Origin of the sequence: Bacillus sp. FSL K6-0268 (assembly GCF_038005425.1) — a bacterium.
GTDB classification, from domain to species: domain Bacteria; phylum Bacillota; class Bacilli; order Bacillales; family Bacillaceae_G; genus Bacillus_A; species Bacillus_A thuringiensis_S.
Window position 1 is genome coordinate 4,835,339 of sequence record NZ_JBBOTF010000001.1, and the last position, 115,343, is coordinate 4,950,681.

The following is a 115,343-nucleotide window of genomic DNA, read 5'->3' on the forward strand; positions in this document are numbered from 1 at the left end:
GAAAGCAAAGAACTGGGATGTTCATCAGCTTTTAACATTATCTTCACTTATTGAAGAAGAGGCAACTGGTTTTACAGATCGTCAAAAGATCTCTAGTGTCTTTTATAATCGTTTAGAGAAAGGTATGCCGCTTCAAACGGATCCAACGGTATTATATGCACTTGGAAAGCATAAACAACGTGTATTATACGAAGATTTAAAGGTCAACTCACCGTACAATACGTATGTTGTAAAAGGATTGCCGGTAGGGCCGATCGCAAACTCTGGTAAACATTCAGTGGAAGCTGCGTTAGAACCTGCGCAAACAGATTATTATTATTTCTTAGCTGCACCAAGTGGTGAAGTGTACTATGCGAAAACATTAGAAGAGCATAATGCATTAAAGCAAAAATACATTACGAAAAAACAGTGAAATGGGGAGGGATAGCGAAAAAAGTCGCACATCCCTCTTTTTTGTGGTAAAATATATCGGGTTAAAAACTGGCAGAAGAATCGTTTTTAATATCAAAACGGGACGTACAAGCTAAGGGTAAAACTGGCTTGTATTTTTATTGCATTCTATGTGGGAAAAGACGTCATAGAGGCACTTCTCCATGTAAATAAGGAGGACCATTTATGGAGGATGCAGTTAACGAGTACCTATTATCATTTATTGATCCGAAAGATAAATTAATTCTTGAAATGGAAGAATATGCAACAGAAAATCATGTGCCGATTATGGATCGACTTGGAATGGAATTTATGCTGCAATTTTTACGTTTAATTGGACCGAAAAGCATTTTAGAACTTGGAACAGCAATCGGTTATTCTAGTATTCGTATGATGCAAGCTATTCCAAATTCACGTATTGTGACAGTTGAGCGCAATCGTGAGCGATATGAAAAAGCACTTGAATATATAGAACGTTCCCCAGTAACAGATCGTATTTCAGTTATTTACGGTGATGCGTTAGAGACAGGTGAACAAGTAAAAGAACACGGGACATTTGACGTTATTTTTATTGATGCAGCAAAAGGACAGTATCGTCGCTTTTTTGACTTATATGAACCGTTATTAAATCCTGGTGGCGTAATTATTTCAGATAATGTTATGTACCATGGTCTTGTAACGACAAAAGAGAAGATTGAAAACAGACGTACACGTGGTTTAATCCGTCGTATTAAGACGTACAATGAGTGGCTTATGAACCATGAAGGATATGATACAACGATTTTCCCAATTGGTGATGGAGTAGCTGTTAGTAAAAAGAGAGGGTGACCAAGGTATGAAGAAACCTGAATTGTTAGTAACGCCAAGAGCGGTGGCGGATATCGAACTTCTTGCGAAAGCAGGAGCAGATGCGGTAATGATCGGTGAGCAAAAGTTTGGTTTACGTTTAGCAGGGGAGTTTTCACGTGAAGATGTAAAACAAACTGTGAAGATTGCGCATGAAAATGGTGTGAAAGTATACGTAGCAATGAACGCTATGTTCCACAACGATAAAGTAGAAGAATTAACAGATTACGTTTCATTTTTAAATGAAGTAAATGTAGATGCAATTGTTTTCGGAGATCCAGCAGTATTAATGGCTGTTCGCGAAGTAGCGCCAAATATGCAGTTGCACTGGAATACAGAAACGACAGCAACAAACTGGTTCACTTGTAATTACTGGGGACAAAGAGGAGCGAAGCGCGCTGTATTAGCTCGTGAGCTGAGCTTAGATGAAATTGTTGATTTAAAAGAAAATGCTGAAGTGGAACTAGAAGTACAAATTCACGGTATGACTTGTATGTTCCAATCGAAGCGTTCATTAGTAGGAAATTACTTTGAGTATCAAGGACGTAATCTTGACATTGAAAAGAAAAAATATGAAGAGAATATGTTCTTATATGACCCAGAGCGTAACAATAAATATCCAATTTATGAAGATGAAAATGGTACTCATATTATGAGTCCGAACGATATTTGTTTCATCGATGAATTAGAGGAACTAATCGAAGCTGAAGTTGACAGCTTAAAAATCGATGGTGTACTAAAAAGCTCTGAATACATTATTGAAGTAACGAAGAAATATCGTCAAGCGATTGATTTATGTGTGGAAGATCGTGATGCATATTATGACTTGAAAGATGCTCTATATAAAGAAATAGAAGAAATGCAACCAGTAAATCGTCCGTTAGACACAGGATTCTTCTTTAAAGAAACGGTTTACTAAACGAGGAGGGTGTAGGAAATGACTGTACAAGAAATTTCACGAGTGATCGATGGCAAACGTGTTATTGTGAAGAAACCTGAACTGTTAATCCCTGCGGGTAACTTAGAAAAATTAAAAGTAGCTATCCATTACGGGGCAGATGCTGTATATTTAGGTGGACAAGAATTTGGTCTTCGTTCGAATGCAGGTAATTTTACGCTAGAAGAAATGGCAGAAGGCGTTGAGTTTGCAAAGAAGTATGGAGCAAAAATATACGTAACAACAAATATCTTTGCACATAATGAAAATATGGACGGGCTAGAGGAATATTTAAAAGGGATTGAAAAAGCTGGCGTAACGGGGATTATCGTTGCTGATCCGCTTATCATTGAGACGTGTAAACGTGTAGCGCCTTCTGTTGAGGTGCATTTAAGCACACAGCAATCACTATCCAACTGGAAAGCAGCACAGTATTGGAAAGAAGAGGGTTTACATCGTCTTGTATTAGCTCGTGAAGCAAGCTATGAAGAAATGAAAGAAATCAAAGAAAAAGTGGATATTGAAATTGAAGCATTCGTCCATGGTGCAATGTGTATCGCATATTCAGGAAGATGTACATTAAGTAACCATATGACAGCGCGTGACTCTAATCGTGGCGGTTGTTGCCAATCTTGCCGCTGGGATTATGATTTAGTTCAAACAGTATCACAACATAAAGATGCAAAAGAGCTTCCTCTATTCCAAGAAGAAGATGCTCACTTTGCGATGAGTCCAAAAGATCTAAATTTAATTTTATCAATTCCGAAAATGATTGAAATTGGAATCGATAGCTTAAAGGTAGAAGGACGTATGAAATCAATCCATTACGTAGCGACTGTAGCAACCGTATATCGTAAAGTAATTGATGCTTATTGTGCGGATCCAGATAACTTTGAGTTTAAACAAGAATGGTTAGATGAGCTTGATAAATGTGCAAATCGTGATACAGCTCCTGCATTCTTTGAAGGGGTTCCAGGACATCAAGAGCAAATGTTTGGAAATCATAGTAAGAAAACAACGTATGATTTTGCTGGTTTAGTGTTAGATTATAATGAAGAAACGGGCATCGTAACGATTGAGCAACGTAATCATTTCAAACCAGGACATGAAGTGGAGTTCTTTGGACCAGAAATAGAAAACTTTACGCAAACGGTGGAGAAAATTTGGGATGAGGATGGAAACGAATTAGATGCAGCGAGACATCCGTTGCAAATCGTGAAATTCAAAGTGGATCAACGAGTGTATGTGAATAATATGATGCGCAAAAGCATACTTCAATAAGAAAGAGTGATAGTCGAATGGGGACGAATAAGCCTGTTGTAATTGGAATTGCTGGTGGTTCGGGATCAGGTAAAACGAGTGTAACGAAAGCGATTTTTGACCATTTTAAAGGTCATTCTATTTTAATCTTAGAGCAAGATTATTATTACAAAGATCAAAGCCATTTACCAATGGAAGAGCGTTTAAAAACAAATTATGATCATCCGCTTGCGTTTGATAATGATCTGTTAATTGAACATTTGCAGCAGTTGCTTGCATATGAGCAAATTGATAAGCCTGTATATGACTATACATTGCATACACGTTCAGAAGAAATTATTCCAGTTGAGCCGAAAGATGTAATTATTTTAGAAGGAATTCTTATTTTAGAAGACCCACGTCTTTGCGAGTTAATGGACATTAAATTATTCGTTGATACGGATGCTGACCTTCGTATTCTGCGCCGCATGCAGCGTGATATTAAAGAGCGCGGTCGTACGATGGATTCAGTTATTGATCAGTACGTAACTGTTGTACGTCCAATGCACAATCAATTTATTGAGCCTTCTAAGAAATTTGCGGATATTATTATCCCTGAAGGTGGACAAAACCATGTTGCAATTGATATTATGGTGACAAAAATTGCAACAATTCTTGAACAAAAAGTAAATTTGTAATAGCATAGTAAAAGATATACGGTAGGAAGGGATTTTTTCCCTTCCCATCGAATACAATGAAACATGCAACCTCATCTATATATAGGTGAGGGCATATTTATATCAACTTTCCATACATATCTTCTTTATATAAAGAAGAATTGGAAATACGGGGTTGTATGTGACAACTCCGCTAGTGCAAGGGTACTAGAAACCTCCGCTAACAATGGAAGCGGAGGAGTTTTCATATGGAACTCCTCTTTTTTTCGGGGGATTGGTATATAAAAGGAGTGGAAAATATGTCAACAGAAAAAACATACCCTATGACACAAGAGGGTAAGCAAAAACTAGAGAACGAACTTGAGCAATTAAAAACAGTAAGACGTAAAGAAGTAGTAGAACGTATTAAAATCGCACGTAGCTTCGGGGACCTTTCTGAGAACTCTGAGTACGATGCAGCAAAAGATGAGCAAGCGTTCGTAGAAGGACGTATTACACAATTAGAAAATATGATTCGTAACGCAGTTATCATTAAAGATAATGGCGAAGTATCTACTGTTGTTACATTAGGTAAAACAGTAACATTTAAAGAATTACCAAACGGAGATGAAGAAGCGTACACAATCGTAGGTAGCGCGGAAGCTGACCCATTTGAAGGAAGAATTTCTAACGATTCTCCAATCGCAAAAAGCTTATTAGGTAAGCAAATTGGTGAGAAAGTAACAATCCAAACACCAGGCGGAGAAATGCAAGTAGAGATTGTCTCTGTAAAATAAAAAAAAGATTCTCCTATCGGGAGAATCTTTTTTTTGTAGAATGAAAAAAATTGTGTAAACCTTAGAGTAATTCGACAAAAAATGTCAAAAAAACACTTTAAGCTTTGATATCATAATTGGAGAATATAGGTTTTAAAAGGGAAAAGGGGCTAATTATGAAACATAAAATTTTTACAGGATTGGTGTGTAGTATATCCATATTAGGACTTGCTGCATGCGGAACGAATGTAGAAACTACATCATCAAAGGGAGAAAAAGTGAAGCAAGAAGAAAAAAAGGATATTAAAGCAACTGAGAGTTCAAAAGCCTTAGAAAATCCACAAGATAAAAAGGAATTTAATGATTTTGATGTAGCGTATCAATTAGCTATTGTCATGAAAATATTTCAAGATGTAACGATTAAGTATGATTACGCAATTGGAAATCCAGATTATTTATTGCGAGATTCGATGGATCAAAAAACAATAGATGATATGAAGAATATGTTACAAGAACAGGCGAAGAATAATGATAAAATTTTAAAAGATGAAGTGAATCAAGCGTATACATATTTAAAACAATCGAAAGTAAGTAATAAAGATGATATTCAAAAAATAATAGATGCACAAAATAATTATTTACATATTGTAGATAAGATGATTACTTGTATTGATTCTGTAACAGTTGAGAATGCAAAAGAAAAAAGAAATGAAATGGATAATCTTAGTAAGGATTATTTAAAAATAGCGGCTAATGTAACAACCACTGTAATTGAAGTTGCTAAAAACACTGGAGTGAATGAAACTGAATTTAGATCGCTTCTTATGAAATTTTTAGAGAAGCCAAAGAAACAATAATAACCTTATATAATATCTGTTTTTGTTTTGGGGATTGTATAAATAAAATAGTACCTCGTCTAAACTATAATAGACGAGGTGTTTTTTTATGAAAATAAAACGGAGAATTACAATTGTTTTAATTTGTTTTATGGGCATTATGTTTTTATTGCTTTGTCGTTTAATTCAAATCCAAATTATAGATACAGAATCATTTACTAATCGCAAAATAAATTTAATTGAAAAAAGTGTTACGCAACGTACGCAATCCATTGCAGTAGACGATGGACGTGGGCAGTTTATAGATCGTAATGGTAAAGAAATAGGTGAGGAAAAGTATCCTGTTTTAATTGTTTTTCCATTTTTACAAATAAAAAATGACATGTTAGAGAAAATCGCGCATATCATTGGTGTGTCGAGACAAGAGATCAGAAGACAAATGAAAAATAAAAAAAATGCATTTATACTGCAAGGGGAAACTGCTCCATTTCGAGTGACACGAGAGCAGATGGAGAAGGTGAATCAATTACATGTATTAGGTATTGTAGCAGCTGAAGTGCGATTAAAACAAACTGGGGAGATAAATCATTTAATTGGTGATGTAGGGGAGAACGAAAGAGAATTTCAAAAGCGATATGGAGAAGTGAAAAAAATTTCAAAACAAACGCCGATAGGTATTTCAGGATTACAGCAATCATTTGATGAATTTTTATTGACTGATGGAGAGGCAAAAGTATTGTATCAAGTAGATCGGCAAGGAGAACCAATTTTCGGAAAGCAAGCAAAATATACTTCACCAGGAAATCCATTTTACCCAGTTAGGATTCAAACTACTTTACATAAAGGGTTGCAGCAAAAAGCAGAAGAAGTGATTGAAGCAAATGAAATAAAGAAGGGGGGATTAGTATTACTTGATGTAAAGACAAATGAAATATTAGCGATGGTCAGTAAGCCGTCTTTACAAGTAAGAGATAAGAATTTATATGAGACTACACTTGAAAATCAAATGTTAACGCCGCATTTTCCAGGCTCTGTTTTTAAAACAGTAGTTGCAGCTGCAGTCATTGATCAAAAAGTAAATTTGTTTAATCGGACATTTAATTGTAATAAAGATTTATATGGTGAAAACGACCCACAAGTTATGATGGGTACACTTAACTTCAAAGAGAGCTTTGCTAGGAGCTGTAACAGGACATTTTCCGAGTTAGGTAACGAGCTATTACAAAAGGATAGGACGGTGCTAGAAACATACGTAGCAGCTTTAGGAGCAAATGAAAAGGTCGGATGGAAAGGTTCTGTATTTCATACACCTCATTTCGAGCAAATGCCAGAAGAAAAAGGCTCTACTATTTGGGGGAATGAAGAAAACAAAAATAGTAAAAAAGCGGTAGAGCAAACAGCGATTGGACAGAAAGATGTACGTATATCACCTCTAGCAATTGCTAATATGATGGCGACGATTGCGAGGAATGGAAAAAAGATGGAAGTGAAAGCTGTTGAAAAAATAGTATATAAAAATGGAGCGGATTTTTTTACATTTGAGAACCATACGTTACATGGAAAACAGCTTTCGTATGAAACAGTGAAAACATTACAAGAGTTATTAAGAGGCGTTGTAACAAGGGAGAAAGGAACAGGAACGGCATTCCACTCGTTGCCGCTCAGTGTCGCTGGAAAATCCGGGACAGCGCAAACAGGGAAAGGGACGAGGGTGAATCGCTGGTTTGCAGGTTATTTTCCGTATGAGAATCCAAGATATGCTTTAGTTGTTGTTGATCTAGAGACTGATAACAAAGTGAATAAAGTCACACCTATTTTTAAAGATATGGTAGGAGCAATCTATCAATTGGAGAATGAAAAGTAATCTTGCAATTTATAGTGAATTGTTTTCATTTCATGAAAATATCATTGTAAATGTTCAACCTTTCTAGATTTAATGTTACAATAGCAATTAGGAAAAACTGCATGGAGGTTTGGAGAATGGCAGGAGGATCAAGATTCCAACAGAAACAACAAAAACGTCGTCAAAACGGTGTTTTAAATATTGCAATCGCTATTGTATTACTATTAGTAGCTATTGTAGCATATCAATTGTTCGTTCCTAGTACGAAAGAGCAAGCATCTTCTACTGATAAGAAAGTCTCTCAACAAACAACAAAGAATGAGAAAGCTGGAAAATCAGAAGATAAAGAATCTGCTAAGAAAAAAGAAAAAGAAAAAGAGCAAGCAGAAGCTAAGCAAAAAGCTGAAGAAGAGAAGTTAAAGGCTGAGGAAGAAAAGAAAAAAGCTGAAGAAGAAGCGAAAGCTAACGAGAAAGTATCAGCTGAAAAAACTGTATCCAAGGCAAAAGAGGCTTATACAAAACCTTCTTGGAAAGCTGTAGGAACAGAACAAGGTTCATCACCAGCGATGACGTTTAAACAGGGGTCATCAGATTGGAATGAGATGCAAAGTGCAATTGCTGCAGGTATTGAAGTACCGAAGGAGCAATTAGTATTCCATTTTGTTGGAAGAGACAAAACTGGAAAGAGTAAAGCTTATGGTGACGTTCAAGATAAGCAAAGTGGAAAAAGATATTACGTAAATATTGATTGGGTAGATAATGAGGGCTGGAAACCAGTACTTGTTCAAACTCTAAACTAAAAAAGAGAAGCTCCTTATGAACTGCACCCCAATTGTTAGACACAGTCTAACAATTGGAGGTGCAGTTTTTCTATGGCTAAATTTACAGCTGATGAAAAAATACAAATCGTTCTACGTTATTTGAACGGAAATGAAAGTTATCGAGAAATGGGTAGATCGCTCGGTATAAGTGACACAATCATTTTGAATTGGGTAAACCAATATAAACAGAATGGTCTGGAAGCTTTTCTAAAACGATGTACAAATTACACACAACAATTTAAACTAGACGTACTAAACTTTATGATTGAAAACGGTATGTCCTTATTTGAGACGGCAGCTATCTTTAATATTCCTGCCCCTTCAACGATTTCTGTTTGGAAAAAACAGCTCGAAACACAAGGAATTGATGCCCTTCAATCTAAGAAAAAGGGGCGTCCATCCATGAAAAAAGATTCAAATAAACAATTAAAACAACATTTAGCTGAAGGGTCAGTCGAAGCACTTGAAGCACGCATTAAACAGCTTGAGATGGAAAATGAGTACTTAAAAAAGTTAAATGCCTTAGTTCAAAACAAGGAAAAATCACAAAACAAGACAAAGCGCAAGTAATCTATGAATTAAGGCATAAATATTCGGTGAAGGCACTCGTGGAGCTAGCTACTATTCCTCGAAGCACGTATTATGATTTAGTAAAGAAAATGAATCGTCCAGATGTAGATGCCGATTTGAAAGCTGAGATTAAAGCGATTTATGAGGAAAATGAAGGTCGTTATGGTTACCGTCGCATTCGTGATGAATTAACGAATCGTGGCCAGAAAGTGAACCACAAGAAGGTTCAGCGCATTATGAAAGAGCTTGGGTTAAAGTGTGTTGTGCGTATGAAGAAATATAAATCCTATAAAGGAAAAGTCGGTAGAATTGCACCTAATATTTTAGAGCGTAATTTTCATACAGATGCACCGAATCAAAAGTGGGTAACAGACATCACAGAGTTTAAATTGTTTGGAGAAAAACTGTATGTATCACCTGTATTAGATTTGTATAATGGTGAAATTATTACCTATACAATTGGTTCTAGACCGACGTATTCGCTTGTTTCAGACATGTTAGAGAAAGCATTGGAACGTTTACCTGAAACGCACCAGCTACTGATGCATTCGGATCAAGGATGGCATTATCAAATGAGACAATACGTCCGTACACTAGAATCAAGAGCTATCGTCCAGAGTATGTCTCGAAAAGGCAACTGTTACGACAACGCAGTAATAGAAAATTTCTTTGGGATTATGAAATCGGAGTTCCTCTACATAAAAGAATTTGAAAATGTAGAGCACTTTAAAATAGAATTAGAAAAATATATAGATTATTATAATACGAAACGGATTAAGGCAAAATTAAAAATGAGCCCGGTACAATACCGGACTCACTTTTATCAAGCTGCCTAATCAAATAACCGTGTCTAACTTTTAGGGGTCACTTCATTAGGAGCTTCTCTTTTTTAGTTAACGCAATTTCTTTAATTTAAAATGAACAACCGCGCTATAATACGGTCTTTTGCTTTCAGGATCCATAACCATTTGATGTGAGATGTGATGAACTTCAAGCATAAGTGCTTTATTATTATCGATTTGTTCACTAATTTTTCGTTCTAAAGAAGCTAAGTCTCCCGCTTCAAAAAATTCTACTTTATCTTCTAACATTTCAAAGGTAAATGACATGAAGACGGCCCCTCTCCTATGTAATCAACTATAGTGTAACAAAGAAAAGAAGGAAATACCATGTACATTTCAATTGACATTTTTAGAAAGAGGGAATATCATACTGATAAAACCGATAAGAAAAAGGGGAATTTTTATGGGCACAGAATTTAATGGTTTATTTGATGAGTGGGCTCATACGTACGACTCATTCGTACAAGGCGAAGATATACAATATAAAGAAGTTTTCGCCCATTATGAGGATATTCTAGAGGATGTAGTTAACAAGTCATTTGGTAATGTATTAGAATTTGGTGTCGGTACAGGTAATTTAACAAATAAATTATTACTTGCTGGCCGTACAGTTTACGGTATAGAACCGTCGCGTGAAATGCGTATGATTGCAAAAGAGAAATTGCCAAAAGAATTTTCGATTACAGAAGGTGATTTTCTTTCGTTTGAAGTCCCAAATTCAATTGATACCATTGTAAGCACCTATGCATTTCATCATTTAACAGATGATGAAAAAAATGTAGCGGTTGCGAAGTATAGTCAATTGCTAAACAAAGGTGGTAAAATAGTGTTTGCTGATACGATATTTGCAGATCAAGATGCATATGATAAAACTGTTGAAACAGCAAAACAAAGAGGTTTTCACCAGTTAGCAAACGATTTGCAAACGGAATACTATACACGTATTCCAGTTATGCAGACTATTTTTGAAAACAATGGCTTCCATGTAACGTTTACGAGATTAAATCATTTCGTTTGGGTAATGGAGGCAACTAAGCAATAGAAAGAGGGATTAGATTGAGAATTGCTGTAATTGGAGCAATGGAAGAAGAAGTACGTATTTTACGTGACAAATTAGAACAAGCAGAGACAGAAACGGTTGCAGGTTGTGAATTTACGAAAGGACTATTAGCAGGACATGAAGTAATCTTGTTAAAGTCTGGTATTGGTAAAGTAAACGCAGCGATGTCAACGACAATTTTATTAGAAAAATATAAGCCTGAAAAAGTAATTAATACTGGTTCAGCTGGTGGATTCCATCATTCTCTAAACGTTGGTGATGTAGTTATTTCCACTGAAGTTCGTCACCATGACGTAGATGTAACAGCATTTAACTATGAATATGGTCAAGTACCAGGAATGCCGCCTGGATTTAAAGCTGATGAGGCGTTAGTTGCATTAGCTGAGAAATGTATGCAAACTGAAGAAAATATTCAAGTTGTAAAAGGCATGATTGCAACAGGCGATTCATTTATGAGTGATCCGAACCGCGTTGCAGCCATCCGTGATAAATTTGAAAATCTTTATGCGGTAGAAATGGAAGCAGCAGCTGTCGCACAAGTATGCCACCAATATGAAGTTCCGTTTGTTATCATTCGCGCACTTTCTGATATTGCTGGTAAAGAATCAAATGTTTCATTTGATCAGTTTTTAGATCAAGCAGCTCTTCATTCTACAAACTTTATCGTAAAAGTGTTAGAAGAGTTAAAGTAATGTAACAAAAAGGCAACTGTCTCATATAAAGAAAATACATACAGTTGCCTTTTCTTTATTGGCAAACAAGGGGGAGAACACGATGAATGTATATCGTGGAGTTCATGAGTTAATTGGTCATACACCAATTGTAGAAATTACTCGTTTTTCACTTCCGAAAGGGGTCCGCTTATTTGCAAAGCTTGAATTTTATAACCCAGGCGGAAGCGTTAAGGATCGTTTAGGAAGAGAATTAATCGAAGATGCGCTAGAAAAAGGGCTTGTTACCCAAGGTGGAACAATTATTGAACCGACTGCTGGGAATACTGGTATTGGACTGGCACTTGCAGCATTAGAACATGATTTACGTGTTATCGTTTGTGTACCAGAGAAATTTAGTATTGAAAAACAAGAATTAATGAAAGCACTAGGTGCAACGGTCGTGCATACACCGACTGAGCAAGGAATGACCGGTGCAATTGCAAAAGCAAAAGAATTAGTAAATGAAATACCGAATTCATACTCTCCAAGTCAGTTTGCGAATGAAGCAAACCCGCGTGCTTATTTCAAAACACTAGGTCCTGAACTTTGGGATGCACTGAATGGAGAGATTAACATATTTGTTGCTGGAGCAGGAACTGGCGGTACGTTTATGGGGACTGCATCTTATTTGAAAGAAAAAAATATAGATATTAAAACAGTTATCGTAGAGCCAGAAGGATCTATTTTAAATGGTGGTAAGGCTGGTTCACATGAGACCGAAGGAATTGGACTGGAATTTATCCCGCCATTTTTGAAGACATCTTATTTTGATGAAATTCATACGATTTCTGATCGAAATGCATTTTTACGAGTGAAAGAATTAGCGCAAAAAGAAGGACTTCTCGTTGGGAGCTCTTCAGGAGCAGCATTTCATGCGAGCTTACTTGAGGCAGAGAAGGCAGCACCAGGTACAAATATTGTAACCATTTTTCCTGATAGTAGTGAGCGCTATTTAAGTAAAGACATATACAAAGGATGGGAATAAAAAATGAGAGCAAAGACAAAGTTAATTCATGGTATTCGCATAGGAGAACCTTCAACTGGATCTGTAAACGTACCGATCTATCAAACAAGTACGTACAAACAAGAAGCGGTTGGTAAGCATCAAGGATATGAATATTCACGTACAGGTAACCCAACACGTGCAGCTTTAGAAGAAATGATTGCCGTATTAGAAAATGGTCATGCTGGATTTGCATTCGGTTCTGGAATGGCTGCTATTACAGCGACAATTATGTTGTTCTCAAAAGGTGACCACGTTATTTTAACAGATGATGTTTATGGTGGAACGTATCGTGTTATTACGAAAGTATTAAACCGCTTCGGTATTGAACATACATTTGTAGACACAACAAACTTAGAGGAAGTTGTAGAAGCAATTCGTCCAAATACGAAAGCGATCTATGTGGAAACACCAACGAACCCATTACTAAAAATTACTGATATTAAGAAAATATCTACTCTTGCTAAAGAGAAAGATTTATTAACAATTATTGATAATACATTCATGACGCCATATTGGCAGTCGCCGATTTCTTTAGGAGCAGACATTGTACTTCATAGTGCAACGAAATATTTAGGAGGTCATAGTGACGTAGTTGCAGGTCTAGTAGTGGTAAATAGCCCACAACTAGCAGAAGACCTTCACTTTGTACAAAACTCAACAGGAGGTATTCTTGGACCACAAGATAGCTTCTTACTACTTCGCGGTTTAAAAACATTAGGAATTCGTATGGAAGAACATGAAACGAATTCACGCGCTATTGCTGAATTTTTAAATAATCATCCAAAAGTAAATAAAGTATATTACCCAGGTCTTGAATCACATCAAAACCACGAATTAGCAACAGAACAAGCAAATGGATTTGGTGCTATTATTTCGTTTGATGTAGATAGTGAGGAAACATTAAATAAAGTACTTGAGAAACTGCAATACTTTACACTTGCTGAAAGCTTAGGAGCAGTAGAAAGTTTAATTTCTATCCCATCTCAAATGACACATGCATCAATCCCAGCAGATCGCCGTAAAGAATTAGGAATTACAGATACATTAATTCGTATTTCTGTCGGTATTGAAGATGGTGAAGATTTAATTGAAGATTTAGCGCAAGCGCTAGCGTAATAAAAAATGCACTGCTAATGTGGAGCAGTGCATTTTTTATTATGTTAATTTGTGAAATATTTCACAAATTATACATACACAAATGAAATGATTTCATGTATATTGAATTCATGAAATGTTATTCACGAGTAAACTTGTGAAGTGTTTCACAAACAATGGGATTCATGTAGGACGGTAACTCTATTTTTTTTCGCTAATCGGGACTTATTATGACCTATAGGGACTTATAAAGACCGTGATAACAGAATAGGAGGAAATTTACATGGTAGTCAAAGAGAAAGTTGTAAATGAAATGCAAGAGGTAAAAGAGATGATTGATACGTTAGTAAATAACGGTCAACAAGCTTTACAAGCATTAGAAAGTTTTACACAAGAGCAGATTGACAACATTGTTCATGAAATGGCATTAGCAGGTGTTGATCAACATATGCCACTTGCAAAATTGGCTGTTGAAGAAACAGGCCGTGGTGTCTATGAAGACAAATGCATTAAAAATATTTTTGCCACTGAATATATTTGGCATAGTATAAAGCAAGATAAAACGGTAGGAATTATTTACGAAGATCCTCATGAAGAAATAATAGAAATTGCAGAACCTGTCGGTGTAGTAGCTGGGGTAACACCAGTAACGAATCCAACGTCGACAACAATGTTTAAAGCGTTGATTGCGATAAAAACGAGAAATCCAATTATTTTCGCATTTCATCCTTCTGCACAAAATTGTTCGGTGGCAGCAGCGAAAACCGTATATGATGCAGCAATGAAAGCTGGTGCACCAAAACATTGTATTCAATGGATTGAAAGACCGTCTGTCGAAGCGACGAAACAATTAATGAACCATGATGGTGTGGCACTCGTTCTAGCAACTGGAGGCGCTGGTATGGTGAAATCAGCTTACTCTACTGGAAAACCAGCGCTAGGTGTAGGTCCTGGTAATGTACCGTGTTATATAGAAAAATCAGCACATGTAAAACGAGCTGTTAATGATTTAATTTTATCGAAAACATTTGATAACGGTATGATTTGTGCATCGGAACAAGCAATCATTGTCGATAAAGAAATCTATGATGATGTTAAAACAGAAATGATCGAAAACAATTGTTACTTTGTAACAGAAGAAGAAAGAAAAAAATTAGAAAAGCTCGTTATAAATGAAAATACATGTGCAGTAAATAGTGATATTGTAGGAAAATCAGCACAGTATATTGCCGAATTAGTTGGGATTACTGTTCCTGAACATACAAAAATGCTTGTAGCTGAAATTCAAGGTATCGGAGCAGCATACCCGTTATCTCGTGAGAAACTGAGCCCAGTATTAGCCTGTGTGAAGGCGAATTCATTAGAAAAAGGATTTACATATTGCGAAGAAATGTTGAACCTCGGTGGTTTAGGACATTCAGCAGTTATTCATTCTACAAATAAAGAAGTGCAAAAGCAATTTGGATTACGTATGAAAGCTTGCCGTCTCATTGTAAATGCACCTTCATCACAAGGTGGAATAGGGGATATATATAACGGATTTATTCCATCACTTACACTTGGTTGTGGTTCTTACGGAAAAAATTCAGTTTCCCAAAATGTAACAGCGACTCATTTATTAAATATAAAAAGGCTGGCAAATAGAAAAAAGAATATGCAGTGGTTCAAATTGCCACCAAAAATTTATTTTGAAAAACATGCTACAGCGTATTTAGCAAATATGCCTAACATTTCACGTGCATTTATTGTAACGGATCCTGGAATGGTTGAACATGGCTATGTGGATACAGTCACGCACTATTTAAACAAGCATGCAAATGATGTGAAAATTGAAGTTTTCTTTGAGGTCGAACCAGATCCATCAGATGAAACTGTCTTTAAAGGTGCGGAAATGATGAGAAGCTTTAAGCCAGATGTAATTATCGCACTTGGTGGTGGTTCAGCTATGGATGCAGCAAAAGGAATGTGGTTATTCTATGAGCATCCAGAAACGACATTCTATGGCATTAAACAGAAGTTTTTAGATATAAGAAAACGTACATGTAAATATCCGGAATTAGGAAATAAGGCACAGTTTGTTGCGATTCCAACAACATCAGGAACAGGATCAGAAGTGACACCATTTGCGGTTATTACAGATAAGAAAAATAATATAAAGTATCCGCTCGCAGATTATGAATTAACACCAGATGTAGCAATTGTTGATCCACAATTTGTAATGACAGTACCACCACATGTAACAGCAGATACTGGTATGGATGTTTTAACACATGCAATTGAGGCGTATGTTTCTGTTATGGCAAATGACTATACAGATGGATTAGCATTAAAAGCTATTGATCTCGTATTCAAATATTTACCAAGAGCATATAAAGATGGAAATGATGAAGAAGCACGAGAAAAAATGCATAACGCTTCTGCAATTGCAGGGATGGCATTTGCAAATGCTTTCCTCGGTATTAATCACAGCTTAGCACATAAGATTGGACCAGAATTCCATATTCCGCACGGACGTGCAAATGCCATTCTAATGCCGCACGTAGTCCGCTATAATGCTATTAAGCCAAGAAAACACGCATTGTTCCCAAAATATGAGCACTTTGTAGCAGATGAACGCTATGCACATATTGCGAGAATGCTCGGGCTTCCAGCAAGCTCAATAGCAGAAGGTGTGGAATCACTCGTCAAAGCAATTACTGAGCTTGGAAAAAGCTTAAATATTAATATGAGTATTGCAGGACAAGGGGTAGATAAAGAGCAATTTGAAGAGGTTGTTGGAGTATTAGCAGAAAGAGCTTTTGAAGATCAATGTACAACTGCTAATCCAAAGTTACCGCTTATTTCGGAGCTGAAAGAAATTTATATGGAAGCATATAAAGGTGAATAATGATTAAAAAAGAGCCGCAGTAAAGCGGCTCTTTTTTTGTTGGAAAACATCTCCCAGAATGGCTGTATTTACTGGTCTTTCAGTTTCATAGAATATGATAAAGTGAAATGGAGGAGTGAGAATATAATGAAAGAATTACAAGGGAAAATAGAAGATTATACTAGGTTCGGACAAATTCTTCTCGCTGTAAGTACATTGTTAATGGTTGGCTTGTTGATTCCGGATGGAGCAAAAGAGACAATCCAATTTTTTGTTATGATGGGGAGTATCGTTATATTTTTAAGTTTATCGTTCTTTTTCTTTCAGCGTGTGAAAGTGATGCGTGACCAGTTAGAGGGAAATGAATGTGAATAATATTGTTAACTAGAGCGCGGCGAAAAGAAAGAATCTTTTTGTCGCGCTTTTTGTTTTTTGTAGAAAAATGTATGCGTTTCATGTTGACAATGATAATCCTTATCAATTAAAGTAGAATAGTAGTTAATGATTATCATTATCAATTAGAGGTGAAGGAATGAAAAAATCTATTACGCTATTTACAGCGATTTTATCTATTTTTTTCTTGTTAATAGGTTGCAGTGCCAAAGGGGACGAAAAAGCGTCTGCAACCAAAACAGAAAAAGGAAAAGAAAAAATCGAAATTACCGACCTGTCAGGGAGAAAGGTAACATTCGATAAAGTACCAGAAAGTTTTGCAACATTAAGTATGGGAGACATGGATATTATTCATGCTTTAGGTGGAAAAGTAGTAGGTCGTCCGGATACGAAATTAACTCTTCCAGAGGAGTTAAAGAAAGCAAAAGTAATCGGGAATGCACATCAACCGAACTTTGAGCAAATTGCTAGTTTAAAGTCCGATGTACTTGTTGCTAACAATGGATTCCAAAAGAATGTGCCAACGGTTGAAGGACAGGGAACGAAAGTAATCATTTCTTCTGCGAATTCTGTACAAGATATTCAAAAGAATATTGAATTATATGGAACGGCAATGAAGAAAGAAGATAAAGCAAAAGAACTTAATCAAAAAATCAATAATCAAATGAAGAAATATGAGAAAAAGAGCGATGTGAAAGCATTGCTAGTGTATGGCGCACCAGGTACTTATTTAGCGGCATTACCAACATCTTTATCAGGTGATATTTTAGAAAAAACAGGCGGAAAAAATATTGCTTCTGATTTTCCAGAAATGAAAGAATATCCGCAATATGCACAGCTAAGTGTAGAACGTATTATTGAGGCGAATCCAGATGTGATTTATTTAATTACACACGGAGATCCAACAAGTGTGAAAAAAGCATTCGAAGGCGAAATGATGAAAAATGAAGCGTGGAAAAATTTAGATGCAGTAAAACAAAACCGCGTAGTTATTTTGCCACCTGATTTATTTGGATCTAATCCTGGGACAAAAGTTACAGAAGCAATGGACTTTATGTATAAAAGTATACAAGATGTAAGGAAATGATACGTATGGAAAGTAGTGAAGTAGTAAGAGAAAAGGAACATCCTTTTGCGAAAAAAAGATGGATAATAGCAGTTACTTTAGTTGTATTAACAATTCTAGGCCTCTTTTACGGACTTTTCGCAGGAAGTTTATCTTTTTCTGTAAGAGACATTCTAACAGGTATACAAGATGAGGGTTCGACAGTTCATCGAATTGTATGGGATCTTCGCATACCGAGAGTTCTCGTTGGGTTTATAGTAGGAACATGTTTAGCTGCATCTGGTACACTGCTGCAAGGGGTTATGAGAAACCCTCTTGCAGATCCTGGTATTATCGGAGTTTCATCTGGGGCAGGCCTTGTAGCAATTGTCATCATGATTTTATTCCCACAGCATCTAGCTTTTTTACCACTAGGGGCGTTTTTAGGAGCTTTCATAACAGCGATGGTTATTTATGCTTTATCATGGCAAAAAGGGGCACCACCTTTAAGAATCGTCTTAGTAGGGGTGTCGATCAATGCATTAATTGGTGCAGCAACGTCAGCATTAATGTTATTACATAGTGACAAAGTACAATCCGTGTTACCGTGGCTAGCGGGTGGTATTGGTGGTGTAAGTTGGGCACATTTAAACATGATTATTTATTATGCAATATTCGCCATTATATTAGCTTTCTTTGGCATTAAGCATATTCGAGTGTTAATGCTTGGAGATGAAATGGCAAAGTTATTAGGACATAACGTGGAAAAAAGTCGGTTTTATTTAATCGTAGTAAGTACATTATTAGCTGGAATTGCAGTAAGTGTATCTGGTCTTATTGGATTTGTCGGTCTTGTCGTACCACATATGCTACGTTTATTAGTTGGAAATGATTATAGATATTTGCTACCTTTATCATGCCTTGGCGGCGGTGTATTACTTGTTTTTGCGGATGCAATAGCTCGAAGTTGGTTCGATCCAATCGAATTGCCTGTTGGTATTTTACTGTCCTTCTTAGGTGGTCCGTTCTTCTTATATTTAATTCATAGAGGAGGAAAACAACGTGATTTCCGTTAACAAAGTGTTTTATGCACACTCTGAAAGATTTCAAATGCAAAATATGAATGTACATATTAAGGCTGGAGAAATCGTTAGTTTAATTGGTCCGAATGGATCGGGAAAATCTACTTTGCTTCGTTTAATAGCAAGGCTACTGAAACAAAGCGAAGGGGACATCATTTTAGATGGGAAAAACATTCATATGATGAAGAGTGCTGATGTAGCGAAGCAATTAGCAATGTTACCACAAATGCATGATCATCAATTAGATTTAACAGTGAAAGAACTAATTGAGTTCGGAAGAGGTCCACATAAATCATGGAGTAGCCGCTTAAATAAAGAAGATGAAGAAATTGTTGATTGGGCATTGTCTGTTACAAATCTTGAAGGGTATGAATATCGTCTTTTACATTCTTTATCAGGAGGGGAACGGCAACGTGCTTGGATTGCCATGACGCTAGCGCAACGTACAAATGTCTTACTATTGGATGAACCAACAACCTTTTTAGATATCGTTCACCAGTTGGAAGTAATGGAACTTGTGAAACGATTAAATGAGGAGTATGGAATGACAATTATAATGGTTTTACATGACATTAACCAAGCTGCTCAATATAGCGATCGTTTACTCGTATTAAAGCGAGGAAAGATTCAGTATGATGGTATACCAGAAGAAGTGCTATGCCATGAAATGTTTCAACATGTATTTGGCATAGATGTAGATATCTTTCAAGGAAGTGACAAGCCGTTTTTTACACCGAAACGAATTTCTAAAAGGGGAGAAGAGCGATGCAAACAGAAGAGCGTATTACCACTGAATTAGTAAGAGAATTTGTTATGGCAGCTCACGGGGATTTAGAGAAAGTACAAGAGCTATTGGTTGAATCGCCAAGCTTACTTCACGCCTCTTATAATTGGGGTGGATCAGATTGGGAAAGTGCGTTAGGGGCATCGGCACATGTAGGTCGTAAAGATATTGCTCTTTATTTACTAGAAAAGGGTGCTCGGATGGATATTTTTGCAGCAGCTATGCTTGGTGAATTAGAAGTTGTACAAGCTATTTTAGTAGCTCAACCAGAAGCATTGCGTGCATCTGGTCCTCATGGCATTTCTCTTCTTCAGCATGCACGAATGGGTGGAGAGAAATCTAAGCGTGTATATGATTATTTAGCAATACTATCTTAATGAACGAAGGAAGTTCTTATGTGCGGTAAACTTTTCACTTGAAACAATTGGAAAGTTTACCGCCCGTTAGAACGGGATAAGTATCTAGTATATTTGAAAATCCTACACCCCCTCAACTGTAGTTTTCTTAATACTAGTTATGATATGGATGCAGTAGACGAAATTTGTCTACTGCTTTTTTTAGTCGTTAAGAATGAATATTCTGTATTTTATTGTAGGTTCATTTATCCCGCTATTTGCGGGCAGTAAGTCTCCCGCCTCAAAATTCAGCTAGAGCAAAGAAGTTAGATGGGAGATCCACTGCCCGTAAACGCTCGATTGGTGAGGGCTGATAATCAGTGGGGGTGAACAAAATTCCCCACTGATTAAAGTTTCACTTTATAATTAATAGTAACATTTCGTATGCATACAAAACATGATCGTGAAATTAAGAATAAATTAGTGGAAAGGAGTGCAGGCATGTTTCATACAGATTGTTTACAAATTCGCAAATATACAATGGATGATTTACAGTTCTATGCTTCACTATGGGGGAACGAGAAGGTAATGCGCTATATTGGAAATGGGACGTTAAAAACATATATACAGTGTAAAAAAAGTTTGGAGGAGTGGGTCATTCCTAGCTATAAAAACGGTCTCGGTTTATTTGTATTGATTGAAAAGGAAACGGGAACAAGAATTGGTCATGCAGGGCTGGTAAAGCAGCAGATTGATGGAAAAGAGGAAATTGAAATTGGTTATTGGTTACTTCCTCAGTATTGGGGAAAAGGGTATGCAAAAGAAGCGGCGGCAGCATTTCGAGACTACGGTTTCCAAGCATTACGAATGAATAAATTAATTTCTCTCATTAACCCGAATCATCCCGCCTCAATATTTGTTGCTAGAAAGACAGGGCTCAGCTATGAGAAAACAACTTTATTTCATGGGATGGATGTTCTTGTTTATTCCATTAAACGTGTTGGATGAAAAATTACTTTTTTAAAGGTAAATTGCATTTTTTGAAGAATGGTATATGAAAATAAAGGGGGGATTACATGTACATTTATCATAATGGACTTATTATTCGTGAGGGAACGAGTAGCGTACCAGCATATGCAATTAAAGCATTGTTTGAAGATGCCGGTTGGAGTAATGATAATATCCCTTCTTGGCAAATTGAAAAATTTACGATAGCATTCGAAAATTCAACATGGGCTTTCACAATTTGGGATGAGGAAGAGATGGTTGCGATGGTTAGAGTCATTTCTGATGGAATTATGATTGCGAACATAGTAAATTTAGTTGTGAAGTGTGAATATAGAGGGAAGGGATTAGGTAAGAAGCTTGTAGCTCTTTGCCTGCAAAAACTTCCCCACGGTGATTGGTTTGCGCATACATCAGCGAACAATTTTGATTTTTATAGAAGTTGTGGATTTGAAGTTAGAGAGCTATCGAGAAATGGAACATGTGCGTATTATGGATACCAAGTCGCGAAAAGAGATGGTCACCGATAAATGAATGGAAAGTAAAAAAGTATAGCGAGGTAATTTTGAGACTTTTGATAATAGAGAATGGATTGAGGCTCGTTTTATGATAAAATAAAAGAAAATTCTGTTTATTATTAGGGGGATAAAAATGAGTGTAAAAGCTGGGGATGTATTTAAATATGAAAGAAGATTTACTGAGGAAGAAGTTTTTGAATTTGCAAATATTACCGGTGATAAAGGTAGACACCATATGGAATACGATGAAAATGGAAGATTAATGGTTCATGGTTTATTGACTGCTAGCATTGGGACGAAAGTGGGAGAAGAGTTACATTACATAGCAAGAGAATTAGTAAGTGAGTTTATTAGACCAGTTTTCACAGGAGATACGATCACTTGTGAACTAACTTTAACAAATGTTGAGCAAATGGAAGGCTATAAAAAAGTTTCAATCGAGTCAGTTTATCGCAATCAGCATGAAAAGACTGTACTAGTTGGGACAAGTTATGGAATTATAAGGGGATAAAAAAGAAGCCTGTTTAACAGGCTTCTTTTTTTATTATTTAATAAACACGTTTTCGATTTTCCGCATAACTCGAGATGAGTAATAATGCAGTTTCTTCTCCTATATTACGAACAATATGAGGAACGCATGCATTCCATGAGAAAGAATCACCTTCTTCTACAATTGCAATATCTTCACCGTGCTGAACTTCTAGTTTTCCGCGTAATACAAGGTGACATTCTTCCCCTTCATGGGCATTTGGTGAGTTTTCTTTCGGGAATCCAGTAGGGATTTCTACTAAAGATAGGCGAAGGCCCCCTTGCTCCGCAACATGTTCAATTCTTTGCTCATCTTTGCCGTATACACTGTATTTCCGTTCTTCTTTTTTGACAATTTTTAATCGATCTTTTTGCTCTAACAATAAATAGGGAAGGGGAACGTTTAAAAAATTGGAGATCGTTTCTAAAGTTGAGATAGATGGTGATGTTTTATTATTTTCAACCTGACTCATAAATCCTTTAGAAAGACCTGTTCCCTCGCAAATTTGTGCAATTGTTATGCCTCTACGTTGACGAATTTCACGTATTGCAGAACCAATATTCATAAAATCAAGCTCCTTTTTGTAAACAACTATTTGTATCATAGCAAAAAAAATATATTTTTTCCCAGTGAAAATGAATTGACGAATAAAAAAAATTAGTGTATGTTTTGTAATGTAAATAAAAGTTTTGTATAAGAAAACTATAAAGGAGAGAATGAAATGAATCAACATATTGGTAACTTAATTATTCGTATCGTGTTAGGGGTAACATTCTTCATGCACGGTTTAACAAAATTCCAATCAGGAATTGACAATATTGCAGGATGGTTTACAAGTATTGGTTTACCAGGAGGACTTGCATACGGTGTAGCAACGTTTGAATTAGTTGGAGGTCTATTATTAATTCTAGGTTTAGGTGTAAGATATATTGGATTATTATTTGCACTTGTTATGGTTGGAGCAATCGTAAAAGTGAAATGGTCAGCTGGTTTATTGGGAGATGGAAAAAATCCTGGTTTCGAATTAGAACTTGCATTATTAGCAATGGGTGCATACTTATTTGTTGCAAAAGCTGATGGTTTTGTAGATAATTTCTTAAAAGAAAAAATGTCAAAGAAGAACTAATTTAAATGGGGGGGCTAACAAGATGAGTTTTCAACTTCATCCCGATACAACACTTGATGTTGTTCATTTATACGTATCTAATGTAAAGAAATCACTAGAGTTTTATACGGAAGTACTAAGTATGAAGGTGCTAAAAGAAGAAGAAGCAGTCGTTACATTTGGGAATGAAAATGATGAACCACTTCTTATCATTGAAGAAAAGAAAGAAGCTTTTCCGAAGCAAAGAGGAAGAACAGGGTTATATCATTACGCAATTTTATTACCAAGTAGACAGGATTTAGCGAATGTTCTTCGTCATCTTGTAGAGATGGTATATCCACTACATGGCGGAGCCGATCATTACTTTAGTGAAGCTCTTTATTTAGCTGATCCAGATGGAAACGGGATTGAAATTTATCATGATCGACAAAAAGAAGTTTGGCGTGATGAGAATGGAGAACTCCCATTTGTTAGTAACCCGTTAGCTGGTGAAGAATTATTACAGCAAGGAAGTACATGGAATGGCTTTCCAGCTGGTACTGTGATGGGGCATATTCATTTCCATGTAGCTGATTTAGAGGAAGCGAAACGTTTCTATGTTGATGGTCTTGGTTTTGAAGTAACGATCCCAGCTCGTAATGGAGCATTGTTCGTATCTGCAGGTGGTTATCATCACCATATCGGTTTAAATACATGGCAAGGTGAAGGGGTACCACCGCAAATGCCAGGTTCTGTTGGTTTAAAATATTTCACAGTTGTACTAGCGAATGAAAAACAAAAAGAGCAAGTATGTGAAAGCTTAAAAAATATTGGCAAGATTGCTACGTACAAAGATGGAATATTACAAGTCGAGGATCCATTTGGACATTGTATCCATTTCAAAATAAAAGGAGAAGCCTAAAAAGGCTTCTCCTTTTATTTTCTTATAATTGCTTTTTCGTTTTGTAAAAATAGTTCATCAAATTGTTTTGCAAGCTCAAAATCTAGTTTCGTTAAACCTTTTGCATTCCAAGATGACAAAGTAATAATAACTGCTTTATACTGGATAAGGATAAATGGATGGTGATTATGTTCTTCTGATAGTTTGGCGGCTTCAGAGACAAATTCGACTCCTTTTAAGTAGTCGGAAAACATATATTTTCGTTCAATCCATTTCTCATCTTTTACCATCCATTTATCTACCTTCAATAATTCTTCGTGAACTTCTTCTTCAGTTAATCTTAGCATCATTTTTCACATCCTTTACTGGAAGTAACGCAAGACCATTGTTAATAAGGCGTGTTACAGCTTCGTCAGTTGTGAAAGTAGAAAGTTGATGTAGTAATGCTGCCGATGTTTCATGCCCTTTGTTATGCTCTAAAAGTAACTCTAATACTTCAAGGCGCAGCAACCATTCTTTCGCATAAAATTTATTTAATACTTCTTGAATTGCTACTAATTGATCGATATGCGCGTCGTGTAAAATCCCCTCACTTCGAATATCTCGCACTGTTTGATACATACGTTCAAGTTCATTCAGTACAAGTGGAGCAGGAATTTCGTGAACTTCTTCATCCATTGGGAAAAATGCTGCGGCATCTGCGGCACCTGGGAATACTGAAGTGATTTGTGAGCCAACAGCCATATCAAATGCGCCCCATGAAGCATCAAATAAAACGCGGGCGTTATAAGTAACTGTGCAATCGATAAAGGAAATAAGAGCAATTTTCTTATCGTTTTTTACAATATCTGTTACTGTTCCTTTTACATGAATACCACTTGCAAAAGTAAACTCAGCGATAGTTCCAATTGTAATTCCTAATGATTGTAGTTGTTCGTCTGTACAATTTTCTAATGCAATATTTTCAGTGAGTAATCCAATCGGTGTTCCAAATCCGTCACTGTGTACAGAAGTAGAATGATTTGCTAACTGTTTATTATGAAGCGCTAATGCCGTTGGCGAATTTGTTCGCATGTAAATTAATTCACCTGCATCGTTTTCAATTGTCTCGCTAAATGTACCTGTAATTTGTAATCCACTATTTAGCTCAGCTGTTGCATAGTTCTCAGAGCGAATTGCTTTTTCTAAACCTTCTTTTCCACCTGTTTTAAAGGCCATTGTTTTAGAAAATGTTTCAAGCGCATCTGTTAATTCTTCAAAGGATTCACAAACAAATAGTTGTGGTTGCATTTTTGTTACGTCATAAGTTGTCCCTGTACATGCTTCGATAGAAAATGGAACCTTTTCTACAGCGTCTGTTAAGCAATGTTTGCTTTCGCCAACAGAAGAAAGGAGACCAGCACCATATATTTTTGGATCATCTATATTTCCGATTAATCCATATTCTACTGTCCACCAGAAAAGACGTGAAATTTGTTCAGCTTCTGATAAACCAGAAACTAAGTTTTGTTTTTCAATTACAGCATTTTCAGCAGCCTTAACTTCATCAGGAGTAGAAGTAGGGCTTTCTTTTACTATCGTTAATGTACGAACAGCTTCAAATGCATCATGTTCTTCTTTTGTAGAGAAAGCTTTTGCACCAATTTGCCCAAAACGTTTCACATATTTTGCATATGTAGGATCAAGTAAAATCGGTGCGTGTCCTGCGGCTTCGTGTACGATATCTGGAGCTGGTGTGTACTCGATATTTTCTACTTTCCGAATATCTGTTGCGATCGGTAGTAATCCGTGTCCTTGAAAATCGAAGAATGCTACGCCGGGAATAAGTCCGTCAATCGTTACAGCGCCCCAGCCACTTGGTGCCAAACACTCATTCATTTCTTCTACTTTTGGAATTGCATCTATATTAATACCAGATGATTGTAGTCCGTTCACATAGGCTGGATGAGCAACGTCTTTTAAGAAGCTATGATTTTGTCTCATAATGTAACGCCACACAGCGTGATTCACCGGTGTGTATTGATCATAATGTTGTGTGGATACGAATGGTTTTAAATGCGATGGAATTTCTGTTTTCTTTGTCATTTAGACATCCTCCTTTTTTTCTATAAAATTGAATATCAATTTCGTATAGCTTGTATCACCTCCCTTCATTATTTGTAAGCGCTTATAAAATTTTATCATAAGATTCGGAATTATTTAACATCTGTTTCTATGAGAAATAGAAAAAGCCCCTATCGGAAAATCCGATAGGGGCGAAAGAATCGCGGTACCACCCTATTTGTAAGTGAAAATATACTTACATCTCAATTAATGATAACGGAAAAATTCCGTCTTTTCCTTCATGCATAAAAGCACTACGAAAAAGAAGCTCCAGAATTGTAATTCATACTTATATATGTGCTAATTTCCACCGACCATTAGCTCTCTGTAACAGGGATATAAGATACTACTGCGATTCTTTCAACGCGTATATATGAAATTGTGTAAGAGGATGGACGCAAAAAAGTCCCTATCGGAAAATCCGATAGGGACGATAAAAATCGCGGTACCACCCTATTTGTAAACAACTAATTGTTTACCACTCACTTTACGATAACGGAAAGATCCGTCTTTCTCTTCATGCATAAAAAGCATTACGGGAAAGAAGCTCCAGAATTGTAATTCACGCTTGTATATGTACTGATTCGCACCAACCATCAGTTCTCTGAGACAGTGATATAAGTCGCTACTAGTATTCCTTCAAAGCCGATATATAATTCGTTTAACTAAACTATGTTTTGTATTATAAAACTATATTAAAAAAATTGTCAACAAAAATTTTTTATCCCGTGTTAATGAGCAGTAAAATTCCTACCTCAAAATTCGGTTGGAGCAAAGAAGTGAGATGGGAGATTAACTGCCCGTAACTCCCGATTGGTGAAGGGTAATAATCAGTGGGGATGAACGAAATCTCTACTGATTAAAGTTTCACTTTATTTCACTTCTAAATTAACAGTTAAATTAGAGGTATTGCCAGCTGCATCAGTTGCTACAATGTGAATAGTATTTTTTCCTTCTTGTAATTGAGTACGGTCGAAATAAATGTCATAGCTTTTCTCCCAAGGGTTCAGGAATGCCTGGTCCCATACACCATTTCCGTTAATTTCATATTGCATTCTCACTGGAATACCAGGTGCTATCCAACCAGATTCTGACATCCAATCTAGTAGAATATCATCAACTTTTCCTCTAATTACGAGATTTTCTTGGTCAACTTCGTATGTTAACTTAGGTGCAGTTCGATCAAGAAATACAGCAGCTGTTTGTTTTGTTTCTCCGCCAGAATTAGAAGCAACTGCTTCGATTTGATATAGCCCGTCAGCTAAAGGAGTGCCATCTGCTTTTGTACCATTCCATTTGAAAGGTTTGTATCCAGGAGTTGCATTTTTAGCTTGATGGATAATCCCTTGATACGTTACACGTTCTTTCGTAACTAAATTTGCATGCAATGTTACATCATCCACAGGCGCAACTAAATAGTAGTTGATGAGATTATCATCTAGTACGTGGTCGCCATTTGGGCTAAAAGTAGAATTAATAATTTCAAGTCCATCGATACGTTTATAATCTTTAGGCTCGATACTAAATGTGAATGGAATTCGAATTTCTTCTTTTGCCCCTTGTTCTTTTACATATACATTTCCAGTATACACACCTTGTGGTAGTGAGCTATCTACAGTGATAGTAAATGGTTTTTCGGTACTACTATTCGGTTGAATGCTAATCGATGAAGGGACAGAAGCTTTTACTTTTGTGTTTGTGTTTGCATCTAGTAACTCCACACGAGTTGAAAAACTTTTCTTTTTACTAGAAAGGTTTTGTAATGTAACATTTTGCGTCAGTTTTACTTTTCCGCTATTTGGCTTAATAAGACCAAAGCTGACATTGTTAGGTTTTACTAATACATTTGTTTGAGCTGCTTTCGGAATGTTAATTAAACCTGATCCTTGTGCCATAACAGGGTATGTATTTTCATTGACATCATGTAATGTTTTTGCATTGTTAGCAAGAGCCGCTTTCAATTGTTCTGTCGTCCAATCAGGATGCATTTGACGCAAGAGGGCAACCGCTCCAGCTACTTGCGGAGCAGCCATACTTGTTCCGTTATGCGATTCATAGCCGCCTCGCGGTACTGTACTAGTAATTTGTACTCCAGGTGCAACAACATCAGGCTTTATTAGCCAACTTCCTTGTGATGGTCCTCTTGAACTAAAGTTACCGATAAGTTCTGTTTGCTTTGGTTGTCCAATTTTTATATTTTTCTTTCGTTTTGTAATTAAAGTTTTTAATTCTTCCCCATTTGTATTTGATAATTGCATTACTGGGACAGCTAGATGTTCACGTGAAAAATATTCCGGCATCATATTAATTTCTTTTTCGCTAGAGATTAATAACACACCAAGTGCACCAGCTTGTTTCGCTTGTTCTGCCTTTACTAATGTACTAGAAGTACCTTGTAAAATAAGTGCGAATTTCCCTTTCACATCTTGTTTTGCATAATCACTTGGATTGCCATAACCAACGTATACAAGAGGGGAATCATTTCCTATTGGAAAATCGGATTTTGATAACGGTAACCCTTGATATGTTTTGCTGGAACCAGCTACTTGGAATGTTGGAAACGGGATAGAAACCGTAGATGCTCCAACAGAAATGACACTACTTGCGTTACCGGGAGCATCAACAGACCAAGGTTTTGGTCCGTCATTTCCATTTGAAACGACAGTAGTAACACCAAGTTTCGCTGCTCGTTCTAACGTTAATGTTACAGGCTGATCAGGTACATTTAAATCCTGCCCAAGGGAGAGGTTTAACACATCCGCACCATCTTGAATCGCTCGCTCAATTCCTTGGATAATATCATCTGTTGTACCAGTTCCACCGTCATTCATTACACGATAGGCTAGAATAGAAGCGTTTGGAGCAACGCCTTTAATTTTTCCATTACCCGCAATAATTCCAGCTACATGAGTACCATGTACGTTACCATCCATTGGATCGCTATCTTCATCAACCGTGTCATATCCACCGATATAATTTGCCTTTAAGTCAGGGTGTGTATAGTCTACGCCAGAGTCGATAATGGCTACTTTCATGCCTTTTCCATCAAGCGGTTTGCCAGATGGATCTTTTAAATTCCACGCGTCAGGTGCACCAATTGTCGGTCCACCGATATTTGGTGCTTCTTCGTTAGTAGTACTTTTTGATGTTTCATGCAATTTATATGTTAAGTTCGGATAGACTGCTTTTACTTCAGGTAAAGAGGCAAGAGAGGTAATTTGATCTCCAGGAACTGAAATAGAGAATCCGGAAAATAACGTATTATACACTTCTTTAATTTTTGCACCAGGTGCTTTTTCTTTTATTTTCTTAGTCGTATCTTCTTGTGCTTTTTTTAGCTCAGCATGATAAGACTGCGCATTACTATTTTGTAAATCTGGAGCATGCTGAATATTACTTTGAGCAGCGAGAGGTGCATGTTGCAATTCTACAATTACTGATATTTCTTTTGTTGTTTTCGTTTCAACATTTTGAGCAATTTTATGTTCTCCCCACTGTTCAATCGTTGTTTTTAATTGTGGACTAAATTGCTTCTCCTTTTGTAGTGATTCAGCATGAGCGCTTAAAGCTCCAAAACTAGAAAAGACAAGCGCCATGCTTAATAGTGTAGATGTAGTTTTTTTCATTGATACTCCCCCTAATAAAAAAGTGCCAATATTCAGAAATGTAATCTTACATTTTAGTTAGAACTTATAAATATAAATGTTGGCTAAACTATACTTTCGACATAATTCATACCAATCCTCTATGAATTGAAAATTTCTTGGGGAATTTTTTCTGATTATGTCGAATCGATATTTTTCACATATTGTAGGAAGAAAGTGAGGAATGCTATGAGGGAAATGGAGTGATGGTATGAAAAGGCTAATGGTAAGTGGTAGTGTAGTGTTGTTTATGTTTTTATGTTCTATCACTATTACTAGTGCAGAAAATAATAGTGTGAAAGTTGCTTTTATTCGTCATCATAACCTTTGGATTAAAGTTGATGGGAAAGAAATACAGATTACAAAAGGAGAGTACATAACAGGGCCGAAGTGGTCATATGACGGGGAGTGGCTAGCATATGTAAAAGGGAAGAAACAAAGTATTCTTGAGTTATATCGGCTGAAAGATGGAAAAAAAGTTACGCCGTTTCACTCAGAAGCATCGAATTATCAATGGTCACCAACAGAAAATATAATTGCATTTATATTTACAGGTACATTAAATACATTTGATGTAGAAAAAAAGAATGCAGATTTTGAAAATGTATCGGCTGGTGTAGGGGATTATGCATGGTACCCCGATGGAAAGAACTTTCTTGTATCCTCTGAAGCGAACTTACTTCCAACAGGATGGACAGGGGCTCAGCTATATGAAGTGCAAAAAGATGCACATATGAATCCTCACAAAATGAAGCATTTGTATGCATTGCCAAATGAACATGATGATTTTCTAGCGCTAGTAGCAAGTGGCTTTAAGTGGTCACCAGATCAAAAGTGGATTTCATTTTTAGCGGTACCGACAGCTTCATGGTCAGCTGATAGTAATACGCTTTGCTTAGTTCGTGCAGATGGAAGTCGGTTTGAAAAAGTAGATCAAATGTTATTAAACGAACAATGGTTTCAATGGGCACCATCAAAAAATATATTAGCTTATATTGAAGGGAGCGGAAGAGTTACATTAGAAAATAAACATTTAAAAGTAAAGGAATTGCCAGCACTTCAGCAGAACATATTTACGCCGAAAGGATATGTTGATTGGGATTTTGTATGGAAGAACGATAGAGTAATTATCGTTTCACGAGCAAAAGAGGCAGGAATAGAAACTCCACCAGAAAAAAGGCCACTACCATCTTTATATGAGGTCGATAGTACAAGTAATGCACAGCATCAAATCACAAAGAAAACGAACAAGCAAGGGGATTACCACCCGATCTTCATGAAGAAGAGTAATCAATTAATTTGGATACGTTCAGACCGTAAGAAAGCGGATGTATGGCTTGCTCATAAAGATGGGAAACAGGAAAAGAAGTGGATTGAAAATATAGATGTACCAGCGTGGTATTATGAGAAATGGAATTGGGGAAATGTTATCTCGGTGAAATAACAATAAAAAAACTGCCTAAAAAATCATTTTAGGCAGTTTTTTATTGTTATTTATGTGTTTTATTTGGCTTTTTTTTCGCTGGGTTTCCGTTCCCTTGTCGCTTTCTATTTTGTTCATCTTTTGCTTGTTTTTCATGTAGTGTATCTAAAAATTCATTCGAGTTACTCATGTTTATATCTCTCCTTTCATTTTGTCATGATTACTATAACCATTTAGGAGGATAATCATGAGTTAGAAATTAGGCACTTAATTTTCTTCGATAATGTAAGTAAAATATTCCATACATAACAAATAGCATGAGTAAAACTTGTATCTCTACATTTTCTTTTAAAAAAGCTGCGATAGGGTCTGGTAAGTACGGTGATTTATCGTTTGTGCTTAAACCTAACCATTTATTTAAGAGGCTAATGGTACAAAACATAAAAACACCGGACCAGCTTGCCGTAATTGCTTTTTGTTTAATTTTTGTTTCACGTTCATCATCTGCAATCCAAGGATTAGCAGTTTTATCACTACTAAAGAAGCCGTTTATATATCCCCATACAATCATTCCAATAAAGACAATTATCCATTTCATATATGTAATTCTCCTTTCGGTGTAAAAAGTATTTTACATGTAATATTGTAATATTTTACAAACCTTCGTGTCAAACCTTTTTTACATATCGGTTTTTATACAGCAGGAATAAAGAATGCAATAGGGAAGAAATATGTGTGAGGATTTTATAGTAAGAGGAGACTGAATATGAAAATCGTTTTTGTTCGGCATGGTGAAGGTGAACATACAACGGATTTACCAGAAAGTTTACAAGTGTTTGACCCACCATTGACGAGAGTAGGAAAGGCTCAAGCTAAGTTACTTCAACGTGATGTATCATTACAAGAAGCGGATATATTAATTGTTAGTCCTACACTTAGAACTTTACAAACGGCGACAATATGGAGTGCGAAAGTAGCTTGTCAAAAAATAGTCCATCCATATGTATCTCCACGTATTTTTCCTTATCGAGAAGGAGCGAAAACATTACCGTGCGATTATATAGTAGATCAGGGAATGATAACAAAGTTATTTCCGCATTTTTCGATAGAGAAAAGCTCAAATAATCAGTTATGGAAGGAAGGTATAAACACTATTTCAGAGAATAGTTTTCAGCAAATAGTAGATGAATTTCTTCTTTGGTGTTATGGACTGGGTGCTGAAAGAATTTGCATTGTATCTCACGATGGAACAATTACAGCATATAGACAATATTTACAGAAAGTCGTTTTAACTAGATCAGATTTTTTGAAAGAAACAGGTATATATGAAATGGATTTATCCCATAAAAGTCTGATTGATAAGGGCTGATTATAGGATGGGGTTGTATGTTGAATATTGCATTAGTAATTGGTTTTAATTCGGATTTAGAGGCGCAATTAATCCGAGCATCTCTTGAATATTTTGGTGCAAGGGTTGTGACATATTGGATTGGTAGACCGAAAGATTTTGTGGAAGTTCTTTCTGTAAAGAACTTATTTAACAATATTAATTATATTATTTTTTGCTTTCATGGTGAAGAAGGGAAGTTTGTCATGGAAGAGTTAGGCGAAGAAGTATATGAACAAGATGAACCGAGAGGGTATTTTGGTGCAGCAGAAATTTATAAATATGCAAAATTGCATAATACACATATTGTAAATAGCGGGTGCACGTTAGGGGAGCAAAATCTTTTTTACATAGTGGTGCGAAATCATATATTGGATCGATTAATTATGTAGATGGAAATGCAGCACTTATGTTTACTATACGCTTATTTTATGGGGTTATTAACCATGGGAAAACGTTAGAAGAAGCGAGTTTAATTGATGAGGAGACACATACATTTCGATTCTATAATTAGTGTGAAACACGTTTATTCTATATTCGAATAAACGTGTTTCACATTTAACTCACAATTTTTTTACATTTTTTTCAATGAAAATGATTATCACCTGTGGTATGATATGTTCAAGTTTTTACAGGTAATAAAAGTTACTATATAAACGTTAGTTTTTAATGTTTCATACACATGTCATGAATTATTCATAATTAACGTTTGAAAAATAAGTAACTAATGTTATTATATTATCTGTAACTAACTTAATTACAACTTTAGGAGGAAGATATGGTTATTCAATTTTTAAGAGAAAACAAAGCAGTTTCTTTTGCATTAGCAGTAATTCGAGTATATCTTGGTTACACATGGTTAATGGCTGGAATCGGTAAACTACAAGGAAAAGGATTCGATGCAACAGGTTATTTGCAAGGCGCAATTGAAAAATCTAAAGGCGCACAACCGGCTGTTCAATCTTGGTGGGCATCATTCTTACAAGAGTTTGCAATTCCAAATGTAGATTTGTTTAATACGCTTGTAACATGGGGAGAAATTTTAGTCGGAATTGGTTTAATTGTAGGCTGTTTAACAAAAACAGCGGTCTTTTTTGGTCTTGTAATGAACTTTTCCTATATGTTTAGTGGGTCAATTGGTGTGAATCCTGAGATGGTTATCTTATCTATGTTTGTTCTTGTTGCCGGTATGAACGCTGGGAAATTTGGAATGGATGGCTTCGTTATCCCGAAAGTATTAGGATCAAAAACTCAAAAACGCCAAAAGCAAGCTGCTTAATATATGAAAATGGGTATCTCACAATGAGATACCCGTTTATGTTATTTTTCAATTTTGATCGGATTGTTCTTAAAGAAGTCTTGTACATACCCGACAAATTCTTGTGGTTCTTGGCGAAATGGTGCATGATAACCTTTTTCAATAATATGTAAAGTGCTATTTTTTAAGAATTGATGATACGTTTCTCCTTCTTTCCAAGAAACGCTACTATCATTTCTGCCCCATATAATTAAAGTTGGCTGTTTCATTTCATTCGCATTAATTTTAAGACGTCTAGGCCATAGTTTCATTTTGTTATAATGTTCTTCATCATTACGTTTGAATTTCACTTTGCTCTCATCATAATCTGTAATAGAAGAAACGGCATTTAAATCAGTCGACAATTGTGGTTTTGGTGAGCCTTGTTTATTAACGAATGTATGAGGGCCACCTGTAGCATCAGTTAAAATAAGGTGAGTAACTGCTTCAGGATATAAATATGTTAAATTTAGAGAAATTTCTCCCCCCATGGAATGCCCCAGTATTGCGAATGAATCATATCCTAGTTTTTTCATTAATTTATAATACAAATTTGCATGAGTTGGAAAAGAATAATAAAAATCCATTGGCTTAGATGAGCGCCCGAATCCCAAAGCATCTACAGAAATAATTGTATGATCTTTTGCTAAATCGGAGTAGATCTTTTGAAAACCATCTGATGACCCTCCAAAGCCATGAATCATAAGTAAAGGTGGTTTTTCATTACCAATCTTTTTAAAGTAAATGGTTTGACCATCTATTTCTACCATTTTTTCCTCGGTAGCTAGTTTCGCTGTAATTGTATTTTTAACTTGCTTTACTTGTTCTACTGGCTTTTCTGCTGCACTACATCCTACTAATAGTGTAAGAGTAAGACAACCTACCATAAAATAGCTAAATCGCTTCAATTAGGTGTCTCCTTTCTAACATAACGCTGTATCTATCATAGCAAATAGCATATTACGATTTCCAGGAAGTTGGCTACCATTTTTTATCATAAGAGGTGAAAGGAGCGTTTCTTGGAAATTTTCTGTTTGAAGAAATTGACGAAATGTAAATTGTGAGTGTGGGACATCAATTCGTACTATACCATTCCAACATTCACATATCTTTTTTAATAATTGAATAGAATCTTCTTCTTGCTTGGCGATAAGTGGATTGATACATAATATATTGCCCTTTCGTATGCATAATGAAAAAGCTTCTATACAGTTATTTCTTTCAATTTTAAAAGAGTGTACGGCCCTTGGTAATAGCAAAGAGTAAAGTAGAGAACGATTCATACCAGTTGCAATTTGATCGAGAGAAGTAAGAGATATAAGGTCTTCTTCTTGTACTTGTTGTAAGTGAGAAGGGTACGTCTTAATAGTTTGCTTTTCAAAACGATGAATCGTTGTTGCTGTTTGAAATCCGCATGATGTGTATAGAGGTTCGCCAGCTTTTGTCGCAATAAGTGCAATGGGTTGTTTTGGATGAATTTGTTCCAAGCAATGATTTAGCAACATGCGCCCGATTCCGCGTCCTTGAAAATTAGGGTGAACGATTAACATACCAATGGAAGTGAAGTTACTTGTAAAGGGAAATACTCCTCCAGTCGCAATGAGTTTGTTTTCATGAATGTAACCTACAAGTGTGCCGATAGAAAGATACATTTCGAATTGTTTTTTCATAAAAATTTCATCGTGTAACCATCCAACAGATTTGCAAAGATTAAGTAATTCAAAAATAAAAGATTCATTTAGCTTTACTATTTTCATAAAGGCTCACCGCATTTCTATTTATTTTCATAAACATAGAGTCAAAATGTAAAAAAAGAGATTTACGTTAAATGAAATCCAACTTGTTTATATTTAAATTGTAAAGGGCAGGATAGTTGATACGAAAAGACAAAGTTATACAAATTATAACTGATATTTACATAAGTTAACAAAAAATTTACATACAGCTAATTTTCTCTTAATAGTCTTCCATTAAATTTGATAGTGGGAAATGAATAACCTAATTAGGGGGACAAGACAGTGAAAAAGTTTGTGAAAAAAGCATGGCCATTTGCAGTTGTGGCATCATTAGCAGTTACTTCGGTAGCAACATGGAATTTTACTCGTTCTAGTGAGGTTAATGCAGATGAGAACGGAAGCAATGCAAAGATTAAAAATGTTATCGTATTAATTGGGGATGGTATGGGCCCTTCATATATGACGGCTCACCGGTATATGAAAGATAATCCAAAAACTTTTGAAATGGAATCTACAGAATTTGATAAGCATCTTGTAGGAACACAAAAAACATACCCAGAAGATGAACATGAAAATATTACAGACTCTGCATCAGCAGCAACAGCTATGTCAGCAGGGATTAAAACATATAATGCTGCAATTGCAGTTGATAATGATAAAGCGGAAGTGAAAACGGTTCTTGAGCAAGCGAAAGAAAAAGGGAAATCAACGGGACTTGTTGCAACTTCTGAAATTACACATGCAACACCAGCTGCTTTCGGTGCGCATGACATTAGCCGTAAAAATATGGACGCAATTGCAAATGATTATTTTGATGAGAAAATTAAAGGGAAGCATAAAGTAGATGTTATGCTTGGCGGCGGCGTAAAGAACTTTGTTAGAAAAGATCGTAATCTTACAGAAGAGTTTAAGAAATCTGGTTATAGCTATGTAACGGATCGAGATCAATTGTTAAATGATAAAAATGATCAAATTCTTGGTTTATTTGCACCAGGTGGATTAGATAAAATGATTGACCGTAATGATAAAACACCTTCATTAGAAGAAATGACTAATGCAGCAATTGAGCGTTTGAACAAAAATAAAAATGGTTTCTTCTTAATGGTGGAAGGAAGTCAAATCGACTGGGCTGGACATGATAATGATATCGTTGGTGCAATGAGTGAAATGGAAGACTTCGAAAAAGCTTTCAAAGCAGCGATTGAGTTTGCGAAAAAAGATAAAAATACGTTAGTTGTTGCAACGGCAGACCACGCTACAGGTGGATTATCTTTAGGTGCCAATGGCGAGTATAACTTTAAAGTAGATCCAATTAAAGCTGCAAAACGCACACCAGACTTTATGGCAAATGAGATTGCAAAAGGTGCAAATGTAGAAGAAACATTAAAAAAATATATTGATTTACAATTAACTCCAGAAGAAATTCAAGCTGTAAATGATATAGCTCCGTCAAAAGATGTAACAAAGATTGATAATGCAATTGAAGATATTTTCAATAAACGCTCGGTTACAGGCTGGACAACAGGCGGGCATACAGGGGAAGATGTAAACGTGTATGCATTTGGTCCAGGTAAATACTTATTCTCTGGCGTTCAAGAGAATACAAATATAGCGAAACGTGTCTTTGATATTGTTGGCGGCGGCGATCCGAATAAAGGAAGACGATAATTAAGAGCGAAAGTGAGGCGAACTGCCTCACTTTTCTTTTTAGGAGTTGGGAATATGAAAAAATTATTTAGGGAATTAAGATTCCTTCTAGTATTTGTAGTATTACTAGTTGGATGTCAACAAGAAGAGAATAACGTAGAACAAAAATCTATTATTAAAAAAACTGAGGAAAAGGTACAAATAACAAAAGAAGAAGAGAGATCTATTCAAGATGTTATGAATACATTTGTGCGAACGACGAATGAAAAAAATCTTGCAGAACATATGGAGTTATTTTCAAAGAAGATGCCTAGTGCTGAAGACTTAAAAACACAAAAAGAAGCCGCATTTCAAAAGGGAAATAAGAAAATTGAATTGGAACATATAGATATGAAAGCTAGTAAAGTAGGGTATGTTATTGTTGAAACGAAAGAAAAGGAAGTAGATGACAGTATCACTCTTCAAAAGAAAGTACAGTATGCTCTTGGAAAAGAAGATGATAAATGGAAGATTGAAGAGGTTCGAACAATAGAGAAAAAATAACGTGAAACTTTCATAAGTGTGGGGGTCGTACTTCCCAAACTGGTAGAAAAAAGGTTCTCATTGGCGAGAACCTTTTTTTATAGTGGTAGCATAATTTGATTTGAGCATGCCTCAATATCATCAATATCTTGACGAATTGTGGCCATTTTATTATCAAGATCTTCAGCTTTCATTGCTGCATCATGTAGTTCATCTTTTAAATACTCCGGTATTTTCCCTTCATATTTATAATAAAGTTTGTGTTCTAAACTTGCCCAAAAGTCCATTGCCAGTGTACGTAACTGAATTTCTGCAAATACATCTTTTGTACCAGAATTTAGTGATAAAGGATATTTAATAATCATGTGTAAACTTTTATATCCGTTTCGTTTTGGGTTAGCGATATAATCTTTTACTTCAATGACTTCCATATCTTCGCGTTTTTGAATGACTTCTTTCAAATGATAAATATCTTCTACGAAGCAACATGTAATACGAATACCAATAATATCTTGTAAATGTGTTTGAGCGTTTTCAACTGTTGGTAATAAGCTTTTGCGTTCTAGCTTTTTAATAATACTTTCAGGTTGTTTTAGTCTTGTTTTTATATGTTCAAACGGGTTGTAATCCTCTAGGAATTGAGCTTCCCGGTTCATAATTTCAAATTTAGTTTTTAACTCTTCTAAAGCAAATGTATATGGTAATACAAAAGCTTTCCAGTAGTTAACTGTTGATTGATTATATTCCATTTATATACACACCTTTTCCTATTTACAAGTGAGGTTGTTATTATACTAAATACCAAATCATATAAGCACAAGCAGCAAATGATGAGATCATAAAGCGATATTTAGTTTTCATACTTTCAACTCCTTTCGAGTAAGATTCTATATAAATAAACGTGATTGTTAATAAGTTCACTATGTACAATTTCTATAGTAATAGATTCGTGTGAATTTCGTATGAACTAATTGTTTCAGCTTTTTGTCTTTTTTGCTGTTAATCATAATTATTATTCGGATTTAAAGTGTTTTCATTTGATTTATCCATTTGTATAAATTAATGTATATTTAAATTTATAGTTATTAAGGAGGATATATGGTGAACTTTGAAGAATTAGCAATTGCTAGACGTTCTGCAATGAAATTTATACAAGGTATAGAAATCCCTGATGAGGATTTTAAAAAAATATTTGAGTTAACTAAGCTTTCTCCATCTTGCTATAATTTGCAGCACACACATTATGTTGTAATTCGTGATCAAGAGCGAAAAGAAAGATTAAAAGAATTAGCGTTCGGTCAATATAAAGTATCGAGTGCATCAGCGGTAGTGCTCGTTTGTGGTGATAAAAGAGCATACCAAAATGTTGAAAATATTTACTTCGGTATGAAAGTTTTAAAAATGATTGATGAATGCGAATATGAAGATACCATTAGGCAAACGAAAGGTTTATATGAAGGAAAAGGAGAGCGTTTCATGGAGGATGAAGCGATTAGAAATGCTTCGTTAAGTGCGATGACTTTTATGTACGCAGCTAAATATTATGGCTATGATACATGTCCAATGATTGGTTTCGATGAAAAAGCAGTACAAAGTGAATTAAATATGCCAGAGCATGTAATACCTGTTTTAATGATTACGATAGGGAAAAGTGATACGACTAAAGTTCGTCCAAGAGGATATCGAAAGCCAATTAGTGAGTTTGTTACATACGAATCGTTTTAATAAAATTTATTTAACTATAAAAACAAGGGGATTCTAAATAGAATCTTCTTGTTTTTGCAATTGACAAATAGAATGAAGTTTTATAATATATAAATCGTAATCATTACGTTTTAGTTTGCAATCTTTGAAAGAAAGGAGAATTACCTATGCGTGTAAATATTACATTAGCTTGTACGGAGTGCGGTGATCGTAATTATATTTCTAAAAAAAATAAACGAAACAATCCAGAACGTATCGAATTAAAAAAATATTGTCCACGATTAAAGCGAGTAACGTTACATCGTGAGACGAAGTAGAAGACTAGAGATATCTCTAGTCTTTTTTTGTTAATAAGTTTTGGTTTTCTTTGTTATAATTACCTTAAATTGTAACGAAGGAGAGGGTATGGTGAATCAAAAAGATAAAGAAAGAAAAGAGCACGTAGCTCATATTATTGAAATTCCAGATGAATATAGGCTTGTTGTAGATGATCAAGAAGGGGTTGATGACCCGTATCATCTATTATGGTGGGGACATAAAGATGATGAGGAGAAACAGATACAAATTACATTAAATAGACATACTGGTAATTTAATTGAATTTAGGATAGATGATGGAAATTCTTTTTCGAGTGATAAGGGAGCGATAGAGGAGAATAAAGCAAGAGAGGTTGCAAATACATTCTTAAAAAAATATACAAAAGAAGGATATGAATTCTATACATATGTAACGGTTAAGGACGACAGGCGCGGTTGGAAAGAAGTAAATTATATGCAAGAAGTGAATAGCTATCCATTGCCGAATACTGGGTGTGTTGTGCAAGTGCACCCTTCAGGTAATGTTGTGCATTTTCATTACAATGGACAAAAAGCCATAGAGAAAAAGCCGTTATGGCCAAGTGAAATTGTTGGGGAGAATATCGTTTTAGAAAATTTGAAAGCTAGACAAGATATGAGACTTGTATTTGTAGATTTAACATACTCTTCATGTGAGTATGAAAACGGGGAAGAAGTAAAAGGGTACCATCTTGTATATGAACCAGAGCCTAGTCATGCGTTTATTGATGCAAGTACAGGTAAAGATTTATATGGGCCAGAACACTATAAATTACCTTCTACAGTACTTGTTGATAAACCGCTAAAGAGTAATCAAAAAAAAGATGTGTTTGATTTATTTGATTGGGACAAGGGGAAGTTTGTCAAAATAGATGAAAAAGTAGATGAGGATGAAGTCCGGATAAAATTTGTATTAAAAGAAGAATTACAAAAAGAAATAGAAGAGAAGGATTCATATTCAATGGATGAGTTTTATAAAAAACATTTTCCAATGTTGAAACATGATGAATTCGTAGTAATTACTCTAGATAAAGAAACAAATCAATTGCTTTCTTTTTTTATGTGGAAGGATGAGAAAAAAAGGAAAACAATCTTATCAAGAGAGCAATGTTTAAGCAAGGCACTTCAATTTTTAGAGCATATTATCCGAGATGCGACAAAGTATGTTCAACTTTGGGATAATTATGAGGAGGAAGAGGGGATAGAGAGGTTTTCCTTTTCAATCTATGTAAATGACATTCATGTAGAGCGGAAATATATTATGATCAACATCAATGCAGAAAATGGTGCTGTGATGCACTACTCTGGAGAGTGTGGAGAATTACTTACATATGAAACAACACCAAAAGTAACAAAAGAAAAAGCGTTAGAAATATACAGAGAGGCTATCCGAGTTAAATTAGAATGGTTTGTAGATCATGATGCAGAGGAAACGAAATACAAACTACTGTACAAACAAACGACAGATGAAAAACATAAAGAACCTTTTTATTGTAGTCGGGAAATTCGTTATATTGATGCTCAAACTGGGAGAAAGATTTGGAGTAAGTAAAATAAAAAGAGTTATTTTTCAAAGAATATAAAAATAACTCTTTTTATTTTTATAATTTGCCTGTTCGTTTTTCAAAAGTAAATGTGATAGGAAGATCGGAATGAGAACTATCATTTTTAAATGTTACTTTCCATTCTTTAGTATGGGCTTTAATTTCAAAATTAAGAAGATTCATTGCTCTACGTTTATCTATTTCTAAAAACATATTATGAATTTCCGGTTCTTGCTGTAAATTAAGAGCCTTTAGTGTGACTGTAAATGTGAAAAAATTCTGCCCTTCATATACTATCCTTGCTATTTTTGTTTTTGGTGTATTTAACACTACATAAAAACGGTCTGATTGAGTTAATTGTACAGAGTCATCGGTAATTTCATTCTCGCTATTATAAAGTTCAACTAAGAAAGATGTACTACGGGAAGAATCTGTTTTGCTTGTAATATGTAATTCAGTAGGAATCATGGGTATTTCATAAAACTCATTTTTTATTATAGTATTGTAGTCTTCTGAAAATTTACGAACTTCTTTTGGAAAAGAGTCTTCTTCTTGTGTATTTAAAAAGGTTTTATGTTGCTTTGGAAATTTTTTATTAAACTTTAATGTTTCTTTAAAGTAATAATTGGATCCAGTCAAAAATAAACAACTACAAATTAATAAAAAAATTCGATACGGATTTTGAAAGTGAAAGAAAAATAGTATACATGTAATAATTCCAATTACATAGAGAATAAAGATAAGTAGTTCTAGTTTTGAGTGAAAGGAAAAACCATAGTTATGAAAAAATTTCATTCCAGTTATAATTTGAGCTCCAAAAAATAAAGAAATTCCAAATTGAAAAAATAATAAATCAGGCCCTCTTTTAATAACAAAAGTAATGAACGAAATGAAAAGTAAAAATCCCCCTAAATAAATTGTTACATTTAATAATCGATCTAATGTAATCATGAATAGTGTCCCCTTTAATAGCATATTCATATATAAATAACAATTTCTTTTAATTATAATATAACAATAAAATATTTTAAATGTTAGAAGTGTTGAGTTTTATAAATAAACTGTACAGACACAAACAACCTCACGCCTACATACACATAATAAAGACCACTATTTTGGCGGAGGTGAAAGGTTTGAGTCTATTCGCCGCAATTGGATATATGGTTCGAGAAGTGTTTGTCTTTGTTTCTTATGTAAAGAATAATGCGTTCCCGCAGCCGTTATCATCAGATGATGAGAGAAAGTACTTAGAGTTAATGGAGCAAGGTGATGCTCAAGCGAGAAATCTTTTGATTGAACATAATTTACGGCTTGTAGCTCATATCGTTAAAAAATTTGAGAACACAGGAGAAGATGCAGAAGATTTAATTTCAATTGGTACGATCGGGCTCATTAAAGCGATCGAGAGCTATTCTGCAGGAAAGGGAACAAAGCTTGCGACGTATGCAGCACGCTGTATTGAAAATGAAATTTTGATGCATTTACGTGTACTAAAGAAAACGAAAAAAGATGTTTCACTTCATGATCCGATTGGGCAAGATAAAGAGGGCAATGAAATATCGCTTATTGATATATTAAAATCAGAGTCTGAAGATGTAATTGATATGATTCAGCTTAGTATGGAGTTAGAAAAAATTAAAGAGTATATCGATATTTTAGACGAAAGAGAAAAAGAAGTGATTGTGAAACGTTTTGGACTTGGGCTAGATAAGGAGAAAACACAGCGGGAAATCGCTAAGGCGCTTGGTATTTCTAGAAGCTACGTATCAAGGATTGAAAAGCGTGCTTTAATGAAGATGTTCCACGAGTTTGTAAGGGCAGAGAAAGAGAAAAAAGCGAAAGAGTAAAGTGTATTAGAAGCAGCCATATTTTAAAAGGGGCTGCTTTTCTTATTGTAAATAAGAAAAGAAAACGCGTTATGCTAAGAAGAAATACATGTTCACTGTTGAAAATGACGGATTCTATCTGTAATATTAGAAGGTGCTAAATAATTTAAGAATAATACCATACTTAGTTTTCTGTATGTATAATAAGGCTGCTTTATATGATATGTGGGAATAAGAACCAATTTTACATATGATATAGAAAGAAAAGAAGGGAAAACTAAAGTTATAGACTGATTAGGGGGTTTCGCAATTTGCGACGTACATTATATCGACTTATGATAGAACTTACAAATGGTCGCTTTACTTCTTATATATTACGTAAATTTGCACAATCTCGTTTGAGCTCTATCATTATTCCATCGTATGCGAAAGTTTTTCAAATTAATCAAGATGAGATGGAAAAGGGCTTGAAGGAATATAGAACATTGCATGAATTATTTACGCGTAAGCTAAAAGAAGGAAAGCGTAGTATTGATACAGATGCATCGAGTATCGTTAGTCCTGTTGATGGTGTTTTTGCAGATCATGGTCCTATTGAGGATACAAAAACATTTGATATTAAAGGAAAGCGCTATTCAATTGTGGATATGCTAGGTAATGAAGAACGTGCAACGCGATATGCAGGCGGTACATATATGGTAATTTATTTGAGTCCAAGTCACTATCATCGCATTCATAGTCCGCTTTCTGGTTCTGTGACTGAAAGGTTTGTACTCGGTAGAAAATCATATCCGGTAAATGCAGCTGGTATGGAATACGGGAAAGAACCGCTGTCAAAAAATTATCGTTCTGTTACAGAAATAAGCAGTGATGGTGAGCATATGGCTCTTGTAAAAGTAGGTGCCATGTTTGTTAATAGTATCGAGCTTTTGCATGAGAGAGATACTGTTCAAAAAGGTGAAGAAATGGCATACTTTACATTTGGTTCAACAGTTGTGTTATTGTTTGAAAAAGATATGATAGAAGTAGTGCAGGAATTAAAGAGTGGACAAGAGCTTCGTCTTGGTGAAAAAATAGCTACTCGATTAGCTCATAAATAAAGAAAAGCTTTTATAACCGTAAGTAAGAGTTATGGGCAAAGATACTTAATGATGAAATCCCCTAGATGGGAGTACTTGTTTATTCGAGAGCCATCGTAGGATGGCTCTTTTTACAGGGCATCCAATAATTTATCCTGTAACTGTTTGATTGGTACGGGCTAATTAAACCTTTCACTTTATATGTAATCAAGAAGATTTGACAAGCTTGTCCTCTAATGAGCGTCTAATGATTTCTTGTTTTATAAGTAAAATGAAGTCGGGATTTAATTTTAGTTCTTTTGCTTTATAATAAGACTCAGTGAGTAACTCAGTGGATAACTGTTCCATATGTTTTGTTTTCAAGGTGAGTCACCTCCTAATAATATAAGGATTGATTCGTTGATGCATTTAATGTACCAAAAAAATATGACAGTCACAAACGGGTGGTTATCCACATACCTAGGTGGATAAAGTGTGTATAGTTTGTTAGTAAATTCCAAATTAACTGAAAAATTAATGTGGAAAATGTGTACAATTTTATCCACAGGTTATATATCGAAAAATGTTGTCGAAAAATTTTATGAAAAATCCTCAAAGAGGTGAAAGAAATTGAAACTATTTTTACCAAATGAATATGTGAAAAATGTATATCATGTTCAACCAGAAGATTTAAAAAAACGTGGGATTAAAGGTGTTATTACTGATTTAGATAACACTTTAATTGAATGGGATCGTCCAAATGCAACCCCGCAACTTGAAAAATGGTTCTTGAAAATGAAAGAGCACGGCATCCAAGTAACGGTTGTTTCAAATAATAATGAGCAACGTGTAAAAGATTTTGCTGACCCATTAGGCATTCCATTTATTCATAGTGCACGTAAACCATTTGTTCGAGCGTTTAAGCGTGCGATACAAGAGATGCATTTACAGGCAGAGGAAGTTGTGGTAATTGGAGATCAGTTACTGACTGACGTGCTTGGTGGAAACCGAGTAGGGCTTCATACAATTTTAGTTGTACCGGTAGCACAAACGGACGGATTAGTGACGCGCTTTAATCGAAAAATTGAACGCAGAATTATGAAAAATATGAAGAAAAAAGGTTTAATTAACTGGGAGGAATAAAGTTTGACTGAAACAATTAAATGTATTGGTTGCGGTGTAGAAATTCAAACAGAAAATAAAAACGAAGTGGGGTATGCTCCTACCTCATCTTTAGAGAAAGAACAAGTTATTTGTCAACGTTGTTTTCGCTTGAAGCATTACAATGAAATTCAAGATGTATCGTTAACAGATGATGATTTCCTACGCATTTTAAATGGAATTGGAAAATCAGATGCATTAGTAGTCAAAATTGTAGATATTTTTGATTTTAATGGTAGCTGGTTACCTGGTTTACATCGTTTCGTAGGAAATAATAAAGTATTACTTGTTGGAAATAAAGCTGATTTAATTCCAAAGTCAGTAAAACATGATAAAGTAAAGCATTGGATGCGCTATAGTGCAAAGCAACTAGGATTAAAACCAGAAGATGTCTTTTTAATTAGTGCAGCGAAGGGACAAGGAATTGCTGAACTAGCAGATGCTATTGAGTATTATCGCGGCGGCAAAGATGTTTACGTTGTTGGATGTACGAATGTAGGGAAATCGACATTTATTAATCGTATGATTAAAGAATTTAGTGATGAGACTGAAAATGTAATTACAACATCTCATTTCCCAGGAACAACACTTGATTTAATTGATATTCCATTAGACGAAGAATCTTCTTTATATGATACGCCAGGTATTATTAACCACCACCAAATGGCTCATTATGTTGGAAAGCAAAGCTTAAAGCTTATTACACCAACAAAAGAAATTAAGCCGATGGTATTCCAATTAAACGAAGAACAAACGTTATTCTTTAGTGGATTGGCACGTTTTGATTATGTAAGTGGTGGTCGTCGTGCGTTTACTTGTCACTTCTCGAATCGCTTAACAATTCATCGTACAAAGCTTGAGAAAGCAGATGAATTATATAAAAATCATGCTGGGGATTTACTAAGCCCACCAACGCCAGAAGAATTAGCAAATATGCCTGAGCTAGTGAAATACGAATTTAATATTCGTGAACCTAAAACGGATGTTGTATTCTCTGGATTAGGATGGGTTACTGTGAACGAACCAGGAGCAAAAATTGTTGCACACGTACCAAAAGGAGTAAGTGTTTCACTACGTAAATCTTTAATTTAATATGGAGAGGGATTTATGAAACAATTATATGGTGTAATCGGAAATCCAATTGGACATTCATTATCACCCGTTATGCATAACAATGCATTTGAACACTTGAATATGGATGCCCATTATCATGCGTTTCTTGTTGAAGAGGAAGTGCTAGGGGAAGCAGTAAGAGGTTTAAAAGCATTAGGTATTTCAGGATTTAATGTAACAACTCCGCACAAGGTTGCTATTATGGAGTATTTGGATGAGATTGACCCATTGGCAAGGAAAATCGGTGCAGTAAATACAGTGGTTCATAAGAATGGAAGGTTAATTGGCTACAACACAGATGGGATTGGTTTTGTTCGAGCGTTGCAGTCAATTAGTCATGAACCACTTCAAGGGAAACGTATTTTGTTACTTGGTGCAGGTGGTGCTAGCCGAGCTATTTATTTTTCTCTTGCTGATGTAGGTGTAAAAGAGGTTGATGTAGCCAATCGTACAGTAGATAAGGCGAAAGAACTTATTGCTGCACGTACGGCCGATGTTAATTCTGTTGCTTTGTCGTTAGAAAAAGCGACAGAAGAACAAGGGAATTATGATATTATCATTCAGACGACAACAATAGGTATGCATCCACACGTCGAACATACGCCATTACAAATTTGTTCGTTAAAAAAAGGAACGATTGTATCAGATATAATTTATAATCCATTTGAAACGAAAATTTTATGTGAGGCAAAAGAGCAAGGTGCAATCATTCAAAATGGTATTGATATGTTTGTGTATCAAGGAGCACTTGCATTTGAAATGTGGACAGGAAGTGTACCGAATATCGGGAGAATGAAACAATTAGTTATAGAAAAGCTTGGAGGCTAACATATATGTTAACAGGAAAACAAAAAAGATTTTTACGTGCACAAGCACATCATTTAACACCAATTTTTCAAGTAGGAAAAGGCGGAGTAAATGAAAATATGATTAAACAAATCGCAGATACTTTAGAAGCTCGTGAGTTATTTAAAGTAAGTGTATTACAAAACTGTGAATTTGATCGCCGTGAGGTTGCGGAAGAACTTGCAAAAGGTGCACGTGCTGAAATCGTTCAAGTAATTGGAAGCACAATCGTTTTATACAAAGAATCAAGAGAAAATAAACAAATTAAGCTTCCTCGATAAAAAGATTAGCATGCGCTATTTTTATCGCTGATGCGTAATGATGTAGAGAGCGAAACCAATTGAACTTTTATTAATAGCAACTCTCTTCATTCCTAACCAAGGAGAGTTGCTGTATGTAAAAGGAAGGGGCGTTTCTTTTGAGGAAAATTGGCATCATTGGCGGTACATTTGATCCGCCTCACTATGGACATTTGCTAATTGCAAATGAAGTATATCACGCTTTGGATTTGGAAGAAGTATGGTTCTTGCCAAACCAGATTCCGCCACATAAACAAGGACGTAATATTACAAGTATAGAAAGACGTTTACATATGTTAGAGCTCGCGACTGAGGCAGAAGAACACTTTTCTATTTGTTTAGAAGAGTTAAGCAGGAAGGGCCCATCTTATACGTATGACACTATGTTGCAATTGACGAAGAAGTATCCGGATGTGCAGTTTCACTTTATTATTGGTGGGGATATGGTTGAGTATTTACCGAAGTGGTATAACATTGAAGCTTTACTTAATCTTGTAACGTTTGTTGGAGTTGCGAGACCTGGGTACACATTGCATACGCCGTATCAGATTACTACAGTGGAAATTCCGGAATTTGCAGTTTCTTCATCCTTATTACGTGAGAGATATAAGGAGAAGAAAACGTGTAAATACTTACTTCCTGAAAAAGTACAGGTATATATCGAGAGGAATGGGTTGTATGAATCGTGAGAATGCACTTCATATTGTTAAACAACAAATGCATGAAAAACGTTATACACACACAATTGGTGTAATGGAGACAGCGATTGAGCTGGCTAAGTTATACGGTGTGGACGAGAAAAAAGCAGAGATGGCAGCTATATTCCATGATTATGCGAAATGTAGAGCGATTTCAGAGATGGAAGAGATTATTAAACGTGAAGAATTGCCGAAAGATTTACTTTGCTATAATAAAGAGTTGTGGCATGCGCCTGTTGGGGCATACTTAGTAGAAAAAGAGGTAGGCATTACGGATTCTGAAATTTTGCAAGCTATTACATATCATACAAGTGGTCATGAGAACATGACAATGTTAGATAAAGTGATTTATGTAGCTGATTACATTGAGCCAGGGCGAAAGTTTCCAGGTGTGGAAGAGGCTCGTAAACTCGCATATACGGATATAAATCAAGCTTTATTATTTGCGTTAAAGAAAACAATTCAATTTTTAATGGAAAAAAATCAGACGATTTATCCATTAACATTCCAAACATACAATGCAGTTATCAAGGAGGAAATGAGTAAATGAACGATAAAGATTTATTAGTATTAGCGGCAAAAGCAGCTGATGATAAAAGAGCAGAAGATATGGTTGTCCTAAATATGCAAGGTATTTCACCAATTGCAGATTATTTCATTATTTGTCACGGTAATTCAGATAAACAAGTGCAAGCAATTGCACGTGAAATTAAATCAAAAGCACATGAGTTCCAAATCGACGTACAACGTATGGAAGGTTTTGACGAAGCACGTTGGGTATTAGTTGATCTTGGAGATGTAGTTGCTCATGTATTCCATAAAGATGAGCGTAATCACTATAATTTAGAGCGTTTATGGGGCGATGTGCCACGTGAAGATATTACAGAAGAGCTAGGCCAATGAAATACGAACAATTTGCATTGTTGTACGACGAACTAATGAATGATGTCCCTTATGATAAATGGGTGGAATTCACAGAGGAAAGCCTGCAGCAAGCAGATATGAAAGAGGCAAAAATTCTTGATGTAGCATGCGGTACGGGTAATGTAACCCTTCCGCTTGTGCAAAAGGGTTACGATTTAATAGGTGTCGATCTTTCAGAAGAAATGTTAACAGTCGCTCAGCAAAAACTGGGAGCAGAGGGATACTTTATTCCTTTTTATCAACAAGACATGCGAGAGCTTGATGTTCCAGGTGAGTTTGATTGTGTAACCATCTTTTGTGATTCATTAAATTATGTATTGCAAGAAGATGGAGTGCAAGAAACATTTAGAAGAGTATTTCACCATTTACGCCAAGATGGCTTGTTTTTATTTGATGTACATTCTTTATATAAAATACATCATGTATTTCAAAATGAAACGTATACAGTGAATGGAGAAGAAATATCTCTTATTTGGAATTGCTTCCCTGGTGAAGAATCAAATAGTGTAGAGCATGATTTAACATTCTTTGTTCAAGATCCAGAAGAAGATGTGTACCATCGGTTTGACGAATGTCACGTGCAACGTGCATATCAAGTGGAAGAGTTAACGAAATGGCTTGAAGAAGCAGGTTTTACAGTGCTTCGTGTAACAGGTGATTTTGAGCGACTTGAAGTTACAGAACAAACAGAGCGTATTTTCTTCATGGCGAAGAAAAACGGATAAAGTGAAACTTTAATCAGCGGGGTACGAAGCTCCCCGCTGATTATTAGTTGAACCAATCGGGCTTTTACGGGCAGCCCGACCCCCTCCTAACTTCTTTGCTTTCGCTGAGTTTTAAGGTGGGGATCTTACTGGCCGTTAATGCGGGATAAAACAAAAGCAACCGAGAAGGTTGCTTTTGTTTTATAAAGAAGATGTATTTTTAGTTCTAGCATAATCTGAAGATCGTATGCGTAAAGTGTGGGAATAGTAGTTGAAGTGAAAATGTATTGTAAAAAAGTAATTATTTATAAAAAGGATTTGGAATGTAAATGACGTATTTATTATGTGTGTTTATTGAATTGCTGATCAACGCATTCTAAATCTTCATCAAATTTTTCATGTGTTCGCTCGATTAACTTATGGAACATATCTCCAACGTGTTCTTCTAAAACCCGAATGCCTTCCCCAGTAACGCCGCCTTTCACGCAAACCTTTTCTTGTAAGGTAGGTAATGTGAAGATTTCTTTTTCAAGTAATTTCCCCATCCCCACGACCATTTCACTTACTAAAGTAGTAGCCTCTTCGTGTGTAATATTTGTTTTATCTACAGCAGCGTTAATGAAGCATTGTAGTAAATAACTAAAGAAAGCAGGACCGCAACTTGCTATATCAGATGAAACGCGCGTTATATCTTCTTCTATTACAAGAGGTGTAGAAATGTTTTTGAATAGACGAAGTAATTTTTGTTGCCATTCTTCAGAGCAATTATCTCCAAATGTAAATAGTGAGGCGCCAGAGAGGGCGCGGTTTGTGATACTTGGAATGATACGCGCGACGTGACAAGGTACGAGAGTCTCTAATTGTGATGGAGATATTGGACTCGTAATAGAAACTAAGCACGTTTCGTCAGAAAAATGTTCAGCGTATTTTTTTAGGATAGGGTATATATCTATCGGCTTAACGCAAATAAAAATAAGTTGTGATTGTTCGATTACTTCCGGGATTGTTTTTGCTATATGAACAGAAGGGTATTTTTCTTTTATATGATATGCTTTGGCAGGCGTCCGATTAATGATTGTAAGGCACGAAGGTTTGACAGCACGGGTTTCTAAAAATGCATCGATTAGTATATTCCCCATGTTTCCTGTCCCTATAATTCCTATGTTCAAAGTTTCATCCCTCCTTCGTAACAGCTTTCTCCTAAACAATATGAATGATGTTATAAATTTATGATTAGAGGTGTAAAATGATGTGGGATTTTCCGAAAAAGTGGTTAGGTTTAGTAGCTATTATTGGAACTTTACTTTTTCTTGTTTTTTGGAAAACGAATCAGAGTGTAGAACGAACGCCTATTACAATGAATGTGCAAGAGAAGGAGATAGAAAAAAAGGGTAAACCGAAAATATCGGATACAAAGGAACAGAAAAGAACAATTATAATTGATGTGAAAGGAGCGGTTAATAAAGAAGACCTGCGGTAGTATGTCAACTGAAAAATAATATATTTTGAAGTTATCAAAGGACAAATTGCTTAAAAAAGACATCACGAAACTAGACCAGCACCGCATGTAAAATACTGGAATTGATTGAAAGGTAGCGATGACAAGTTTTATGTCACACTTTCACACACCTTTCAGGCGTAAAGAGTTGGTGATTACGTAGTAGCGCATCCACCAATCGCACAAATTTTCTTGCGGTTAGAACGAGTGCACGTTTGTGTTGATGTTTTGGTACTTCATTATACTTTTTTGCGTAATATTCTTGGTATTCCAATACATGCTTTCTTACAGAGTTGGCGGCTTCAACTAAGTAATACCGCAAGTAATGATTCCCATTACGAGATAATGAAGTATTTTCAGCGGTGAACCGGCCAGACTGGTATGTACGCCAATATAACCCGGCATATTTTGCGATTTTGGTTTCATCGTCAAATCTTTCGATTTGGCCAATTTCAGCGATAATACCAGCGGCATATATAGGCCCGATTCCAGGAATGGATTCTAATGTTTGCGTTAATCCAGCCATGATCCGCTTAATAGATTTTTCTAGTTCTTTAATTTGTCTTTGATAGGTACGAATGATTTCGATTGATGTTCCTAAAAGAATATCGATTGAGTCTTCTACCACCTTATCTAAACGGTACGACGTGCGAACAGCCTTTTGAATGGTTGATGCGACACATTTCGGGTCACCAAATCGATTTTTACTCTTTTCCTGTAGGAACTCAGCGAGTTCCTCTAAAGGCATGTCAGCTAGCTCTTCTAGACTGAATTTTTCAAGGAACAATTCCATCATGGCGTTACCAAATATAGAAGAATCGACTTCTTGTGAGAACGTATTACATTTATAACTTAGGTGTTGTAGAAAATGTTGTTTCTCCTTTGTCAACATTCTAACGAGTTGATAACGAGCTCTTGTTAATTGCTGTAATGCCACGTATTGACTTTCTTTCACGATGGACATTTGATTTCGCCCAAATCGTAAATAATCAGCGATGACAAAGGCATCAATTTCGTCAGTCTTATTCATGTCTGAATAACTTTTCTTGAAGTTTGCGACTTGTTTTGGATTTAGAAGAAATACCTTTGTGCCAAATCTTTTTAAGTCTTCGTCATGATGGAGAAACATGGATGGGTGAAAACTGTAAACAGATGTAGATTCTAAGCCGATTTTTAAAGTTTCAACCTCTTGATTGGTTGTGCACTGTAATAATCGTTCTTTAAGTACCTGTGCACCTGGTAAGTCATTACTGACTGAAAAAGAATCTAGCTTTTCTCCTTCACCATTTAAAAAGCAAACTTTCATATCAAACGAACTTACATCTAGACCAACAAATAATCTCACGTAAGAGACCTCCTTTCGATTTAGAATCATTGCTTGGACGTCTCGAGATATCTCTAGTGTGTACGCCGACCAACAACCTCGTGTATAAGAGCTAGTCCTGAATCGAAAGCCGCCCTAGAGCTACTAACATCTAGGTTCGAGGATCAGGCTGCTCAGCCTGCGAGTAGGGAGCCCCGCGCGTTCACTGAGAAACACTCTTTTCGTGTGGTAAATCCACAGGGGAATACAGAATTGTCCCAAATGATCCTAAGACCATTATCTAGAAATATCTTGAGACGTCCAAGTATTTTCTTTATTACTGGACTCTTATTAGAGAGAAAAACTAAGCCTGAGATAGGGCTTAAATATTAATATACGAGGGGTATATGAAATGAAGGAAGGAGATCGCGTAAAGGATGCGGTTCAAAAGGCTGGTGGTTTTTTATCAGAAGTAGATATCAAAAAAGTGAATTTAGCACAAATTGTACAAGATCAAATGCTTCTTTATATACCGAGTAAAAATGAGTCAGAACAAGGGATGTTTACTTCTTCTAAGGAAGATGGCAAGATTCGAATAAATACAGCAGCGAAGGAGCAATTGGAAAAGATTACAGGAATTGGCTCTCGAAAGGCAGAAAGTATTTTGAAATATCGAGAAGAACATGGTCCGTTTCAGAAAATAGAAGATTTATTAGAGATTGATGGGATTGGTGCGAAGTCTCTTGAAAAGATAAAAGATCAAATTATTATTCCGTAAAAGATTGACGAAGTTTTTCTTCTTTCGCTACACTACAAGTAGACAAAAAAGTAGGTGAAAAATATGGAACGAATTTCATGGGATCAATATTTTATGACGCAAAGCCATCTACTATCGTTACGTAGTACATGTACAAGGCTTGCGGTAGGAGCGACAATCGTTCGCGATAAACGAATTATTGCTGGTGGATATAATGGTTCGATTAAAGGTGGCGTACATTGTATAGATGATGGTTGTTACGTAATCGATAATCATTGTGTTCGGACAATTCATGCCGAAATGAATGCTTTATTACAATGTGCCAAGTTTGGTGCGAAAACAGAGGAAGCAGAAATTTACGTTACGCATTTCCCTTGTTTACAATGTTGTAAGGCAATTATTCAAAGTGGTATTACAGCGGTTTATTATGCGCAGGATTATAAAAATCATCCATACGCCATAGAGTTATTTGAACAAGCGAATGTAACAGTGAAGCACGTTCCGTTAGAATATGATATCGCTGCATTAGAGGAGCAAAAACGTTATACGGAGTTAAAAAAATTATTTGCGTCTTTAGAAAAAGATAATTTATCAATGGAAGAATTACAGCATGTATTCACGAAAGCAAAAATGATGCTATAAGGAGTGAGTATAAGTTGCAGGAACAATGGGGGTATGTTGCAATCTCGTTTATAATAGGGATTGCAATTGCCTTTTCCTCGTCACTTTTATTGATAGTTTTTTGCCTCTTTTTAAATATTTTCTTCTGTTTATATCGCACTTCGCGTAAAACCTTCTTTTTTTGCATTGTAGCGTGCTTTAGTGGCGCTATATACACTTCCTATGTTCAAGGGTGGAATGAGTCTCTAGGAGAGTCCTATGGAGTTACAAGAGGGGTTATACAAAATACACCGCTTGTTAATGGGGATCGCCTATCTTTTCAGTTTGAAGATCACAATAAAAATATAGTGCAGTTAAGTTATAGAATAAAATCAGCCTTGGAAAAGGAAAAAATGCAACAATTATACGCAGGGATATCATGTGTATTCGAGGGTGAGAGGAAAGAACCACAAACAGCTCGGAATTTTCATGGTTTTAATTACCGTGATTATTTATACAAGCAACATATTCATTTCACATTTGAGGCTACATATATTTCTGAATGCTATAAAACATCACTGTCGCTTATGCAATGGATTCTCCTTTTGAGGCAACAAGCAATCTCGAAAGTTACAGAAATGTTTCCAGAGCAATCAGGTGCTTTTATGAATGCGTTACTATTTGGTGATAGACAACAAATGATGTTTGAAGTGGAAGAGCAATATCAACAGTTTGGTCTTATACATTTGTTAGCAATTTCAGGTTCGCACATTGTATTGTTAATGGGGATAGTATATTTTATTTTGCTAAGAAGTGGTGCGACGAGGGAGGTAGGTAGCAACAATTTGCCTTATCGTCTGTATTCCTTTGTATATGGTTTTAGCAGGGGCGTCACCATCTGTTATAAGGGCTTCTATAGCAGGAGTTTTGATGTTGATTGCTTTTATGTGCTCGATTCGTTTATCTAGTTTAGATGCTTTAAGTGTAACAGCTATATGTATGCTTATATATGACCCTTATCTTGTTTTTAATATTGGATTTCAGTTTTCTTTTGTAGGTAGCTTCGCTTTACTTTTGTCTGCTCCGTTCTTATTAGGGAGTAGCAACGGAGTAATCCGAAATTCTATTTATATTTCTATCATTTCACAGCTCGTTAGTACTCCGATCTTGTTATATCACTTTGGTTATTTTTCTCCATATAGCATTTTCCTCAATCTTTTATACGTTCCGTTTTTATCTATCATTGTATTACCATGTAGCATTATTATTTTACTGTGTATGCCAATTGTCCCGTTTCTCGCAAAAGGATTTGCGGATGTGTTATCAATAGGCTTGAGTATGTCTAATGTTCTTCTAAGTTATTGTGAAAGTTTACCATTTAACCAGCTTATTTTCGGGAAAACGTCCTTCAATCTTGTAGCTGTATATTGCGCGAGTATTGTCAGTATATTGATAGTTTGGGAAAGGAGAGCGCCGAAAAAAATGGTTTGTATAGTTGTGAGTATATTTCTTTTTATTAGCACGTGTCATTATGTATATCCATATTTTAGAGGAAGCGGAAGTGTAACATTTATTGATGTTGGACAAGGTGATGCAATATTAATTCGCCTTCCGTATGATAAAGGGGTTTATCTTATTGATACAGGTGGAACGCTTCGTGTTAATAAGGAAGAGTGGCAACAAAAAAAGCATGAATTTTCTGTTGGAACTGATGTTTTAATACCCTATTTACAAAAAGAAGGTATTAAAACAATTGATAAATTAATCGTAACGCATGGAGATGCAGATCATATAGGTGCTGCGCAAGAATTATTATCATATATACCTGTAAAAGAAGTTGTATTTGGCCGGAAGGGAAAAGATGCAGTATTAGAAAAAGTAGTAAAGAAACAGGCATTAGAAAAGGAAATGAAAATAACTGAAGTGGGGGAAGGGGAAAGTTGGAGTGTAAATGAAGCTGAGTTTTTCGTTTTAGCTCCAAAAGGAAAAGAAAAAAGTGAAAATAATGCTTCAATTGTAATATGGGCAAAATTTGGAGGATTGACGTGGCTATTTACAGGCGATTTAGAAGAAGAAGGAGAGCAGTTTTTAGTATCTGCGTATCCAGATTTGCGAGTGGATGTTTTAAAAGTTGCTCATCATGGAAGTAATACGTCATCTATAGAGTCTTTTTTGAACGTTATACAGCCCCGTGTAGCGATTATATCTGTTGGTAAGCAGAATAGATATGGACACCCGCATAAAGAAGTAATAGAACGTTTGGAGAAGATGGGGAGTGCGATATGGCGCACGGACAAGCAAGGTGCTATTTCCTATGTTTTTAAAGGGGAAAATGGAACCTTTCAAAGTAAAATCACATATGATAAGACATATAATAGGTGAAAAAGAGAAGACTGCCATGAAGTGGCAGTCTTTAAGAACCGATAAATTTAATAACAGTTGCAATGATGAAAAGTGTTGCGAAAAAACCAAATGAGACGATAAATCCTACCCCTGAATCAATAGCGTCATTGCGTTTACTTTGAACGTTTTGTTCAAAATCATTCATTTAGAATCCCTCCCCAACATTCCACTTTAGTATAAAATATTGTCAGAAAAAAATCTACAATTTCAATGTGAAGAGAAAATGAGCTTTTTGCGAATTTTAGATTATGAAGTAACGTGAGTTTTTTGTTTCCAAGCATGTTAACAGTTGGCACTTATACTGGAATTTTTATTGTGAATAATAAAGGGAAGGTGATTACCGCACACCAATAAGAAACCCGGGGCTTATTGCGTGGCGTTTAATATAAATAAAGGGACGGGTTATAAAGCCTGTTCCTTTGTACTTGTAAAACAAAAGCTAGGGCATTAGTATAAATATATATTGCCAAGTTAGGGAGTAGGAAAAAGTATGAGTGATATACATAAAAAAATTAAAAAGAAACAGTTTGCTCCGTTATATTTACTATATGGGACGGAAGCTTTTTTTATAAATGAAACGATAAAGCTTATTACGACAGAAGCACTTGAAGAAGAAGATCGAGAGTTTAATGTTGTGACATACGATTTGGAAGAAGCGTATTTAGAAGATGTGGTTGAGGATGCGCGTACGCTCCCTTTCTTTGGAGAGCGGAAAGTACTGTTAATAAAATCACCGCTATTTTTGACTTCGCAAAAAGAAAAGTTAGAGCAAAATATAAAAATTTTAGAAGAATACATTGGTGAACCTTCTCCATTTTCTATTCTTGTTTTTGTTGCGCCTTACGAAAAACTTGATGAGCGAAAAAAAATTACAAAACTATTAAAGAAAACAGCAGATGTAGTAGAAGCGAATGCGATGCAAGTGCAGGATGTTCAGAAGTGGATTGTTGCTCGGGCAGATGAAGTGCATGTGCACATTGATAACGCGGCTGTTAGTTTGTTGCTAGAGCTTGTGGGAAGTAATGTAACGATGTTGGCGAAGGAAATGGACAAGTTAACGTTATACGTTGGTATGGGCGGAGAGATTACGACGAAACTTGTTGCAGAGCTTGTGCCAAAATCAGTTGAGCAAAATGTATTTACTTTGACAGAAAAAGTGGTGAAAAAAGATATTGCAGGTGCAATGCAAATTTTGGATGGATTATTTACGCAGCAGGAAGAACCGATTAAATTGCTTGCGTTATTAGTGAGTCAATTCCGTTTGTTGTATCAAGTGAAAGAGTTACAGCAACGTGGTTATGGGCAAAATCAAATTGCATCTCATATTGGTGTACATCCGTATCGTGTAAAATTGGCGATGAATCAAACGAAATTTTTCTCTTTTGAAGAATTAAAAAAAGTGATTATAGAATTAGCGGAAGCTGATTATAGTATGAAGACGGGAAAGATGGATAAGAAACTTGTGCTCGAGTTTTTCTTAATGCGATTAAATCATATGTGATGACACAAAAAAAGTTCATGTACCTAGTGCATGAACTTTTTTTGTATATAAAAAAACGATCCAAATGGATCGTTTTTTAAACGCCTTACGCGTTTACTTGTTTCGCTAAGCGAGATTTTTGACGAGATGCAGCGTTTTGGTGGATAAGACCTTTACGAGCTGCTTTGTCAAGTTTTTTAGAAGCAGTTTTGAAAGCTTCTTTAGCATTTTCAAGATCGTTATTAGTAACTAAAGCTTCTACAGTTTTAACAGCAGAACGCATGTCAGACTTGATAGAAGCGTTATGTGCACGACGCTCTTCGCTAAGTTTAGCGCGTTTGATAGCAGATTTGATGTTTGCCATACTTTTCACCTCCCTGGTGCAATCGAATGACTCGATTCTTACATAGAACAAGTGATATTCTATCAAACGGTGAAGAGAATTGCAATAGTATATCCATGAAATTTCACGTAAAGGAAAGAATGACCTTATATAACTTTGGGAAATCTAACGATATTTACTATGAATTACGGAGGAGATACGATGAAAGAACCATTGGATTTAAGTAAATATAGCGTTAGAACTGACCTTGCTGTAGAAGCTCATCAAATGTTGCAAGAAAGCCAAGAAGAACAAAAAGGGATACAGGGGGTAATTGTAAAAGAGAGGGAAGAAGAAGGTACTATAATTACAAAAGTAACAATTGATGAAGCTGCCTCTGAAGCGATGGGTAAAAAACCTGGAAATTATTTAACGCTTGAAGTACAAGGTATACGTCAGCAAGATACAGAACTTCAACAAAAAGTGGAGCGTATTTTTGCAAAAGAATTTTCTTATTTCTTAGAAGAGGTTGGTGTTACAAAAGAAGCGAGCTGTTTAATTGTAGGCCTTGGGAATTGGAATGTAACACCGGATGCTCTTGGGCCAATAGTTGTAGAAAATGTATTAGTAACGAGACATTTGTTTCAATTGCAGCCTGAAAGTGTAGAAGAAGGATTCAGACCTGTTAGTGCAATTCGGCCGGGGGTAATGGGGATTACAGGCATCGAAACGAGCGATGTTATTTATGGGATTATTGAGAAGACAAATCCAGACTTTGTAATTGCGATTGACGCATTAGCTGCCCGTTCTATTGAACGAGTAAATAGCACGATACAAATTTCTGATACTGGAATCCATCCTGGATCAGGGGTTGGGAATAAACGTAAGGAACTAAGTAAAGAGACATTAGGTATCCCTGTTATCGCAATTGGTGTTCCGACTGTGGTCGATGCCGTTTCGATTACAAGTGATACGATTGATTTTATTTTGAAACATTTTGGTCGAGAGATGAAAGAAGGAAACAAACCTTCAAGATCTTTGTTACCAGCGGGATTTTCATTTGGAGAAAAGAAAAAATTAACAGAAGAAGATATGCCAGATGAAAAGAGCCGAAATATGTTTTTAGGTGCTGTTGGTACGTTAGAAGAAGAAGAAAAAAGAAGGTTGATTTATGAAGTGCTATCGCCTCTTGGTCATAACTTAATGGTGACCCCAAAAGAAGTAGATACTTTTATTGAGGATATGGCGAATGTAATAGCGAGTGGTTTAAATGCAGCGCTGCATCATCAAATTGATCAAGATAATACGGGAGCGTATACACATTGAGGGAGAAAGATGATAATAGTTTGAGTCGTTTTGCGCTTTTGTGTATATGTAGTGTAGCTTTATGTTTACTTATGATGATAGCAGGAGTGTCACTTGCTAATCATGGTTTGAAAAGTATGAAAGGTTATCGGCAATTGTCGTATGAACAAATAGCTCATATGACAGGGACAGAGAGTACAGGTGCTGAATCAGAAATTTTGGGTAGTTCGTTTTCAGCTTCAGAAAAACAACAACAATTAGAACGTTTAAGAAGTTTTAATGTTGTAGAAGGAATTGGGATGGCGTTAGCAAGTGTAGCTTATGAAATGACGAAGTTCGGAACGGATATAGTTGTTGGGAAAATAAAGGGGATTTTTAGCTAAGAGTAGCATGGGAGATGGTTGTTTTACTGATTTGTAAGACAACCGTTTTAAAATTTGAAAAGGGTTTGTCTCTTATGGTTTATTCGCATAAGATATAGATAGAATGATTTGTATCGTAAGCAGCACGAGTTTTCATTGAATCTTTGTTGCTCTATTGATATAATCAGTGCTAGTGTATATTGGCGAGACTATTAGGAGTTGAGAACATAGATGAACAAAGAAGAAAGAGCAAAAAGACAGTCCAAAATTCGTAATTTCTCTATTATTGCTCATATTGACCACGGAAAATCAACGTTAGCAGACCGTATTTTAGAGAAAACAAATGCGTTAACACAACGCGAAATGAAAGCTCAGTTGCTTGACTCTATGGATTTAGAGCGTGAGCGTGGTATTACAATCAAATTAAACGCAGTACAATTAAACTATAAAGCAAAAGATGGTGAAGAGTATATTCTTCATTTAATTGATACACCAGGACACGTCGACTTTACGTACGAAGTATCTCGTAGTTTAGCGGCTTGTGAAGGCGCGATTCTTGTAGTAGATGCAGCGCAAGGTATTGAAGCGCAAACGTTAGCGAACGTATACTTAGCGCTTGATAACAACTTGGAAATTTTACCAGTTATCAATAAAATCGACTTACCAAGTGCGGATCCAGAACGTGTACGTCAAGAGGTAGAAGATGTAATTGGTTTAGATGCATCAGAAGCGGTACTTGCTTCTGCAAAAGCTGGAATTGGTATTGAAGAAATTTTAGAACAAATTGTTGAAAAAGTACCAGCTCCGGCAGGTGATTCAGAAGAGCCGTTACAATGTATGATTTTCGACTCTTTATATGATCCGTACCGTGGTGTAATTGCTTATATCCGTGTTGTAAATGGAACGGTAAAAGTTGGCGATAAAGTACGTATGATGGCAACGGGTAAAGAATTTGAAGTAACAGAAGTAGGTGTATTTACACCGAAAACTACGCAACGTGACGAGTTAACAGTAGGTGATGTAGGTTTCTTAGCAGCATCTATTAAAAACGTAGGTGATACACGTGTTGGTGATACGATTACACATGCGAAACGTCCAGCTGCAGAGGCGTTACCAGGTTACCGTAAATTAAACCCGATGGTATTCTGTGGGCTGTATCCAATTGATTCTGCTCGTTATAACGATTTACGTGATGCGTTAGAAAAATTAGAGTTAAACGATTCTGCTCTTGAGTTTGAACCAGAAACATCTCAAGCGTTAGGATTTGGTTTCCGTTGTGGATTCTTAGGACTTCTTCACATGGAAATCATTCAAGAACGTATTGAACGTGAATTTAAGATTGACTTAATTACAACAGCGCCAAGCGTTATTTATAAAGTTTATTTAACAAACGGTGAAGATGTTATTGTTGATAATCCATCTAATATGCCAGACCCACAGTCTATCGATCGTGTAGAAGAGCCGTTTGTGAAGGCTTCAATTATGGTTCCGAATGACTATGTTGGAGCTGTAATGGAAATTTGCCAAGGTAAACGTGGAACGTTTATTGATATGCAATATTTAGATGAAACGCGTGTTACATTAACATATGAAATCCCGTTATCAGAAATCGTATATGACTTCTTCGATCAATTGAAATCAAATACGAAAGGGTATGCATCATTTGATTATGAGTTAATTGGTTATAAACCATCTAAACTTGTGAAAATGGATATTCTTTTAAATAATGAACAAGTGGATGCTTTATCATTTATCGTACACCGTGATTCAGCGTATGACCGTGGTAAAGTAATTGTAGAGAAATTAAAAGAATTAATTCCGAGACAACAGTTCGAAGTGCCAATTCAGGCGACTATCGGAAATAAAGTTGTAGCACGTTCTACAATTAAGGCGATGCGTAAAAACGTACTTGCAAAATGTTACGGCGGTGACATTTCTCGTAAGCGTAAACTTCTTGATAAGCAAAAAGAAGGTAAAAAACGTATGAAGTCTGTTGGTTCTGTAGAAGTGCCGCAAGAGGCATTCATGGCTGTACTGAAAATGGATGACAACTAATATTTGAAATAAAAAAGAAGTCGTTTGTACGGCTTCTTTTTTCTGTATAATTACTTTTTAGACATCTGAGCAGCTCTCATTTACAATAATGAGAGAGCTTTTTAGTTCATATAGAGTTAGGAGATTGTTAATGTCCGAAAATATTCGAAAAGATATTCAAGATAAAATACAAAATGGCAATTTTAATTGTGAAAAGGAATTGACGCTTTCTATTATTAGTGGAAAGTGGAAAGTTGTGATACTGTGGCATCTTGGTGTGGAAGGGCCTCATCGTTTTAGTGAATTACAACGGTTATTCCCAAGCATTTCTCATAAAGTTTTGTCGAACCAATTAAAAGAGTTAATGGAAGATGGGATTGTTGATCGAACAGTATATCCCGAAATTCCTCCTCGTGTTGAGTATTATATGACGGAACTAGGCATGTCACTTTTACCGATCGTTGAAATGATGTATGATTGGGGAAAAATGCGAATGGAACAAATTCGTAATACGTTAGAGAAGTAGAGAATCCTCCGGAGTGCGGAGGTTTTCTTTTTAGAAAGGTAGGAGTTATATTTGGTACAAGCTGCATATATTCATATCCCATTTTGTCAGCACATTTGTCACTATTGTGATTTTAATAAAGTGTTTATTGAACGCCAACCGGTTGATCAATATTTAGATTATTTAGAGAAGGAAATAATAAATACGGTTCAAAGAGTTCCGTTTGATAGTATGAAAACGATTTTTGTGGGCGGTGGAACTCCGACAGCGTTAAATATGGAACAGACAAAAAAATTACTCGAGATTATTAATCGTCATTTGCGCCCGTTTGCTCCGAATTGTGAATTGACATTTGAAGCGAATCCAGGAGATCTACCGAAAGAGAAGTTGAATGTACTACTAGAAGGTGGAGTGAATCGAATTAGTTTTGGTGTGCAAACGTTCCGTGATGAACTGCTTGAGAAAATCGGGCGCAAGCATACGAGGGAAGATGCATTCCTAGCGATTCGAGAAGCTCAGGAAGTAGGCTTTAAAAATATTAATGTAGATATTATTTATGCTTTGCCAGGACAAACGATAGAAGATGTGAAGGAAACATTAGACATTGCTTTTACGCTTGGTGTACAACATTTCTCGGCATATTCATTAATTGTGGAACCTAAAACAGTGTTTTATAACTTAATGAATAAAGGGAAATTGCGTCTTCCGGGTGAAGACCATGAAGCGAAAATGTATGAAATGGTAATGGATGAAATGGAGAAACACGGTTATAACCAGTATGAAATTAGTAATTTCTCAAAAGGTGACAATAAAAGTAGACATAATCTCACATACTGGAATAATGAAGAGTATTATGGCTTTGGAGCTGGAGCTCATAGTTATGTGAATGGGGAACGTATTCAAAATGTAGGTCCGCTGAAGCAATATTTTAATAAAATTGATGAAACAGGATTTCCGTATTTAGATGTTCACGTGGTGACGGAGAAAGAAAAGATGGAAGAAGAGTTGTTCTTAGGACTTCGAAAAACAAAAGGTGTATCTAAAATAGCATTTCAAAAGAAATTTAATATGGAGATGGATCAAGTTTTCGCGAAGCAGTTACAAAACAACCAAGAACAAGGATTGCTTGAAGAGAGCGATGGATATGTTCGTTTAACGCGAAAAGGAAAATTATTAGGGAATGAAGTATTCCAATCATTTTTAATTGACTAATTAAATGTTCCATTAACGTGAAAAAGTTTCATTATTTCGTGACGTTTCCGTTGACAATTGAATGTCAATTTTGGTAAGTTATTAATAGATTTAGCACTCAAAGACAAAGAGTGCTAACAGAGGTGATGATGAGATGCTTACGGAACGTCAGCTCTTAATTTTACAAACAATTATTGATGACTTTATTGGATCAGCGCAGCCTGTTGGGTCTAGAACGTTGGCTAAAAAAGATGAAATTACATTTAGTTCAGCTACTATTCGAAATGAAATGGCGGACTTAGAAGAATTAGGTTTTATTGAAAAAACGCACAGTTCTTCTGGACGTGTTCCTTCTGAGAAAGGCTACCGATTTTATGTAGACCATCTTTTAGCGCCGCAAAACTTACCGAACGCTGAAATTGTACAAATTAAAGATTTATTTGCTGAAAGAATTTTTGAAGCGGAAAAAATTGCACAGCAATCTGCTCAAATTTTATCAGAACTTACGAATTATACGGCCATTGTTCTTGGACCGAAGTTAAGCACAAATAAACTTAAAAATGTACAAATTGTGCCGCTTGATCGTCAAACTGCAGTCGCTATTATTGTAACTGATACAGGGCATGTACAAAGTAAAACGATTACCGTTCCGGAATCTGTTGATTTATCAGATTTAGAAAAAATGGTTAATGTTTTAAATGAAAAGCTATCTGGCGTACCGATGGAAGAACTTCATAATAAAATCTTTAAGGAAATTGTTACAGTTTTACGTGGGTATGTTCATAATTATGATAGTGCAATAAGAATGTTAGATGGTACATTTCAAGTTCCGTTATCGGAAAAGATATACTTTGGAGGAAAAGCAAATATGCTTTCGCAGCCAGAGTTCCATGACATTCAAAAGGTTAGATCTTTGCTTACCATGATTGATAATGAAGCTGAATTTTATGACATTTTGCGTCATAAACAAGTCGGGATTCAAGTGAAAATTGGTAGGGAAAACACTTCGACGGCTATGGAGGATTGCAGTTTAATTTCTGCAACATATTCGATCGGCGAAGAGCAACTTGGAACAATTGCTATTTTAGGTCCGACAAGAATGCAATATTCTCGTGTAATTAGTTTGTTACAGTTATTTACGAGACAATTTACAGATGGACTTAAAAAGTAAATGAGAGTAATACATTCGCTCAAGTGATGAAATTTTCATTGCTGTGTGTAATATATAATGCTTAGGTAATCATGCTATGCATGATACCTAATACCTTTTAAGGAGGTGAATATTGTGGAAGAGCGTAACGAACAAGTGGTAGAAGAAGTAAAAGAAGCGCAAGTTGAAGAAGCTGTCACGCCAGAAAACAGTGAAGAAACTGTAGAAGAAAAAAGTGAGGCTGCTCTTTTACAAGAAAAAGTAGATGAGTTACAAGCGAAACTAACGGAAACGGAAGGTCGCACATTACGTCTACAAGCTGATTTTGAAAATTATAAGCGCCGCGTCCAAATGGATAAACAGGCTGCTGAAAAATATAGAGCACAAAGTCTAGTTTCAGACATTTTGCCAGCTCTTGATAATTTTGAAAGAGCAATGCAAGTGGAAGCGACTGATGAGCAAACGAAATCCTTGTTACAAGGCATGGAAATGGTGCATCGTCAATTGTTAGAAGCGCTGACTAAAGAAGGTGTGGAAGTGATTGAAGCTGTTGGTAAACAGTTTGATCCTAATGAACACCAAGCTATTATGCAAGTGGAAGATAGTGAATTTGAATCAAACGCGGTTGTGGAAGAATTCCAAAAAGGTTATAAATTAAAAGACCGTGTGATTCGCCCATCAATGGTAAAAGTAAATCAATAATTTACATAAAACTAGGAGGATTCGCCATGAGTAAAATTATAGGTATTGACTTAGGTACAACAAACTCTTGTGTAGCTGTTATGGAAGGTGGAGAACCAAAGGTTATTCCAAATCCAGAAGGAAACCGTACAACACCTTCTGTTGTAGCTTTCAAAAATGAAGAACGTCAAGTTGGGGAAGTTGCAAAGCGCCAAGCAATTACAAACCCAAATACAATCATGTCTGTTAAACGTCATATGGGTACAGACTACAAAGTAGAAGTTGAAGGTAAAGATTATACACCTCAAGAAATTTCTGCAATCATTTTACAAAACTTAAAAGCTTCTGCTGAAGCATACTTAGGTGAAACAGTAACGAAAGCTGTTATTACAGTACCTGCATACTTCAACGATGCAGAGCGTCAAGCAACGAAAGATGCTGGTCGTATCGCTGGTTTAGAAGTTGAGCGTATCATTAACGAGCCAACAGCAGCAGCACTTGCTTACGGTTTAGAAAAACAAGACGAAGAACAAAAAATCTTAGTATATGACTTAGGTGGCGGTACATTTGACGTATCTATCCTTGAGTTAGCAGACGGCACATTCGAAGTTATTTCAACTGCTGGTGACAACCGTCTTGGTGGCGATGACTTTGACCAAGTTATCATCGATCACTTAGTAGCTGAGTTCAAAAAAGAAAATAACATCGATTTAAGCCAAGATAAAATGGCGCTTCAACGCTTGAAAGATGCAGCTGAAAAAGCGAAAAAAGATCTTTCTGGTGTAACACAAACTCAAATTTCATTACCATTCATTAGTGCTGGAGCTGCTGGTCCATTACACCTAGAATTAACGTTAACAAGAGCGAAATTCGAAGAGCTTTCAGCAGGTCTTGTTGAAAGAACATTAGAGCCAACTCGTCGTGCATTAAAAGACGCTGGTTTTGCTCCAAGCGAATTAGATAAAGTTATTCTTGTTGGTGGATCTACTCGTATCCCAGCTGTACAAGAAGCTATTAAACGTGAAACTGGTAAAGAGCCATATAAAGGTGTAAACCCTGATGAAGTTGTAGCATTAGGTGCTGCAGTTCAAGGTGGCGTACTTACTGGTGATGTAGAAGGCGTTCTATTATTAGACGTAACTCCACTTTCTTTAGGTATTGAAACTATGGGTGGCGTGTTCACGAAATTAATCGAGCGTAACACTACAATTCCAACAAGTAAGTCACAAGTATTCTCGACAGCTGCTGATAATCAACCAGCAGTAGACATTCACGTATTACAAGGTGAGCGTCCAATGTCAGCTGACAACAAAACGTTAGGTCGTTTCCAATTAACTGACCTTCCACCAGCACCACGTGGTATTCCACAAATCGAAGTAACATTCGATATTGATGCGAACGGTATCGTTAACGTACGTGCGAAAGACTTAGGAACAAGCAAAGAGCAAGCTATTACAATCCAATCTTCTTCAGGTCTTTCTGATGAAGAAGTAGAACGTATGGTACAAGAAGCGGAAGCAAATGCTGACGCTGACCAAAAACGTAAGGAAGAAGTTGAACTTCGTAACGAAGCTGACCAACTTGTATTCCAAACAGACAAAGTTGTAAAAGATTTAGAAGGTAAAGTAGATGCAGCTGAAGTTGCAAAAGCAACAGAAGCGAAAGAAGCATTACAAGCTGCAATTGAGAAAAACGAGCTTGAAGAAATTCGTGCGAAAAAAGATGCTTTACAAGAAATCGTACAACAATTAACTGTTAAATTATACGAGCAAGCTCAAGCAGCTGCTGGTCAAGCAGAAGGTGCGCAAGACGCTGGCACGAAGAAAGACAATGTAGTTGACGCTGAGTTTGAAGAAGTAAAAGAAGACAAGTAATTCAACTGTAAACATAATAAGTAAGATGACAAAAAGTCAAAGTCAAGCGTGCCTTGACTTTGGCTTTTTTCACGAATGAGAAGTGATGTGTGAGGATCTTAAGTTTTTCGCTTTGCATACTGTAAGTGAGGAAACTTTGTTGCAAAGCACTTTCTTTCGGTGTTAAAATTACGTTTATGTGAAAGATTCGGGGGTTGTAAATTTATGAGTAAACGAGACTATTATGAGGTCCTTGGACTTAGCAAGGGCGCTTCAACAGATGAAATAAAAAAAGCGTATCGTCGTTTGGCTAAAAAATACCATCCAGACGTAAGCAAAGAAGAAAATGCAATTGAAAAGTTTAAAGAAGTACAAGAAGCATACGAAGTGTTAAGTGATGATCAAAAGCGTGCGCAGTACGATCAATTTGGTCATGCTGGTGCAAATCAAGGATTCGGTGGATTTGGCGGCGGAGGAGACTTCGGCGGTGGCTTCGGTTTTGAAGATATATTTAGTTCTTTCTTTGGCGGTGGCGGCGGCAGACGCCGTGATCCAAATGCTCCGCGCCAAGGTGCTGACTTACAATATCAAGTCACTTTAGATTTTGAAGAAGCTATTTTTGGTAAGGAATTAAATGTGGAAATTCCAGTAGAAGATCCATGTGATACTTGTAAAGGTAGTGGAGCAAAACCAGGAACTTCAAAAGAAACATGTAAACATTGTTCAGGCTCTGGTCAAGTGAGTGTAGAGCAAAACACACCGTTTGGTCGTATCGTAAACCGTCAAGCTTGTGGTCATTGTTCAGGAACTGGACAAATTATTAAAGAAAAATGTACGACATGTCACGGTTCAGGTAAAGTTCGTAAACGTAAAAAAATCAATGTTAAAATTCCAGCGGGTATCGATAATGGTCAACAAATTCGTGTGTCTGGAAAAGGTGAAGCCGGCGTAAATGGCGGACCAGCAGGAGACTTATATGTAGTCGTTCATGTAAGAAATCATGAATTCTTCGAGCGTGAAGGAGATCATATTATTTGCGAAATGCCATTAACATTTGCGCAAATGGCGCTTGGTGATGAAGTGGAAGTTCCTACTGTTCATGGTAAAGTGAAGCTGAAAATTCCAGCAGGAACACAAACAGGAACAGAATTCCGCCTAAAAGGAAAAGGTGCTCCGAACGTACGTGGATACGGTCAAGGAGATCAATATGTAGTCGTTCGCGTTGTTGTACCGACGAAATTGACTTCACAGCAAAAAGATTTATTACGTGAATTTGCAGGACAAGAAGAGCAGGATGATAGTTTATTCGGAAAGCTTAAACGTGCTTTCAAAGGGGAATAATGGAAATAAAAAATGGAGTTGGTAAATTGTGAAATGGTCAGAAATTAGTATTCATACAACAGAAGAAGCAGTAGAAGCTGTCTCTTATATTTTACATGAAGCTGGTGCTAGCGGAGTTGCGATTGAGGATCCAGCGGAGTTAACGAAAGAGCGCGAGCAACAATATGGTGAAATTTATGCATTGAATCCAGATGAATATCCGGCGGAAGGTGTATTAATAAAAGCATATTTCCCGCAAACGGATTCTTTACATGAAACGATTGCAGGTGTAAAATCATCTATTGATGTGCTTCCATCTTACGACATTGAAATTGGTACTGGAAATATTACCGTTAACGAAGTCAATGAAGAAGATTGGGCTACTGCTTGGAAAAAATATTACCATCCAGTACAAATTTCTGATACATTCACAATCGTACCGACGTGGGAAGAATATACACCATCTTCTCCTGATGAAAAAATCATTGAATTAGACCCAGGTATGGCGTTTGGTACAGGAACTCATCCAACAACAACGATGTGTATTCGTGCTTTAGAAAAAACAGTACAGCCAGGTGACGCTATCATTGATGTAGGAACAGGTTCTGGTGTGCTTAGTATTGCAGCGGCAAAATTAGGTGCGTCTTCTGTTCAAGCATATGATTTAGATCCGGTTGCAGTTGAAAGTGCAGAAATGAATGTGCGTTTAAATAAAACAGATGATATCGTGTCTGTTGGGCAAAATAGTCTTTTAGAAGGTATTGAAGGTCCTGTTGATTTAATCGTAGCTAACTTATTAGCAGAAATTATTCTTTTATTCCCTGAAGATGCAGCGAGAGTTGTGAAGTCAGGTGGATTATTTATTACATCGGGCATTATTGCTGCGAAGGAAAAAGTAATTTCTGAGGCGTTAGAACAAGCTGGATTTACAATTGAAGAAGTGTTACGAATGGAAGATTGGGTAGCAATTATTGCACGAAATGCGTAATATAGATTTTAGTCTATAATGAAAAGGGGAGTCTCTCACTATAAGGTGAGGGACTTGCCGTTTGTTATATGAAAAATGATAATGTTTCGTTCTTTTCGTAAGTGTTGACTTACGAAAGGAACGAAACTCTACTAAGGTGATTATATGCAACGTTATTTTGTAGAAGAAAAACATGTAAGTGAAGCAAAAATTCGCATTGTAGGTGATGATGTACATCACATTGCGAGAGTAATGCGTATGACAGCTGGCGATCAAATTTATTGCTGTGTAAACGGAAAAACAGCAGTATGTTCAATTGATGAAATTACCAGTGAATTTATTAATACGGCTATTGTAGAATGGGTAGAGGCGTCAAGTGAACTTCCTGTTTTCGTGACGATTGCAAGTGGACTGCCAAAAGGAGACAAGCTAGAGTTGATTTTTCAAAAAGGAACTGAGCTTGGGGCAGCTGCATTCTTAACATTTCAAGCATCTCGCTCTATCGTAAAATGGGATGCGAAAAAAGCTGATAAAAAAGTTGAGCGTTTAAGAAAAATTGTGAAAGAAGCTGCGGAACAATCACATAGAAGTGAAATTCCGGAAGTACATGCTCCGGCATCATTTAAGCAACTGCTTACAATGAGTGGTGAGTATGATGTTTGTCTTGTTGCTTACGAAGAGGAAGCAAAACAAGGCGAGAAATCTAATTTTGCGAAAGCTTTAACGACAATGAAACCAGGTCAAAAGCTATTGATTGTATTTGGCCCAGAAGGCGGTTTAGCTGAGGAAGAGATTACAGCGCTTCGTGAACATAAATTTGTACCATGTAGTTTAGGACCAAGAATTTTAAGAACAGAAACGGCGCCGTTATACGCGTTAAGTGCTGCTTCGTATCATTTTGAATTGATGGGGTGATGATCAATGTCAACTGTTGCGTTCCATACGTTAGGTTGTAAAGTAAACCACTATGAAACAGAAGCCATTTGGCAATTGTTTAAACAAGGTGGTTATGAAAGAACAGAATATGAAAAGAAAGCTGATGTTTATGTTATTAACACATGTACAGTAACGAATACTGGGGACAAAAAAAGCCGTCAAGTAATCAGACGTGCTGTGCGTCAAAATCCAGATGCAGTTATTTGCGTAACGGGATGTTATGCACAAACATCTCCAGCTGAAATTATGGCGATTCCAGGTGTAGATATTGTAGTTGGTACACAGGATCGTGAAAAGATGTTAGGTTACATCGAAGAATTCCGTAAAGAGCGTCAACCAATTAATGCTGTCCGCAATATTATGAAAACACGTGTGTACGAAGAACTTGATGTACCTTATTTCACGGATCGTACACGTGCGTCTTTAAAAATACAAGAGGGTTGCAATAACTTCTGTACATTCTGTATCATTCCTTGGGCGCGTGGTTTAATGCGTTCTCGTGATGGAAAAGAGGTTATTAAACAAGCACAACAATTAGTGGATGCAGGCTATAAAGAAATCGTATTAACGGGTATTCATACAGGTGGATACGGCGAAGATATAAAAGATTATAACTTAGCTGGATTACTTCGTGATATGGAAGCGGAAGTAGGCGGATTAAAACGTCTTCGTATTTCTTCTATTGAAGCGAGTCAAATTTCAGATGAAGTAATTGAAGTGTTAGATAAATCTGAAGTAGTTGTACGTCACTTGCATATTCCGTTGCAATCTGGTTCTAATACTGTATTAAAACGTATGCGTCGTAAATATACGATGGAATTCTTCCAAGAGCGTTTAGATCGTTTGAAAGAAGCGTTACCAGGCCTTGCGATTACATCTGACGTAATCGTTGGTTTCCCAGGTGAAACAGAAGAAGAATTCATGGAAACATACAATTTCATTAAAGAGAACCGCTTCTCTGAGTTACACGTGTTCCCTTATTCAAAACGTACAGGAACACCTGCAGCACGCATGGAAGATCAAGTTCCTGAAGATGTGAAGAACGATCGTGTTCATCGTTTAATTGAGCTATCTAATCAATTAGCGAAAGAATATGCATCAGCGTTTGAAGGTGAAGTGCTTGAAATCATTCCAGAAGAGCAATTTAAAGACGGCGACCGTGAAGGGTTATATGTAGGGTATACAGATAACTACTTGAAAATTGTATTTGAAGGATCAGAAGAATTAATTGGTAAGCTAGTGAAAGTGAAAATTACGAAGGCTGGCTATCCATATAACGAAGCGCAATTTGTTCGTGTTCTTGAAGATGATGTGAAAAAAGAATCAGCAAGCGCATAAAAAAGAGCGTGCAACCGGAAATGGTTTGCATGCTTTCTTTATTTGAAGCGGTTAAGTACTAGAAGGTAGGGAGGCGTTTCGTGCATCCCTGTATGAAAAAAGTTGAAATGATAAAAATATAGTTGTCTTCATGAAAGAAGGATACTAGATATTTGTATAACTTTTGAAAAGGAAATGCTTCTATTCTTCTTTTATTCTGCCAAATAGTTGACCTGAAGTGATAAAATGTATTATAATCGTAAAAGACATGCTGAAGAAGTGTTTCTTTTTGCATGCTGAAGTTAGTATGTAAGTGTGATGTTTCGGAGGGAGGGAAAGAGAATGTCAAAAACAGTCGTTCGTAAAAACGAGTCTTTGGAGGATGCACTTCGCCGTTTTAAAAGATCGGTTTCTAAAACTGGTACACTTGCTGAAGCAAGAAAGCGCGAGTTTTATGAAAAACCAAGTGTAAAACGTAAGAAGAAATCTGAAGCGGCAAGAAAGCGTAAATTCTAAGAGAGGGTGTAAGTTATGAGTCTTCTCGGTCGTTTAAACGATGATATGAAACAAGCGATGAAGAATAAACAAAAAGAAAAATTAACCGTTATTCGTATGGTTAAGGCTGCTTTACAAAATGAAGGTATTAAACTGCAACATACTCTTACTGAAGAAGAGGAAGTAACAGTTTTAGCTCGTGAAGTAAAACAGTATAAGGACTCCCTCCTTGAATTTAAAAAAGCTGGTCGTGAAGACCTTGTTAATAAACTGCAAAGTGAAATTCAGATTTTAAGCGCATATTTGCCAGAGCAATTAACTGAAGAAGAACTAGTTGATGTAATCAAACAAGTTATTTCTGAAGTTGGTGCGACTTCTAAAGCAGATATGGGTAAGGTGATGACTGCTGTTATGCCGAAAGTAAAAGGTAAAACAGACGGATCACTTGTGAATAAGTTGGTTATCCAGCTATTAGCATAAAAAAACGTCTCATTTCGTATGAGACGTTTTTTTATTGTTCTTATTAAGGAAAAACACTATATTGCTTAAAAAGCGTTTCTGTAAGTGATAGAAACGCCTCTGGTATGTAAAAAAGGGTAACGGCCTTAGTTATGATTAATCCCACCATAAAAAAAGCTTTTTCGTTTTCTTAATTTCTTCGACGTCTGTAGGTAACACGCTAAAAATGGTATCAACCCAGTCATAATCTGCACTGATTATGATAAAAGGATAGCGATCATTCCATTTTCTTAGTTTAAAAATAACATCTTTATTGCTAACTTCGTAATTAACGCCATTTGTTGGTTGGATTGCAAGGATATCAAATTGGCCATTTCCTTGTATACTTCCAATGCTACACTTACTCTTACTTCCTTGACTAAAACTTCTTTCACAAATAAAAGCTAAGTATGGGGGCTGAAGCTCAGATTGAAGTTTTATAACTTGCTGTTTAGCATAATCTTCAAAGGTAACGACAGAGACTCCAGCTATTTTAGATTTTGAATCAGTTGCATAGAAGGGCTAGATGCTACTGTCAGTGACTTGTTTTATAACATTCAAAATTTCTTGACTAAATCCAATTTCCTTTCGTATTTCCTCGCTTATTAATTCATTTTTTTGTTTTTTAGTGAATCCTAATATTTTTTGAAATTCATATAACAACTACCTATAAAGTATTCTTACTTACAACGTAAAATTTAGAGTGGAGCAATTTCTTTTTCGAATTTTATTTCATTTGTCTAATGAATGACAACTACTTATTCTATGGTCAGTATGTCACGCCCAGAACAAATTGTAACAGGGTTTTTCAAGTTTCTAACTTCTCACTAGGCTCAATTTCTTCATGCAACTTGTACTGATATCCCCTAGGGGCGCATATTCTTGTATTAATACTTCTATTATTAAGGATCACATCCTCTGATCCATCATTGTCCCGATAAATATGATTTCATATAGCGACTGTTTTATTAACATGATATGAACTCTTACAGAATATAGTTATGTTAGTGAAGTCGTTATAACACGATAGGCACTTGTGAAGAAATACATATATGGGATGAGAGGGGGGTCTTTCGAGATGAAGAAATTAGAACAAATGAAAAATTGGTTAACAAAACAAGTAGACCTACCAGTGGATGTATTAATGGATCTACCTCGGATTACTCTTGTTGGGCAAATACATATTTATATAGAAAATCATCGGGGACTATTAGTGTTTTCAGATAAAGAAGTGCGATTGCTTTTAAAACACGGTCAATTACTAATTAAAGGACAATCCTTTGTTATTAAAACGATTCTTCCAGAAGAGCTTTTGCTCGAAGGGATAATTGAGCAAGTAACATTTTTAGAAAATGAAAAAAAAGGTGATTGAAGTGAAACTTCCATTAGTGAAGTTTTTCTTCTTTATCCTGTAAAAGTTTCGTTGATAGAGATCGATTACAGTTTTACTTTGTTTCATTTTAGTACGAGCTATTTTAATGCTTCAAATCTACTTTTAGAAAGGTAGTGAAGGTGGTAAATGAAAAATAAATGGTTTATAAAGTGGCTTGGATATGTAAAAGTGCGAATTGAAGGTAGAGGAGCGGAACGGTTTGTTAATGAATGTGTACGGAGGAATTTATTAGTTTGGGATGTTAAGAAGATAGCTGATGAAACGTTAGTTTTTTGTATGTTGTTACGCGATGTGAAAAAAATAAAACCAATTTATAGAAAAAATGAATGTAAATTATATTTTATTGGACGTTATGGTTTTCCTTTTTGGAATAAGCGTTTAATTAAAAACAGTGGATTTTTAATTGGGTTTTTAATTTTCTTTTTTGGCGTGATTGCAATGTCCAATATGGTTTGGAAAATTGAAATTACAGGAGCAAAACCTGAAACAGAATATATATTGATGAAAGAATTGGATAAAATGGGTATTAAAAAAGGAAAACTGCAGTTTCAAATGCCGAATGTAGAAGATGTACAACGCCATTTGACAGATAATATTAATGCCATTACTTGGGCGGGATTAGAAGTAAGAGGAACGACGTATCATTTTAAAATTGTTGAAAAAAACGAACCGAAAAAAGAAAAGGAACAAATGCCGCAAAATTTAGTAGCAAAAAAAGAAGCGATTATTACAAAAACGTTTGTAGAAGTTGGAAAGCCGGTTGTACTGAAAAATGATCATGTAGAAAAAGGGCAGATTCTCGTATCGGGAATATATGGTAATGAGGAAAGTCCAACGATTGTTTCAGCGAAAGGTATTGTGTATGGCGAAACGTGGTATACATCTAAGGTGGATGTCCCGTTAAAGACGCAATTCCAAGTGTATACTGGTAATGTATACAATGAACATTTTCTTAAATTTGGGGGTACGAAAATAAAAATATGGGGATTTCAACATGATAAGTATAAACGCTCTCGTACTGAAAGCGTAAAGCATGATGTGAAATTATTTGGTTTTACACTGCCGATTGCATATGAAAAAGATGTTGTGAGAGAAGAGGAAGAAGCGAACCGAGAATATACAGAAAAGCAAGCGCTGAAAGTAGCGAAAGAGATGGCCGAAAAAGAACTAAAGAAAAAATTGGATGAACATGCTATGATTGTAAGTGATAAGATTTTGAGTAAAGAGGTTGAGGCGGATCAACTAAAAGTCACATTGCATTATACTGTGATTGAAAATATTGCAGAGCCACAACCAATATCCGAATCCGATATTCAAGGAGACTGAGTAATGGCAGAACAATTAGTAGAAATGAACCAACAATTGGAAAATACTAACGAAGCAATCGCTCTTTTTGGAGTCAATGATGCGCATTTAAAAGTAATTGAACGAGAACTGAATGTATCGATCGTAACTAGAGGAGAAACTGTTCATGTATCTGGGGCAGTTGAAACGGTGACACTCGTAGAAAAAATCTTACAGCAATTACTTGTTGTAATTCGTAAAAGTATATCAATTTCAGAGAGAGATGTTGCGTATGCAATTCAGCTCGCACAACAAGGGAAAGTTGCTCAATTTGAAGAGTTATATGAAGAAGAAATTTTCAAGACTGCAAAAGGTAAATCCATTCGTGTAAAAACAATGGGGCAAAGACGATATATTCATGCAATGAAGAAGAATGATATTGTCTTTGGGATAGGGCCTGCAGGAACTGGAAAAACATACTTAGCCGTAGTAATGGCTGTGAGAGCTTTAAAACAAGGATATGTAAAGAAAATCATTCTAACAAGACCTGCTGTAGAAGCTGGAGAAAATTTAGGTTTTTTACCAGGGGATTTGAAAGAGAAGGTAGATCCATACTTACGCCCATTATATGATGCCTTACATGATATTCTTGGACAAGAATATACGCAGCGTATGATGGAACGAGGAGTAATTGAAATCGCGCCGCTTGCTTATATGAGGGGGCGTACGCTTGATGATTCATTTGTTATTTTAGATGAGGCTCAAAATACAACGGGTGCTCAAATAAAAATGTTTTTAACAAGATTAGGTTTTAGTTCTAAAATGGTTATTACAGGCGACCCTTCACAAGTAGACTTGCCAAAAGGGGTAAAATCAGGGCTATCTATAGCTGCTAATATTTTATCTGGTGTATCAGGTCTGTCATTTATTACATTAGAACAAACAGACGTTGTCAGACATCCATTGGTGCAACGTATTATTGAGGCATATGATAAAATGGAATGATCCTATTTGTCAGGATCATTTCTTTTTGTATGATAAGGTTGGCGAACGGCATATTTTTTACTATCATGAAAGATAAGGAAAATAAACTATAGGTACTGGTGTATAAAATGTTACCTCAAAGTATCGTTGGGTAGAAGAAATGAAAGCTATAAATAGTTTCACTTTATTTCTGGAGAGGAGAAGGTATTGAAATCATGTCAAGATCTCAAGAAATTTCTAAGTGGTTTCGTAATTTACAACATTCGAAAAAACTAAGTTGGATTTCTTACGTTGTATTAGGAGCAGTGCTGTTTTTTGCGCTTATGAATAATGTAAAACCAGAGCAATTAGATGTTAACATGTATTCTATTGCGAAAAAGACAATCCATTCTCCTATAAAAATTGAAGATAAAGTTACAACGGATAAAAAGAAAAAAGAAGCCTCTACAAAAGTTGAAGATCAATATACATATAAAAGTGAGTATAAACAAAATAAAGTTGATATTGTGAATGACGTCTTTGCTAAAGTGGATGAAGTGGTGCAAGAGATTAAAGCTGTTGGACCGGATGATCAAAAAAAGATGACTGATGCTGAGAAAGTGGACAAGTTAAAAAAGAAACTACCCGCTGACTTAACGAAAGAATTATCTGATTCAAACTTACTAAATTTGATTAATGCAGATTCGAGCCAATTAGTATTAGCGAAAGATGCTGCGGTCACAGCGATTAATAGTATCATGACTGAGCACATTAAAATGGACGAATTGAAAGATGCGAAAGAACGATATGTAAGTGAGATGAATAGTGTTAATGTTGATAATGGTTTAAAAGAGTCAATTAAGGCGCTAGGAAGATATGCAATTTCAGCGAATTATTTTTATGACCCGATCTTAACGAAAGAGAAGAGAAAAGCAGAGGAAGATTTAGTTCCACCTGTTTATATTCTTCAAGGACAAGTTCTCGTTAGAGAAGGTGAAACAATTTCAAGTGATGTGTATAATCAGTTGAAATTAGTTGGCTTGTTAGAAAAAGGGAACGGTTTTCAACCTTATGTTGGATTAGCGGTACTCATTGGTGTGTTACTATACTTTATGCATAAACAATTTGAATTATTTTTAAAGAGAAAAAGAGAAGATAGACCGTATGTTTTAGCGTATATCACAATTTTGTCTATCACAATCGTTTTAATGAAAATCATTAGTTTGTTTCAAAAACTTGAATATGCAGGGATTGCATATGTTGTCCCGGTTGCGATGGGAACAATACTTGTGAAATTAATGATTGGTGATCGATTTGTCTTTTTAACGAGTATGATTTTTTCTGTATGCGGAAGTATTATGTTTAATGAAGGAGTAACGAGTACATTAAATTATAGTGTAGGGATTTACGTATTGTTAAGTTCATTATCGGTTAGTATTTTCTTGAGAGAAAAAAATCGTCGTACAATGATTTTACAAGCTGGTATACTCGTTTCTGTATTAAATGTAGTCGTATTGGCGGCGCTCTTATTATTACGTAATGGGAATTTTTCGCCTCTTGAAATTGGTACGCAATTATTAATGGCTTCACTTTCAGGGATTATATCATCCGTTTTGGCTATGGGGATTTTACCATATTTAGAAAGTGGACTTGGAATCGTATCAAGTATGAAGCTTATGGAACTATCAAGTCCAAATCATCCGCTTTTACGCAGAATTTTGTTAGAAGCGCCAGGGACATATCATCATAGTGTAATGGTAGCGAATCTTTCTGAAGCTGCTTGCGAAGCAGTCGGGGCAAATGGTGTATTAGCGCGTGTAGGGGCATATTATCATGATGTAGGAAAAACAGTACAACCACAATTCTTTATTGAAAACCAAATGGGGATTGAAAACCCGCATGATAAATTAGATCCTGTAACGAGTAAAGATATTATAATTGCTCACGTAACGGATGGAGTAAGAATGCTCGAAAAATATCATATTCCACAAGAAATTATTGATATCGCTGGGCAACATCACGGTACAACGTTACTGAAATATTTTTATTATAAAGCGATTAAAGAAGATAAAGAAAAATATACAGAAGAGATGTTCCGTTATCCGGGTTCAAAAGCAACTTCGAAGGAATCGGCAATTGTTGGTATTGCTGATAGTGTAGAAGCTGCGGTACGTTCTATGAATCACCCAACGCCAGAACAAATTAATAATTTAGTGCAAAGCATTATTAAAGATCGATTGCAAGACGGTCAATTTAGTGAATGTGATTTGACGTTTAAGGAACTACAAATCGTTGGGAAAACGTTATGTGAAACGTTAAATGGTATTTTCCATTCGCGTATTACATATCCGGAAATTCCGGAAGAAAAGGAGAAAGAATGAGTTTGTTAATTGATTTTATTGATGAAACAGAAGAAGTAAAAGAAGCGTATATGAGTTTAATTCGTGAAGTGTTAGAAAAGGCAGCTCAAATGGAAAATATCGAGGATGGCGCGGAGGTATCGGTGACATTTGTAGATAATGAGCGCATTAGAGAAATTAATCGTGATTACCGAGATAAAGATCAACCTACAGATGTAATATCCTTTGCCATGGAAGAGATGGGAGAAGGGGAAATGGAGATTGTTGGTGCAGAGATGCCGCGCATGTTAGGTGATCTTATTATCTCTATTCCAAGGGCGAAAGAGCAGGCTGAAGAGTACGGCCATTCTTTCGATCGTGAACTTGGATTTTTGGCGTTACATGGCTTTTTACATTTGCTTGGTTATGATCACATGACAGAAGAAGAAGAAAAAGAAATGTTCGGAAGACAAAAAGAAATTTTAGAAGCTTTTGGATTAGGACGATGAAAAAAGGAAAACTTATAGATAGTTTTGGATATGCTATAGCTGGTATGTTCTTTTGTCTTCGTCATGAACGAAATATGAAAATTCATTATTTAGCCGCAGTCATTGTTATATGCTGCGGCTTTTATTTCCATATTACGAAAATAGAGTGGATGATATTACTTATTGTAATAGGGAGTGTAATGAGTTTAGAAATGGTAAATACGGCTGTAGAAAAAACAGTAGATTTAGCGACTGCTGATATTCATCCGTTTGCAAAAATTGCAAAGGATGTTGCAGCAGGAGCGGTTTTATTGTTTGCAATTATAGCTGTTATAATTGGTGCTATTATCTTTTTACCGTATATGGTATAGTTGCATTCCGAAGCTTTTATTAAGCTTTGGAAGTGCCGTAAGGGCCTTTAATGAGAGAGTGTATCTCTTCATAGCTGTGAACAGGAAGGATGCGGGAATATGAATAGTAAACAATTAATTTTAGAAGCAATCGAAGCGCGTAAACAAGCGTACGTACCATATTCTAAATTTCAAGTAGGTGCAGCATTATTAACGAGCGATGGAAAAGTATATCGTGGATGTAATGTTGAGAATGCATCATATGGCTTATGTAATTGTGCTGAAAGAACAGCTTTATTTAAGGCGGTTTCTGAAGGAGATAAAGAATTTGTAGCCATTGCGGTTGTAGCAGATACAAAGCGTCCAGTACCTCCTTGTGGAGCATGTCGACAAGTTATGGTAGAATTATGTAAACAGGATACGAAAGTATACTTATCAAATTTACATGGTGACGTTCAAGAGACGACAGTCGGAGAATTGTTACCAGGAGCATTTTTAGCGGAGGATTTACATGAATAGAAAAGGTTATAAATCAGGTTTTGTCTCTATTATTGGCAGACCGAATGTTGGAAAATCTACATTTTTAAACCGTATTATCGGCCAGAAAATTGCTATTATGAGTGATAAGCCACAAACAACTCGTAATAAAATTCAAGGTGTATATACAGAAAATGATTCACAAGTTATTTTCATTGATACACCAGGAATACATAAACCTAAACATAAATTAGGCGACTTCATGGTAAAGATGGCTCAAACGACATTGAAAGAAGTTGATATTGTTCTGTTTATGGTCAATGCAGTTGAAGGATTTGGTCGTGGTGAGGAATTCATCATTGAGAAATTAAAAGAAACGAAACAACCAGTATTTTTAGTAATTAATAAAATTGACCAACTTCATCCAGAACAATTACTAGAGTTAATTGATCAATATCGTAAACTACATGAGTTTGCAGAGATTGTACCAATTTCTGCGTTAGACGGTAATAATGTGGATGCTTTAATTGGAACAATTAAAAAGTATTTACCAGAAGGACCACAATACTATCCAGATAATCAAGTAACGGATCATCCGGAGAGATTTATTATTGCGGAGCTTATTCGTGAGAAAGTACTACATTTAACACGTGAAGAAGTGCCGCATTCTGTGGCTGTTGTTATCGATGCGATTCAAAAGCGTGAGGGCGGCGCAGTTTATATAAATGCAACGATTGTTGTTGAACGTGCATCGCAAAAAGGAATCATCATCGGAAAACAAGGGAAAATGTTAAAAGAAGTTGGTAAGCGAGCTCGTTTTGATATTGAAGCGCTACTTGGTTCTAAAGTATTTTTAGAAGTATGGGTAAAAGTGCAAAAAGATTGGCGTAACAAGCTGTCACAGCTTCGAGACCTTGGTTTCCGTGAAGACGAGTATTAAAATATAGTAAAGCTGTAATCAGTGGATGGTTTGTTCATCCGCTGATTATTGGTTTTTATGAACTTTGATAAATTAGGAAAAATTTTTCTCACATGAAAATGGACAAAATGGGTCAATTTAATAACAACAAAGGAAATTGGTTTATAGGCTACGCTTATTGAGAAAGGTGGATTCTTATGCTAGATTTTACCTGGAAGTTTTTCTCCAAAACAGGAAGCATTGAAACGTACTTGCTTTTGAAAGAAATGGAAAAAGACGTAAACGATGAGATGGATCAACATGAAGAGGAGCTAGCACATCTAGACTCTCCAATTTCTTGACCCGTTTTGTTCAAACCTTGGATGGTGACGAACATGTTTCAAAAAGTTGAGGGCATCGTTATCCGTACGACAGATTACGGAGAAACGAACAAGATTGTTACAATATTCTCAAGAGAACTTGGTAAGATAAGTGCAATGGCAAGAGGGGCAAAAAAACCGAAAAGCCGGTTAGCATCTGTGTCGCAATTAATGACACATGGCCATTTTCTTATTCAAATGGGATCAGGGCTTGGAACATTGCAACAAGGCGAGATTATTTCAACTATGAAAGAAATTCGCGAGGATATATTTTTAACTGCTTATGCATCATTTATTGTTGAGTTAACTGATAAAGCAACAGAAGATAAAAAACATAATCCGTATTTATTTGAAATGTTATATCAAACGTTGCATTATATGTGTGAGGGTGTTGATTCAGAAGTATTATCATTAATTTATCAAACGAAAATGCTTCCGGTATTAGGGATGCGCCCGTACTTTGATACATGTGCGATTTGTCATCAAGAAACAGACTTTGTCGCCTTCTCCGTCAGGGAAGGCGGTTTTCTGTGCTCACGTCATGCAGAGCAAGACCCATATCGTATACCGGTAGGAGAAGCTGTTCATAAATTATTACGTCTTTTCTTCCATTTCGATTTACATAGGCTCGGAAATGTATCGGTAAAGGATAGCACAAAAAAACAAATGCGTTTAGTATTGAATACATATTATGATGAATATTGCGGAATTTATTTGAAATCAAGACGTTTCTTAGAACAACTTGATAAGTTTCAAATATAATTTTGGGCCGTATACGGTCCTTTTTACATACTTTCTTTTTCGAATAGCATATTTAGTATATAATATTTAAGAGATAGTATAACTTTTTTCGTTGTGCATTAAAGGTGGTGATTATCATAGAGCTGAATAAACGGCAAGAACATATCATTCAGATTGTAAAAGATCACGGTCCTATTACAGGGGAATCAATTGCAGCGCAATTGGGTCTAACACGTGCGACGCTAAGACCAGACTTAGCAATTTTAACGATGGCTGGTTATTTAGAAGCACGTCCACGTGTAGGTTATTTTTATACGGGTAAAACTGGGGGACAGCTATTATCTGAAGCTGTTAAGAAAATTAAAGTACAAGATTATCAATCTAGACCGGTTGTAATTGATAAAAATGTTTCCGTATACGATGCAATTTGTACGATGTTTTTAGAGGACGTTGGTACATTGTTCGTTGTAGATCAGATGACTCTATTAGTTGGGGTTGTGTCTCGTAAAGATTTATTAAGAGCGAGCTTAGGAAAGCAGGATTTAACCTCTCTTCCGGTTAATATTATCATGACAAGGATGCCAAACATTGCGATGTGTCGTAGAGAGGATTCTTTATATGATATTGCGATGGAATTAATAGAAAGACAGATTGATGCAATGCCAGTTGTAAAAGATACGAAACAAGGTTTAGAAGTGATTGGGCGAATTACAAAAACAAATATTACACGTGCGTTTGTAAATTTAGTAAATAACGAATAAGTGTAATTTGTTTAAAGTGAGGTAATGTAATGGATAATAAAATCGTATATGTCGTATCTGACTCTGTAGGGGAAACGGCTGATTTGGTTGTTCGAGCAGCAATGGGGCAATTCCCGTTTGCTCCTGATATTAGACGTGTACCGTATGTAGAAGATACAGGGACATTAAAAGAAGTGATTTCGATTGCTAAGAGTAATCAAGCACTTATATGTTTTACGTTAGTTAAGCCTGATATGCGCCAGTATTTAGTGACGGAGGCTGCAAGAGAAGGGGTAGAGGCATACGATATTATCGGCCCTCTTATTGATCAAATTGAAGAAATTACGGGGCAAGTGCCGAGGTATGAGCCAGGTGTTGTCCGTAGGTTAGATGAAGAATACTTTAAAAAAATTGAAGCGATTGAGTTTGCTGTGAAGTATGATGACGGCAGAGATGCAAGAGGTATTTTAAAAGCAGATATCGTGTTGATTGGTGTTTCGCGTACATCAAAAACACCACTTTCTCAATATTTAGCTCATAACAAACGCTTGAAAGTTGCGAATGTACCACTCGTACCAGAAGTTGACCCACCTGAAGAACTATATCAAGTGGCAAAAGAAAAATGTTTCGGTTTGAAAATTACGCCAGATAAGTTAAATCATATTCGAAAAGAACGATTAAAATCACTTGGATTAAGTGATGGAGCAACGTATGCAAATATTAATCGTATTCAAGAAGAAATTGATCACTTTGAGGAAGTAATTAGTAAAATAAATTGCCAAGTAATCGATGTATCCAATAAAGCGATTGAAGAAACAGCAAATATTATTGTGAATGCAGTGCAAAACCAAAAAATGTTTTAGCACATTTACCAAAGGTGAATGTGCTTTTTTCGCTCTGGTGAAATATGATATCTATGGATTTTGTAATAGATTGTAGTGTAATGGTTATACTTATACTCCTTTGTCTTTTAGTATATTCAAGGTGTGAGTTTGTCATCCTGAAATGTAAGATGAAAAAATAAAGGGATATGTAGCGTAGTTGAAGAAAATATATTATAATAAAAAATTGTGATAAAAACCTATATTTTACGTTTAGACTTTAATTTTTCAGAATAAACTAGGGATAGGATTTACGAAAAAGACATGTAATTACGTTAAATCGACAAAATCTATACAAGAAAACGCACATTATGGAAGGATTCACAGAAGGGATGTAGAATACAGAAATATGCAAAACATCAACAACATATTAGTTGGTATAGATGCATGTCCCGTGAAGAATGAAATTGTGCAAGTTGGAGCGGAATTTCATGTCGGAATTTTGTTTGTCGCATCATATGCTCATCCTTTAAGGAAATAGCAAGGCAATTGGATCTTTGTAGATACTGAACAAAATGGAGTTGATTGTTATATGGATCAACATGAAAAAGCTACAGATCTCAAGATCAAACAGTATATGTGACTTGCTACTCTTCTTGTAAAAAGGTGTATATGTATTGTTTCTAAGAGGTACATTTGTAACAGATGAGCAAATGTATACAATTTTATATAGCAGGTATGTATCTGCGATTTATGCAGATAAAGGACCTATAGGAAAGGTTCAAAACCGTTTATACAATGTAATCGGCAACACTTTCTAACAAGTTTAGAAAAATATTGTCGAATTATAAAGGAATTTTTTAATTTATATCGAATACAAAATACGACACGGAGATGGAGTTATGGGGAACAGAATTCCCGAAGAAGTTGTTGAACAGATTCGGACATCATCCGATATTGTAGAAGTAATTGGTGAATACGTTCAACTTAGAAAACAGGGGCGTAACTATTTCGGCCTTTGTCCATTTCATGGTGAGAATTCTCCTTCATTCTCTGTTTCATCTGATAAGCAAATTTTTCATTGCTTCGGATGTGGAGAAGGCGGAAATGTATTTTCATTTCTAATGAAAATGGAAGGACTGGCTTTTACCGAGGCTGTTCAAAAGCTAGGCGAAAGAAATGGAATTGCGGTTGCAGAGTACACATCAGGGCAAGGACAACAAGAAGACATATCTGATGACACTGTCATCATGCAACAAGCTCATGAATTATTGAAAAAGTATTATCATCATTTATTAGTAAATACGGAAGAGGGAAATGAAGCACTTTCATATTTATTAAACCGTGGTATTACGAAAGAGATGATTGAGAAGTTTGAAATTGGTTATGCATCACCTGCTTGGGATGCAGCGACGAAAATTTTACAAAAAAGAGGTTTATCGCTGTCTAGTATGGAACAAGCTGGCCTTCTAATAAGAAGTGAGAAGGATGGTAGTCATTACGATCGCTTCCGTGGAAGAGTTATGTTCCCGATCTATACGTTACAAGGTAAGGTGATAGCGTTTAGTGGAAGGGCGTTAGGAGATGACACTCCAAAATATTTAAATAGCCCGGAAACGCCAATTTTTCACAAAAGTAAATTGTTGTATAACTTCCACCAAGCAAGACCGTTTATTAGAAAGCGTGGGCAAGTGGTTCTTTTTGAAGGATATGCCGATGTACTAGCTGCGGTAAAAAGTGGCGTGGAAGAAGCCGTTGCGACAATGGGAACGGCTTTAACTGAAGAACAAGCAAAACTTCTGCGACGTAACGTTGAAACTGTTGTTCTTTGCTATGATGGTGATAAAGCAGGGCGAGAAGCGACGATGAAAGCAGGGCAATTATTGCTAAAAGTTGGTTGCCAAGTGAAAGTCACATCCTTGCCAGATAAGCTTGATCCTGATGAATATGTGCAACAATATGGGACTACCGCTTTTGAAAATCTTGTGAAATCAAGTGTGAGTTTTGTTGGTTTTAAAATAAATTATTTGCGTTTAGGGAAAAATTTGCAAGATGAGTCTGGCAAAGAAGAATATGTGAAAAGTGTTTTAAAAGAGTTATCGTTGTTACAAGATGCGATGCAGGCAGAGTCATATTTGAAGTCATTATCGCAAGAATTTTCGTATTCAATGGAAACACTTTTGAATCAATTGCACCAATATCGCAAAGAACAAAAGGTACAGCAAAAACAAATAAAGCAGGTTGCTAAACCGTCTCAAGTCGTTCAAACAAAACCGAAGTTAACAGGTTTTGAAAGAGCGGAAAGAGAAATTATTTACCATATGTTGCAAAGTGCAGAAGTAGCTGTTCGTATGGAATCCCATATAGAAGATTTTCATACAGAAGAACATAAAGGGATTTTATATGAACTATACGCATATTATGAAAAGGGAAATGAACCTTCAGTCGGAACATTTTTAAGTTGGCTCTCTGATGAAAAGTTGAAAAATATTATCACTGATATTTCGACGGATGAATTTATTAATCCAGAATACACAGAAGAAGTGTTGCAAGGCCATTTGGAGACGCTTAGACGCCATCAGGAAAAACTTGAAAAGATGGAGATCATCTTTAAAGTGAAACAAATGGAAAAAACAGATCCTGTAGAGGCTGCTAAATATTATGTAGCATATTTACAAAATCAAAAAGCGAGAAAATAGCTTTTTTGATAAAGTTTTAGTATAATGAATGTTTGTATCTCGCGTAAGGAGGGGAACAGATGGCTGACAAACCAGCTCGTTCTAAACAAATTGAAACTGAAATGACCCTTGAGCAAGTGAAAGAGCAACTCACTGAGCTCGGAAAAAAACGTGGCGTTCTTACATATGAAGAGATTGCAGAACGCATGAATGGATTTGAAATTGAATCCGATCAAATGGATGAATACTATGAATATTTAGGTGAACAAGGCATTGACTTAGTTGGTGATAATGACAACGAAGAAGGCCCTAATAATCGCCAAATTACAAAAACAGAAGAAGAGTTTGACCTCAATGATTTAAGTGTACCACCTGGGGTTAAAATCAACGATCCTGTTCGTATGTATTTAAAAGAAATTGGTCGTGTAGACTTACTATCTGCAGAAGAAGAAATTCGACTTGCAACGCGTATTGAAGAAGGCGATGAAGAAGCGAAACGTCGTCTTGCAGAAGCAAACTTACGTCTTGTAGTAAGTATTGCAAAGCGCTACGTAGGTCGTGGTATGCTTTTCTTAGACTTAATTCAAGAAGGTAATATGGGTCTAATTAAAGCTGTTGAAAAGTTCGATTATCGTAAAGGTTTCAAATTTAGTACGTATGCAACTTGGTGGATTCGCCAAGCTATTACACGTGCCATTGCAGACCAAGCGCGAACAATTCGTATTCCAGTTCATATGGTTGAAACGATTAATAAGTTAATTCGTGTACAACGTCAATTATTACAAGATTTAGGTCGCGAACCGTCTCCTGAAGAGATTGGTGAAGAAATGGATCTTGCTCCAGAAAAAGTACGTGAAATCTTAAAAATTGCACAGGAGCCAGTTTCTCTTGAAACACCAATTGGTGAAGAAGATGACTCCCATTTAGGTGACTTTATTGAAGACCAAGAAGCAACATCGCCTGCGGACCATGCAGCCTATGAATTGCTAAAAGAACAATTAGAAGATGTGTTAGATACACTAACAGATCGTGAAGAAAATGTTCTGCGTCTTCGTTTCGGTTTAGATGATGGACGAACTCGTACGCTTGAAGAAGTTGGGAAAGTATTCGGCGTAACGAGAGAGCGTATCCGTCAAATTGAAGCAAAAGCACTTCGCAAATTAAGACATCCAAGTCGTAGTAAGCGTCTTAAGGATTTCTTAGAATAGGTTATTTTTTAAGTTTACTTCACCTTTGTGAAGTAAACTTTTTTATTTTGTTAATTTTTGTTAAAATTTAGCTATCGGCAACGATTACAATTTCTTGTAATTTATTTTACAGAATTGTCTTTTGATTTGCAAATGCTCATTTTTCGATTTTTCGATTAATTTTGTTTATTCTATACAAAAATATATGTAGAAAAGCGAAAAATATGATGAGAAACGTTAATAATTATCGAAATAATAAGCTATATGACAATAAAAAACAATAAACTGAATTTATGGAATATTTTTAACAAGTAGTAGTTTACTCTTTTCTGATAGAGCGTTTTCAAGTACAATAGAAATGACTGAATCATCTAACTATTTAGGGGTATAGAGGGGGGAGAAGAGATATGAAACGTAATCCGCTGATTCCGTTCGCTCTTATTGCAGCATTAGGTATTATCGTTATGTTTGTATTTTCATTTCAGGGGCTAAATAAATCTAAAGAGTTAGCTGATGCAAAAAATGGCGGGAAGCCAGCACAAACAGCATCAAAACCAGAGGATATTGTGAAGCAAAGCTGTACGAGCTGCCACGGTGATCAGTTACAAGGGGCGGTAGGACCTAACTTACAAAAAATTGGTGGGAAACTTTCAAAGGATGAAATTAAAGAAATTCTTTCGAAAGGAAAGGGCAATATGCCTGCCAATATAGTTCCAGCTGATCAAGCCACTAAAGTAGCTGATTGGTTATCGAAGAAAAAATAAAGTCCCGTATGACAAGCCTTTTGCTTATGCAAAGGGCTTGTTTTTCTATATTTTCTAAAATACGATGAATGATATAGAAGTGAATTGTTGTTATGGGCTTGCAACAACTACTATAAATTCATTATCATGGAGACAGACTGACAAGAGAAGGAGTAATGGAAATACATGAATGAAGTAAAGCTTTCAAAACGATTAGAAGAAGTTGTGCGTGAAATACCAGTAGGATCTACAGTTGCTGATATTGGATCGGATCATGCGTATTTACCGTGTTATACAATTATAAATAATATTGCTACAAAAGCAGTTGCAGGAGAAGTTGTAGATGGACCATTTCGTTCTGCACAAGCAACTGTAGCTGAAAGTGGCTTACAAGATAAAGTAGATGTACGTAAAGGGAATGGATTAGCTGTTATCGCGCCAGGAGAAGTAGATGTTATTACGGTTGCTGGAATGGGCGGAGCGTTAATTCGTGACATTTTAGAAAGTGGTAAAGAAAAATTAGAAGGTGTAACACGTTTAATTTTACAGCCGAATATTGCAGCACATCATATTCGTGAATGGTTTGTTGAAAATGGTTGGGAGCTTATCCATGAAAAAATCGTAAAAGAAGATGGGAAAATTTACGAGATTTTAGTAGGAGAGCGAGGAAATGTCGAAGCACCTTACTCGGAAAATAAACAAGCGGGATTGTTTATGGGGCCATTTCTAATAAAAGAGAAAAATGAAGCTTTTGGTGAGAAATGGGAAGGGGAATTGAAAAACTTCCAAAATATTTTAAAACAGTTAGAACGTGCGGCTAATTCTGAAGAAACAAAAGCGAAACGTGCAGAAGTAGAAGCGAAAATGAAAATGATAGGGGAGATTTTATCATGAGTAAAATTCCAAACGGCCATGAAATTATTTCTTTATTTGAAAGTATGTATCCGAAGCATTTGGCGATGGAAGGAGATAAAATTGGTCTGCAGATTGGAGCGCTTAATAAATCTGTACAACACGTATTGATTGCGTTAGATGTAACGAAGGAAGTTGTGGAGGAAGCGATTCAATTAGGAGCGAATGTCATTATCGCGCATCATCCTTTAATTTTTAATCCGTTAAAAGCGATTCATACAGATAAAGCGTACGGAAGAATTATTGAAACGTGTATTAAAAATGATATTGCCATTTATGCAGCGCATACAAATGTGGATGTTGCCAAGGGCGGAGTAAATGATTTACTTGCTGAGGCGTTAGGGTTGCAAAATACAGAAGTTCTAGCACCAACATATGCGGAAGAAATGAAAAAAGTTGTTGTGTTTGTGCCAGTAACTCATGCAGAAGAAGTACGAAAAGCATTAGGAGACGCAGGTGCTGGTCATATCGGCAATTATAGCCACTGTACGTTTAGTAGCGAGGGTACAGGTACGTTTGTACCTCAAGAGGGGACAAATCCTTATGTAGGGGAAACTGGACAGTTAGAGCGCGTAGAAGAAGTGCGAATCGAAACGATTATTCCAGTTTCACTACAACGAAAAGTGATTAAAGCGATGGTAACGGCACATCCATATGAAGAAGTAGCGTATGATGTGTATCCACTTGATAACAAAGGCGAAACATTAGGGCTTGGGAAAATAGGATACTTAAAAGAAGAAATGACACTTGGACAGTTTGCAGAACATGTAAAGCAATCATTAGATGTAAAGGGTGCACGAGTTGTTGGGAAATTAGATGATAAAGTGCGCAAAGTAGCTGTACTTGGTGGTGATGGTAACAAATACATCAATCAAGCTAAATTTAAAGGAGCGGATGTATATGTAACAGGTGACATGTATTATCATGTTGCTCATGATGCGATGATGCTCGGTTTAAATATAGTTGACCCAGGACATAACGTTGAAAAAGTAATGAAGCAAGGTGTGCGAAAGCAATTACAAGAAAAAGTGGATGCAAAGAAACTCAATGTACACATTCATGCTTCGCAATTACATACAGATCCATTTACATTTGTATAAGAAAAATAAAAACCGTTGCTCATATAGGCAACGGTTTTTATTATTGTTCTTTTTTCACTTTTACACGAGGTAATATTTTTTGTAACGGTACTTTTCGAACTCTCTCCCATGTAGCGGGATTCATTGGGTCATATTGATCTAAGAAAGCGATAACTTCTTTTGTAATTGGAGTTGGAGTAGAAGCGCCTGCTGTAACAGCTACGTTTTCTACACCTTGTAGCCACTCTAATTGGATTTCGCTTACATCAGCAACTCGATATGCTTTTGTACCTGCGATTTCTTGTGATACTTGTGCTAAGCGATTTGAATTGTTACTTTTCGGATCACCAACAACAATTGTTAAGTCTGCAACATCAGCTTGTTTAGCGACAGCTTCTTGGCGAACTTGGGTTGCTAAACAAATTTCTTTATGGAATTCTGCTGTTGGGAATTTTTTTTGAATGTCCTCCATCAAATGTTGAACATCCCATTGACTCATTGTTGTTTGATTCGTTACTAAAATTTTATTTGTTGGGATTTCTAATGTTTTTAAATCATCGGCTCTTTCGATAAGGTGAACGATGTCAGGTGCAATACCGACTGCGCCTTCTGGCTCTGGATGATTTTTTTTACCGATATAAATGACATGATACCCTTCCGCTTTCTTAGCTTCGATAAGGTCATGCGTCTTGGTAACATCTGGACAAGTGGCATCGATTGTTGTTAAACCTTTTTCTTTTGCACGTTGTTTAACTTCTGGAGAAACACCGTGTGCAGTGAAAATAACAGTACCAGAATCAATTTTATCTAAAATTTCTAAGCGACTTGGACCGTCTAATGTGATGATTCCATCTTCTTCAAAAGCGTCTGTAACATGTTTATTGTGAACAATCATACCTAAAATATAAATGGGTCTCGGCAATGATTTATCTAATGCGGCGTTACGTGCAATTACCATTGCATCGACAACACCGTAGCAATAACCACGAGGGGAAATTTTAACAATTTTCATATGAGTAATCCTCTCCTTCTAAACAAGGGATACTTTTGTGCATAGTCTTTTACATTATAAAGGAGGAGTGGATAGAAAACAAAGGATTGTTACACATATAGTTTTGGTTTTGTTGCTGTTTGTTGAACTGGTTCTTTCGGTAACTCTTTTTCTATTACAGGTTCAATCACTATTTTCTTTCGTTTTCGTTTCTTTTTTTGAGGTGTAGGAGGCGGACTTTTTACCTCAACTGGCTCTGTTACATTTTCCGTTTGATTTTCTTCCGTACTTTTTCCAGAGGTGAGGATTTTAACAATGCTTGGTAGACTACGCATAATAGGACCGTACTGTTCGACGACAGGACCTACAGATTGAACGACTTGGGATACTTTTTCGATGTTATTTATCATATTAGTTGGATTCGAAATTAAATTCGAAAAAAAACTGCCGATGCCACTGCTTGCTGCAGCTGTAGTTGCTGCCCCGCCGCGCGTTTCATTTGATTCATACATTTGAGGCGGTATCATTTGCTCAGGATGTTGCTGCATGTATGGTTGATATTGTGGATGTTGCTGAGGATATTGCTGCTGATATTGCTGTTGATATTGCTGCGGCGGTGGTTGCTGATGCATCATCGGTGGGCCTTCCATTTGTCGGTAAGGCGGAACCATTTGCATAAAAGGCTCGGTTGGATCGTGTTTTTTAAAAAGCTTAGCAAGAAAACCTTTCTTTTTTTGCGCCATTGGTGGTAGTTGTGGAATGGGATATGGTGTATAAGGTTGTTGCCCTTGATTCGGATACATTTGCCTTGTAGGGGATTTCGGAAACATGTGAGAAATCCTCCTTTCTTCAGTTAGGTATATACACATACAATATGCAATAAAAGGGAAGAAGGTTAGTTTTTGAAGTGAAAACCTAAACTAAAGATGGATTTTACTTGTAGATTTCGATATAATGTAGACTTGACTGATTTGTGCGCGCAGTAGAAATTTTAGAAAGAAGGTGTAACTTATGACACAAAAAACTTTTACACAGTATGATTTTAAACCATTTTTAATAGATGCAGTTCGTGAACTACGCTTTACAGAGCCGACAGGAATTCAGCAGAAAATTTTCCCGGTCGTGAAAAAAGGTGTAAGTGTAATTGGGCAATCCCAAACAGGTTCTGGGAAAACACATGCATACTTACTTCCTACATTAAACAGAATTAATGCAAGCCGTGAAGAAGTACAACTTGTTATTACAGCACCTACTCGTGAGTTAGCACAACAAATTTACGAAGAGATTGTGAAATTAACAAAATTCTGTGCGGAAGATCAAATGATTACAGCGCGTTGTTTAATTGGTGGAACTGATAAACAACGTTCAATTGAAAAATTGAAAAAACAACCTCATATCGTAGTTGGGACACCAGGGCGTATTAAAGACTTAGTTGAAGAACAAGCATTATTTGTTCATAAAGCAAATACGATTATTGTCGATGAAGCAGACTTAATGCTTGATATGGGATTTATTCATGATGTAGATAAAATTGCAGCACGTATGCCTAAAAACTTGCAAATGCTAGTTTTCTCTGCAACAATTCCTCAAAAACTAAAACCGTTTCTGAAGAAATATATGGAGAATCCAGAGCATATTCATATCAATCCAAAACAAGTTGCAGCTGGAAACATTGAACACTATTTAGTGCCTTCTAAACATCGTAATAAAATTGATTTAGTGAATAAAATGCTACTTCAATTTAAACCGTATTTAGCAGTTGTTTTCACGAATACGAAAAAGATGGCGGATCAAGTTGCTGATGGATTAATGGAACGCGGCTTAAAAGTTGGACGAATTCACGGGGATTTATCACCACGTGATCGTAAAAAAATGATGAAACAAATTCGTGACCTTGAATTCCAATATATTGTTGCGACTGATTTAGCAGCACGTGGTATTGATATTGAAGGGATTAGCCATGTTATTAACTATGAGCTACCATCAGATTTAGATTTCTTCGTTCACCGCGTTGGAAGAACAGCACGTGCGGGGCATTCTGGTATTGCAGTGACGATTTATGATCCAGCAAACGAAGAAGCGTTAGATAGCTTAGAAAAACAACGTCATATCGAGTTTAAACATGTAGATTTACGTGGAGATGAGTGGGCGGATTTAGGTGAGCGTCGTCGTCGTAAGAGCCGTAAAAAACCAAATGACGAACTTGATGTTATGGCAACAAAAGTTATTAAAAAACCGAAAAAAGTAAAACCAAACTATAAACGTAAACTTGCAACAGAACGTGACAAAGTGAAGAGAAAATATAGCAATAAAAAAAGATAAGGGGTTTCCCTTATCTTTTTTTAATCCCGCTAATTTAAATGAAGAGTATAGTCTGTTTAAATAGTCAAATAAATTTGTGTAGTGCGTCTTTTGTGAACAAACAATTCACTACATATTTCTACAAATTATGCTATCATTATATCTATTGTATATTGAAGAGGTGATTGTATGTTAAAGATTGGATCTCATGTTTCCATGAGTGGTAAGAAAATGTTATTAGCAGCAAGTGAAGAGGCTGTTTCATATGGTGCAACGACGTTTATGATTTATACAGGTGCACCGCAAAATACACGAAGAAAACCAATTGAAGAATTGAACATAGAAGCAGGAAGAAAACATATGGAGCTGAATGGAATTGAGGAGATTATCGTCCATGCACCGTATATTATTAATGTTGGGAATACGACAAAGCCAGAAACATTCCAATTAGGTGTAGACTTCCTTCGTATGGAAATTGAAAGAACATCGGCATTAGGTGTAGCGAAACAAATTGTTCTTCACCCAGGAGCGCACGTTGGTGCTGGAGCAGATGCTGGTATTCAACAAATTATTAAAGGGCTTAATGAAGTATTAACGCCAGAACAGACGGTTAACATTGCATTAGAGACGATGGCAGGAAAAGGAACAGAATGCGGTCGTAGCTTTGAAGAAATTGCAAAGATTATTGATGGTGTAAAATATAATGAAAAGCTATCTGTATGCTTTGATACGTGCCATACGCACGATGCAGGATATGATATTGTAAATGACTTTGACGGCGTGTTAAACGAATTTGATAAGATCGTTGGTATAGATCGTTTACAAGTACTTCATATTAACGATAGTAAAAATGTACGCGGAGCAGGAAAAGACCGTCATGAAAATATTGGATTTGGTCACATTGGGTATAAAGCATTGCATCACATTGTACATCATCCACAGTTAATGCATGTACCAAAAATTCTTGAAACACCGTATGTAGGGGAAGATAAAAAAGATAAGAAACCACCATACAAATTGGAAATCGAAATGCTGAAAAACGGTAATTTTGATGAAGGGATTCTTGAAAAAATTAAAGCACAATAAGGAGGGGAAATCCCCTCCTTATTTTAGTAGTTGCTGAAATAATGTATTTACTTGTTGGGCAGTGGCAGGGGAAGTTACTCTTGCGATCTGTTTTAAGAGCTCTAGTCGCTCGTTGTTATCGTAAATATTAATATTTTTACCTTTCATAAGTAAAACGATTTGGTCAGCTTGTGCAGTCGTAATAGAAACTTCATATTCTTTGCTATATTTTAATAACTCTTTTGTAGAAATATGATTTAATTTTTTATTAACAATTTGTTTTATGAGGTTCATCTTGTTATCCTCCTTCACGCGTTCTTCTATCGAAATATATGAGCATATAGCTTGTACATATTCGTATGGAGTTTCTTTTTTCATGAGGAAAAGAAGCGTATGTTATAATATAAGGACAAAACTACAGAAAAAGAGTAAAGGGAGGACCTATGGAGCAAAAGCAACATCGAAAAGAAAGTGTTATTCATCTCATTTATCGTTTAGTTATGATTATTTTTGGAGCAGCATGCGCGGCGGTAGCGATTGAACTATTTTTAATGCCAAATAAAATTATTGATGGTGGAATTATTGGTATTTCTCTTATATTAGATTATCTTACTCCTAACATTTGGTGGTTAAGTTTTTCTACTTTAGTCGTTGTTCTCAATATCCCATTTATGTATTCGGGTTATAAGCAAATTGGAAAAACATTTATGTTATCTTCGACATTTGGTATTGTAGCGTTAGCTTTCATTGAGTCAACGTTACATGCGGTGCCACCATTTACAACAGAACCTATTTTAGCGACAGTGTTTGGTGGGCTTATTTTAGGTCTTGGTGTAGGACTTGTAATTCGTCATGGTGGGTCGTTAGATGGAACTGAAATTATGGGGATTTTATTAACGAAGAAATTACCGTTCTCTGTTGGTGAATTCGTAATGTTTGTGAACTTATTTATTTTTGCATGGGCAGCATTTGTGTTTGGTGTGGAACAAGCGATGTATTCTGTTATGACCTACTATATTGCATTTAAAACGATCGATACAGTAATTCAAGGGCTAGATGAAACGAAGGCGGTTTTAATTGTATCTGATCAATACGAGGAAGTATCAAACGCGATTTTGCATCGTCTTGGCCGTGGAACTACAAAGCTGGTAGCAAAAGGTGGTTACACGGATAAAGAAAAAGAAGTTATTTATGCAGTTGTAACGCGTCTAGAAGTGACGAAGTTAAAATCAATTGTGCATGAAATTGATGAAAATGCGTTTGTGACGATTATGAACACGCAAGAGACAAATGGTGGTAAGTTTAAATCGGCTATTCACTAAAAATTTATAGGAATATTTTTCGAAAGCAGAGAATTTTTCTCTGCTTTTTGTTATAATAGTAAGGTTTCTTGAAAAAATAGATATATTTTAGGCAGATTGGTTTACAACTATAATAAGCTGTACTATAATTCAAATAGATATAAATCGGAATCATTCTGAATTAAAATAGGTGAGATGCTATGAATAATATATTAGAGATTGAAGGTTTAACATTCCGATACGAAGATCGGAATGTGTTAGAAAATATTAATTTGCAAGTTCCGAAGGGAGCTTTTTTAGGTTTAGTGGGACCGAATGGTTCAGGTAAATCAACTTTACTTAAGTGTTTATTAGGGGTTTTAAAGCCAAAAGAAGGAAGCGTTCGCGTGTTTGGCGTTGATAGTAAGAAGTTTAAGGAATGGAACAAAGTTGGTTATGTATCCCAAAAGGCAAATAGTTTCAATTCTGGTTTTCCAGCAACTGTTTCTGAAGTTGTGTCAATGGGACTTGTTTCGAAAAAAGGGCTTTTTCGCTTTTTCACAAAAGAAGATAAGAAAAAGGTAGAAAAAGCAATTGCTGATGTAGGGATGAGTGAGTTTCAAGGTCGTAACATTGGAGAGCTTTCTGGTGGACAGCAACAGCGTGTATTTATTGCTCGTGCGCTCGTTAGTGATCCTGAATTGCTTATTTTAGACGAGCCTACTGTTGGAATTGATGTAAAAAATGTGGAAAGTTTTTACGAAATATTAGAGGATTTAAACAAAAGGTTGGGAATCACATTAATTCTTGTTACTCATGATATGGGAGCTGTTACCGAAAAAGTAACACATGTTGCATGCCTAAACCAACATCTACATTTCCATGGAAATGTAGAGAAGTTCCGAGAGTTAGAAGATGCAGAAATGTCCGTCTTATATGGACATCATGTTCATCGTTTAGAACACGAACATGAGCATCACGGGAGGATATAATGATACAAGATTTTTTACAATATGACTTTTTACGTAATTCTTTATACGCAGGTATTTTAATTGGACTTGTTGCACCGCTAATTGGTGTGTTTGTTGTTATTCGTCGTTTATCTCTTATTGCGGATGCATTAAGTCACGTGACGTTATCAGGTATTGCAGCAAGTTTATTACTTGAAAAAACCATTTTTACAGGTGGATTTTTAAACCCCTTATATATGGGGATGATTTTTTCAATTGGTGGAGCGCTACTAATCGAAAAGTTAAGAACTGTATATAAGCACTATCAAGAATTAGCAATTCCGATTATCCTTTCGGCAGGGATGGGAGTTGGAGTTATTTTCATTTCACTTGCAAATGGATTTAACACAGACTTATTTAGTTATTTATTTGGTAGTGTTAGTGCTGTAACAAGTACGGATTTAATTATTATTGGGATTGTAGCAATTGTTGTTGTTGCGACAATTATTTTATTATATAAAGAGCTGTTTCTACTATCATTTGATGAGGAATACGCAGTATCAACTGGTTTAAGAGCGAAATGGATTCACTTTATTTTCATTATATTAGTTGCTCTTGTCATTGCAGTATCAATGCGTGTAGTAGGGGTTCTTCTCGTATCATCATTAATGACGTTGCCAGTTGCAGCGAGTATTCGTATTGCTAAAGGATTTAAACAAACAATTTTCTTTTCCGTTTTATTTGGTGAAATTGCAGTTATTGGTGGAATGTTTGCTTCGTATCAACTTGATTTAGCGCCAGGTGGTACAATTGTTATGATAGCAGTTCTTATTTTAATCGGTGCGATTTTATGGAAGAAGAAAAAAACTGCATAAAGTAGGGATAGGTATGAATCTAACGGAAGCTTTACGCCTAATGAAAGAAAAAGGATACAAACATACTGGAAAAAGAGAAGAGATGCTCAGATTATTTGCAGCACATAATCGTTATTTAACTGCGAAAGACGTTTTAGAGCATATGAAAGACGACTATCCAGGGCTTAGTTTTGATACGATTTATCGTAACTTAACAGTTTTTGCTGAGATTGGTGTTTTAGAACAAACGGAATTAAATGGTGAAAAACATTTTCGTTTTACTTGTTCTATTATGGAACATCATCATCATTTTATTTGTTTGGATTGTGGGGGGACGAAAGAGATTACTTCCTGCCCAATGGATTTTATGAATAAAGATTTTACTGGTTATGAAGTAACGGGTCATAAGTTTGAAATATATGGTCGTTGTCCAAAATGTGCAAAGTAAAAGCTCGTCGGTTATATAACTGACGAGCTTTTTTACGTAGAAAAGAAGGTTGCTCACAAATATTGTGGCAACCTTCTTTTTATTGTTCTTGTGTCTCTTTTTCTTTTTCTCGTTCAACAGCCATTTCAGCAGCAATTACGTCGATTTCTTTTTTCAGTTCTTCTACCATTGTTTCTTCTGGTACTTTACGAACGACTTGCCCTTTACGGAATAATAATCCCTCTCCACGTGCACCAGCAATACCGATATCAGCTTCACGAGCTTCACCAGGGCCATTTACAGCGCAACCAAGTACTGCAACTTTAATTGGTACTTGAAGTGTAGAGATGTATTCTTCCACTTCGTTAGCGATGCTAATTAAATCGATTTCAATACGACCACAAGTTGGACAAGAGATAAGTGTCGCTGCGTTAGACGCAAGACCGAATGATTTTAATAATTCACGAGCAACTTTTACTTCTTCAACTGGATCAGCACTTAATGAAATACGTAGTGTATTTCCGATGCCTTTACTTAAGATTGCTCCAAGACCAGCGGCACTTTTTACAGTTCCAGCAAACAATGTTCCAGATTCTGTAATACCTAAATGTAATGGGTAATCAAAAGCGCGAGCAGCTTTCTCGTATGCTTCGATTGCTAAGTTAACATCAGAGGCTTTCATAGATACGATAATATCGTGGAAATCTAAGTCCTCTAAAATTTTAATATGATGTAGCGCGCTCTCAACCATACCATCTGCAGTTGGGTACCCGTACTTTTCTAAAATGTGACGCTCTAATGAACCGGCGTTTACACCAATACGGATTGGAATACCGCGCTCTTTTGCTGCATTTACAACAGCTTCTACTTTATGGCGACGACCAATATTACCTGGATTGATACGTACTTTATCAATGCCACCTTCAATTGCTTTTAAAGCAAGGCGATAATCAAAATGAATATCAGCAACAAGTGGAATGTTGATTTGTTTTTTTATATCAGCAATAGCATCTGCTGCGCGTTCATCTGGAACGGCAACGCGGACGACTTGACAGCCGGCTTCTTCTAAACGCTTGATTTCAGCAACTGTTGCTTCAACATCATGTGTTTTTGTTGTTGTCATACTTTGTATAATTAATTCATTATTACCGCCGATTGTTAAATTACCGACTTTAACTGGACGTGTTTTTGTACGATGAGTCATTTCATTCACGAATAGATCGCTCTCCTTATAAAAGAAGTTTCTTATTTAGTCCCTCATATCAATGATAGTATACGTGATATAGGGCTATAGAAACCGAAGTGCTCGGTTTCACTTTTACTATTGTATCAGCGCCTTTATGTAATTGACAAGGATTAAGTGATAGCTTATTGATATAACGGGAATTTATAAGACTTTCCAATTTGGATTTTTGTAGCAGATGTACTTTTGTTTAATAGTTTAAAGTCGTCAATGACTTTTTCTATGGAAGGAATTTTTTTCTTGTTAATTTGTTCTGTAATAGAAAGAACTGTCTCACCAGTTTTTACTTCAATTGTTTTATAAGATGTATCCGTTTCTTTTTCTGTTTTATTCTCTTTATTTTGTTGGCTGTCTGCGTTCTCTTTTTTAATCGTTTGGGCAGAGGTTGTTTTTTTATATGAACTTAACATCGGTAAAGTACCGATTTTTATATCGTAATAAAATACATAACCGAGAACAAGCACGAATAGGAATATACCTAACCTCTTCATATTCTTCACTCCTTTGCTAGGAATATATGCTTGTCCAAAAAAAAAATGCCTATTTAGGCATTTTTTTATTTTTCTTTCGGTTGGGGTACCTCTTTAATCGTTAAGTATAGAACGATTAAAACAACAGCGATATAAATGAATGTTGCCCCAGGTACGACGATTTTGAATAAATCCATAATCATGAAGAAAATGGTTGGGATTGTGTAGCTGTATGCAGTTAGTGTCCAAACTTGTTTATAGGATAGTTTACGTTGACCGCTCATAGCAGAACCGATGAACGCAAGTAAGGTCACGCCTACAAAAGTGATGAATAATTGGAATAGGTACACTAAGAATCCGATAACGAATAATAAAATTGGATAAATATTATCGAATAAAGAAATAAATTCTTGTAGATCTTTTTTCTCAAGAGATGCACCTAACAAATCGTTATAAGAATACGTTTGTGTTTGACCATTTCCCATAGAGACTACTTTATCTTTTAAAACAAATAAACCTGTTTTATTTTGATATTTTTCTAGGTCTGTTGAATTTGGATCAAATACGAAAAGTGCATTTCCTTCTTCTTTTTCAATGGGTTGATCAATATCGGCTTTTAGTTCGCCATTTTCAATCTTAAAGTCAGGTAAATCTTTATCGATGACTTGATTTACCATGCCTACACCATCTTGGATAAAACTACCGTACAAAAAAGTTCTTGGAATAGTAGTAATTAAGCAAAGTAGCATAATATACAAAATGGTTTTACCGATTTTTTGAAAACGGAATAGCGCCATATCTTTAGGCGAGTATATGCTTTTTACGAATTGGGTAAATATGGACATAGATTCACTTCCTTTATGTATGTATAAAATCATTGTAACGTAGGAATCTAGAGAATCTCAAGATATATTATATTTACATATAGTGGAGATAACTAAATTTCTTTTTATTAACTTTCTTCTTTTAAATAAGAAAAATACAATTGACACTTTTCTTTTCTATATGGTAAATTTATCTTACCTTTCTTAAAGGGCATATCCGATAGGAATTCCTTTATTTGATATGTTGTTACATACATAATTGTGGACCCTTAGCTCAGCTGGTTAGAGCAGACGGCTCATAACCGTCCGGTCGTAGGTTCGAGTCCTACAGGGTCCATATCCATTTCGCATGTTTATTATGTTAGCAGGAAGCTTCCTTGTAGAAGGAAGCTTTTTTTACGGAATATATGAGCATTTTAATTGAAAAGAAGTGGGAATTTTGCTACTTTAATGATAGCAAGACAATGTGATTTATTTGTTTGCACCCTATGGCAATTAGGGTAGAATGAAGTTGTATGTCACTAAGTGGCAATACATAAACTGGGAGGAATATAACAATGGCAAAACACGAATTACCAAATTTACCTTATGCGTATGATGCTTTAGAGCCTCACTTTGACAAAGAAACAATGAACATCCATCATACAAAACATCACAACACGTATATTACAAACTTAAACGCTGCTTTAGAAGGTCATGCAGAATTAGCTGACAAAAGCGTAGAAGAATTAGTTGCAAACTTAAACGAAGTACCAGAAGCGATCCGTACAGCAGTACGTAACAATGGTGGCGGACATGCTAACCATACATTCTTCTGGACAATCTTATCTCCAAACGGCGGAGGACAACCTGTAGGTGAACTTGCAACTGCAATTGAAGCGAAATTCGGTAGCTTCGATGCATTCAAAGAAGAATTCGCAAAAGCTGGCGCAACTCGCTTCGGTTCTGGTTGGGCTTGGTTAGTAGTAAACAATGGTGAGTTAGAAGTAACAAGCACTCCAAACCAAGATTCTCCTTTAACTGAAGGTAAAACTCCAGTTATCGGTTTAGATGTTTGGGAGCACGCTTACTACTTAAACTACCAAAACCGTCGTCCAGACTACATCGGCGCATTTTGGAACGTTGTAGATTGGAACGCTGCTGAAAAACGTTACCAACAAGCAAAATAATCGTAATAAATATAGAAAAAGCTAGGGAAGAGCCCCTAGCTTTTTTCTATGCTTTCCTTTTACATAATTGGGCTTGTCTTTGGAAGACTAGAACATGAAGTAAAGGAGAGTTGTGTATGAAGTGGAAACATATAATTGGTGACGTTGAAGTGAATCGGGATTTAGTGTTATTGCTCCTTATAGGAGGTTTATACACGCTCGCAATTTCTTTATCGAATACGTTTGTAAATATTTATTTATGGAAGCAAACACAAAATTATGTGAATCTTGGCTTGTATAATTTGGCCAGCGTTGTATTACAGCCTCTCACATTTCTTGTAGGGGGGAAATTAGCGAAACGTATCGATCGCTCGATTTTATTACGAATAGGAGTAGGAACGCTCGCAATTTTTTTTATCGTTGTTTTAGTGGCTGGAAAAAGTGCTTCTCAGTATATTTTATTAATGGGGGCTCTTTTAGGAGTAGGATACGGTTTTTACTGGTTGGCTTTTAACTTATTGACATTTGAAATTACAGAACCAGAAACAAGAGATTTCTTTAATGGATTTCTTGGACTTCTTACATCTTTCTCTGGGATGATTGGACCAATAGCAGCAGGATACACAATTTCACGCATGGAGAAATGGAGTGGTTATACTGTTATATTCTTTCTTTCATTAGTTTTATTTGCAATTGCTGTCGTCTTAAGTTTCTTTTTATCTAAAAGAGAATGTGAAGGGCGTTATGAAATTGTGCAAGTATTGAAAGAACGAAGAGTTGATAAAAATTGGGGAAAGATTACACGAGCTCATTTTTTCCAAGGATTGAGAGAAGGAACGTTTATTTTTGTCATTTCAGTATATGTGTATTTAGCAACTAATAGTGAGTTCGCATTAGGGAAATATAGTTTAGTGAACTCTGCTGTATCCTTTGTATGTTATTACTTGGTCGCTCGCATGTTAAAGAAAGAGTGGCGAAAAAAAGCAATTTTACTTGGGGGCATTATTTTATATGCTGTCGTCTTTTTAGTTATTTTCAATGTTACATACACGAAATTACTTATTTATGCGGCATGTATTGCGGTTGCATATCCTATTTTACTTGTTCCATACGGGTCAATGACATATGACGTAATTGGTAGAGCTAAAAATGCGAGAGAATGGCGTGTGGAATATGTCGTTGTCCGGGAGTTATGGTTAAATGCCGGAAGAATCTGTTCCATTTTAAGTTTTTTATGTGCTGTACTATTCTTTCCACCTGAAAAAAGTTTACCTTACTTATTATGTATTTTAGGTGCTGGACATTTTCTTATTTATTTTGCAGTTAAAAATGTCAAATATGATGGGGAAAATGCAGATAAAACAAGTGTTGTAACGCAAGGAACTACGCAGAATCAAACTGAACCAGAAGGTTAACTTCTCGTTTGTTTTATGCTAGAATAGAAAAAGATGTAAAACAGCAGTGAGGACACCTGTATGAAGGTGTCCCTTTCACATTACATAGCTGTTGGTAGAGGGGGTTTGTATGAGCAAGAAGCAGAAGCAAAATAAGAAAAAGACCCACGTTCCTTTTCGGTTAAACGTGCTGTTTTTCTGCGTGTTTTTAATGTTCTCCGCGGTTATTGTAAGGCTCGGATATGTACAAATTGTTCGCGGTGAAGAATATAAGAATGAAGTGGAGAAGAAAGAAAACTCAACGATAAGTAATCCTGTACCGCGTGGGAAAATATTTGACCGTTATGGGCGACCTGTAGTAGATAATGCAGCCATTCGTACTATTACATTTACAAAAATGAAAGGATCAACTGCAGAGGATCGCTTAGAAACAGCGAAAAAGCTAGCAGATTTGATTGAAGTACCGACAGATAAATTAACAGATCGCGATAAAAAAGATTATTGGCTTGCTATGCATAAAGAGGAAGCTAAAGAAAAAATTACGAATAAAGATCGTCAAGAGTTTAAAGATAAAAAAATTGATGATAAAGAATTAGACGAGCGTCAGCGCAGTCGTGTAACAGAAGAAGAGATTAATCAATTATCCGCAAAAGATCTAGAAATACTAGCGATTAAGAGTAAGATGGATGGCGGATATGCAATGACACCTCAAGTTATTAAAAAGGATGCTACAGAAAAGGAATATTCGATTATTAGTGAAAACCTAGCAGCATTACCAGGTGTAGATACGAATGTTGATTGGGATCGAAAATATACGTACGATGATTTATTCCGAAGTGTACTTGGTGGGGTGTCGACATCTGATGAAGGCTTACCGAGAGAAAGACTAGATTACTATCTTGTCCGTGATTATAATCGAAATGACCGAGTAGGAAAAAGTTATCTTGAACAACAGTATGAAGATAGCCTGCACGGTACGAAAGCAGAAGTTAGAAATGTTACAGATAAAAACGGTAATATTTTAGAAACGATTAATGTATCAAAAGGGCAAAGTGGTAATGACTTGAACTTAACAATTGATATGGAATTACAAAAGCGTGTGGAAGATATTCTTGCGAATAATTTAATGAGATTTAAAGGAAGCGAACCTCTTTTAGATCGCGCATTCGTTGTAATGATGAATCCGAAAAATGGTGAAGTTTTATCCATGGCTGGGAAACAATTAGTTAATGAAGATGGTCAAACGAAAGTAAATGACTTTGCATTAGGTACCATGACAAGTTCTTATCCGATGGGGTCAACTGTAAAAGGTGCAACAGTACTTACTGGATATCAAACTGGTGCGATTCAACCAGGGGCAGTACAATTGGATGAACCAATTAAATTAAAAGGTACACCTACGAAGTCGTCTTGGAAAACGATGGGATATATTAATGACCTTACAGCTTTAAAAATGTCTTCTAACGTTTATATGTTTAAAACAGCGATGAATATCGCTGGTGTTCCATATGTGAGAGGTGGTACGTTAGATATACCTCAAAAAGCATTTGATACGATGCGTTATTATTTCGGACAGTTTGGACTGGGTGTAAAAACAGGAATTGATTTACCCAATGAATCTGCTGGTCAGATGGGTAGAAGTAGTCAACCAGGTTTCTTACTAGATTTATCAATTGGACAGTATGATACGTATACACCGCTTCAATTAGCGCAATATATTTCGACGATTGCCAATGGCGGATATCGTATGCAACCACAAGTTGTAAAAGAAATTCGTCAACCAGCAGTGAAACCAGATGAAGTTGGGAAAGTTGTTCAATCTATGGAACCGAAAGTATTAAATCGTGTTGATATGCCAGAATCGCAAATTAAACGTGTTCAAGAAGGATTTAGACAAGTGTATAATGATTCAGGTGGTACAGCTACAAAATACTTTACAGGTGCAAAATATAAAGCGGCAGGGAAGACAGGTACCGCGCAAACTGTGTATGGCGGAGATAAAGAGATTGGTAGAAAGGCAAACGGTGAACGTGTGGAAACATATAACCTAACATTAGTAGGTTATGCGCCACTTGAAGATCCAGAAGTAGCATTCTCTGTTGTCGTTCCGTGGGTACATGATGATAAGACTGGTATTAATGGATATATTGGTCGTGAAATTATGGACGCTTACTTTGATTTGAAAAACAAAGAAGTAAATGGTGAAACTCCAAAAGATGACAAAGACAATAAAAATAAAGATCAAGATGATGAATAAAAAAATTGTAAAAAAGCACACTATCTGAAAAGATAGTGTGCTTTTTTTTATGGTTTATGCATATCGTGTAATAAATGTGGACAAGTATACAACACTGAAAAACACGCGGCCGTATAAATGATACTTGTATATGATGAGATAGGGGATAACTGTTTTATAGGGAAATCATCAGAGAAAATGAATAGCTACTACTGATTAAAATTGTATCGTATGTTGATCTTTGTGGAACTTTACAAAACTTTTACAAACAATTAAAACCGAATTAATAGTTTAGCAGTATTCTTATATCTGTAATCCTGTTATTTCCGGTTACTTCTAGGAGGAAGAACACGTGAAATGGATGCGTACACCGATTAAAATTTTCGTACTATCAATATGGTTCCTCTGTTTTGAAATGTCTACTGCATTTGCTTTAAATAATACGGGAGAAGTGAGAGTTGATGGATCCTCAACGGTTTTTCCTATTATAGAAGCAGTAGCGGAGGAATATACAAAGGTGCATCCAGACGTGAAAATTTCCATCAGTATTTCTGGAACTGGGGGAGGATTTAATCGTTTCGGTAAAGGAGAAGTAGATATAAATAATGCTTCGAGAGTAATGAAACAAGTCGAGAAAAATGAAATGAAGAAAAATTCTATTCAATTCACACCTTTTGAGGTGGCTAACGATGGTCTTACAATTGTTGTGAATTGGCACAATACATGGGTAGACGATATGTCAGTAGACGAGTTACGTCTACTGTGGAGTGAAGATGGAAGTGAGAAGCGATGGTCACAAATTCATTCAACATGGCCACGTGAACAAGTGAACTTTTATGCACCAGGCGTAGACTCTGGTACGTATGATTATTTTCAAAATGTCATCTTACAAAATCATCGCATTGTAAAAAAAGTCTCTTTGTCTGAAGACGATCAAGTTATTATGCAAGGGGTAATGAATGATAAACATGCCATTGCTTTTGTAGGATATGCTTATTATATGGCTAATCGAGATAAGGTGAAAGCAATAAAAGTAAATGGTGTATTTCCGACGAAAGAGACCATTCAATCAGGTAAATATAAGCCGTTATCTAGGCCGCTACTTACTTATGTGAATAATGCATCTATCCGAAATAAAATGAATGTAGCAAACTATGTTGAGTTTATGATTCAGCATGTTGGTAACCTCGCTGAAGAGGTCGGTTATGTAAAATTGCGAAAAGAAAAATACAATGAACAGCTGCGTATGTTAACAGAAATAAAAAGGTAATGTCAGGGTGGAAAGGGGTTTTCATCTTTGGCTCATAATGACAAAAATCAAATTACATTTTCTGTACAACATTTGATTGAAAGAAATAAAAAGCAAAGAAAAAAAACGCAGCGAATCAATCGAATAGTACCTTTATTACTAAAAATAATTGCTAGCGTTTCTATTGTGACGACACTTGGAATTGTTTTTACGCTCTCTAATGAAACAATCATGTTTTTTCAAAAAATATCACTATACTCCTTTTTGACGGAGAAAGAATGGTTACCATTTTTTGAAGATCCTAAATTTGGTATAGTATCACTTATATGTGGAACGTTCCTTGTAACAGCGCTTGCTATGTTTGTGGCAATTCCTATCGGTTTAGCGTGTGCTGTATTTTTAAGCGAATATGCTTCAAATAGTGCACGGAAAATATTAAAGCCGATGTTAGAGCTATTAGCAGGTATCCCGACAATTGTATACGGTTTTTTTGCATTAACAATTGTTACACCGCTTTTACAAAGGATTATACCAGATTTACAGTTTTTTAATGCGATTAGTCCAGGAATCGTTATCGGATTTATGATGATGCCTACAGTTGCATCTCTATCTGAAGACGCGATGAGATCTGTGGCGAAAGGGACGAAAGAAGCTTCATTAGCACTCGGAGCGACGCGGTTTGAAATGGTAAAACAAGTGGTGTTTCCGTCCGCTTTTACAGGGATTATGGCAGCAATTATATTAGCGGCTTCTCGTGCAATTGGTGAAACGATGATCGTTGTAATTGCAGCAGGATCCACACCAAATGTATCGCTTGATCCGACACATTCTATTCAAACGTTAACAGCCTATATTGTGCAAGTAAGTTTAGGTGATGCTCCGCATGGAACGGTTACGTATTACAGCATGTATGCTGTAGGTGCAACTTTATTTATGTTTACTTTTATTATGAACATCATTTCGCAGTCTATTATGCGCCGTTTTAGGAGGATGACATAATATGCGAATGTTGAATCATAATAAAATACAAAAAAACATGGCATCACGCTTTTTAAAAGATCGAATTTACAAATTGTTATTTTATATAGCAATTTTATTTTCAATCGTAATTTTGTCTGTGTTACTGTTTCAAATTGTTGAAAAAGGCATAAGTTATCTTTCAATAGATTTCTTTACAAATTTCGCTTCACGTAATCCGAAAGAAGCTGGTATTGCTGCAGCTTTGTCAGGGACAATATTATTTATGAGTATTGTTATACCTGTTTCTTTTATATTTGGAGTTGGAACAGCTCTTTATTTAGAGCAATATGCGAAGGAATCTCTATTTAAAAAAATAGTAGAGATTAATAATCAAACGTTAGCAGGAGTACCATCCGTTGTATTTGGATTGCTTGGTTTAACTATTTTTGTATATGCTCTTCATTTAGGAGAGAGTATAGTTGCAGCAGCACTGACGATGAGTTTACTCGTCTTACCAACAGTTGTTGTGGCGAGTCAAGAAGCAATCCGATCAGTACCAAGTGTATTATTAGAGGGTTCTTACGGATTAGGTGCTACGAAGTGGCAAACGATGTATCAAATTGTATTGCCATATGCTTTCCCGGGGATTATAACGGGCTGTACGTTAGCGATATCAAGAGCAATTGGAGAAGCAGCACCACTATTAGTGATCGGGGCACTTGCGTTTGCGAATTATGTTCCATTTAGTATGTTTGATAGATTTACAGTTTTACCAATTCAAATTTTTAATTGGATGAGTAGGCCACAAGAAGAATTTCAGTATGTAGCAGCAGCTGGGATGATTGTTTTGTTAGGTTTGTTGCTATTTATCAATATATTTGTTTTATGGTTACGAAATCGAAAATAAGTTGGAAGTGGATGAAAGGGGAATTCAAATGGTAGCAACAGTAGTAAATGTACAGGTGAAAAACGAAGAGAAAATCGAGACTGCGCCAAAGAAAGTAGTATTTGATACGAAAAACTTAAATTTATGGTACGGGGAAGACCATGCTTTAAAAGATATTAATTTAAGTATTCATGAGAATGAAGTTACAGCCATTATCGGTCCAAGTGGCTGTGGTAAATCAACGTACTTAAAAACGTTAAATCGCATGGTAGAGTTAGTACCGATCGTTCGAACTACAGGTGTAATTGAATATAGAGAACGCAATATATTTGATAAATCATATCCAGTTGAAGAATTAAGAACACATGTAGGAATGGTGTTCCAAAAGCCAAATCCATTTCCAAAATCTATTTATGAGAATGTAGCATACGGTCCAAAAATCCATGGTATTCGTGACAAAAAGACATTAGATGAAATTGTTGAAAAAAGTTTACGTGGAGCAGCGATTTGGGATGAATTAAAAGATCGTTTGCACGATAATGCATACGGTTTATCTGGTGGACAGCAACAGCGTCTATGCATCGCACGCTGCTTAGCTATTGAGCCAGACGTTATTTTAATGGATGAGCCAACATCGGCATTAGATCCAATTTCAACATTAAAAGTAGAAGAATTAATTCAAGAGTTAAAGAAAGACTTTAGTATTGTTATCGTAACGCATAATATGCAACAAGCAGCGCGTATTTCAGACAAAACTGCTTTCTTCTTAAGCGGGGAAGTTGTGGAGTATACAGATACAAACAAATTATTTACGACTCCTTCAGATAAGCGTACAGAAGATTATATTACAGGTCGCTTTGGCTGATATCGTCGCAAAGCTAAGAGAAAATGCCCTCTTAACAGAGGGCATTTCTTATTTTTATCTCACTTTAATAGGGAAGTAATACTTCCTTTATTTTAAGTTTTATTACAAGTGTAAGAGGCTATGTAGGAGATTTATCCCGCTATTTGCGGGCAGTAAGACCGGATTTCAAAATTCAACAAAAGCAAAGAAGTTAGATGGCGGGCCGCCTGTAAAAGCCCGATTGATGAGGGTTGATTAAAGTTTCACTTTATATATAATGGCACATAATATTGAGGGGGAAGAAAAAATGGTAAGAGAACAGTTTCAAGGTGATTTAAAAGTGTTACAGCAAAAGGTAATCGAGCTTGGAGAATTAGCAAATGCGGCTTTATTGATTGCTATGGAAGGTCTGCATACAAGGGATGTAGAGAAAGCGTTAGAGGTCATTGATGGTGATTACCGCATGGATAATTTAGAAGAGGAAATAAACGATCTTGCACTTATGCTTATTACGAAGCAGCAACCTGTAGCAAGTGACTTAAGAAGGATCTTTATTTCAATTAAAACAGCGACAGATTTAGAGCGTATTGCAGATCATGCTGTTAATATTGCAAAGGCTACAATTCGTCTTGGGGAAAAAGAAGTGGCTGTTAGTTTGCACAACCTGGATGAAATGTTTGCGATTGCAAATGAGATGTTGCATTTAGCGTTAGAAGCATATGAACAAGAAAATTTAACTTTTGCGAAACAAATCGCTGAAATGGATGATTCTGTTGATGAAATATATGGAAAATCAATTCGTGAGTTTATATCTTCAGTTCCGGAACAACCAGAAGCAATTACGCAAATTACACAATTATCATTTGTGGCGAGATATATTGAGCGTGTAGCAGATCATATTACAAATATTGCTGAAAATGTCTTTTATTTAGTAAAAGGAAAGCATTATTTATTGAATGAGTAGGAATTAAAGCGGGTGATGAGAAATCACCTGCTTTTTTTAGTCAAAACATGACAAAAAAAGCTCGTTGTTTCCTTTAGTTTATGATGATAAGATGTATCATAATGTAATGGGAAAATTAGTATATATGTTGTTCGTTAATAAGTATTATTTATCAATTAATAGTAAGCGCTTTCTTTGAGTTTGAACCGTACGTTTTTATAGGTGGGACATTTAATTATAGGGTCTTTTAAATGAGGATTCGTTTAACTAATCAAGTTTATGCTGCTAGTTCATGTGGGATAGAGAATATACATATGGTATATGGAGCTACTGAACATTATATAAGTGGAGGCTGAAGTATATGAAGGGGGTTATTTTAGCTGGAGGAAAAGGAAGACGCCTTAGACCATTAACATGTAATACTCCAAAGCCGATGTTACCGTTATTAGAAAAACCAGTTTTAGAATACAATATTGAGTTATTACGCCAGCATGGTATTCGTGAAATTGCAATTACTGTTCAATATATGAGTACGACCATTAAGCAATATTTTGGTGATGGTAGTAAATGGGGAGTTAACTTGTATTATTTTGAAGACTCTCCTCCGCTTGGTACAGCAGGGAGTATTAAACAAGCAGAACAATTTTTAGATGAAACATTTGTTGTGATAAGTGGGGATGCATTAACTGACTTTCAATTATCAGAAGGAATTAGGTTTCATGAACAAAAGAAAAGAATAGTAACAATGTTTGTGAAAGAAGTAGAAAATCCACTCTCATTTGGATTGGTTGTAATGAATAAAGACCAGGAGGTTACACGATATATAGAAAAGCCGGGCTGGAATGAGGTAGTCTCTAATGTTGTGAATACAGGCATATATATTATGGAGCCAGAAATCTTTTCTTACATACCGCCTAGGCAATTTTTTGATTTTAGTCATGATGTGTTTCCGTTATTGGCAAATAAAAATGTGTTATTCGCATATTTGTCAGAAGGTTATTGGTTAGATATCGGCACATTTAATCAATATCGACAAGCACAATTTGATTTGTTAACGAAAAAGTTACAAGTACCTATTCCTTATACGGAAGTATTACCGATGGTATGGATGGGAGAAGGGGTGACGATTGGCAAAGGGACGAAAATTCATGGCCCCTCTTTTATTGGAGAAGGAGCAAAGATTGGTACAGGAGCTGTAATTGAGCCATATTCTATTATTGGGAAAAATAGTATCGTTTCAAATTATTCTCATCTTCAAAAAAGTATTGTTTTTGCAAATGCCCACATTGGGAAGTATTGTGAACTATTAGAAACGACAATAGGAGAGCGTACAATAGTTGAAGATGACGTTACACTGTTTCAAAAAAGCGTTGTAGCGGATCACTGTCATATTGGGAGAAGCACGGTAATTAAGCAAAAAGGAAAACTATGGCCTTATAAGGCCATTGATAGTCATTCGATAGTAGGAGCAGCTGGTATTCAAGAGAGTGAAATGAGTGCAGGTTGGTTACAAAAAAGCCGCATTGTAGGAAGAGGGAATGTTGAAATTACTCCCCAGTTTATCGTGAAGATTGCGATGGCGTATGGATCTCTTTTTACAAAAGGAGAGAGTATATTAATTGGAAGTCAAGAAAATATAGAAACAACCTCTTATAAAAATTTATTTTTACATGCTATTCATGGTATAGGGATTCATACGATGGAATGTAAAGAAATGAACGAGTCACTTTTTCAATATAGTGTTCATCATTTGCAATGTGCAGGTGGTGTTTTCATTCAAGTGGAGAATGAGAATGAGATTGTTATAAAGTTATACAGTCAAGCTGGCATGCCGTTAACGTATAAGCAGCAAAAAGAGATAGAACAAGTATATATGTCCGAATTGTTTTATTACGTACATGAGAAAGAAATGGGGCGTAATGAGCTGGTTCATGTTTCTATAAATGAGTATATAGAAGTTATATTGGAGCATATTGATATCGAGAAAATACAGATGCAGAAGTTTCATCTTCTTATTAATAAGAGAAATGATACGTTGCAACATTTACTTATGCTCTTTCTGCAAAGACTTGGTTGTACAGTTACATGGATTTATGCAAGCGAACAAAAAGATCATGTGAAAGCTTTGATGAAATCAAGTAAAGCGAATATGGCTCTTATGTTTTCTGAGCAAGGAAATCATTTCGAGTTATACGATAAACATAGTAATATTTACCAGGGTACAGATTTGGAAGAGGTAGATATTCCGGATTTTTTACTCGAATCGACAGGAAATATTTACCCGATGTCTTTGAAGTTAGGAGAATGTTATCTTCTATTTTATACGCAGGATGAAAGAAAGTCGTTTCAAGTAAGGTGGAAGCGAGATATTTTATATCGAATTGGAAAATTATTCGAGCTAATAGCATTGCAAGGAAAAACGTTTCTCAGCATAGTAGAGCAATCACCGCCGCTCTATTTACTTTATGATGAAGTGGTATGTTCATGGAATGAAAAAGGGGAAATTATGAGGAAATTATTGGATGATATAGAAAGGAAGGGAGAAGGTATATTTGAAGGAGTACAGTTCAAATATACTGAAAAAGAGTGGTCTTATATCGTTTCTGACACAAAACAACCAAAATTTTTAGTGTATTCACATGCTAGAAACCCAGTAATAGCAAGGGAAAACATGGAAAATCTTATAGAAAAAATTAGACAATATCAAAAGGTGTAGAATTTTTATTTTAAAAGTGGTATTATAGTATAGTCTGATTTAAGTTATTAGTACTGGAGGGAAATAAGAATGCGTGTGAATATTACTCTAGCATGTACAGAATGCGGAGATCGTAACTATATCTCAAAGAAAAATAAACGTAACAACGCTGAGCGTATCGAGCTTAAAAAGTATTGCAAGCGTGACAAGAAGTCTACGTTACACCGTGAAACAAAGTAAGCAGTAGGAATATTTTCCTACTGTTTCTTTTTTTATTCGATTCCTATGTTAAAAGTGATACACTATCATCATAGAGAAAAGTGTCACTGTAGGGGGGAAATGTGTGAAAGAAGAGAAAGTGCGTTTGCGTAAACAAATAATAGAACACATGAATTCTTTATCAGAAGAACAGTATACAACTTTATCAGAACAGATTGCATTTTTGCTGTATGCGCAAAAAGAGTGGGTTGAAGCTAAAACAATTGGAATTACTCTTTCAATGGAAAATGAAGTGAATACATATCCTATTATTGAAAAAGCTTGGGAAGAAGGAAAGAAAGTTGTAGTTCCTAAGTGTAATAAAGGAACAAGAACGATGTCCTTCCGGCAAATTAATAATTTTGATCAATTAGAAACGGTGTATATGAATTTACGCGAACCGATTCCCGGGCTTACGGAAGAAGTGAATGTGGATGGAATTGATCTTCAAATTGTGCCGGGCGTAGCTTATACAGAACGAGGAGAGCGAATTGGGTACGGCGGTGGCTATTATGATCGTTATCTCGTGCATTATAAAGGGAAAACGCTATCATTAGCGTATGGTTTTCAAATGGTAAAACACATTCCGGTAGAGCCATTTGATAAAAATATAGAAAAAATTATTACAGAAAAAGGAACAATGCTCATAAATGAGCTTGTCTAGACAAATAAAAATTGACGAGACTTTTTCTTCTTGATTATAATAAAATATGTGAACGTTTTCTTATTATAATTTTTTATAGTAAGCGAGCATAGAGGGTGATGAAATGGTATCTATTTATGATATTCAGCAATTGCTAAAGAAATTTGGTACGATTATTTATACGGGAGATCGAATTGCAGATTTACAATTAATGCAAGATGAATTGCGTGAATTAAATCAATCACAGCTAATCGATCCACAAGACTATCAAACAGCTTTATTTTTATTGAAGCAAGAAATTCAAAAAGAGCTAAATAAGAATTAGATAAAGGTAGGTAAGCAACATGGAAGAGAAATGGTTAGTTGGTGTTGACCTTGGTGGTACAACGATTAAATTAGCATTTATTAATGTATACGGTGAAATTTTACATAAGTGGGAAATCCCTACGAATACAGGTGAGCAAGGAAAACATATTACACTTGATGTTGCGAAAGCAATTGATAAAAAGCTAGAAGAATTAGGCGAATTGAAGAGCAAGTTAATTGGTATTGGTATGGGAGCTCCTGGCCCTGTACATGTGGCATCTGGAATGATTTATGAAGCGGTTAATTTAGGGTGGAAAAACTATCCGCTAAAAGATTTATTAGAAGTAGAAACAGGATTACCTGTTGTTATTGATAATGATGCAAACTTAGCAGCGCTTGGTGAAATGTGGAAAGGTGCTGGTGAAGGTGCAAAAGATTTAATCTGCATGACACTTGGTACGGGCGTTGGTGGTGGTGTAATCGCCAATGGTGAGATTGTACACGGCGTGAGTGGTGCTGCTGGTGAGATTGGACATATTACAGTAGTTACAGAAAATGCTTTCCCATGTAATTGCGGGAAGTCTGGTTGCTTAGAAACAGTAGCATCTGCAACAGGTATTGTACGTGTTGCTATGCAAAAAATACAAGAGACTAATAAAGAAAGCATGTTGCGTTCTATGTTAGCTGAAGAAGGACGTATTACATCAAAAGATGTCTTTGAAGCACTTGGACAAGGTGATGAAT

Annotated in this window: 118 protein-coding genes, 1 tRNA gene, 5 pseudogenes and 2 other annotated features (2 of these 126 running past the window's edge); of the genes and pseudogenes, 101 read left to right on the forward strand and 23 right to left on the reverse strand. The window is 35.9% G+C overall.

The annotated features are described in order from the left end of the window. From mltG to MHI28_RS25275, 10 genes are all read left to right on the forward strand, one after another. Nucleotides 1-412, forward strand: the end of a protein-coding gene (gene mltG, locus MHI28_RS25230) for an endolytic transglycosylase MltG (protein ID WP_000572141.1). The gene continues 659 nt to the left of window position 1, outside the view; only the last 412 of its 1,071 coding nucleotides appear in the window; its start codon lies off the left edge, out of view; it ends in the stop codon at nt 410-412. A gap of 203 nt (nt 413-615) precedes the next feature. Further along, nucleotides 616-1,257 (forward strand): O-methyltransferase, encoded by a 642-nt coding sequence (locus tag MHI28_RS25235; protein WP_000389102.1) that lies wholly within the window; start codon nt 616-618, stop codon nt 1,255-1,257. Between the two features lie 7 nt (nt 1,258-1,264). Continuing rightward, complete coding sequence (locus MHI28_RS25240; protein ID WP_000742792.1) at nt 1,265-2,194, forward strand: peptidase U32 family protein; 930 nt, start codon at nt 1,265-1,267, stop codon at nt 2,192-2,194. 18 nt (nt 2,195-2,212) lie between these two features. Further along, on the forward strand, nt 2,213-3,493 hold the full coding sequence (locus tag MHI28_RS25245; protein ID WP_000217970.1) for a peptidase U32 family protein: 1,281 nt from the start codon (nt 2,213-2,215) through the stop codon (nt 3,491-3,493). A gap of 17 nt (nt 3,494-3,510) precedes the next feature. After that, nucleotides 3,511-4,149 carry a uridine kinase gene (udk, locus tag MHI28_RS25250; protein ID WP_000537080.1) on the forward strand — a complete coding sequence of 213 codons (639 nt, stop codon included), beginning with the start codon at nt 3,511-3,513 and terminating at the stop codon, nt 4,147-4,149. Between the two features lie 278 nt (nt 4,150-4,427). Beyond that, a complete protein-coding gene (gene greA / locus MHI28_RS25255; RefSeq protein WP_014894880.1) occupies nt 4,428-4,904 on the forward strand; it encodes a transcription elongation factor GreA in 477 nt (158 codons plus the stop codon). A 155-nt stretch (nt 4,905-5,059) separates the two neighbouring features. After that, nucleotides 5,060-5,740, forward strand: a complete 681-nt coding sequence (locus tag MHI28_RS25260; protein WP_000680880.1) for a hypothetical protein — start codon at nt 5,060-5,062, stop codon at nt 5,738-5,740. Nucleotides 5,741-5,828: 88 nt separating this feature from the next. Next, nucleotides 5,829-7,583, forward strand: coding sequence for a peptidoglycan D,D-transpeptidase FtsI family protein (locus MHI28_RS25265; RefSeq protein ID WP_086413534.1), 1,755 nt, complete (start codon nt 5,829-5,831; stop codon nt 7,581-7,583). Nucleotides 7,584-7,699: 116 nt separating this feature from the next. Then, nucleotides 7,700-8,362: a YrrS family protein gene (locus MHI28_RS25270; protein WP_000897094.1), complete on the forward strand. Its 663-nt coding sequence runs from the start codon at nt 7,700-7,702 to the stop codon at nt 8,360-8,362. A 72-nt stretch (nt 8,363-8,434) separates the two neighbouring features. Beyond that, a protein-coding gene (locus tag MHI28_RS25275; protein WP_208730123.1) for an IS3 family transposase occupies nt 8,435-9,789 on the forward strand; the annotation gives its coding sequence in 2 pieces (ribosomal slippage) (nt 8,435-8,888 and nt 8,888-9,789; 1,356 coding nt in all). Nucleotides 9,790-9,846: 57 nt separating this feature from the next. Here MHI28_RS25275 and MHI28_RS25280 read toward each other — a convergent pair. After that, the gene (locus MHI28_RS25280; RefSeq protein ID WP_000010984.1) at nt 9,847-10,062 is read right to left on the reverse strand and encodes a YrzA family protein; all 216 of its coding nucleotides are present in this window, start codon (nt 10,060-10,062) and stop codon (nt 9,847-9,849) included. A 136-nt stretch (nt 10,063-10,198) separates the two neighbouring features. Between MHI28_RS25280 and MHI28_RS25285 the strand changes: the two genes are divergently transcribed. The 13 genes from MHI28_RS25285 to MHI28_RS25345 all read left to right on the forward strand — a co-directional run bounded on the left by MHI28_RS25285 (nt 10,199) and on the right by MHI28_RS25345 (nt 22,208). Beyond that, complete coding sequence (locus tag MHI28_RS25285; RefSeq protein WP_000536323.1) at nt 10,199-10,837, forward strand: class I SAM-dependent DNA methyltransferase; 639 nt, start codon at nt 10,199-10,201, stop codon at nt 10,835-10,837. A gap of 14 nt (nt 10,838-10,851) precedes the next feature. Beyond that, on the forward strand, nt 10,852-11,547 hold the full coding sequence (gene mtnN / locus MHI28_RS25290) for a 5'-methylthioadenosine/S-adenosylhomocysteine nucleosidase (RefSeq protein WP_001217027.1): 696 nt from the start codon (nt 10,852-10,854) through the stop codon (nt 11,545-11,547). A gap of 82 nt (nt 11,548-11,629) precedes the next feature. Next, entirely contained in the window at nt 11,630-12,553 is a 924-nt protein-coding gene (locus MHI28_RS25295; RefSeq protein WP_001103877.1) for an O-acetylserine dependent cystathionine beta-synthase, read from the forward strand. A 3-nt stretch (nt 12,554-12,556) separates the two neighbouring features. Next, a complete protein-coding gene (locus MHI28_RS25300; RefSeq protein ID WP_001201921.1) occupies nt 12,557-13,690 on the forward strand; it encodes a bifunctional cystathionine gamma-lyase/homocysteine desulfhydrase in 1,134 nt (377 codons plus the stop codon). 262 nt (nt 13,691-13,952) lie between these two features. Further along, nucleotides 13,953-16,556, forward strand: coding sequence for a bifunctional acetaldehyde-CoA/alcohol dehydrogenase (gene adhE / locus MHI28_RS25305; protein WP_340828326.1), 2,604 nt, complete (start codon nt 13,953-13,955; stop codon nt 16,554-16,556). 126 nt (nt 16,557-16,682) lie between these two features. After that, a complete protein-coding gene (locus MHI28_RS25310; protein ID WP_000661455.1) occupies nt 16,683-16,910 on the forward strand; it encodes a YrhC family protein in 228 nt (75 codons plus the stop codon). A gap of 157 nt (nt 16,911-17,067) precedes the next feature. After that, on the forward strand, nt 17,068-18,015 hold the full coding sequence (locus MHI28_RS25315) for an ABC transporter substrate-binding protein (RefSeq protein WP_000748464.1): 948 nt from the start codon (nt 17,068-17,070) through the stop codon (nt 18,013-18,015). A 5-nt stretch (nt 18,016-18,020) separates the two neighbouring features. Then, nucleotides 18,021-19,049, forward strand: a complete 1,029-nt coding sequence (locus tag MHI28_RS25320; RefSeq protein ID WP_002162492.1) for a FecCD family ABC transporter permease — start codon at nt 18,021-18,023, stop codon at nt 19,047-19,049. After that, complete coding sequence (locus tag MHI28_RS25325) at nt 19,036-19,854, forward strand: ABC transporter ATP-binding protein (RefSeq protein ID WP_000626531.1); 819 nt, start codon at nt 19,036-19,038, stop codon at nt 19,852-19,854. The genes MHI28_RS25320 and MHI28_RS25325 overlap by 14 nt, the downstream gene beginning before the upstream one ends. Then, nucleotides 19,821-20,216, forward strand: a complete 396-nt coding sequence (locus MHI28_RS25330) for an ankyrin repeat domain-containing protein (protein ID WP_001192766.1) — start codon at nt 19,821-19,823, stop codon at nt 20,214-20,216. Before MHI28_RS25325 ends, MHI28_RS25330 begins: the two co-directional genes overlap by 34 nt. Nucleotides 20,217-20,618: 402 nt before the next feature. Then, on the forward strand, nt 20,619-21,182 hold the full coding sequence (locus tag MHI28_RS25335) for a GNAT family N-acetyltransferase (RefSeq protein ID WP_118961582.1): 564 nt from the start codon (nt 20,619-20,621) through the stop codon (nt 21,180-21,182). A 68-nt stretch (nt 21,183-21,250) separates the two neighbouring features. Beyond that, nucleotides 21,251-21,709 (forward strand): GNAT family N-acetyltransferase, encoded by a 459-nt coding sequence (locus tag MHI28_RS25340; protein WP_000276127.1) that lies wholly within the window; start codon nt 21,251-21,253, stop codon nt 21,707-21,709. A 121-nt stretch (nt 21,710-21,830) separates the two neighbouring features. Next, nucleotides 21,831-22,208 (forward strand): MaoC/PaaZ C-terminal domain-containing protein, encoded by a 378-nt coding sequence (locus tag MHI28_RS25345; RefSeq protein ID WP_000111562.1) that lies wholly within the window; start codon nt 21,831-21,833, stop codon nt 22,206-22,208. Between the two features lie 37 nt (nt 22,209-22,245). Here MHI28_RS25345 and MHI28_RS25350 read toward each other — a convergent pair whose 3' ends face one another. Further along, on the reverse strand, nt 22,246-22,791 hold the full coding sequence (locus MHI28_RS25350) for a helix-turn-helix domain-containing protein (protein ID WP_001020693.1): 546 nt from the start codon (nt 22,789-22,791) through the stop codon (nt 22,246-22,248). Nucleotides 22,792-22,947: 156 nt separating this feature from the next. On the opposite strand from MHI28_RS25350, the gene MHI28_RS25355 reads away from it, so the two are divergent. Together MHI28_RS25355 and MHI28_RS25360 are read left to right on the forward strand one after the other, a co-directional pair. Then, nucleotides 22,948-23,352: a DoxX family protein gene (locus MHI28_RS25355; protein WP_001071553.1), complete on the forward strand. Its 405-nt coding sequence runs from the start codon at nt 22,948-22,950 to the stop codon at nt 23,350-23,352. Nucleotides 23,353-23,374: 22 nt separating this feature from the next. Continuing rightward, nucleotides 23,375-24,232 carry a VOC family protein gene (locus MHI28_RS25360; RefSeq protein WP_000009842.1) on the forward strand — a complete coding sequence of 286 codons (858 nt, stop codon included), beginning with the start codon at nt 23,375-23,377 and terminating at the stop codon, nt 24,230-24,232. Between the two features lie 14 nt (nt 24,233-24,246). Here MHI28_RS25360 and MHI28_RS25365 read toward each other — a convergent pair whose 3' ends face one another. From MHI28_RS25365 to MHI28_RS25375, 3 genes are all read right to left on the reverse strand, one after another. After that, nucleotides 24,247-24,561, reverse strand: a complete 315-nt coding sequence (locus MHI28_RS25365) for a 4a-hydroxytetrahydrobiopterin dehydratase (protein ID WP_000979537.1) — start codon at nt 24,559-24,561, stop codon at nt 24,247-24,249. Further along, a complete protein-coding gene (locus MHI28_RS25370; RefSeq protein ID WP_044784495.1) occupies nt 24,542-26,296 on the reverse strand; it encodes an aromatic amino acid hydroxylase in 1,755 nt (584 codons plus the stop codon). Before MHI28_RS25370 ends, MHI28_RS25365 begins: the two co-directional genes overlap by 20 nt. Before the next feature lie 163 nt (nt 26,297-26,459). Next, nucleotides 26,460-26,687 (reverse strand) — a binding site (T-box leader). Nucleotides 26,688-26,737: 50 nt separating this feature from the next. Next, nucleotides 26,738-26,966 (reverse strand) — a binding site (T-box leader). A 220-nt stretch (nt 26,967-27,186) separates the two neighbouring features. Further along, nucleotides 27,187-29,940 carry a S8 family peptidase gene (locus MHI28_RS25375; RefSeq protein ID WP_000754159.1) on the reverse strand — a complete coding sequence of 918 codons (2,754 nt, stop codon included), beginning with the start codon at nt 29,938-29,940 and terminating at the stop codon, nt 27,187-27,189. A gap of 229 nt (nt 29,941-30,169) precedes the next feature. Here MHI28_RS25375 and MHI28_RS25380 point away from each other — a divergent pair, with 229 nt between their 5' ends. Beyond that, nucleotides 30,170-31,402 carry a TolB family protein gene (locus MHI28_RS25380; protein ID WP_000826290.1) on the forward strand — a complete coding sequence of 411 codons (1,233 nt, stop codon included), beginning with the start codon at nt 30,170-30,172 and terminating at the stop codon, nt 31,400-31,402. Nucleotides 31,403-31,448: 46 nt separating this feature from the next. Here the strand turns inward: MHI28_RS25380 and MHI28_RS25385 are convergent, their stop codons facing one another. Both MHI28_RS25385 and MHI28_RS25390 read right to left on the reverse strand, forming a co-directional pair. Continuing rightward, nucleotides 31,449-31,571, reverse strand: coding sequence for a DUF4023 domain-containing protein (locus MHI28_RS25385; RefSeq protein WP_000071866.1), 123 nt, complete (start codon nt 31,569-31,571; stop codon nt 31,449-31,451). Nucleotides 31,572-31,640: 69 nt separating this feature from the next. After that, entirely contained in the window at nt 31,641-31,979 is a 339-nt protein-coding gene (locus MHI28_RS25390) for a hypothetical protein (protein WP_000871144.1), read from the reverse strand. 168 nt (nt 31,980-32,147) lie between these two features. Between MHI28_RS25390 and MHI28_RS25395 the strand changes: the two genes are divergently transcribed. The 3 genes and pseudogenes from MHI28_RS25395 (at nt 32,148) to MHI28_RS25405 (ending at nt 34,047) form a co-directional block, all read left to right on the forward strand. Continuing rightward, nucleotides 32,148-32,750: a histidine phosphatase family protein gene (locus MHI28_RS25395; RefSeq protein WP_000706248.1), complete on the forward strand. Its 603-nt coding sequence runs from the start codon at nt 32,148-32,150 to the stop codon at nt 32,748-32,750. Nucleotides 32,751-32,767: 17 nt separating this feature from the next. After that, nucleotides 32,768-33,282 (forward strand): annotated as a pseudogene (locus MHI28_RS25400) (delta-aminolevulinic acid dehydratase). Between the two features lie 264 nt (nt 33,283-33,546). Next, a complete protein-coding gene (locus MHI28_RS25405; RefSeq protein WP_000236591.1) occupies nt 33,547-34,047 on the forward strand; it encodes a DoxX family protein in 501 nt (166 codons plus the stop codon). A 41-nt stretch (nt 34,048-34,088) separates the two neighbouring features. Here MHI28_RS25405 and MHI28_RS25410 read toward each other — a convergent pair whose 3' ends face one another. Next, nucleotides 34,089-34,973 carry an alpha/beta fold hydrolase gene (locus MHI28_RS25410; RefSeq protein ID WP_000819811.1) on the reverse strand — a complete coding sequence of 295 codons (885 nt, stop codon included), beginning with the start codon at nt 34,971-34,973 and terminating at the stop codon, nt 34,089-34,091. A 15-nt stretch (nt 34,974-34,988) separates the two neighbouring features. Further along, nucleotides 34,989-35,822, reverse strand: a complete 834-nt coding sequence (locus tag MHI28_RS25415; protein ID WP_000706701.1) for a GNAT family N-acetyltransferase — start codon at nt 35,820-35,822, stop codon at nt 34,989-34,991. 261 nt (nt 35,823-36,083) lie between these two features. Here MHI28_RS25415 and MHI28_RS25420 point away from each other — a divergent pair, with 261 nt between their 5' ends. Both MHI28_RS25420 and MHI28_RS25425 read left to right on the forward strand, forming a co-directional pair. Then, nucleotides 36,084-37,469 carry an alkaline phosphatase gene (locus MHI28_RS25420; protein ID WP_000714908.1) on the forward strand — a complete coding sequence of 462 codons (1,386 nt, stop codon included), beginning with the start codon at nt 36,084-36,086 and terminating at the stop codon, nt 37,467-37,469. Between the two features lie 54 nt (nt 37,470-37,523). After that, on the forward strand, nt 37,524-37,991 hold the full coding sequence (locus MHI28_RS25425) for a hypothetical protein (RefSeq protein WP_000732777.1): 468 nt from the start codon (nt 37,524-37,526) through the stop codon (nt 37,989-37,991). A gap of 77 nt (nt 37,992-38,068) precedes the next feature. On the opposite strand, the gene MHI28_RS25430 is transcribed toward MHI28_RS25425, so the two are convergent. Then, the gene (locus tag MHI28_RS25430; RefSeq protein WP_000456230.1) at nt 38,069-38,719 is read right to left on the reverse strand and encodes a GTP pyrophosphokinase; all 651 of its coding nucleotides are present in this window, start codon (nt 38,717-38,719) and stop codon (nt 38,069-38,071) included. Nucleotides 38,720-39,068: 349 nt separating this feature from the next. On the opposite strand from MHI28_RS25430, the gene MHI28_RS25435 reads away from it, so the two are divergent. The 3 genes from MHI28_RS25435 to MHI28_RS25445 all read left to right on the forward strand — a co-directional run bounded on the left by MHI28_RS25435 (nt 39,069) and on the right by MHI28_RS25445 (nt 41,561). Continuing rightward, nucleotides 39,069-39,695, forward strand: a complete 627-nt coding sequence (locus MHI28_RS25435; RefSeq protein WP_000245980.1) for a nitroreductase family protein — start codon at nt 39,069-39,071, stop codon at nt 39,693-39,695. A gap of 146 nt (nt 39,696-39,841) precedes the next feature. Then, nucleotides 39,842-39,991 (forward strand): 50S ribosomal protein L33, encoded by a 150-nt coding sequence (gene rpmG / locus MHI28_RS25440; RefSeq protein ID WP_001265617.1) that lies wholly within the window; start codon nt 39,842-39,844, stop codon nt 39,989-39,991. A gap of 88 nt (nt 39,992-40,079) precedes the next feature. Beyond that, nucleotides 40,080-41,561: a YcdB/YcdC domain-containing protein gene (locus tag MHI28_RS25445; RefSeq protein WP_340828328.1), complete on the forward strand. Its 1,482-nt coding sequence runs from the start codon at nt 40,080-40,082 to the stop codon at nt 41,559-41,561. A gap of 49 nt (nt 41,562-41,610) precedes the next feature. On the opposite strand, the gene MHI28_RS25450 is transcribed toward MHI28_RS25445, so the two are convergent. After that, nucleotides 41,611-42,504 carry a hypothetical protein gene (locus tag MHI28_RS25450; protein ID WP_000631115.1) on the reverse strand — a complete coding sequence of 298 codons (894 nt, stop codon included), beginning with the start codon at nt 42,502-42,504 and terminating at the stop codon, nt 41,611-41,613. Nucleotides 42,505-42,686: 182 nt separating this feature from the next. Here MHI28_RS25450 and sigK point away from each other — a divergent pair, with 182 nt between their 5' ends. Beyond that, complete coding sequence (gene sigK / locus MHI28_RS25455) at nt 42,687-43,400, forward strand: RNA polymerase sporulation sigma factor SigK (RefSeq protein ID WP_000051382.1); 714 nt, start codon at nt 42,687-42,689, stop codon at nt 43,398-43,400. A gap of 290 nt (nt 43,401-43,690) precedes the next feature. After that, entirely contained in the window at nt 43,691-44,479 is a 789-nt protein-coding gene (locus tag MHI28_RS25460) for a phosphatidylserine decarboxylase (RefSeq protein WP_001254999.1), read from the forward strand. Between the two features lie 186 nt (nt 44,480-44,665). Here the strand turns inward: MHI28_RS25460 and MHI28_RS25465 are convergent, their stop codons facing one another. Beyond that, nucleotides 44,666-44,821 carry a sporulation histidine kinase inhibitor Sda gene (locus MHI28_RS25465; RefSeq protein ID WP_000850094.1) on the reverse strand — a complete coding sequence of 52 codons (156 nt, stop codon included), beginning with the start codon at nt 44,819-44,821 and terminating at the stop codon, nt 44,666-44,668. Nucleotides 44,822-45,067: 246 nt separating this feature from the next. Between MHI28_RS25465 and MHI28_RS25470 the strand changes: the two genes are divergently transcribed. The 8 genes from MHI28_RS25470 to MHI28_RS25505 all read left to right on the forward strand — a co-directional run bounded on the left by MHI28_RS25470 (nt 45,068) and on the right by MHI28_RS25505 (nt 50,203). Beyond that, nucleotides 45,068-45,580, forward strand: coding sequence for a YqeG family HAD IIIA-type phosphatase (locus MHI28_RS25470; protein WP_000765315.1), 513 nt, complete (start codon nt 45,068-45,070; stop codon nt 45,578-45,580). Nucleotides 45,581-45,583: 3 nt separating this feature from the next. After that, nucleotides 45,584-46,690 (forward strand): ribosome biogenesis GTPase YqeH, encoded by a 1,107-nt coding sequence (gene yqeH / locus MHI28_RS25475; protein WP_000140807.1) that lies wholly within the window; start codon nt 45,584-45,586, stop codon nt 46,688-46,690. 15 nt (nt 46,691-46,705) lie between these two features. Then, on the forward strand, nt 46,706-47,539 hold the full coding sequence (gene aroE, locus MHI28_RS25480; RefSeq protein WP_000812106.1) for a shikimate dehydrogenase: 834 nt from the start codon (nt 46,706-46,708) through the stop codon (nt 47,537-47,539). Nucleotides 47,540-47,544: 5 nt separating this feature from the next. Next, nucleotides 47,545-47,838, forward strand: coding sequence for a ribosome assembly RNA-binding protein YhbY (gene yhbY / locus MHI28_RS25485; protein ID WP_000955224.1), 294 nt, complete (start codon nt 47,545-47,547; stop codon nt 47,836-47,838). A gap of 137 nt (nt 47,839-47,975) precedes the next feature. Further along, a complete protein-coding gene (gene nadD, locus MHI28_RS25490; RefSeq protein WP_001226031.1) occupies nt 47,976-48,545 on the forward strand; it encodes a nicotinate-nucleotide adenylyltransferase in 570 nt (189 codons plus the stop codon). Further along, complete coding sequence (yqeK, locus tag MHI28_RS25495) at nt 48,535-49,104, forward strand: bis(5'-nucleosyl)-tetraphosphatase (symmetrical) YqeK (protein WP_001078484.1); 570 nt, start codon at nt 48,535-48,537, stop codon at nt 49,102-49,104. Before nadD ends, yqeK begins: the two co-directional genes overlap by 11 nt. Further along, nucleotides 49,101-49,457, forward strand: coding sequence for a ribosome silencing factor (gene rsfS / locus MHI28_RS25500; protein WP_000998173.1), 357 nt, complete (start codon nt 49,101-49,103; stop codon nt 49,455-49,457). Before yqeK ends, rsfS begins: the two co-directional genes overlap by 4 nt. Next, nucleotides 49,454-50,203, forward strand: coding sequence for a class I SAM-dependent methyltransferase (locus MHI28_RS25505; RefSeq protein ID WP_000873064.1), 750 nt, complete (start codon nt 49,454-49,456; stop codon nt 50,201-50,203). The genes rsfS and MHI28_RS25505 overlap by 4 nt, the downstream gene beginning before the upstream one ends. A gap of 320 nt (nt 50,204-50,523) precedes the next feature. Here MHI28_RS25505 and comER read toward each other — a convergent pair whose 3' ends face one another. Next, nucleotides 50,524-51,351 carry a late competence protein ComER gene (comER, locus tag MHI28_RS25510; RefSeq protein WP_001020554.1) on the reverse strand — a complete coding sequence of 276 codons (828 nt, stop codon included), beginning with the start codon at nt 51,349-51,351 and terminating at the stop codon, nt 50,524-50,526. A gap of 77 nt (nt 51,352-51,428) precedes the next feature. Here comER and MHI28_RS25515 point away from each other — a divergent pair. Continuing rightward, nucleotides 51,429-51,650 (forward strand): annotated as a pseudogene (locus MHI28_RS25515) (competence protein ComE); the annotation flags it as partial. A gap of 145 nt (nt 51,651-51,795) precedes the next feature. On the opposite strand, the gene MHI28_RS25520 reads toward MHI28_RS25515, so the two are convergent. Beyond that, nucleotides 51,796-53,025: an IS110 family transposase gene (locus tag MHI28_RS25520; RefSeq protein ID WP_100909797.1), complete on the reverse strand. Its 1,230-nt coding sequence runs from the start codon at nt 53,023-53,025 to the stop codon at nt 51,796-51,798. Between the two features lie 358 nt (nt 53,026-53,383). Between MHI28_RS25520 and MHI28_RS25525 the strand changes: the two are divergent. The 3 genes and pseudogenes from MHI28_RS25525 to MHI28_RS25535 all read left to right on the forward strand — a co-directional run. Beyond that, nucleotides 53,384-53,761, forward strand: a pseudogene (locus MHI28_RS25525) (helix-hairpin-helix domain-containing protein); the annotation flags it as partial. Between the two features lie 63 nt (nt 53,762-53,824). Beyond that, a complete protein-coding gene (locus MHI28_RS25530; protein ID WP_000439777.1) occupies nt 53,825-54,382 on the forward strand; it encodes a ComE operon protein 2 in 558 nt (185 codons plus the stop codon). Between the two features lie 14 nt (nt 54,383-54,396). Then, a pseudogene (locus tag MHI28_RS25535) lies at nt 54,397-56,722 on the forward strand (DNA internalization-related competence protein ComEC/Rec2). Between the two features lie 31 nt (nt 56,723-56,753). Here MHI28_RS25535 and MHI28_RS25540 read toward each other — a convergent pair. Further along, nucleotides 56,754-56,888, reverse strand: a complete 135-nt coding sequence (locus tag MHI28_RS25540) for a YqzM family protein (RefSeq protein WP_000997609.1) — start codon at nt 56,886-56,888, stop codon at nt 56,754-56,756. Between the two features lie 345 nt (nt 56,889-57,233). Between MHI28_RS25540 and holA the strand changes: the two genes are divergently transcribed. Then, a complete protein-coding gene (holA, locus tag MHI28_RS25545; RefSeq protein ID WP_001279924.1) occupies nt 57,234-58,244 on the forward strand; it encodes a DNA polymerase III subunit delta in 1,011 nt (336 codons plus the stop codon). A gap of 85 nt (nt 58,245-58,329) precedes the next feature. Here holA and rpsT read toward each other — a convergent pair whose 3' ends face one another. Further along, nucleotides 58,330-58,587 carry a 30S ribosomal protein S20 gene (gene rpsT, locus MHI28_RS25550; RefSeq protein WP_001274012.1) on the reverse strand — a complete coding sequence of 86 codons (258 nt, stop codon included), beginning with the start codon at nt 58,585-58,587 and terminating at the stop codon, nt 58,330-58,332. 180 nt (nt 58,588-58,767) lie between these two features. Between rpsT and gpr the strand changes: the two genes are divergently transcribed. The 14 genes from gpr (at nt 58,768) to MHI28_RS25620 (ending at nt 73,141) form a co-directional block, all read left to right on the forward strand. Continuing rightward, nucleotides 58,768-59,871, forward strand: a complete 1,104-nt coding sequence (gene gpr, locus MHI28_RS25555) for a GPR endopeptidase (RefSeq protein ID WP_000662644.1) — start codon at nt 58,768-58,770, stop codon at nt 59,869-59,871. Further along, entirely contained in the window at nt 59,868-60,233 is a 366-nt protein-coding gene (locus tag MHI28_RS25560) for a YqxA family protein (RefSeq protein WP_001207093.1), read from the forward strand. Before gpr ends, MHI28_RS25560 begins: the two co-directional genes overlap by 4 nt. Before the next feature lie 210 nt (nt 60,234-60,443). Continuing rightward, nucleotides 60,444-62,267: an elongation factor 4 gene (lepA, locus tag MHI28_RS25565; RefSeq protein ID WP_001030948.1), complete on the forward strand. Its 1,824-nt coding sequence runs from the start codon at nt 60,444-60,446 to the stop codon at nt 62,265-62,267. A 130-nt stretch (nt 62,268-62,397) separates the two neighbouring features. Continuing rightward, nucleotides 62,398-62,772 (forward strand): winged helix-turn-helix transcriptional regulator, encoded by a 375-nt coding sequence (locus MHI28_RS25570; RefSeq protein ID WP_001293539.1) that lies wholly within the window; start codon nt 62,398-62,400, stop codon nt 62,770-62,772. Between the two features lie 51 nt (nt 62,773-62,823). Continuing rightward, nucleotides 62,824-63,963, forward strand: a complete 1,140-nt coding sequence (gene hemW / locus MHI28_RS25575) for a radical SAM family heme chaperone HemW (protein WP_000249440.1) — start codon at nt 62,824-62,826, stop codon at nt 63,961-63,963. A gap of 133 nt (nt 63,964-64,096) precedes the next feature. Then, the gene (gene hrcA, locus MHI28_RS25580) at nt 64,097-65,113 is read left to right on the forward strand and encodes a heat-inducible transcriptional repressor HrcA (protein WP_000954943.1); all 1,017 of its coding nucleotides are present in this window, start codon (nt 64,097-64,099) and stop codon (nt 65,111-65,113) included. Between the two features lie 114 nt (nt 65,114-65,227). After that, entirely contained in the window at nt 65,228-65,794 is a 567-nt protein-coding gene (gene grpE, locus MHI28_RS25585; RefSeq protein ID WP_000392711.1) for a nucleotide exchange factor GrpE, read from the forward strand. Nucleotides 65,795-65,820: 26 nt separating this feature from the next. Beyond that, nucleotides 65,821-67,647, forward strand: coding sequence for a chaperone protein DnaK (gene dnaK / locus MHI28_RS25590; RefSeq protein ID WP_069356209.1), 1,827 nt, complete (start codon nt 65,821-65,823; stop codon nt 67,645-67,647). A gap of 204 nt (nt 67,648-67,851) precedes the next feature. Continuing rightward, on the forward strand, nt 67,852-68,967 hold the full coding sequence (dnaJ, locus tag MHI28_RS25595) for a chaperone protein DnaJ (RefSeq protein ID WP_000043947.1): 1,116 nt from the start codon (nt 67,852-67,854) through the stop codon (nt 68,965-68,967). A gap of 28 nt (nt 68,968-68,995) precedes the next feature. Continuing rightward, nucleotides 68,996-69,934 (forward strand): 50S ribosomal protein L11 methyltransferase, encoded by a 939-nt coding sequence (prmA, locus tag MHI28_RS25600; protein ID WP_086413530.1) that lies wholly within the window; start codon nt 68,996-68,998, stop codon nt 69,932-69,934. Nucleotides 69,935-70,078: 144 nt separating this feature from the next. After that, nucleotides 70,079-70,828, forward strand: a complete 750-nt coding sequence (locus MHI28_RS25605) for a 16S rRNA (uracil(1498)-N(3))-methyltransferase (protein ID WP_001190143.1) — start codon at nt 70,079-70,081, stop codon at nt 70,826-70,828. 6 nt (nt 70,829-70,834) lie between these two features. Next, nucleotides 70,835-72,187 (forward strand): tRNA (N(6)-L-threonylcarbamoyladenosine(37)-C(2))-methylthiotransferase MtaB, encoded by a 1,353-nt coding sequence (gene mtaB / locus MHI28_RS25610; protein WP_000108679.1) that lies wholly within the window; start codon nt 70,835-70,837, stop codon nt 72,185-72,187. Between the two features lie 321 nt (nt 72,188-72,508). After that, nucleotides 72,509-72,682 (forward strand): 30S ribosomal protein S21, encoded by a 174-nt coding sequence (gene rpsU, locus MHI28_RS25615; protein ID WP_000048061.1) that lies wholly within the window; start codon nt 72,509-72,511, stop codon nt 72,680-72,682. A 15-nt stretch (nt 72,683-72,697) separates the two neighbouring features. Continuing rightward, nucleotides 72,698-73,141, forward strand: a complete 444-nt coding sequence (locus MHI28_RS25620) for a GatB/YqeY domain-containing protein (RefSeq protein ID WP_000054582.1) — start codon at nt 72,698-72,700, stop codon at nt 73,139-73,141. A gap of 135 nt (nt 73,142-73,276) precedes the next feature. Here the strand turns inward: MHI28_RS25620 and MHI28_RS25625 are convergent. Beyond that, nucleotides 73,277-73,822, reverse strand: a pseudogene (locus MHI28_RS25625) (DUF4253 domain-containing protein). A gap of 415 nt (nt 73,823-74,237) precedes the next feature. Between MHI28_RS25625 and yqfC the strand changes: the two are divergent. From yqfC to MHI28_RS25715, 18 genes are all read left to right on the forward strand, one after another. Beyond that, nucleotides 74,238-74,531: a sporulation protein YqfC gene (yqfC, locus tag MHI28_RS25630; RefSeq protein ID WP_000732269.1), complete on the forward strand. Its 294-nt coding sequence runs from the start codon at nt 74,238-74,240 to the stop codon at nt 74,529-74,531. Between the two features lie 147 nt (nt 74,532-74,678). After that, complete coding sequence (gene yqfD / locus MHI28_RS25635) at nt 74,679-75,878, forward strand: sporulation protein YqfD (protein WP_000792496.1); 1,200 nt, start codon at nt 74,679-74,681, stop codon at nt 75,876-75,878. A 3-nt stretch (nt 75,879-75,881) separates the two neighbouring features. After that, the gene (locus MHI28_RS25640) at nt 75,882-76,841 is read left to right on the forward strand and encodes a PhoH family protein (protein WP_000840522.1); all 960 of its coding nucleotides are present in this window, start codon (nt 75,882-75,884) and stop codon (nt 76,839-76,841) included. 194 nt (nt 76,842-77,035) lie between these two features. Beyond that, a complete protein-coding gene (locus MHI28_RS25645) occupies nt 77,036-79,180 on the forward strand; it encodes an HD family phosphohydrolase (RefSeq protein WP_000091516.1) in 2,145 nt (714 codons plus the stop codon). Further along, entirely contained in the window at nt 79,177-79,647 is a 471-nt protein-coding gene (gene ybeY / locus MHI28_RS25650; RefSeq protein ID WP_000054680.1) for an rRNA maturation RNase YbeY, read from the forward strand. The genes MHI28_RS25645 and ybeY overlap by 4 nt, the downstream gene beginning before the upstream one ends. Continuing rightward, a complete protein-coding gene (locus MHI28_RS25655) occupies nt 79,644-79,997 on the forward strand; it encodes a diacylglycerol kinase family protein (RefSeq protein WP_000715475.1) in 354 nt (117 codons plus the stop codon). Before ybeY ends, MHI28_RS25655 begins: the two co-directional genes overlap by 4 nt. Before the next feature lie 99 nt (nt 79,998-80,096). Next, nucleotides 80,097-80,495 carry a cytidine deaminase gene (locus MHI28_RS25660; RefSeq protein ID WP_001086287.1) on the forward strand — a complete coding sequence of 133 codons (399 nt, stop codon included), beginning with the start codon at nt 80,097-80,099 and terminating at the stop codon, nt 80,493-80,495. Then, nucleotides 80,488-81,393, forward strand: coding sequence for a GTPase Era (era, locus tag MHI28_RS25665; protein WP_001080236.1), 906 nt, complete (start codon nt 80,488-80,490; stop codon nt 81,391-81,393). The genes MHI28_RS25660 and era overlap by 8 nt, the downstream gene beginning before the upstream one ends. Nucleotides 81,394-81,569: 176 nt before the next feature. Next, on the forward strand, nt 81,570-81,713 hold the full coding sequence (locus MHI28_RS25670; protein ID WP_000883924.1) for a YqzL family protein: 144 nt from the start codon (nt 81,570-81,572) through the stop codon (nt 81,711-81,713). Nucleotides 81,714-81,746: 33 nt separating this feature from the next. Next, entirely contained in the window at nt 81,747-82,493 is a 747-nt protein-coding gene (gene recO / locus MHI28_RS25675; protein WP_000487007.1) for a DNA repair protein RecO, read from the forward strand. Between the two features lie 107 nt (nt 82,494-82,600). After that, the gene (locus tag MHI28_RS25680; RefSeq protein WP_000583756.1) at nt 82,601-83,233 is read left to right on the forward strand and encodes a helix-turn-helix transcriptional regulator; all 633 of its coding nucleotides are present in this window, start codon (nt 82,601-82,603) and stop codon (nt 83,231-83,233) included. A 29-nt stretch (nt 83,234-83,262) separates the two neighbouring features. Then, a complete protein-coding gene (locus MHI28_RS25685; protein WP_000368949.1) occupies nt 83,263-84,075 on the forward strand; it encodes a pyruvate, water dikinase regulatory protein in 813 nt (270 codons plus the stop codon). Between the two features lie 635 nt (nt 84,076-84,710). Then, entirely contained in the window at nt 84,711-84,854 is a 144-nt protein-coding gene (locus tag MHI28_RS25690) for a hypothetical protein (protein WP_000479749.1), read from the forward strand. An 81-nt stretch (nt 84,855-84,935) separates the two neighbouring features. After that, a complete protein-coding gene (gene dnaG, locus MHI28_RS25695) occupies nt 84,936-86,732 on the forward strand; it encodes a DNA primase (RefSeq protein WP_000528221.1) in 1,797 nt (598 codons plus the stop codon). A gap of 59 nt (nt 86,733-86,791) precedes the next feature. Beyond that, nucleotides 86,792-87,919 (forward strand): RNA polymerase sigma factor RpoD, encoded by a 1,128-nt coding sequence (gene rpoD, locus MHI28_RS25700; RefSeq protein WP_000764066.1) that lies wholly within the window; start codon nt 86,792-86,794, stop codon nt 87,917-87,919. A 386-nt stretch (nt 87,920-88,305) separates the two neighbouring features. Beyond that, complete coding sequence (cccA, locus tag MHI28_RS25705) at nt 88,306-88,662, forward strand: cytochrome c550 (protein ID WP_000828142.1); 357 nt, start codon at nt 88,306-88,308, stop codon at nt 88,660-88,662. A 165-nt stretch (nt 88,663-88,827) separates the two neighbouring features. Beyond that, nucleotides 88,828-89,535, forward strand: a complete 708-nt coding sequence (locus MHI28_RS25710) for a tRNA (adenine(22)-N(1))-methyltransferase (protein ID WP_001006546.1) — start codon at nt 88,828-88,830, stop codon at nt 89,533-89,535. Continuing rightward, nucleotides 89,532-90,653, forward strand: coding sequence for a Nif3-like dinuclear metal center hexameric protein (locus MHI28_RS25715; RefSeq protein WP_000036250.1), 1,122 nt, complete (start codon nt 89,532-89,534; stop codon nt 90,651-90,653). Before MHI28_RS25710 ends, MHI28_RS25715 begins: the two co-directional genes overlap by 4 nt. Before the next feature lie 40 nt (nt 90,654-90,693). Here the strand turns inward: MHI28_RS25715 and MHI28_RS25720 are convergent, their stop codons facing one another. Then, nucleotides 90,694-91,644 carry a 4-hydroxy-3-methylbut-2-enyl diphosphate reductase gene (locus MHI28_RS25720; protein WP_000706663.1) on the reverse strand — a complete coding sequence of 317 codons (951 nt, stop codon included), beginning with the start codon at nt 91,642-91,644 and terminating at the stop codon, nt 90,694-90,696. A gap of 89 nt (nt 91,645-91,733) precedes the next feature. After that, nucleotides 91,734-92,453 (reverse strand): VrrA/YqfQ family protein, encoded by a 720-nt coding sequence (gene vrrA / locus MHI28_RS25725; protein ID WP_086413528.1) that lies wholly within the window; start codon nt 92,451-92,453, stop codon nt 91,734-91,736. A gap of 181 nt (nt 92,454-92,634) precedes the next feature. Here vrrA and MHI28_RS25730 point away from each other — a divergent pair, with 181 nt between their 5' ends. Next, nucleotides 92,635-93,945, forward strand: coding sequence for a DEAD/DEAH box helicase (locus MHI28_RS25730; protein ID WP_000192443.1), 1,311 nt, complete (start codon nt 92,635-92,637; stop codon nt 93,943-93,945). A 168-nt stretch (nt 93,946-94,113) separates the two neighbouring features. Further along, the gene (locus MHI28_RS25735) at nt 94,114-95,010 is read left to right on the forward strand and encodes a deoxyribonuclease IV (protein WP_000912458.1); all 897 of its coding nucleotides are present in this window, start codon (nt 94,114-94,116) and stop codon (nt 95,008-95,010) included. 18 nt (nt 95,011-95,028) lie between these two features. Here the strand turns inward: MHI28_RS25735 and MHI28_RS25740 are convergent, their stop codons facing one another. Further along, nucleotides 95,029-95,283: a DUF2624 domain-containing protein gene (locus MHI28_RS25740; RefSeq protein ID WP_001048959.1), complete on the reverse strand. Its 255-nt coding sequence runs from the start codon at nt 95,281-95,283 to the stop codon at nt 95,029-95,031. Nucleotides 95,284-95,432: 149 nt separating this feature from the next. On the opposite strand from MHI28_RS25740, the gene MHI28_RS25745 reads away from it, so the two are divergent. The 4 genes from MHI28_RS25745 (at nt 95,433) to MHI28_RS25760 (ending at nt 98,521) form a co-directional block, all read left to right on the forward strand. After that, nucleotides 95,433-96,311, forward strand: coding sequence for a YitT family protein (locus MHI28_RS25745; protein ID WP_000435962.1), 879 nt, complete (start codon nt 95,433-95,435; stop codon nt 96,309-96,311). 179 nt (nt 96,312-96,490) lie between these two features. Next, nucleotides 96,491-97,261, forward strand: a complete 771-nt coding sequence (locus MHI28_RS25750) for a metal ABC transporter ATP-binding protein (protein WP_340828329.1) — start codon at nt 96,491-96,493, stop codon at nt 97,259-97,261. Beyond that, nucleotides 97,261-98,094 carry a metal ABC transporter permease gene (locus tag MHI28_RS25755; protein ID WP_000613816.1) on the forward strand — a complete coding sequence of 278 codons (834 nt, stop codon included), beginning with the start codon at nt 97,261-97,263 and terminating at the stop codon, nt 98,092-98,094. Before MHI28_RS25750 ends, MHI28_RS25755 begins: the two co-directional genes overlap by 1 nt. A gap of 13 nt (nt 98,095-98,107) precedes the next feature. Next, nucleotides 98,108-98,521 carry a Fur family transcriptional regulator gene (locus tag MHI28_RS25760; protein ID WP_001054516.1) on the forward strand — a complete coding sequence of 138 codons (414 nt, stop codon included), beginning with the start codon at nt 98,108-98,110 and terminating at the stop codon, nt 98,519-98,521. Between the two features lie 79 nt (nt 98,522-98,600). Here the strand turns inward: MHI28_RS25760 and ispG are convergent, their stop codons facing one another. The 3 genes from ispG to yqgB all read right to left on the reverse strand — a co-directional run bounded on the left by ispG (nt 98,601) and on the right by yqgB (nt 101,058). Then, on the reverse strand, nt 98,601-99,704 hold the full coding sequence (gene ispG / locus MHI28_RS25765; protein ID WP_198284553.1) for a flavodoxin-dependent (E)-4-hydroxy-3-methylbut-2-enyl-diphosphate synthase: 1,104 nt from the start codon (nt 99,702-99,704) through the stop codon (nt 98,601-98,603). 164 nt (nt 99,705-99,868) lie between these two features. Then, on the reverse strand, nt 99,869-100,234 hold the full coding sequence (yqfZ, locus tag MHI28_RS25770; protein ID WP_000825421.1) for a protein YqfZ: 366 nt from the start codon (nt 100,232-100,234) through the stop codon (nt 99,869-99,871). Nucleotides 100,235-100,299: 65 nt separating this feature from the next. Further along, entirely contained in the window at nt 100,300-101,058 is a 759-nt protein-coding gene (gene yqgB, locus MHI28_RS25775; protein WP_000021895.1) for a protein YqgB, read from the reverse strand. Nucleotides 101,059-101,300: 242 nt separating this feature from the next. Here yqgB and MHI28_RS25780 point away from each other — a divergent pair. The 14 genes from MHI28_RS25780 to glcK all read left to right on the forward strand — a co-directional run. Then, nucleotides 101,301-101,374, forward strand: a tRNA-Ile gene (locus MHI28_RS25780). A gap of 220 nt (nt 101,375-101,594) precedes the next feature. Further along, nucleotides 101,595-102,206, forward strand: a complete 612-nt coding sequence (sodA, locus tag MHI28_RS25785; RefSeq protein WP_001052032.1) for a superoxide dismutase [Mn] — start codon at nt 101,595-101,597, stop codon at nt 102,204-102,206. A gap of 116 nt (nt 102,207-102,322) precedes the next feature. Beyond that, complete coding sequence (locus MHI28_RS25790) at nt 102,323-103,600, forward strand: MFS transporter (RefSeq protein ID WP_000871388.1); 1,278 nt, start codon at nt 102,323-102,325, stop codon at nt 103,598-103,600. 109 nt (nt 103,601-103,709) lie between these two features. After that, a complete protein-coding gene (locus MHI28_RS25795; RefSeq protein ID WP_000038981.1) occupies nt 103,710-105,836 on the forward strand; it encodes a peptidoglycan D,D-transpeptidase FtsI family protein in 2,127 nt (708 codons plus the stop codon). Nucleotides 105,837-106,167: 331 nt separating this feature from the next. After that, on the forward strand, nt 106,168-107,085 hold the full coding sequence (locus MHI28_RS25800) for a PstS family phosphate ABC transporter substrate-binding protein (RefSeq protein ID WP_000871825.1): 918 nt from the start codon (nt 106,168-106,170) through the stop codon (nt 107,083-107,085). 27 nt (nt 107,086-107,112) lie between these two features. After that, nucleotides 107,113-108,063, forward strand: coding sequence for a phosphate ABC transporter permease subunit PstC (gene pstC, locus MHI28_RS25805; protein WP_340828330.1), 951 nt, complete (start codon nt 107,113-107,115; stop codon nt 108,061-108,063). Nucleotide 108,064: 1 nt separating this feature from the next. After that, complete coding sequence (gene pstA, locus MHI28_RS25810; protein WP_001242568.1) at nt 108,065-108,931, forward strand: phosphate ABC transporter permease PstA; 867 nt, start codon at nt 108,065-108,067, stop codon at nt 108,929-108,931. 28 nt (nt 108,932-108,959) lie between these two features. After that, the gene (gene pstB / locus MHI28_RS25815) at nt 108,960-109,775 is read left to right on the forward strand and encodes a phosphate ABC transporter ATP-binding protein (RefSeq protein ID WP_000226681.1); all 816 of its coding nucleotides are present in this window, start codon (nt 108,960-108,962) and stop codon (nt 109,773-109,775) included. A 286-nt stretch (nt 109,776-110,061) separates the two neighbouring features. After that, nucleotides 110,062-110,718 carry a phosphate signaling complex protein PhoU gene (gene phoU / locus MHI28_RS25820; RefSeq protein ID WP_000251245.1) on the forward strand — a complete coding sequence of 219 codons (657 nt, stop codon included), beginning with the start codon at nt 110,062-110,064 and terminating at the stop codon, nt 110,716-110,718. Nucleotides 110,719-111,058: 340 nt separating this feature from the next. Continuing rightward, nucleotides 111,059-113,413: a sugar phosphate nucleotidyltransferase gene (locus MHI28_RS25825; protein WP_340828331.1), complete on the forward strand. Its 2,355-nt coding sequence runs from the start codon at nt 111,059-111,061 to the stop codon at nt 113,411-113,413. A 69-nt stretch (nt 113,414-113,482) separates the two neighbouring features. After that, complete coding sequence (gene rpmG, locus MHI28_RS25830; RefSeq protein ID WP_001265616.1) at nt 113,483-113,632, forward strand: 50S ribosomal protein L33; 150 nt, start codon at nt 113,483-113,485, stop codon at nt 113,630-113,632. Nucleotides 113,633-113,735: 103 nt separating this feature from the next. Then, complete coding sequence (locus MHI28_RS25835; protein ID WP_000656859.1) at nt 113,736-114,314, forward strand: 5-formyltetrahydrofolate cyclo-ligase; 579 nt, start codon at nt 113,736-113,738, stop codon at nt 114,312-114,314. A 103-nt stretch (nt 114,315-114,417) separates the two neighbouring features. After that, complete coding sequence (locus MHI28_RS25840; protein ID WP_000253699.1) at nt 114,418-114,618, forward strand: YqgQ family protein; 201 nt, start codon at nt 114,418-114,420, stop codon at nt 114,616-114,618. 19 nt (nt 114,619-114,637) lie between these two features. After that, nucleotides 114,638-115,343 carry the 5' portion of a glucokinase gene (gene glcK / locus MHI28_RS25845; protein WP_000391701.1) on the forward strand. It continues 278 nt past the right edge of the window, so only the first 706 of its 984 coding nucleotides appear in the window; its start codon is at nt 114,638-114,640; its stop codon lies off the right edge, out of view.

Coding starts and splice junctions, on each gene's coding strand:
- MHI28_RS25235 (WP_000389102.1), top strand. CDS start 616: ATGGAGGATGCAGTTAACGAGTACCTATTATCATTTATTGATCCGAAA.
- MHI28_RS25240 (WP_000742792.1), top strand. CDS start 1,265: ATGAAGAAACCTGAATTGTTAGTAACGCCAAGAGCGGTGGCGGATATC.
- MHI28_RS25245 (WP_000217970.1), top strand. CDS start 2,213: ATGACTGTACAAGAAATTTCACGAGTGATCGATGGCAAACGTGTTATT.
- udk (WP_000537080.1), top strand. CDS start 3,511: ATGGGGACGAATAAGCCTGTTGTAATTGGAATTGCTGGTGGTTCGGGA.
- greA (WP_014894880.1), top strand. CDS start 4,428: ATGTCAACAGAAAAAACATACCCTATGACACAAGAGGGTAAGCAAAAA.
- MHI28_RS25260 (WP_000680880.1), top strand. CDS start 5,060: ATGAAACATAAAATTTTTACAGGATTGGTGTGTAGTATATCCATATTA.
- MHI28_RS25265 (WP_086413534.1), top strand. CDS start 5,829: ATGAAAATAAAACGGAGAATTACAATTGTTTTAATTTGTTTTATGGGC.
- MHI28_RS25270 (WP_000897094.1), top strand. CDS start 7,700: ATGGCAGGAGGATCAAGATTCCAACAGAAACAACAAAAACGTCGTCAA.
- MHI28_RS25280 (WP_000010984.1), bottom strand. CDS start 10,062: ATGTCATTTACCTTTGAAATGTTAGAAGATAAAGTAGAATTTTTTGAA.
- MHI28_RS25285 (WP_000536323.1), top strand. CDS start 10,199: ATGGGCACAGAATTTAATGGTTTATTTGATGAGTGGGCTCATACGTAC.
- MHI28_RS25295 (WP_001103877.1), top strand. CDS start 11,630: ATGAATGTATATCGTGGAGTTCATGAGTTAATTGGTCATACACCAATT.
- MHI28_RS25300 (WP_001201921.1), top strand. CDS start 12,557: ATGAGAGCAAAGACAAAGTTAATTCATGGTATTCGCATAGGAGAACCT.
- adhE (WP_340828326.1), top strand. CDS start 13,953: ATGGTAGTCAAAGAGAAAGTTGTAAATGAAATGCAAGAGGTAAAAGAG.
- MHI28_RS25310 (WP_000661455.1), top strand. CDS start 16,683: ATGAAAGAATTACAAGGGAAAATAGAAGATTATACTAGGTTCGGACAA.
- MHI28_RS25315 (WP_000748464.1), top strand. CDS start 17,068: ATGAAAAAATCTATTACGCTATTTACAGCGATTTTATCTATTTTTTTC.
- MHI28_RS25320 (WP_002162492.1), top strand. CDS start 18,021: ATGGAAAGTAGTGAAGTAGTAAGAGAAAAGGAACATCCTTTTGCGAAA.
- MHI28_RS25330 (WP_001192766.1), top strand. CDS start 19,821: ATGCAAACAGAAGAGCGTATTACCACTGAATTAGTAAGAGAATTTGTT.
- MHI28_RS25335 (WP_118961582.1), top strand. CDS start 20,619: ATGCATACAAAACATGATCGTGAAATTAAGAATAAATTAGTGGAAAGG.
- MHI28_RS25340 (WP_000276127.1), top strand. CDS start 21,251: ATGTACATTTATCATAATGGACTTATTATTCGTGAGGGAACGAGTAGC.
- MHI28_RS25345 (WP_000111562.1), top strand. CDS start 21,831: ATGAGTGTAAAAGCTGGGGATGTATTTAAATATGAAAGAAGATTTACT.
- MHI28_RS25350 (WP_001020693.1), bottom strand. CDS start 22,791: ATGAATATTGGTTCTGCAATACGTGAAATTCGTCAACGTAGAGGCATA.
- MHI28_RS25355 (WP_001071553.1), top strand. CDS start 22,948: ATGAATCAACATATTGGTAACTTAATTATTCGTATCGTGTTAGGGGTA.
- MHI28_RS25360 (WP_000009842.1), top strand. CDS start 23,375: ATGAGTTTTCAACTTCATCCCGATACAACACTTGATGTTGTTCATTTA.
- MHI28_RS25365 (WP_000979537.1), bottom strand. CDS start 24,561: ATGATGCTAAGATTAACTGAAGAAGAAGTTCACGAAGAATTATTGAAG.
- MHI28_RS25370 (WP_044784495.1), bottom strand. CDS start 26,296: ATGACAAAGAAAACAGAAATTCCATCGCATTTAAAACCATTCGTATCC.
- MHI28_RS25375 (WP_000754159.1), bottom strand. CDS start 29,940: ATGAAAAAAACTACATCTACACTATTAAGCATGGCGCTTGTCTTTTCT.
- MHI28_RS25380 (WP_000826290.1), top strand. CDS start 30,170: ATGAAAAGGCTAATGGTAAGTGGTAGTGTAGTGTTGTTTATGTTTTTA.
- MHI28_RS25385 (WP_000071866.1), bottom strand. CDS start 31,571: ATGAGTAACTCGAATGAATTTTTAGATACACTACATGAAAAACAAGCA.
- MHI28_RS25390 (WP_000871144.1), bottom strand. CDS start 31,979: ATGAAATGGATAATTGTCTTTATTGGAATGATTGTATGGGGATATATA.
- MHI28_RS25395 (WP_000706248.1), top strand. CDS start 32,148: ATGAAAATCGTTTTTGTTCGGCATGGTGAAGGTGAACATACAACGGAT.
- MHI28_RS25405 (WP_000236591.1), top strand. CDS start 33,547: ATGGTTATTCAATTTTTAAGAGAAAACAAAGCAGTTTCTTTTGCATTA.
- MHI28_RS25415 (WP_000706701.1), bottom strand. CDS start 35,822: ATGAAAATAGTAAAGCTAAATGAATCTTTTATTTTTGAATTACTTAAT.
- MHI28_RS25425 (WP_000732777.1), top strand. CDS start 37,524: ATGAAAAAATTATTTAGGGAATTAAGATTCCTTCTAGTATTTGTAGTA.
- MHI28_RS25430 (WP_000456230.1), bottom strand. CDS start 38,719: ATGGAATATAATCAATCAACAGTTAACTACTGGAAAGCTTTTGTATTA.
- MHI28_RS25435 (WP_000245980.1), top strand. CDS start 39,069: ATGGTGAACTTTGAAGAATTAGCAATTGCTAGACGTTCTGCAATGAAA.
- rpmG (WP_001265617.1), top strand. CDS start 39,842: ATGCGTGTAAATATTACATTAGCTTGTACGGAGTGCGGTGATCGTAAT.
- MHI28_RS25445 (WP_340828328.1), top strand. CDS start 40,080: ATGGTGAATCAAAAAGATAAAGAAAGAAAAGAGCACGTAGCTCATATT.
- MHI28_RS25450 (WP_000631115.1), bottom strand. CDS start 42,504: ATGATTACATTAGATCGATTATTAAATGTAACAATTTATTTAGGGGGA.
- aroE (WP_000812106.1), top strand. CDS start 46,706: ATGAAACAATTATATGGTGTAATCGGAAATCCAATTGGACATTCATTA.
- yhbY (WP_000955224.1), top strand. CDS start 47,545: ATGTTAACAGGAAAACAAAAAAGATTTTTACGTGCACAAGCACATCAT.
- yqeK (WP_001078484.1), top strand. CDS start 48,535: ATGAATCGTGAGAATGCACTTCATATTGTTAAACAACAAATGCATGAA.
- rsfS (WP_000998173.1), top strand. CDS start 49,101: ATGAACGATAAAGATTTATTAGTATTAGCGGCAAAAGCAGCTGATGAT.
- MHI28_RS25505 (WP_000873064.1), top strand. CDS start 49,454: ATGAAATACGAACAATTTGCATTGTTGTACGACGAACTAATGAATGAT.
- MHI28_RS25530 (WP_000439777.1), top strand. CDS start 53,825: ATGGAACGAATTTCATGGGATCAATATTTTATGACGCAAAGCCATCTA.
- MHI28_RS25540 (WP_000997609.1), bottom strand. CDS start 56,888: ATGAATGATTTTGAACAAAACGTTCAAAGTAAACGCAATGACGCTATT.
- holA (WP_001279924.1), top strand. CDS start 57,234: ATGAGTGATATACATAAAAAAATTAAAAAGAAACAGTTTGCTCCGTTA.
- rpsT (WP_001274012.1), bottom strand. CDS start 58,587: ATGGCAAACATCAAATCTGCTATCAAACGCGCTAAACTTAGCGAAGAG.
- gpr (WP_000662644.1), top strand. CDS start 58,768: ATGAAAGAACCATTGGATTTAAGTAAATATAGCGTTAGAACTGACCTT.
- lepA (WP_001030948.1), top strand. CDS start 60,444: ATGAACAAAGAAGAAAGAGCAAAAAGACAGTCCAAAATTCGTAATTTC.
- MHI28_RS25570 (WP_001293539.1), top strand. CDS start 62,398: ATGTCCGAAAATATTCGAAAAGATATTCAAGATAAAATACAAAATGGC.
- hrcA (WP_000954943.1), top strand. CDS start 64,097: ATGCTTACGGAACGTCAGCTCTTAATTTTACAAACAATTATTGATGAC.
- dnaK (WP_069356209.1), top strand. CDS start 65,821: ATGAGTAAAATTATAGGTATTGACTTAGGTACAACAAACTCTTGTGTA.
- dnaJ (WP_000043947.1), top strand. CDS start 67,852: ATGAGTAAACGAGACTATTATGAGGTCCTTGGACTTAGCAAGGGCGCT.
- MHI28_RS25605 (WP_001190143.1), top strand. CDS start 70,079: ATGCAACGTTATTTTGTAGAAGAAAAACATGTAAGTGAAGCAAAAATT.
- mtaB (WP_000108679.1), top strand. CDS start 70,835: ATGTCAACTGTTGCGTTCCATACGTTAGGTTGTAAAGTAAACCACTAT.
- rpsU (WP_000048061.1), top strand. CDS start 72,509: ATGTCAAAAACAGTCGTTCGTAAAAACGAGTCTTTGGAGGATGCACTT.
- MHI28_RS25620 (WP_000054582.1), top strand. CDS start 72,698: ATGAGTCTTCTCGGTCGTTTAAACGATGATATGAAACAAGCGATGAAG.
- yqfC (WP_000732269.1), top strand. CDS start 74,238: ATGAAGAAATTAGAACAAATGAAAAATTGGTTAACAAAACAAGTAGAC.
- yqfD (WP_000792496.1), top strand. CDS start 74,679: ATGAAAAATAAATGGTTTATAAAGTGGCTTGGATATGTAAAAGTGCGA.
- MHI28_RS25640 (WP_000840522.1), top strand. CDS start 75,882: ATGGCAGAACAATTAGTAGAAATGAACCAACAATTGGAAAATACTAAC.
- MHI28_RS25645 (WP_000091516.1), top strand. CDS start 77,036: ATGTCAAGATCTCAAGAAATTTCTAAGTGGTTTCGTAATTTACAACAT.
- ybeY (WP_000054680.1), top strand. CDS start 79,177: ATGAGTTTGTTAATTGATTTTATTGATGAAACAGAAGAAGTAAAAGAA.
- MHI28_RS25655 (WP_000715475.1), top strand. CDS start 79,644: ATGAAAAAAGGAAAACTTATAGATAGTTTTGGATATGCTATAGCTGGT.
- MHI28_RS25660 (WP_001086287.1), top strand. CDS start 80,097: ATGAATAGTAAACAATTAATTTTAGAAGCAATCGAAGCGCGTAAACAA.
- era (WP_001080236.1), top strand. CDS start 80,488: ATGAATAGAAAAGGTTATAAATCAGGTTTTGTCTCTATTATTGGCAGA.
- MHI28_RS25670 (WP_000883924.1), top strand. CDS start 81,570: ATGCTAGATTTTACCTGGAAGTTTTTCTCCAAAACAGGAAGCATTGAA.
- recO (WP_000487007.1), top strand. CDS start 81,747: ATGTTTCAAAAAGTTGAGGGCATCGTTATCCGTACGACAGATTACGGA.
- MHI28_RS25685 (WP_000368949.1), top strand. CDS start 83,263: ATGGATAATAAAATCGTATATGTCGTATCTGACTCTGTAGGGGAAACG.
- dnaG (WP_000528221.1), top strand. CDS start 84,936: ATGGGGAACAGAATTCCCGAAGAAGTTGTTGAACAGATTCGGACATCA.
- rpoD (WP_000764066.1), top strand. CDS start 86,792: ATGGCTGACAAACCAGCTCGTTCTAAACAAATTGAAACTGAAATGACC.
- cccA (WP_000828142.1), top strand. CDS start 88,306: ATGAAACGTAATCCGCTGATTCCGTTCGCTCTTATTGCAGCATTAGGT.
- MHI28_RS25710 (WP_001006546.1), top strand. CDS start 88,828: ATGAATGAAGTAAAGCTTTCAAAACGATTAGAAGAAGTTGTGCGTGAA.
- MHI28_RS25715 (WP_000036250.1), top strand. CDS start 89,532: ATGAGTAAAATTCCAAACGGCCATGAAATTATTTCTTTATTTGAAAGT.
- MHI28_RS25720 (WP_000706663.1), bottom strand. CDS start 91,644: ATGAAAATTGTTAAAATTTCCCCTCGTGGTTATTGCTACGGTGTTGTC.
- vrrA (WP_086413528.1), bottom strand. CDS start 92,453: ATGTTTCCGAAATCCCCTACAAGGCAAATGTATCCGAATCAAGGGCAA.
- MHI28_RS25730 (WP_000192443.1), top strand. CDS start 92,635: ATGACACAAAAAACTTTTACACAGTATGATTTTAAACCATTTTTAATA.
- MHI28_RS25735 (WP_000912458.1), top strand. CDS start 94,114: ATGTTAAAGATTGGATCTCATGTTTCCATGAGTGGTAAGAAAATGTTA.
- MHI28_RS25740 (WP_001048959.1), bottom strand. CDS start 95,283: ATGAACCTCATAAAACAAATTGTTAATAAAAAATTAAATCATATTTCT.
- MHI28_RS25745 (WP_000435962.1), top strand. CDS start 95,433: ATGGAGCAAAAGCAACATCGAAAAGAAAGTGTTATTCATCTCATTTAT.
- MHI28_RS25750 (WP_340828329.1), top strand. CDS start 96,491: ATGAATAATATATTAGAGATTGAAGGTTTAACATTCCGATACGAAGAT.
- MHI28_RS25755 (WP_000613816.1), top strand. CDS start 97,261: ATGATACAAGATTTTTTACAATATGACTTTTTACGTAATTCTTTATAC.
- MHI28_RS25760 (WP_001054516.1), top strand. CDS start 98,108: ATGAATCTAACGGAAGCTTTACGCCTAATGAAAGAAAAAGGATACAAA.
- ispG (WP_198284553.1), bottom strand. CDS start 99,704: ATGACTCATCGTACAAAAACACGTCCAGTTAAAGTCGGTAATTTAACA.
- yqfZ (WP_000825421.1), bottom strand. CDS start 100,234: ATGAAGAGGTTAGGTATATTCCTATTCGTGCTTGTTCTCGGTTATGTA.
- yqgB (WP_000021895.1), bottom strand. CDS start 101,058: ATGTCCATATTTACCCAATTCGTAAAAAGCATATACTCGCCTAAAGAT.
- sodA (WP_001052032.1), top strand. CDS start 101,595: ATGGCAAAACACGAATTACCAAATTTACCTTATGCGTATGATGCTTTA.
- MHI28_RS25790 (WP_000871388.1), top strand. CDS start 102,323: ATGAAGTGGAAACATATAATTGGTGACGTTGAAGTGAATCGGGATTTA.
- MHI28_RS25795 (WP_000038981.1), top strand. CDS start 103,710: ATGAGCAAGAAGCAGAAGCAAAATAAGAAAAAGACCCACGTTCCTTTT.
- pstA (WP_001242568.1), top strand. CDS start 108,065: ATGCGAATGTTGAATCATAATAAAATACAAAAAAACATGGCATCACGC.
- pstB (WP_000226681.1), top strand. CDS start 108,960: ATGGTAGCAACAGTAGTAAATGTACAGGTGAAAAACGAAGAGAAAATC.
- phoU (WP_000251245.1), top strand. CDS start 110,062: ATGGTAAGAGAACAGTTTCAAGGTGATTTAAAAGTGTTACAGCAAAAG.
- MHI28_RS25825 (WP_340828331.1), top strand. CDS start 111,059: ATGAAGGGGGTTATTTTAGCTGGAGGAAAAGGAAGACGCCTTAGACCA.
- rpmG (WP_001265616.1), top strand. CDS start 113,483: ATGCGTGTGAATATTACTCTAGCATGTACAGAATGCGGAGATCGTAAC.
- MHI28_RS25840 (WP_000253699.1), top strand. CDS start 114,418: ATGGTATCTATTTATGATATTCAGCAATTGCTAAAGAAATTTGGTACG.